The following is a 115,343-nucleotide window of genomic DNA, read 5'->3' as shown; positions in this document are numbered from 1 at the left end:
AAAAAATTAAAAAATGAATATTGTTTCGATACTCTTAGTCGGTTTCTTAAGTTTTGCAAATATCGATTTGATTTCCATTCGTTCTGCATTTCAGAAAGCAGATGAATCACAAGCGCATACTGACGAATTGTATAAATCGTTAAAAGATTATTCCAAAAATGACCCAGTGATGCTCGCTTACAAAGGCGCCGCTTACGGGTTGCGCGCGAAGTATGAACTTAACCGTCAGGTGAAAAAGGAATTGTTCACACGCGGTGCGAAAACTATTGAATCTGCCGTAGCATCTGCTCCGAATAATTTAGAAATCAGGCTTATTCGTCTGATTATCCAAGAAAATGCACCGAAAGTTGTCAAATACAATAGCAACTTGACCGAAGATAAAAAATTGATTCTGGCTAATTTTTCCAAACAATCTGCGGACGTAAAGGCTGTTATTCGCGCTTATGCAAAACGGTCTAAAACCTTAACAACTGACGATTTAAAGAATTTATAATTAATGATTTCGCAACACATCATCGATTCGCTTGCTCGGTTGAATGTCGTGATTATTATTCCTACTTATAATAATCATAAGACGTTGAACAGGGTAATTGATAATGTCTTGCCTTATCAGACTCCAGTGATTGTTGTCAATGACGGCTCAACGGATTCAACGAGCGCTATTCTTAAAAATTACGGAAATCGGCTGAAGGTTATTTCTTTTGCTAGAAACCAAGGAAAGGGAATGGCTTTGCGGGCTGGTTTTGCTGAAGCAAAGAAATTGGGTTTTGGGTACGCCATCACCATCGATTCCGATGGACAGCATTATCCAAGCGATATTCCAGTTTTCGTTGAAGAATTGGAGAAAGCGAAACACCCTATTTTGTTGATTGGAAGCCGGAACATGACACATGATTCGGTCCCCAAGAAAAGCAGTTTTGGCAATCGTTTTTCTAATTTTTGGTTCTGGTTTGAGACCGGAATTAAATTAACGGACACGCAGTCCGGTTTTCGTGCTTACCCATTGCGAAGCATTCCCAATAAATTTTACACAAAGAAGTTCGAATTTGAAATTGAAGTCATTGTTCGCACTGCCTGGAATGGGGTAGAAGTGAAAAATGTTCCTATTCAAGTTTTATACGACCCTAATGAGCGGGTTTCACATTTTCGTCCGTTCAAAGATTTCACACGGATTAGCATACTAAATACAGTCCTAGTTTTCCTGACATTTTTCTACATTCTGCCAAGGAATTTTTTTAGAAGTTTCAAAAAAAAAAGCCTAGATAAGTTCGTTAAGGAAAATGTGTTCGGTTCGGAAGATTCTCCAGCAAAGAAAGCGACATCCATTGCGCTTGGTGTTTTTATGGGGATTGCCCCAGTTTGGGGATTTCAAACGGCATTAGTCATTACCTTGGCCGTTTTTCTGCGCTTGAATAAAGTGCTGGCTTTTGCTTTTTCGAACATCAGTTTGCCACCAATGATTCCATTTATTATTTATGCGTCATTGCTCGTTGGCGGGTTGGTTCTTCCTGCTGAAAGTACGTTTCATTGGAGACAGATTTCGTTTGAAACGATTCAGCTCCATTTGGTTCAATATGTTATTGGAAGTTTGGTTTTGGCCTTGTCAATGGCTCTATTAATCGGTTTTGGATGTTATGCATTTTTTAAAACGAAAGCCAATAACACAATTTCTGCGGACTAATGCATCTGTTTTTTTACCATATTTATCAATGGGTAGAACGTCATAAAGGACTGGCAATAGTCTTATCTATTTTATTCTTAGTTACCTGCGGTTTTTTAGCTTCAAAAATTAGGTTTGAAGAAGACATCACACAGCTAATTCCTAAAAATGAGCAAGCCGATTTAACGACAAAAGCCATTCAGCAAATTAATTTTGCGGACAAAATCACTGTTTTAATCAGTAAACAAGCTGAAGGAACATTAGACGATGCGGTTGCTTTAGCGCAAAGTTTTGTGGATTCGCTTGCTTCTGACACGGCATACATCAAGGCCATCGAAGGAGAGGTTTCTGCCAGCACGATTTCAGACTCCTATAATTTTATTTACCAGCATATCCCGATCTTCTTGGACTCCGCTGACTATTCGGCAATTGATTTGGAAATCACGCCTGAGGCCATTCGAAATCAAGTTGCGTCTAACTTCCGTTCTTTATCAACCGCTTCAAGCTTTGTTTCAAGCGAATTTATTCAAATTGACCCATTAGGCATTGGTTTTTTTGGATTGGAAAAATTGAAACAGCTTAACCTGGGCAATGAATATATCCTGTACAATGGTTTTGTTGCGACGAAAGATTCAGCTAATTTGCTCTTGTTTATTAATCCCACCTATCAAGGAGCAGAAACGGAACATAACGAACAATTTGTTGCTGACCTTTATCAAATTCAAGATTCATTAAATCATCAATTCAGTTCGAAAGCACAGATTTCTTCTTTTGGTTCTGCATTGGTCGCTGTCGCGAATGCCAAACAGATTAAGCATGATATTCTGACAACGGTCGCGATTTCGATGACGGTGCTGATGATTTTGTTGATTGTTTTCTACCGTCGCTTAATCGTCCCGATATTGGTTTTTATTCCGACCATTTTTGCTTCTCTATTCTCAATTGCCGTTCTGTATTTGTACAAGCCGGTTATTTCCGCTATTTCAATAAGTATCGGCGCGGTCTTGATTGGGATTACGATTGATTATGCCTTGCATGTGCTGACGCATTATAAGAAGAATGAAGATGTAAAAACGCTGTATAAAGAATTGACGAAGCCCATATTAATGTCTGGGGCAACTACTGCTGTGGCTTTTCTATGTTTGCTGTTCGTACATTCTGAAGCCTTGATTGATTTAGGTATTTTCGCTTCCCTGTGTGTGTTCTCGTCAGCAGTTTTTACCTTGCTGTTGATTCCACATTTATACAAACCCAAAGAAAATCTGGGTTACAATACATTGCTTGACAAAGTTGCCAAATTTCCGTTCGAAAGAAGCAAAATTTTGATTGCAATCTGTTTAATTTTGATTGCAATCAGCGTGTTTACAAGTTCGAAAGTTACGTTCAATAATGATTTGGCAAACCTGAATTTTATTCCAGAACCGTTAAAGCAGGTTGAAAATCGGTTGGATAAAATCACCAACAGCCAAGCGAAATCCATTTATGTGATTGCCAGTGGCAATTCATTTGAAGAAGCTCTGTTGAATAATGGCAAAGCCAATGTTATTCTAAATCGTGCAAAATCAGATGGGTTAATTTTGGATTTTGCAGGAATTCAGCAACTTCTTAAAACGGAACAACAGCAGAAGGAAGATTTTCAGACTTGGAGAAATTATTGGAATGAGGAGCGTCAAATTGAAGTAAAGCAGAATTTACAGCGGGAAACGGCAAAATATGGCTTTAGTCCAGATGCGCATCAGTCATTTTATGATTTGATGCAAACTGATTTTAATCCTGCTTCACTAGCGGAAATGCAAGCCATTCCAACATTAGGAATCGATAACATGGTCAGCGAAAAAGATGGTTTTTATACCATTTCGACACTAGTCAAACTAGATGAATCGAATCGCACAGCGTTTGTCGAAGCATTTGCTGGTGAGAAAGATATACTAACCATCGACCGGAAACAGCTAAGCGAGACGTATCTCGGAAAGTTGCGCGATGATTTCAATAGCTTGGTCAGTTATTCGTTTATCGCAGTCTTAGCTATTTTATGGCTGTTTTTCAGACGGATTGAATTGGTTTTGCTGAGCGCGATTCCGATTGGTTTGACAGGTTTGGTTACGGCCGGTTTGATGGGCTTATTTGGTCTTCAGTTCAATATTTTTAGCGCGATTGTCTGCACACTAGTTTTTGGCCATGGCGTTGACTTTAGCATTTTTATGACGACTGCTTTGCAGAAGCAATATTCGACCGGAAAAGATGAGTTGCAGACTTATCGGACCTCAATTTTGCTGGCGGTTCTGACCACAGTTTTGGCGATTGGCGCATTGATTTTTGCGAAGCACCCAGCGCTGATTTCGATTTCAACGGTTTCACTAATTGGGGTGTTTTCTGCCGTATTGATTACGTTCGTTTTTTATCCGATTTTATTTCGTTTTTTCATCAGCAATCGAGCGAAAAAAGGCCGTTCTCCATTTACGATATTCATTTTAGTTTTCTCCATTTTATTGTTTCTTTATTATGGATTGGGATGCTTGCTGGTTTCCTTTTACGGAAGAATTGTCTTAAAGCTAATTCCGATGAATTCGGTAAAGCGAGATTTGCGATTTAGAAGAGCGATGGCTTCGTTTATGAAAACGGTATTGTATTTCCATCCGCTAACGACAAACAAAACCTTGAACCCTTACGGCGAAACATTTGAAAAGCCGGCAATTGTTATTGGGAATCATAGTTCCTTTTTGGATACCTTGAGCATGGGCATGTTGGTTCCAAAAGCGATTTATTTGGTCAATGATTGGGTTTGGAAATCGCCTATTTTTGGAAAAGCGGTGCAAGCATTGGGATTTTATCCAGTGAGCCAGGGTTTGGAAGATGGGCTGGGCGATTTGGAAGAGAAAATCAAGCAAGGTTATAATTTGGTGATTTTCCCTGAAGGAACGCGTTCTTATGATAATTTGGTGAAGCGATTCCATAAAGGAGCTTTTTTCTTGTCAGAAAAATTGCAGGTGGATATTCTTCCGATTTATCTGCATGGCAATGGCGATGTGTTGCCCAAAGGTGATTTTATGATTTTCAAAGGGAATTTGACACCAGTCATCGGTGAACGCATTCCGGCAGGTTCTACAACTTTTGGAGATACATACACTGAAAAAACTAAGCAAATAGCAAAATATTTCAAGACTCAATTTACCTATTGGCGAAGCCAATTGGAAGACGAAGATTACTTTATCCGGAAACTGAATTTGGCGTATCTGTATAAAGATGATGAAATTGTTGCTTCGGTGAAACAGCATTTGAAGGTGAATAAGCGCACGTATTTTAAGCTTAATTCATTTCTGAAAGAAGATGAAACCATTAGCCATCTGAGCAATGATTATGGGGAATTGGATTTTCTGCTTTCCCTGCAAAGCGGTTATCGGAAAATTTATTCTTTCATCGAACCCATTGATAGGCGTCAAGTTGCACAAAGTATTTATTATACCCATTTGAGGAAGGTTTTCTTTCCCGATTCAATTTATGAGCAGGGAGTTTTGTTGATTTCGAAAAGTCTTTCGGAACAGGATTTGTTGCAGATAAATTTTAAAAACTATTCAAAAATCATTACTATTAATCCATCAAATGATTTGAATTTTCTTAGCGAAAATGGATTCATTCTGGCAAGAAAAGAAGATGGAATAGAAATCTATGAATTGAATGCAGGCTAATACTCAGAAATTCGATGTAATCGTCATTGGAAGCGGTCTAGGCGGACTGGTTTCTGCATTGATTATGGCCAAAGAGGGCATTAAAGTCTGTGTGCTGGAAAAAAATAATCAGTTTGGCGGAAATCTTCAGACCTTCTCAAGAAATAAAAAGATTTTTGATACCGGCGTTCATTACCTACCATCCCTTGCGGAAGGGCAAATCCTGAATCAATATTTTAGCTATTTAGACATTCAAAATGCATTGAAATTAAAGCGAATGCCTTTGGTTTTTGATGTGGTTGAATTTGAAAGTGATTCGAATAGTTATCCCCACGCACAAGAGAAAAAGCATTTTGTCAAAGAATTAGGCCAATATTTTCCCGAAGAAATAAAAGCGCTGGAAAAATATGTGCTGGATTTGGAAAAAACCTGCCGGAATTTTCCGCTCTATCATTTATCCAAGGAAAATAAAAATCAGGATGATTTGATGCATCTGACTGTAGAAGAATATTTCGATGGTTTGACAAAAAATGAGAAGCTTAAAGCCGTGTTGATTGGCTCCAATTTTCTCTATGCGGGAAAAGGAAACCAAACGCCATTTTATGTGCATGCTTTAGCCATCAATGCCTATTTGCAAAGCGCGTATAAATGTGTGCTAGGCGGAAGTCAGCTAACAAAGGCATTGATAAGAGAACTGAAAAAACATGAGGCCGTTGTTCTGAAACAGCAGGAGGTCGAAAAATATGTTGTGGAGATTGACCAGCTGACATCCATCGAAACCAAAGATGGCCAGCGGTATACAGCCGATATGTTTATTTCGAATATCGACCCAAAACAACTGCTAAAAAATATAGGCGCTCAACATTTCAGAAAATCATACTACACACGCGTTCAGGAAATGCCGGTTACGGTTTCATCATTTAGCGTGCATGCAATTCTAAAACCGGGTAGCATTGAATACATTCCGCATAATGTTTTTCATCATCAAGATGAAAAATCGGTGTGGAATGCGACAGATTATTCTGCTTCGCAATGGCCTCCGATGTACATGCTTTCGATGACTGAAGACCCTAAAAATTTGGGCTTCGCCGAATCATTGACACTGCTTACCTATATGAAATTTGAGGAAGTGGAAGAATGGGCCGGAACAAAAAATACGGTTTTGGCAAAACATAATCGGAGCAATGATTACCAGCAATTTAAACAACAGAAAATCGATGCCTGCATCCATAAATTGGCAAGTCGGATTCCGAACCTGAAAGAGAATATTGAAGCGACTTACGCTTCGACGCCTTTGTCTTACCGAGATTATATCGGCGTGCATCGCGGAAATATTTACGGGCATGTGAAGGATGCTCAAAATCCTTTGCTTTCGTTTATTTCTCCGAAAACCAAAATCAAAAATCTGTACCTCACTGGTCAAGGCGTCAATATGCACGGGATTTTGGGCGTAACAATTGGCGCTGTCGCTACTTGCTCGGAAATTTTAGGAAAAGATTATTTAATCGACAAAATTAAATCAGAAATCACGAATAAATCTTAATTTGCAGTCTGCTTAAGCTTTTTTGCAAAGCTGAAAGGAAGACATAATTTAAGATGATGGAAATAGAATACAAATCGGCGCAGGAAATTAAAACTTTTCAAGAAACCTTATTGAAAGACCAGCTTGCTTATCTAGCCATCCATTCTCCCTACTACAAAAGATTGTTTAAAAAATATGAAATCAATCCTTCAGCGATCAAGACGATTGAGGATTTACGATTTCTGCCAACAACATCAAAAAATGATTTGCAGCAGTACAATGATGATTTTTTCTGTGTACCGAAGTCTGAGATTATTGATTATTGCACGACATCAGGAACATTAGGTTCGCCGGTTACATTCGGTTTGACAGACAAAGATTTGGAACGATTGGCATACAATGAAATGTGTTCATTTGAAAAAATTGGCGTGCAGAAGGATGATCTTGTACAGCTAATGACTACGATTGACCGACGATTCATGGCTGGTTTGGCATATTTTCTAGGCTTGCGCAAGATTGGCGCTGGGATTCTACGCGTGGGTTCAGGAATTCCAGAAATGCAGTGGGATTCCATTCTAAAATATAAACCGAAGTTTGTGATTGCGGTTCCTTCATTTTTATTGAAACTGATTGAATATGCCGAAAAGAACAACATCGATTACCGAAATTCAAGCGTTCAAAAAGTTTTGTGCATTGGAGAATCGTTGAACGATGTCGATTTCAATCAGACCATTTTAACCAAACGCATTTTAGAAAAATGGCCACTGGAATTGTATTCGACCTACGCTTCTACAGAAATGGGCGCAGCGTTTACCGAATGTGCCTCTCGAAAAGGCGGGCATGTGCAACCCGATTTGATTATTACCGAAATACTGGATGAGGAAGAGCGTCCTGTCGCCGACGGCCAAAGTGGCGAACTGGTGATTACCAATTTGGGTTTGGAAGGCATTCCCCTATTGCGTTTTAAAACTGGCGACATTGTTCGGAAACATGTAGACGCTTGTGCCTGCGGTCGTCATACCTATCGAATTGGTGCGGTCGAAGGCCGAAAACAGCACATGGTGAAATACAAGGGAACGACTCTGTATCCGCCGGCGATGCATGATTTGCTGGCTGGTTTCCCTGAAATCGAACAGCATTTAATTGAGATTTCGAGTAATGACATAGGAACGGACGAAATTGTTATTTTCATTGCTTCCAACAATCGTTCGGATGAATTCCTACAGCATATCAAAGACCATTTCCGTGCGAAGCTACGTGTTGCGCCACGCATTGAATGGAAAGATTTGGAGGAACTGCAGAAAATTGTGTTTAATCCCTTGAGCCGAAAACCGATTACTTTTCTAGATAGGAGAGACTAGGTTTTAGTTTAACAATTCCTTGATGTCGTCTTGAGAAAGTGATTTGATAAAGCTTTCTTCGGTCGTGATTAATGATGTCGCTAGTTTTTTCTTTTTATTCTGCAAAGCCAAGATTTTTTCTTCGACCGTATCTTTACTGATGAATTTGTAAATAAAGACATTGCGTGTCTGCCCGATTCGATGCGTACGGTCAATCGCTTGCTGTTCGACTGCCGGATTCCACCAAGGGTCAAGAATGAACACATAATCAGCTTCCGTTAAATTAAGTCCAACACCACCTGCTTTAATTGAAATCAAAAACACTTTGGTGTTTTCGTTTTCCTTGAATTCCCTTACTGCTTCCGCTCTGTCTTTTGTTCCGCCATCAAGATAGGCATAGTCGATGTTATTTTTCTCAAAGTGCGTTCTGAATAAACTTAAGTGTTTCACGAATTGCGAAAAAATCAACACTTTATTTCCTTCTAAGGAGATGGATTCAAGCATTTCGAGCACGGCTTCAAATTTTCCTGAGCCATCTGAATAATCTGTGTCGGTCATTTTCGGATGATTCGCCAGCTGGCGCAATTTTGTCAAACCTTGCAATAAGGCAATTGATTTATTGCCACCTTCCAATTGCAACGCACCTTGCAACAAAGCGTTTCTGTATTCCGATTTTGTGCTTTCGTAAATTTCAGCCTGTTCTTCGCTCATTTCGCAAAAAACAGTTTGTTCTGTTTTTGGAGGGAGTTCTGTAGCAACTTGGTTTTTCGTTCTCCGCAACACAAATGGCTTGATTAACGCTTGCAGTTTTCGAGCCTTATCTTCATCTTTTTTCTTCTCAATCGGAATCACGAATTCTTTCTGAAAAAAAGAATAACCACCCAACAATCCAGGGTTTGTAAAATGCATTTGAGACCAAATATCTGCTACTGAATTTTCTATAGGCGTACCGCTCAACGCTAATTTATGTTTGCTCTTCAGCGTTTTAATCGCTTTGAATGATTTAGATGTCGGATTTTTGATATTCTGGCTTTCGTCCAAAATAATGTAATTGAAATAGAATTTGCTCAGCAATTCCTCGTCGCTACGGACAATTCCATAGGTCGTAATCACGACATCGAAATGGCTCAATGCGAAAGGGTCTTTTGAACGATTATTTCCCGTATGTTGCAACACACGAAGTTTTGGCGCGAATTTTTCCGCTTCCTTTTGCCAGTTGTACACCAGCGAAGTCGGGAGAATCAGCAGGGAAGTTTTAGCGGAGTCAGTTCCGTTCAAATCTTCTTTTTGCTTTTGCAACAAAGCCAGCGTTTGCACTGTCTTTCCCAAACCCATATCATCAGCAAGACAGCCACCAAATTTGTACTGTTGCAAGAAATGGAACCAATTGTATCCAGCTTGCTGATAAGGCCTTAAATTGCCTTTGAAATGCACAGGAGTTTGAATGTCTTCAATAAATTCAAAATCGCTAAGCTTTTCCAGCTTCCTGCTTATCGTTAGCGCATTGTGTTCGCTGATTTCATGCAACAAGCCAATATGTGCCTTAATCAGTTGCAATGAATCTTTCTTTAATGAGAAATGAAATAAATGCTGGTATTGGGCAAACCATTCTTCGGGGATGATGGCTATTTCTCCGTTCGGAAGAACAAATTCTTTAATTTGGTTAAGAATATGATGACGCAACGAAATAAAAGGAATTTCATAAGGTCCAAATCGCGCGACCGCTTTGACATCAAACCAATCATTTCCTTCTTCAACTTCAATTTCTAAACTCGTTTTGCCAATCAAAAATGTTTTCTCGCCATCACTTTGAGTAATAAGAAACCCATTGTTTTTCAGTTCTTCTTCATGATGATTTAACCATTCAAAAATGCTTTTTACATGTTCGCGTTTCTTAGGGATGAAGTGGCCAAACAGATTATCTTTTTTCTCTAAGCCCAGCTCTTCCAAGTAGGTGATTTGATTTCCTTCCCAAGTCAGCGAACGCTTGATGCGATGAAAAATATAACTATCATCTGCCTCATCATGTGTCAGTCGCACGGTCACTTTATTTTGTGTTCCTGCAGAAAACGTATACGAGCCATACATAAACTGCAATTGCACTTGAGATTCCCCATTTTCAATGTATTGAAGATTCAAAACTGGAATTGCATTTTCTTTGTGCGTCGTGATATCAAAACCTTCCGCATACACATTGTGCTTTTCGATAAGCCCAGTGACAAATGTTTGAAAGTATTTTTTTTCCGTATTTCTTGGAACGGCAATAAATCGTTTGTTCAGAAATGGAGATAATTTTTTCCCTTCTAATTTTTCATCAAAATGATAGAGCACATTGTCCAACAAAAGCCAAGCTTGCTCATTGATGACCACCTGCGCATTTTTGAACATAAATTCCATGCGATGTCCGTCATATTTTAATGTTGGAAAATAGCGCGTCTCTTCGTCATTTCTTCTAAAATGAAAAAGAATGGATGTTGGTTGCGTAGCAATGCTAATGCGCTGTTCGGCTGGGTAACCATCTTTGCTCATCAGAAACAAAGGCTTGTTGCCGATGCGGTCCAAAACCTTTATCATTTTGTTTTCTAGGCGAGGCCGAATGTAACTTGCTAATTTGGCATCAAAATGCTTGGCGAAAAAATCTGCTGGACGAATTGCTTTTTTGTAATAGCGCTTGATGACTTGTGTCTGTTCAATTTCATCCAGAAGCTTAATCAATTCCAAATCAGTTGCATCAAGCGCCGATTTATATTCTTCCAATGTATTGCTAAAAATACGCTTGTAGGATAGCGAATAAGAGCCGTTGTTATTTAATTGCACAATATGCGGTTCAATAAGAAATCCCAAATACGGATGTTCTCCTAAGGAATACACTAAACCATAAGGCATTGATGTGTCAATTTGTTGCATGAATTATTTTTTGCGACTTATATTAAAAAAGGTTTCTAATATAAGTTAAATATTAATGAATCGGAAATGATAAGAATCAATACTTCTGATCTGCGGTTAATATTTGGGAGAGCCCAAAAGGTAGAAGTAAATAGCTGGCGAATTAAATTTCGCCGTTAAAAACAAATTTCGCCGGTCCTTTTAAGAACACGTTCGTGAATTGCGAATCTTCCTTCTGAAAGGAAACGCTCAGATTTCCTCCCAACACACGGATTGGGATTTCAATAGCTCCTTCTAAATTGTCTTCGATAGCAATCGCCATCGCGGCAGCGGTCACACCCGTTCCACAAGCTAAAGTTTCATCTTCGACACCGCGCTCGAACGTGCGTACAAAATAATGATTGGCTTCTTTCTCAACAAAATTGACATTGATTCCCTGCTCTTCGTAGGTGTCGTTGTTTCGAATCGAATACCCTTCTTGATACACATCCAATTCTGCCAAATCATTAACGAAAGTCACATAATGAGGCGAACCCGTATTGATAACGTATGCGTGTTCATCTCTATCAATTTGATTGACATCAATCATTTGCAGATTCACGATTTCGGATTCGATGGATGCATGATGTTTTCCGTCCACTGCCAAAAAGACAGTTTCTTCGCCGATTAAGCCTAAGTCCTTCGCAAATGCAACAATGCAACGCCCGCCATTGCCACACATGCTTCCTTCTCGGCCATCTGCATTGTAGTATACCATTTCGAAATCAAAATTTTTATTATCTTGAAGTAGCATCAAACCGTCTGCACCAATCCCGAATTTTCTGTCGCATAAATTTTTCACCAAATTCTCGTTTGAACGCTCGAATTTTCCATTTCTATTGTCAATTAATATAAAGTCATTCCCTGCGCCCTGGTATTTTGAAAAATTTATTTTTTCACTCATTTTCTTTTAAAATTGAAACTTATTTAATATTCTTGTTACAAACAAAGGCTCGCTTTGTTAAATCTTGTTAAATAGCGAAGTTAAGTCTTTTACTTAACATTTTTTAACTGACAAAACTTGCATTCAGTAGGGATATGGTACTACATTTGAATACATACTTTTAACAAAATTATATAAATTAACAGCAATTAAAAATATGAATAAAATAACTGGTACATTATTAACGGCTGTCTTAGGAGGAGCTATCGCTTTAGGCGGTTATAAATTCTTCGAAAGTAAACAAATGGATAGCATGTCTTTCGAAGAAAGACAAAAAGTTTATTACGCAAACAATCCAGGTGCGGAAATTTTATCTTCTACGGGAAATCCTGATTTTACACAAGCCGCAGCATCGGTTTCACCTGCTGTCGTACATATAAAAGTCACGATGAGCGCACGTTCGTCACAAGGTCGCGGAGGTTCGGGTTCTCCATTCGATATGTTTGAGGAATTCTTCGGAATGCCACAGCAAAATCAGCGACGTGCACAGCCTCGTCAAGCGCAAGCCTCTGGTTCGGGGGTAATTATTTCTCCGGAAGGATATATTGCAACAAATAACCACGTCGTGGAAGACGCAGATAAGATTGAAGTACAATTGACCGACAACCGCACGTTCGAGGCGAAAGTAATCGGTAAAGACCCAAATACCGATTTGGCTTTATTGAAAATTACAGCTAAAGATTTGCCTATCGTAAAATTGGGAAATTCGGATGACGTGCAAATCGGTGAGTGGGTTTTAGCAGTAGGATATCCATTAAGTCTTCAATCGACCGTGACGGCGGGGATTGTAAGTGCAAAAGGTCGTCAGATTGGTATTTTAGGTGAATCTAGAGGGCAACAGCAAAATCCATTTGGATATGGCGAGCCTGAAGAAATACCGGTAAATACAGCTATCGAGTCATTTATCCAAACAGATGCGGTAATTAACAAAGGAAATAGCGGCGGTGCTTTAGTCAATGCTCGCGGTGAACTAATCGGTATCAATTCAGCAATCGCATCTCCGACCGGAACCTATGCAGGTTATGGTTTTGCAATCCCGGTAAATCTGATGAAAAAAATCATGGATGATTTCGTTGAGTTTGGTTCGGTTAAGCGTGGATACATTGGAGTTACCTTTACAGAAATCAATAAGGCTTTTGCAGATGAAAAAGGAATTTCTGACATCAGTGGTCTATATGTTCAAGAAACCGTCAAAGGTGGAGCGGCAGAAGCAGCAGGTCTGAAAACTGGTGATGTGATTACTAAGATTGAAGGAAGGCCAATCTATTCTTCATCTGATTTGCAAGAACGCGTAGCTCGTTTGCGTCCTGGAGACAAAGTAAATTTGACTTACAAACGCGATGACAAAGAAAAGAATATCGCTATAACCCTGAAAGCGGAAGAAGAGAAAAAATCAGCTTCAGCAGAAGGGTCATCGAAAAGCGCAACAGAGATTTACAATAAACTGGGAGCAAGTTTTGTTCCTGCATCCGATGCTCGCAAAAAAGAGTTGGGTGTTAGTTCAGGAGTTGTTATTTCTCAAGTACATCGCGGTGGAATATTCGAATACTTTGGTGTAGAAAGAGGATTGGTGATAACGCAAGTGAACGGACAAGCCGTGAATAATGTGGATGATGTAGAAGCGGCTTTAGCGAAAACAAACCGAAACATTGTTAGCATCAAAGGCGTACGAGAAAAAGGAAGTACGTTTGAGTTCAATGTTCCGATTGAGTATTAATTGAATAATAAATTGTTTTTAAGGATATGGGCTTCAAGTTGGAGCCCATATTTTTTATTTTAAAAGAAGAAGCATGAAAATTTTGATGGTTTGCTTAGGCAATATCTGCCGTTCTCCATTAGCGCATGGCGTATTGCAGCATTTGGCAAATGAAAAGGGCTTAAATTGGGAAATCGATTCTGCGGGGACCGGTGATTGGCATGTGGGCCAAGCGCCTGACCGGCGCTCGATTGCTGTTGCAAAAAAGTATGGCGTGGACATTTCAAAACAGCAAGCGCAATTTTTTATTGCTGATTTTTTCGAAAAATACGACCATATCTTGGTCATGGACTCACAGAATTATGCCGATGTTTTGGCTTTGGCGAAAACGGAAGAACAAAAGAGGAAGGTCAAATTGTTTCTTTTGGATAATGCTGTGCCTGACCCTTATTATGATTCCAATTTATTTGAACCAGTTTACAGCATGATTGAGCGACGTTGTCAAGAACTTATTCACGAACTTGCCTGATTTCTGCATAGAAAATTATAGTATCTTTGTTCTCAATGAAAGCATCTGAAGTCAATAAAAAATGGGTAGAACTCCAAGGAGTTTTGGCAGAACAATTTGATATGGAAATGCCCGATATCAAGGTTGTCTTGTTTCTTATCGGGGTACAGGAATTGGGGAAAGGGCCACAGAAATTTTCGAAACGTGAGAAAGAAGAATTGATGCATATTGCCACTTGCCGTTTATTCAGCGCGATGGGTTTTTATGAATTGAAAGGCACAGACGAAGAAGGCTGGCCACATTGGGAATTGATAAAGCCCATTCCAAACTATACATTGTTAGAGCAAGAGCTCATTATGAAATCGCTGATCATTGATTATTTTCAAGAAGCCCAAGTTATTTAATTTTATGAATAAAAAAATTTATTTATCCATTGCTTATATCTTATTAAGCATTAGTTTATTTGCTCAAACTCCATCGCATTATTATATTCAAATCCACACCAATAAGGGTGATGCGCTATTGAAATTGTACAATGAAACGCCAAAGCACCGCGATAATTTTATGAAATTGGCCAAAGAAGGATATTTCGATTCGCTGTTGTTTCATCGCGTTATTGAAAATTTCATGATTCAAGGTGGCGACCCTGATTCGAGATTTGCTGCGGATAGGCAAGAGCTTGGAAACGGTGGTCCCGAATACAAAATTCCTTCCGAAATCCAGCCTCAATTAATTCATAAAAAAGGAACTATCGGCGCGGCGAGAGATGATAATCCGGAGAAAAAATCTTCTGGGTCTCAATTCTATTTTGTTCAAGGCCGTGTTTTTACGAACGCAGGTTTGGATTCTTTAGAACAGTTCCGTTTGAAAGGCGCAAAGCTTTCTGACCTACAGCGTTCGACCTATACAACTATTGGCGGTACACCGCATTTGGATGGAAATTATACCGTATTTGGTGAATTATTAAATGGCGTTGACATGATTGACGCTGTTGCAAAAGTGAAAACAGACGATCGTGACCGGCCGCTTGAAAATGTGCGCATGTCAATGCATCTGCTAACAAAAAGAGAAGCGATTAATTACGAAAGAGTACAAAATGGTTTAGAGCCAAAATTAGGTTTTTTTACCAAGCTTTTTGATTCTCTAAAATCACCTTATTACACGCTGCCTTAATGAAAATCATAACTTATAATGTGAATGGGTTGCGCGCAGCCTTGAAAAAGGGCTGGATAGATTGGTTGAAATCTGTAAATGCTGACGTGGTTTGTTTGCAAGAAATTAAAGCCACGCCTGATCAAATTCCCGAATTGATTTATCTGGAGCAGATGGGATATGAACTATACTGGTATCCTGCGCAGAAAAAAGGCTATAGCGGAACAGCGATTTTTACACGCATTACCCCTAAGCATGTAGAATATGGTTGCGGTCATGAATTATATGATTTTGAAGGCCGCATGATTCGCGCTGACTTTGATGATGTTTCTGTCATGAGCGCTTACTTTCCATCAGGAACGACAGGTGATGTCCGTCAGGATTTTAAATATAAATTTCTTGATGACTTTCAGTTGTATAGCGATGAATTGCTGAAAGAGAAGCCGAACCTGATTGTGACCGGAGATTTTAACATTTGCCATCGGGCAATCGATATTCATAATCCTAAATCGAATGCAAATTCATCCGGATTTTTGCCCGCGGAGCGCGAATGGATGGAGAATTTTATTAATTCTGGCTATATTGATTCATTTAGGCACCTGAATCCTGAACCTCATCACTATACTTGGTGGAGTTATCGTGCAGGAGCGCGTGCGAAGAACTTAGGTTGGCGGATTGACTACCAAATGGTTTCTAAATCTTTAGAAAGTAAAATAAAAAGCGCTTCAATTCTTCCTTTAGCGGTGCATTCTGACCATTGTCCTGTGGTTTTGGAGCTCGACTAGCACTTTTGCATTAAAATTATTACATAATGAAACGAGCTTTCGGGCGTAAAAGTTCTAAATTCGTTAAAAATTATAATTTTATGAATTGGAGTAAATCTCTTTACCTCGCTGCGGCTCTATTTACAGCGAGTTTTCACGCACAAGCGCAAGATAATTTAATCAACTCCCTGAAAGCAAATGTTAGCGATAACAGCAAAGAGGGATTTAAATTCACAGAAGTAATCAATCTCGGAAATACTTCTATAAAAGATCAAGGTTCATCCGGTACGTGTTGGGCATATTCAGGAAATTCATTCTTGGAATCTGAAATGATCCGCATGGGAAAACAACCTGTGGATATCTCACCGATTTTTACAGCTCGCAATACCTATTTAGAAAAAGCGGTGACCTATGTTCGTTTGCATGGCGACCAAGCGCAAGGCGACGGCGGACAATTACATGATGTGTTGACGATTTTCCGCAAGTATGGCGCTGTTCCAAAAGATGTGTATACTGGATTGAAACCGGGTCAAACGCGTAACAACTTTTCGGAAATGGGAAGTTTGCTTCAAGGCATGAACGAAACCATTGTGAAAAACAAAAAGTTGAGTCCTACTTGGAAAACAGCATTTGCTGCCGCAATGGATGCATATTTAGGAGAGGTTCCAGAATCCTTTACCTATGCTGGAAAAACGTATACACCAAGAACATTCGCGGACCAAGTTATTGGAATCAACCCCGATGATTATGTTGGAATTTCTTCTTTCGATGCGTACCCGTACCACAAGCCATTTGTTTTATTAATTCCTGATAACTGGTCATTTGAAAGTTTTCAAAATGTGGAGATTAATGAATTAACAGATGTCATTGATGAAGCGTTGAAGAATGGATATACAGTTGCTTGGGCAACGGACGTTTCTGAAAAGAATTTTAGCTGGAAGAATGGAGTTGCGTTTGTTCCTGAAAAGCCTTTTGAACAGTTGACAAAAGAAGAACAAGATAATCTATTCAACGGTCCAAAACCGGAAGCCAACATCACGCCACAACAAAGACAAGAGGCATTTGATGATTATTCAACAACGGATGACCATGGAATGCATATTGTAGGTTTGGTCAAAGACCAAAATGGCAAAGAGTATTACATTGTTAAAAATTCTTGGGGCGAATCCAATGATTATAAGGGATATATGTATGCTACCAAAGAATATGTTCGTTACAAAACAATCTCTTTACTAGTTCACAAAAATGCGTTAAAGCCTGCGTTAAAGAACAAGTTGAATATAAAATAAAATTAGATAGCTTTTTCATAATTAATTTATTTGTATATTTATTACATAGAAATTAATTTATGAGAAAGCTATTTTTAATGTTTTTTCTGCTTCCATTATTCGCTCTCTCTCAAGAGTCTGGTATTCATTTTGAACATTCCAAAAACTGGAATCAAGTCGTAGCTAAAGCGAAAGCTGAAAACAAATATATTTTTGTTGATGCTTTTACTACCTGGTGTGGTCCGTGCAAATGGATGGCAGCAAATATTTTTCCGCAACAGCAGGTAGGGGAATTTTTCAACAAGAATTTTGTCAATTTGAAACTTCAAATGGACCAGACGGATGCCGACAGCAAGTATGTCAAATCTTGGTACGACGAAGCTGAACGCTTTCAAAAAGACTATTCCGTAGTTGCCTATCCAACATTCTTGATTTTTAATCCTGACGGAGAATTGGTTCATCGAATCATTGGCAGTAGCGAAGCAGATGCTTTCATTGCGAAGGCACAAGAAGGATTGAATCCTGAAACCCAATATGTAACGCTTGTTAAGCGTTACGATGCGAATCCAAACGATAAGGAAATTGCTAAATCGATGGCCATAGCCGCGGAAGCTGCTTATGACCAGAAATTAGCTAGGCAAGCACAAGAAAGATTCATCGCCTTATTAGCGGAAGATGAATTATTGGAAAAAGATAATCTTAGATTTCTTGTCAAGACGATTAAATCGACAAACTCAATAGGTTATGAAATTGTCAATGAAAATCGGGCTAAAGTGGATGAATTGCTTGGTTCAGGAATGTCAAATACTATTTTGGTAGATGCGATTATTAGGGAAAAAGTTGTTCCTCAACTGCGCGCTAAAGATGTAGAGGTCGATTTTGATGCTTTGGAAAATGAAATGGCAAGCCAATATCCTGACTTAAATTTTAGTTCTCAATTCACCAATCAAAAAGTCAATTACTATTTTAGGAAGAAAAACTGGCCTGCATTTAGGGACGCTACCAATGAACTGATTGCTGAATCTAAAACGGGAATCAATCCAAGCTTGCTCAATAGCTATGCATGGAAGATTTTTGAAAACTGTGAGGATATCGACTGTATTCAATCCGCTATTGCTTGGAGCAAAATGTCTTTAGAAAGAGGTGAAAATCCGGCATATTTGGATACTTATGCTAACCTGTTGTACAAATCTGGTGATAAAGAAAATGCGCTGATTTGGCAAGAGAAAGCACTCGCTTTAGTCGATGAAGAATCAAAATCTCAATATCAGGAAACGCTCAACAAAATGAAAGCAGGTAAGCCAACTTGGGTCAATGAAGAAGAACTAGTTAAAGTAAAATAAGCTTATGCCATAATTGAGCAATGGTGCGAAACGGGAACAATGGAATTTGTCTCCCGTTTCATTTTTTATTTTATTCAAATTTTACTTTAATAAATCTGGGTCTATAAAATTGCGGATCTTTCCCTAAATCCTGCAGGAATTCAAGGGAATTGATGTTGTAGCTAACGAGCAATTCCCCTTCTTCAGAAAGGCTTGGATGGGCTTTCGCATTGTAAGCGAAGAATGATTTTCCCTTCAAATCATCACTGCAATCCCAAATAGGAATTACATTTCCAAAAGGACCAAAAGGGGTTTCTCCTAATCGCATCGCTACTGATTTCCCCATTCCTCCGTGTTGAAATACCAATGCATAGCGGCCGTCTGGCAACGCAGTTACGCTTAGCTCGTTGGAAACTTGGTCTGTAATTGCTGCTGAGTTCAAGATGTCAGATTGCCAGGATTTGCCGTCCCAAAACTTCCACTTATCGAAATCCTCAAAATCAATGGGTTTAACCCGCGCAACGAGCAGTTTTTTCGAACGGCCTCTTACTCCATACACGTAGACGAACCCATCCGGATTTTTTGCGCCAGATTCTTTTGTGTTGACATAAATCCCTGCACCAAATGAACCCATTTCTCCTGTACTTTTGTCGATATAGAATGGCGTGTCCTTTTGCAAGTATGACTTAAATGGTGGTTTTTCATCCGCATTTATCTTGATTAGTGTATTGCCAACTTCTTCGAATCCAAAAGTCCCGCTACCAATTTGCTTCACGCGATAACCGAAAATGTACAATGCGTTTTCTTTTTCTTGGTTGACGAATCCATCGCCCAACCAATAGTATTCCGAAGAATCTCGTTTTGAGGTATCCAACACAAAAACAGATTCTGCAGATCCTTTTGCGTCAATTGGCCAGTGAAATTTCAACTGCGTTGGATTTGGTTTCTCGTCTTCCAAAATGGCAATTGCGTTATGAATCATCTTGCTTCCGGGTTTAATCTTTCCGTCCTCGATTTCACCGATCATGCTATCGCTAAAAATAAACAGTGTTTCACCAGCGGAGGGGTGATGCTCAATGCCATTTAAGGGGATGCTGTAAATTCCGTCTCCTCCGTACCAGCCATGAGTTCGTTGAAACAGACTTGTCCAATCAGTCGCTTTTTCTACCGTGAACTTAATCTCATTGAGGTTTTGAGCAAACAGAAGCTTTTGAAAGAGCAATAAATTCAAAATAAAGAGGTATTTCTTAAACATTAGTCTAGAGTTATAGGTTTTTAGATAAAATTAATCTATTTTATCTTTATTCAGTATTTTTTATAAGTATTTCTAAGACAGAAAGATCGGTCGCGACTAAATCATTTCCAAAGAAACCTTACGTGTAGGGGGAGGGAATGCCAAATCTAATTTTTCAACATCTTCCTGATCTAATTCGATTTTTAAGCTGTTAAAGTTCTCTTCCACTCGATTTGCACTTGCAGATTTCGGAATTGGAACAACATTTTGGTGGCTTAAAACCCAAGCCAGGGCAATTTGTGCGGCTGAAACCTGATGCTTATCAGCAATGCCTTGCAACGTTTTATTTGTTAAAATCCGGCCTTGCTCGATTGGCGAATAGGCCATGGTTACGATTTTTTGTTGGTCATGAAATGGTTTTAAATCATACTCAATTCCACGCCGGCTCAAGTTATACAAAACCTGATTGGTTTCGCAAGAACTGCCACTTGTAGAACCTAGAATTTCTTGCATTTCAGAAACATCCATATTGCTCACGCCCCACGCTTTTATCTTTTGCTGATTTTTCAGTTCTTCCATTGCATCAATGGTTTCTTGAAACGGATATCGGCCTTGCCAATGCAATAGATACAGGTCTAGGTAATCTGTTTGCAAAAAGGACAAACTGCGTTCGCAGGCACGTATTGTTCCGTCAAAATTCGCATTCGACGGTAATACTTTTGAAACTAGATAGACCTCTTCTCGTCGTCCTTTGATGGCTTCGCCAACAACTTTCTCCGAACGCCCATTGCCATACATCTCGGCGGTATCGATAATCGAAATACCCAAATCCAATCCATGGCGCAACGCTTGAATCTCGTCATCTTGTTTGCGCAAATCATCACCCATGTTCCAAGTGCCTAAGCCAATCGGTGCAATTTCCTTGTTTCGGATTTTATCATAAAATGTGCTCATAAAAAAAGAAGGAAAATTTGGTTTTCCTTCTTTAATAAACAAGTTGAAATTAATTAAGTTTTATTTGATTTCTTTGAAACCTGTTTTGGTGTTTTGAAATAAAAACGCCCATTTATCGGTTTGCTCCGCAATGACCATTTGAGTTGATTTACCTGCTCCATGTCCAGCATTGGTTTCAATGCGAATTAAAACTGGATTTTCGCCAGCATGATATTCTTGCAGACGAGCAGCAAATTTAAATGAGTGCGCAGGCACTACACGGTCATCATGATCCGCAGTAGTCACCATTGTTGCTGGGTAATTTGTCGCCGGTTTTAACGCGTGATATGGAGAATATTTGTATAGGTATGCAAACATTTCTGCATTATCATCTGCCGTTCCGTAGTCATAAGCCCATCCAGCACCTGCTGTGAATTTATGGTAACGCAACATATCCAACACCCCAACTCCAGGAAGAGCAACTTTGAATAATTCTGGTCTTTGGGTAATCGCTGCGCCAACCAACAGTCCGCCGTTCGATGCGCCGGCAATGCCTAGTTTTTCTGATGACGTATATTTTTCTGCAATTAAATATTCTGCAGCCGCAATGAAATCGTCAAACACGTTTTGCTTATTTAATTTTGTTCCGGCAACGTGCCAGTTTTCACCATATTCACCACCACCGCGCAAATTGGCAACAGCATATACGCCGCCTTGCTCCAATAAAATAATATTGCTTGTGCTGAACGAAGGAGTCAAACTAATGTTGAATCCACCATATCCGTACAAAAGTGTTGGGTTTGTTCCATCCAATTTCACACCTTTTTTGTAGGTAATAATCATTGGGATTTTCGTGTCATCCTTCGATGTGTAGAAAACCTGTTTTGACTCATATTTGCTTGGGTCGAATTGTACATTTGATTCTTTATAGATTTCAGATTTTCCTGAGGCGATATCGTATTTGTAAATGGTTCCCGGATTGATGTAAGAGGTGAATGTGAAATACAGTTCTTTGTCTTTTTCTTTTGCCCCAAACCCTGCGGCAGTTCCAATTCCTGGCAATTCAATATCACGCTCTAATTTTCCAGCACGGTCATATTGTTTTACTTGCGTAATCGCATCTTTTAAATACGACGCAAATATTTTTCCGCCACCAGAAGAGGGTTGCAAGACTTGATCCGTTTCAGCGATTAAATCTTTCCAGTTTGCTGTCGTCGGATTTGCGAATTCTGTTGTTACAATTTTTCCATTCGGTGCATTTAACTCCGTATAAATAAAGAATTTTTCTCCTTCGTTGTCAATGATGTAATGGTTTTTCTCCATGTTATTGACGACAGTCACAAATTCCGATAATGGATTTGATAAATCTTTTACATAGAGCTCATTGCCAGAAGTGGTGTTCGCGGCAGTAACGATCAAAAAGCGCTCATCTTCAGATAAGCCAGCGCCAACATAGCGTCTTGGAGTTTTTGAGCCTCCGAAAATCAAGCTATCTGTCGTTTGTGCGGAATTTAGTTTGTGGAAATACAATTTATGCTGATCAGTCATTGCCGAAAGGGCAGAAGCGTCTTTTGGTTTATCATAACTGCTGTAATAAATCCCTTCATTTCCTTTCCAGGCTAAGCCAGAAAATTTGACATCGATTAAGGTGTCGCCAATAATTTTTTTGTCAGCTGCTTGAAGAATAATGACTTTACGCCAATCCGAACCTCCTTCTGAAATTTGATAAGCTACCAATGAGCCATCTTTGCTGAATGTCACACCGGCTAAAGAAGTGGTCCCATCTTTTGAAAATGTATTCGGGTCTAAGAAAACTTCTTCTTTGCCATCGTCACCTTTTTTTCGGTAAAGAACGAACTGATTTTGCAAACCATCATTTTTGTAGAAATACGTGTATTCGCCTTCTTGAAACGGAGCTGAGAATTTTTCGTAGTTCCATAATTTTTCGAGGCGTGTACGGATTGCTTCGCGGAAAGGAATTTGGCTTAAGTAATCTTCCGTTACTTCATTTTCGGCTTTTACCCAAGCTTTTGTTTTTTCTGATAAATCATCTTCCAACCAACGGTAAGGGTCTTCTACTGTAGTTCCGAAATAATCATCCTGTTGTCCAATTTTCTCAGTTTTCGGATACGGTTTTATTGTCATTGCTTCTTTTGGTTCAATTGTTTTTTCTTGATTACAGGCCGTGAATCCTACTGCCATAATTAAGATAAATCCTATATTTGCTTTCATACTTTTTTAGATTTAAACAAATCTACTAAAATCTTACGATGTGGAATAGTCTCTGCACGATTAAGTCATTTGGTAGTAGCAAACGTTTTATGAGAGATAAAATCTATTTCGCTTCTGATTTTCACTTAGGAGTTGGTCAGAAATCGTCTTCTTTCGAAAGGGAGAAGCGGATTGTAGCGTGGCTGGATTTTATTAAAGATGATGCCAAAGAATTGTATCTAATCGGGGATATTTTTGATTTTTGGTTTGAATACAAAACAGTCGTGCCGAAAGGGTTTATCCGTTTCTTGGGAAAGCTCGCCGAATTGGCGGATGCTGGCGTTGCCATTACTTTGTTCAAGGGTAATCATGACATGTGGATTTTCTCGTATTTCAAGGAGCAGTTGAATGCAACAATTATTGATGATGAATTAATTTTTGAGCGAAATGGCAAGAAATTTTATTTGCATCATGGCGATGGATTAGGTCCTGGCGATGCGAAATATAAGTTGCTCAAAAAGATATTTCGAAGCGCTGTTTGTCAATGGTTGTTTTCGGTATTTCATCCCTCTATCGGCATGGGGATAGCACAGCGTTGGTCGAAGCATAGCCGCGCGGCGAATTCGGATGAAGAACAATTTCTTGGCGATGACAAGGAGTGGCTGATTCTGTATGCAAATGAATTGTTAGGCAAAGAACGCTTTGATTATTTTATTTTCGGACATCGTCATTTGCCTTATGATAGAGCATTGGACAATTCGAGGATTGTCAACTTAGGAGAATGGATTAATTTTCAGACTTACGCCATATGGGATGGACAATCCTTAGTATTAAAAAATTGGAATGATGGACATCCAAGCAATTTTTAATAGCATCACGCCATTATCTTCGGCAGGCTTAGACACATTGCTTAGCATTTCCGAAGAAATAAACGTACCCAAAAACACGCTGATTATTGTTCCAGGAAAAATTGAACGCAATTTGTTTTTTATAAAATCTGGATTAGCCAGAATCTATTATGAAACTGCTTCCAAAGAAATTACTGTTTCATTTTCTGAAAAAGGGTCAATTTTATATTCACTAAACAGCTACACTTCAGGCAAGGCTGGGAAAGAGTATATTCAAGTGATTGAAGATTCGGTTTTAGTAAAAATCGATCAGGTCAAGCTTCAAAAGTATTACCAAGAAAATCTTGAATTGGCAAATTGGGGCAGGAAATTAACCGAGCTTGAATTTATAAAATCAGAAGAGCGATTAGTAGCTCAGTTCTTCAAAACTGCTAAAGAGCGCTACGAAGATTTATTGCGAGATATTCCAGATTTGCCAAATCGAACCAAGCTTGCCTACATCGCTTCTTATTTAGGAATCAATCAAGTTACCCTAAGTCGAATCAGAAGCATTTAATATTTCTGAAAATTTTAGCATTTGTTAAATTTTATTCGTCAAACAATACCCATCTTCGTGGTATAAAATGTTTAGATCATGAATTGGATTATCTTAATTATTGCAGGGTTATTTGAAGTAGGTTTTACTACTTGTTTAGGCAAAGCAAAACACAGCAGTGGCAACGAAATGTACTTATGGTATTTGGGATTCGCTGTCAGTTTGATTATCAGCATGACTTTGTTGGTCAAAGCTACCCAAACACTGCCTTTGGGAACTGCTTATGCAATCTGGACTGGAATCGGCGCTGTTGGAACAGTTTTGATGGGAATATTTTTCTTTAAAGAACCCGCTGATTTTTGGCGTATATTTTTCATTTTCACATTGATTGCTTCCATCGTAGGCTTGAAAGCAGTGTCATCTTAATGCATTTGTACTACCAAAAAGCAAGAAAATTTACGTAATTTTGAACACTTTTGTCAAAACAGAAGCAAATACAAGTGTATGTTAGAAAAATTACAAGGAATTAAAGATAGATGGTTAGAAGTGGAGGCTGAATTAAGCAATCCCGAAACCATCAACGATATGAAACGCTTTGCTAAATTGAATAAGGAATACAAAGACTTAGGCAAAATTGTAGCGGAGTATCATATCTATAAGAATATATGCAGTAACATCGACACGAATAAAGATATTTTATCAAACGAAAAAGATCAGGAATTGCGTGAGATGGCGAAAGAAGAGTTAGATATTCTTTTGGTTGAAAAAGAAGAGAAAGAAGAAGAAATCCGCTTAATGCTGATTCCGAAAGATCCGGAAGATGCGAAAAATGCAGTGATTGAGATTCGTGGAGGTACAGGAGGTGATGAAGCAGCATTATTCGCTGGCGATTTATATCGAATGTATACTCGTTATTTTGAGACGAAAGGCTGGCGTACAGAAGTTATGGACGTAACGGAAGGGACGTCTGGCGGTTATAAAGAAGTTGTCTTAAAAGTGATTGGCGATGATGTGTACGGTCAGTTAAAATACGAATCCGGTGTACATCGCGTACAGCGTGTTCCTGATACCGAAACTCAAGGACGTGTGCATACTTCAGCCGCTTCGGTAGCTGTGTTGCCAGAAGCTGAGGAAGTCGATGTGGAAATCAATCCGGCGGATGTCGAATTGCAGACATCGCGTTCGGGTGGTGCCGGTGGCCAGAATGTTAACAAGGTAGAGACAAAGGTGCAATTGACGCACAAGCCTTCTGGAATTGTCGTGGTTTGTCAGGTTGAACGTTCCCAATTAGCCAATCGTGAACTAGCGATGGAGATGTTGCGTACCAAACTTTATGAGTTAGAAGTTCAGAAAAAACATGGTGATGTTGCCGCAAAAAGGAAGACAATGGTATCTACAGGCGACCGCTCTGCAAAAGTACGCACCTATAATTATCCTCAGGGCCGCTTAACAGAGCACCGCATTGGATTGACATTATACAATTTGACAGCCGTTTTAGATGGTGATATTCAGGGAATTATTGATGCATTGCAATTCGCTGAGAATGCGGAAAAGATGAAAGAGGGAGCTGTAGATTAGAATTTTTTCAAAAAAATCTGCTGATTTTAGAAATAAAGAGTATATTTGCACACCTTGTAAAAAGGGGATTGGTTTGGTAGTTCAGCTGGTTAGAATACATGCCTGTCACGCATGGGGTCGCGGGTTCGAGTCCCGTCCAGACCGCTAAAACGAAACGCAAGTTTCAAGAGTTCTTTAAACATATTTATAATTTTTAGGTTTGGTAGTTCAGCTGGTTAGAATACATGCCTGTCACGCATGGGGTCGCGGGTTCGAGTCCCGTCCAGACCGCCAAAAATTATAGATAAAATTGTATTATTAGGTTTGGTAGTTCAGCTGGTTAGAATACATGCCTGTCACGCATGGGGTCGCGGGTTCGAGTCCCGTCCAGACCGCTTAATAATTCAAAAGCCTTTGGTATTTTTTATCAAAGGCTTTTTTTGTTGTTATAGTTATGCTTACTATAAAAAGTTGCTTTCTTTTTGAAATCCGTAAACTGGCGGAGTTTCACAGTAATTTTCTCAATAAAACTTTCATCACTCTGTCAAAGCTAATTCTTGCTTTGTTTCCTGTATATCAAATTGCATTTGTAGCGAAAGCCAATAATCAGCAGATATGCCATCCAGAACATCCTCTAGCTTTACGGCTGTCTTTACACTTAGACTTCTTTTCCCATTTAAGATTTCAGATAGGTGAGTAGGAAGTATACCGATTTTTTCCGCCACAACTTTTTTGATGAGACCTCTTGCTTCTATTTCTTCTCTAAGATACTCACCAACGTGGAAAGCTTTTATTTTTAAATCGTTCCCATACCTATCTTTTACAACATTCATGATTTGATTATTTAAAGTGATTAGATAGCTCTTCAATGACTAATATTTTTATCTCTTCTTTCTCTATCCGGAAAATTATGCGCCATCCATCTTGAACCCTGATTAAATATTTTCCAGCCTCAGCACCACTGAGTTTTTCAAAATGTAAGGATTTTATTCCTCTCAAATAGTTTTCATCTTCAGCTGTTCTTATTTGATTGACTCTTACAAGAAATTTGCGTTCAACAATAACAGGTATTTTGGTTTTTGCCTAATACCGTCGACTAATTTAGCCAAATAATCATCTTCAATAATTACGAGCATTGTTTAGTCTTTAAACTATTCTTAGTATAAAAATAACCAATATTTGGTTTTTATTAAAATTAATTTTTCTTTCAGTTTACTTTCATTTTAGTATATAAAAATCTTATTTTTAATTTTTAACCAAAACAACAAGTACCCCTTTATGGAACATCGTGATTACGTCGTCGTTGCTTTTATCTTTCTGTGTGGAATTATCTTGATTTATTATGTGTTCAAATATTATAATAAGCCGAAGATTCAGCAAGATAATATGAATATCAGTAGAGAAGAGGCGTTGGATGTCTTGCATCGAAAAGTGCATTTTTTTGATAGCTTATCGGCGGAAGACCAAGAGAAGTTTCTGCAGCGAGGCCAGTATTTTCTTTCGGCTACAAAGATTTCTGCTGAGAAGGGTGTTGTCTTAACGAATGAAGACAAAGTACTGATTGCAGCAAGCGCAACAATTCCGTTAATTCATTATGATAATTGGGCATATAAAAACCTGACGGAAGTCTTGGTCTATCCAGATAGCTTTACCGAAAAGTTTGACACTGAAGAAGGTGAACGAAATATTTTGGGAATGGTCGGCGATGGGGCATTGAATCATAAAATGATTATTTCTATCGGTGCGTTGCGAGCGGGTTTTAATAAAAATCCGGAAGGCAACACCGCCATTCACGAGTTTGTTCATTTAATTGATAAAGCGGATGGAGAAACGGATGGCGTGCCCGAATATTTAATTCCAAAAGAATTGGTACAGCCATGGCTTCAAGAGATGCATCGCACGATTAGACAAATCCGTACAGGGCATTCGGACATTCGCGATTACGCGGCCACAAATGAAGCTGAATTCCTTGCCGTAACCTCTGAATACTTTTTTAAGAAACCGAAGATGTTGCAGAAAGACCATCCGAGATTGTATTCGCTTTTGGATGAAATTTATGGAAATCAAGTACAGCCGGATAATCAGACCATCGGTTAGATTTTTCCGCTTTTTGTAACCATTGTATGACTCAAAAAAGTAAATCTATATTTTTTGCTATTTTAGTAAAATTACATCTTGCGAATTCAAAACTAAATCGACTTTAATTTTATTTACCATCATGCCGAACCCAGTTAAACAGTTTAAATCAACAATACTAATCTTGCTTGTTCTTTCTTTGCTTTCATTTTCAACAAAAGCACAAGAAAAACAGCCTGTAGACTATGTTAACCCCTACATAGGTAACATTAGCCATTTATTGGTGCCGACTTATCCTACAGTCCATTTGCCAAATAGTTTGTTGCGCGTTTATCCTGAGCGGAATGATTTTACGTCAGATTTAATCAAAGGTTTGCCACTGATTGTAACCAGCCATAGAGGAAGTTCGGCATTTAATCTAAGTCCTTATCAAGGTGATTTGAAAAATCTTTCCGCCGTAATTTCTTACAGCTACGACTTGGAAAAAATAACGCCCTATTCGTACCAAGTTTATTTGGACGAACAGCGGGTGGATGTAGACTATGCGCCTTCGCATCAGTCCGGAATTTATGAACTGACTTTTGAAAAGGATGGAAATTCATACATCATTCTCAATTCTAGAAATGGAAACCTGAAATGGGATGGCAAAGCAATTTCTGGATTTCAGAGTTTAGGCAATAAGACCAATGTGTACATTTATTTAGAAACCGAACAAAAACCAGAAATCGTTTCCGTTTTGAAAGGTTCGGAACTGATTAAAGGGACTGAAGCAGAAGGAAGAGATGCGGCATTGGTTATTGGTTTCAAGAAGAATGATAAAAAAATAAATCTTCGCTACGGCATCTCATTTATCGATGCCGAACAAGCGAAAAAGAATGTTGCTAGAGAAATAAAAACCTATTCTGTTAAGGAAGTACAAGATAAGGGGCGCGCAATCTGGAACAAAGAGCTGGGTAAAATACTGGTCAAAGGAGGAACAGAAAGCGAGAAAAATATTTTCTACACTTCGCTGTATCGCACATACGAACGCTCGGTGAACATTTCGGAAGATGGCCGTTATTTTAGCGCATTTGATGGAAAAGTTCATCAAGATGGAGGTTCTCCATTCTATACGGATGATTGGATTTGGGATTCTTATCGCGCCCATCATCCCTTGCGTGTGATTCTAAATCCAAAAGAAGAAGGCGATATCCTGAACTCATTTGTCCGTATGGCAGAGCAAATGCCTAACTTCTGGATGCCTACTTTTCCAGAAATTAACGGCGACAGCCGACGCATGAACTCGAATCATGGCGTGGCAACTGTTTTAGATGCGCATGTTAAAGGAATCACGGGTTTTGATTTGGAAAAAGCTTACCAAGCTGGAAGAAATGCAGTGATGGATAAAACATTGGCTCCGTGGTCAGGAAAACCTGCCGGAAAGCTGGATGAATTCTATCAAGAACATGGATACATTCCTGCGTTAAAAGATGGGGAACAAGAGACGATTGCTGAAGTGCATAGCTTCGAGCGAAGACAACCTGTTGCGGTGACCTTAGGAACGGCTTATGATGAATGGTGCTTGGCGCAATTGGCGAAGTCTTTAGGTAAGACGGATGATTATGAGCTTTTTTCCAAAAAGGCTTTGAACTACCGCAATCTTTTTAATCCTGAAACAAAATTTTTCCATCCAAAAGATGCGGACGGAAACTTTCTAAAACCATTTGATTATGTCTTTTCGGGCGGTCAAGGCGCAAGAGGAACCTATGGAGAGAATAATGCATGGATTTATCGCTGGGATGTACAGCATAATATTCCAGATTTGATTTCTTTGATGGGTGGAAGTGCAGAGTTCACAAAAAATCTGGATGATATGTTCAGACAGGGCTTAGGAAAATCGAAGTTTGATTTTTACCAGCAATTGCCAGATCATACGGGGAATGTAGGTCAATTTTCAATGGCCAACGAACCTTCGTTGCATATTCCGTATTTGTACAATTACGCAGGGCAACCTTGGAAAACTCAGAAGCGAATTCGGACTTTACTGAAGCAATGGTTTCGTGATGATTTAATGGGTGTTCCCGGAGACGAAGATGGGGGAGGAATGACTTCATTCGTCGTCTTTTCGCAAATGGGATTTTACCCGGTCACGCCGGGAACAAACCAATACAGCATCGGTAGTCCAACTTTCGAAAAAGTCACAATCAAGCTAGATAACGGTAAAACTTTTACCCTGCTTGCTCATGGAAACTCGGAGGAGAACAAATACATTCAGTCAGCGAAGCTGAATGGAAAAACCTGGAACAAAACTTGGTTCACCCATGAGGATTTGCTTGCTGGAGGGACGTTAGAATTGCAGATGGGTCCGAAAGCGAACCGCAGTTGGGGCTTAGAAAAATAGTCGTCAACACTTAATTTGTCCTGACGCATGGAACATGATCAAAGAAGCAAATTGGAATTGCTTCGCGCAAAGGTTCAATTAAAACTAAGAATCGAGGGCGAAATCAAGAGCTCAATTTCCAATTGGATCGAGACTTACGATTACATCCTTGACCATGATATTTCACATCGGCTGCTTTCTTTAGCGGCCGTTACGGAAGAAGAACATGCGATTTGGCTTGAAATTTTGCATCGTGATTATCCGACTTATTACTTTAAAGCCGAAAACCTGTCTCAAGGAAATTGGGCTGAATTCTATAAAAATATTGATATTAGTTATCCCAATACACATATCCTTCGGTATGTTCCGGACATTCCGAAAGTCTGCGATGCGCCTTCCGATCCGGAGCTAGGGATTCGAAATGCCATTGCCGCTTTAGGGCTGAACAGTCAGAAGGTTTTGTTCTACTACCAAAACTATTCGCCTATACTCGAGCTTAATCTCGATGATCTGCTAAATCACGCGCAACATTTCTTTTATTTAGGAAATGATAATGCAGTGATTATTCCCCAAAGCCTAGCATGGATGATCTTTTATTCCATGGAGGAGGAATGGTTTGCAGGATATAGAAATGCATAAAAGTGTTTATAAATACCCCCATAAATCATTTTCTATATTGAAAAAAGCGATTAAAGAACAGTATTCCCTAAGTTTATAGCTAGAATAATCCTTCTTGTTAATCTCTGTATATCAGTGTTTTAAAATTACTTGAAGTCTACTTGATTTAGCTACAGTTAATTATTTGTTTTCATTTATTTGGAATTAACAAAATTGTGACGTTAATTTGCTTCAATTTAGATTTAATCCAAATAAGAATAATATGTCAATTTATAGAGTAACTTTCCTCTTTTTTTTATCGCTGACTTGCTTCGCAGGTTATTCTCAAACAGGAATCATTAAGGGAAAAGTCACAACAGTTGATCATACAGGTGCCTCTAACATCACGATTCGACTAAATAACTTGGGTACGACGACGGATGATCAAGGTTATTATGAATTCAAGAAATTAAAGCCTGGAACCTACCTGATAAAAGTTTCTTCTTTAGGTATACAGAATCAGCAAAAGCAAGTTGAGCTAACTCAAAATGAAGTTATCGAAGTTGATTTTGAAATCGCCGAAACTGCGAATCAATTACAAGAAATTATCGTTTCCGCGCGTGGGAATTTAACCAAAGAACGGGTTGATGTGGCTAAGTTGCCTTTGACAAACCTTGAAAACCCGCAAGTTTATACTGGTGTTTCTGCTGAAATCATGAAAGAGCAAATTGTTACGAATTATGATGACGCATTGAGAAATGTTCCAGGAATTGCGCGTACTTGGGAATCTACTGGACGTGGCGGAGACGGTGGTGCGTATTTTGCATTGCGCGGTTTCGAAGCACAACCCAGTCTGATCAATGGCCTTCCTGGTTTGGTGAGCGGTAATCTAGATCCTGCAAATGTCGAGGAAATACAAGTATTAAAAGGTCCTTCGGGCACCTTGTTCGGTGCGAGTTTCTATGGATATGGAGGCATCATCAACACCATTACAAAAAAACCTTATTATAATTTCGGCGGCGATGCGACTTTTACAACGGGAAGTTTTGGATTAAATCGCTTAGCATTAGATATCAATACGCCACTAAGCAAATCCCAAAAAATAGCGATGCGGTTAAATACTGCCTTGCATACAGAGGATAGTTTCCAAGACGCGGGCTTCAAACGTTCATTTTTCATTGCGCCAACTTTTGCTTATGAAGTGAATGATCGCCTTTCCCTTTCTTTACTGATTGAAATTCTAGAAGAAAAGCGTGCGGTTCCTCCGGTGTTCTTCCATTCCGACAGGGAAACGCCTTTGTTCTTTAAGAATGTTGAAGAACTCAACCTAAATCCGGAACTATCATTTACAAGCAACGACCTAACCATTCGAAATCCAAGAAAGAACTTACAAGCGCAGGCTCTTTATGAGATAAATTCTCAATGGAATTCGCAAACCGTTGTTTCAGCGAGCAATATCAAATCGGATGGAATCTATTCTTACATTTGGGGAACGGAAGCCGATGAACCCGCTTATTTCTACCAATATTTTAATAATCAAGATTATAACACAAACACCTTCGATATTCAGCAAAATTTTAACGGAGATTTTAAAATTGGGTCTGTTCGAAATCGATTTCTAGTTGGTCTAGATTATTTTACAAGAACCGTGACAAATAAAAGTTCGGGATGGATTTCGACAAGATTAGTCAATCCTCAAGGACAGATTATGGGTGCTGATCCTTCCAATCCGACTGGATTGGATAAGACAATAATCGAAAATGATTTAGCAGCTACCGATCATTCGGACACGAAAATAATAAATAGTGCTTTCAGTGCCTATGTCTCTGACGTAGTGAACATCACGCCAGCGTTGACAGCTATGGCAAGTTTGCGTTTAGATTACTTTGAAAATAAACCCAACGACGGAACGGATGGTTACGACCAATTAACTTTTTCTCCAAAATTCGGGTTGGTGTATCAGCCTATTTTGAATAAACTTTCACTTTTCGGTAATTACATGAATGCGTTTTACAACGTTGCACCTTCGGAAGTTTTTGACAATGATGGAACTAGTTTGGGTATAAAATCATTTAAACCTGAACAAGCGAATCAGATTGAATTTGGAGCTAAGGCAAATCTGTTTTCGGATAAATTGTTTGCAACGCTATCGGTATATGATATCAATGTAGCCAACCGAGTGTATTATACGCCAACGAGTGCGGTACAAGGCGGGAAGACTCGGAGCAAAGGTTTCGAACTAGAACTAAATGCAAACCCAATTCCGGAACTAAATTTAATTGCTGGTTTTAGCCATGGCAACATTGAAGTTGTTGAAGGAAATTCAGGAACTCCGACGGACTTTTACAACGAAGTAGGGCGCAGCCCTGGAGGACAAGGCCCTCAGACTTTGGCGAATTTCTGGGCAACCTATAAATTTGACAACGGTGCTTTAAAAGATTTTGGTCTTGGACTAGGAGCTAATTATGCTGGAGAATATAAAGTGATTGACAATAGTGTGGTTGGGGAATTTATTCTGCCAAGTTATAGCTTAGTGAATGCAAGTTTGTTCTACAATGCAAAACGCTTCCGCATTACCTGCAATGTCAACAACCTGACAAATGAAACCTACTACATCGGGTATTGGTCTATCAATCCTCAAAAACCAAGAAATTTCGTCGCTAGTTTAAGTTATAAATTTTAAATATTACTCCCCGTACACATGAAGTACTTCTCACTACTCTTTTTGACACTATTTTTTCAATTGGCTGTATTCGCACAACAGGCCACAACCATAAAAGGAAGGGTTACCTCCTCTGATGGAAAACCCGCTCAATATGTTACCGTAAGTCTAGAAAATACAGGGACTACAACCAATAGAGATGGAAATTACGATTTTAAAAAGATAAATCCAGGCACTTACCTAATCAAAGTGTCGGCGATTGGCATTCAGTCGGCCGAAAAATCCGTTACGATTGAAGCAGGCCAAACTCAAACCGTGGACTTTACCCTGTCGGAAAGCAACGAAACGCTTCAAGAAGTGATCGTCACTGCTATCGAAAACAGATATAAAGTCAGTTTGCCATCGGCATCCCTGCGATTGAATGAACCTCTTTTGGAGGCGCCACAAAATATACAGACGATTAGCAATCAGGTCTTGAAGGACCAACAGATTATCAGCCTGAGCGATGGACTGATCCGTAACGTCAGCGGTGCTGTGCGTGCAGAACATTGGGGCGATATGTACACGAACATTACCATGCGCGGTTCGCAATTGCAAGCGCTGCGGAATGGTTTTAATTTCGTGGCTTCTTATTGGGGCCCATTGACCGAAGACATGAGTTTTGTAGACCATGTTGAATTTGTCAAAGGACCTGCTGGCTTTATGATAGGCAATGGAGATCCTAGCGGATTATATAATGTAGTGACTAAAAAACCGACGGGTTTCAATCGTTCTGAAGTCACCGCGACGGTCGGTAGTTTTGATCTTTATCGCATAGCCTTGGATACCGATCATAAAGTCACGAAAGACGGAAAACTGTTGTTTAGATTTAATGGTGCTACGCAAAATAAAGGATCATTTAGACCGCATGAGAAAAATGACCGATACACATTTGCTCCGTCCTTGAGTTATCAGATTACGGACAAAACTAAATTCACAGCGGAATATGCTTGGCAAAAGGCAGTCATGACGGAAGTCGGATCGTTTTATGTGTTCAGTCCGGATGGCTATGCGACGCTTCCCAGAGATTTCACAATGACACAGCCGGGCGTAGAACCCACAACGATCAATGATCATTCTGTGTTTTTGAATGTACAACATAGCTTTAATGACCAATGGAAAGCGACAGCTCAAGTCGCGTATTCTAAATATTTGCAGACAGGAGCTAGCTCTTGGCCGTCTAGCGTTTTTGCGGATGGAACATTGATTCGAAATATAGGAGTTTGGGATGCGGAAAGCACAATGAAGCTTGCTCAATTCTTTGTAAATGGAGAAGTGAAGACTGGTGCTGTTCAGCATCGCATTTTGGCGGGTTTTGATGGAGGAAGGAAAAATTACATCGCAGATTGGGGACAATCTCACGATCTGGACTTGCTGACAGACCCTTTTGATATCTATAATCCTGATTATGGAACTCCTCCAAATGGTTATCCTGACTTCGACCGCGACACGCCTCTGGAAGAAAGAGCTATTGCCGCAGGCGGATTGATGGATTCAAAATACATCAGCCTTTACCTTCAGGATGAGTTAGGCTTTTTTGACAATGTATTGCGTTTGACGCTTGCTGGCCGTTATTCCTATGTAAGCCAATCGGCTTGGGGCGGATCGCCGGACAAAGCAAAACGTTTTACACCTCGCGTAGGTCTGAGTGTGTCATTGGATAAAAATACGGCAATCTACGCGGTGTATGATGAAGCATTTATTCCACAGACAGGACTTTTGCGTTCCGGAGAAACGGCTAACCCGATTACAGGGACTAATTATGAATTGGGAATAAAACGTGATTGGTTCGAAGGAAAATGGAATACAACTTTATCTGCTTACCGCATTCGCAAGAGAAATGAATTAACAGCTGATCCGCTAAACGCTGCGGGTGAGAACTTCAGTATTATTATAGGTGAAAAGCGTGCTCAGGGGATTGAGTTTGACCTAAGAGGACAACTTGCCAAAGGCTTTGAATTGATTGCGAATTATGCTTTTACGGATGGCAAAGTCACGGAAGTTGCTGATGGCGTAACGAGTATGACGGTTGGGGATGTGGTTCCCGGTTTCGCTAAGCATACGAGCAATGCATGGCTTTCTTATGCTTTGCAAAGAGGCAAGCTAAAAGGAACAGGAATCTCCGGCGGATTTACTTACCTAGTAGATAGAGCAATCAATAATTTTAATCCAGAACAACCGGAACAAAATTTACCAAATTACTTTAAATTAGATGGTGGATTATTCTGGGAAAACAGCAACCTAAGGGTGACGGCAAATGTGTTCAATATTCTGGATAAATACCTGTACACAGGTGCTTATTATACCAATTATTGGAATGCTCCAGATTACAATCAAGCGATTTATTCTTGGCAAGCTGAACCGCCTCGTAATTTCAGGTTAAGTGTAACGTATAAATTTTAATTGCTGAATAACAAGGAAAAGGAATATCGAGTTGAGTTCCTTTAACAAAAGATACAAACTAGAACGCCAATTGATCCGAAATGGGTCAATTGGTTTTTTCAATTTTCTATGAGAAGACCGATTCAAAAACGTAAATCCAAGAAATCTCGCTTCCGAAAGATCAGCGATTGGTTGCACCTGTGGCTGGGGCTTGCGTCCGGTCTAGTGGTTGTTTTCTTAGGCGTGACGGGCTGTATTTTTGCTTTTCAAAAAGAAATTTCGGAATTGATAGACCCTAAAGCCTATTTTGTCGAGGCGCCCAAACATGCTCAAGCTTTGCCTTTGAGCGTCCTCACCAAAAAAGCGGAGGAAGCTTTTGGTCAGGGCATTAAAGTTGGATTTTCAACGACTTATCCCGACCCGAACAAAACCTGGGAATTTGGTGCTTACAAAGAGGGAAATGCAGACGCTTTCTGGTATTTTGACGCAGTCGATTATTATGTGATGGCCTATGTCAATCCTTACACAGGAGAAGTCACCAAATCTGTCGATTACAAATATGAGTTTTTTAATGTTGTCAAGATGTTGCATTGGTCGTTCTTGATCAATCATCCGATCGGCCAGCAGATTATCGGTTGGAGCACCTTTATTTTTGTGATCCTCATGATTACGGGCATTATTATGTGGTGGCCAAAAAATCTAAATAAATCCAATACTGACAAGAGCTTTACCATTAAATGGAAGGCGAAATTTAAACGCATCAATTATGACCTGCATAATGTGCTTGGCTTTTATTCGGTTTTGATCTGTATGATTTTGGCCCTGACGGGAATGGTTTGGGCTTTTACTTGGTTTTATGATACGGTGTATGTAGTTGCGTCAGCAAGCACAAAAGAGCCAACGCTTTTCTATGCCGAATCAGATACAGCGACGACCAAAATCAACAATGCCTACGACCTTGCCTTTGCAGAAGCAAAAAAACTTTTTGCTCATGCTGATCGCATCAGCATGTCTCCTGCTGATGGGGGAACTGCGGTAATTTATGCGACAGGTTATCAAGGCGACGAAACCTATTGGGATTATGATGTAATCCAATTTGACCAATATTCAGGAAAACTTTTACATCGACGGAATCAGTCCGAAAAGAACAATGGAGAAGTTCTTTTGGGAATGAATTACGATATCCATGTCGGTGCAGTATTGGGCCTTCCCGGAAAAATGCTGGTCTTTAGCGCCAGTTTAATTGCCAGCAGTTTGCCAATCACTGGATTTATTATCTGGTGGGGAAAACGCAAGAAGAAAAAGCCAAGGAAACCCGCACAAACTGTCTAAGCGAACAGTCCAAATAAAATCCTTTGCGCAGCAAAAAATATGCAACAAAACACCAGAAACAAAGGTCTTCTAGGATGCTCAATTAAGAACTCAATACAATTTCCTTGTCCACCTGCATTTGCTCCAAAAAATAGGCATCATGCGAAACGACCAGCAAAGTTCCATTATAGTCGGAAAAAGCATTTGTCAATATTTCCATGTTCTGCATATCCAAATTATTGGTAGGCTCGTCCAGAATCAGCACATCGGGAGCTTGGTTTTCAATGCTCAGACAGCAGAGCAACAAACGCATGCGTTCTCCGCCGCTTAAGGCCGAGCAGGATTTGCTCCATTCATCTTTTGTAAATAAAAACCGGTTCAAGCGGATCTTGATTTCATGCTCTTCAAGTCCTGAATGGTTGAAATTTTCTGCTTGTTCATATACACTCAATTCCGAACGGATCATGGAATAATCCTGATCTATATAGAGGGATTTAAAATCCGCGCGGAATAACCTTCCTGCTGTGGCCGTCAGGTTTCCCAAGATCAGTTCAATCAGTGTGGATTTTCCCGAACCATTCGGCCCTTTGATCGCCAGTCGATCGCCGCTCCTGATCTGAAAGTTGAGTGGGGTTGCCCATAGATTGGGTTGATTCGCAAAATGGAAATTACAGTTTTCGGCCTCAGCCAATACTTTACCTTTGTGCAATTCGGACTTGAACAAACCTAGTTTCATCCGATCTGCATCAGCAAGATTGCTGCGCAGGTCTTGCAGTTTTTCAGCAAGTCCAGCAATCTTTTCCTGGTGCATGCCTTTCACTTTCGATGAGCTATTTTCCGCATTGTTGCGCAGTGTATTCATCATGATCCGCGCTACGCCAGCCTTTTCCTGTTTCTTTTTTCCTCGGGCATCTAACTTTTGCTGGCGCTCCGAGGTTTCTCGTTCCTTTTCTTTCGCTTTGCGCAGTGCTTTTTCCTGACTATGGATATCTTGATTCAATGCATTGCGCTCAATTTCTTTTTGCTCCGCATAAAAATCATAATTTCCCCCATAGGTCGTGATGCCCGAACTGCTCAGTTCACAAGTTGTCGTCAACAAATTAAGCAAACTGCGGTCATGGCTCACAATAAGCAAGGTTTTGGAAGTCGTTTTAACGAATTCATAAAGTTGATTTCTGGATGCCGCATCCAAATGATTGGTAGGCTCATCCAGCAGCACAAAATCAGGCTGATGAATAACGATGCCTGCCAAGAAAACTTTTGTTTTCTGGCCTCCGCTCAAGCTTTCCATCGGATGATGGAGATCGAGATCGTGCAGCTGCCAATATTGAAAAGCCTCTGCGGCACGTTCCTCAATTGTCCAGTCGTCCTCGAGCAAAGAAAAGTTTTCTTCACTGGCCTCTCCTGCCAGAATAGCATGGAGCGCAGCCAACTTTTTGTCGATTCCCAAGACCTCCGCAACCGTCAATTGATTGAATTGACCGACAAGCTGGGGCACGAAGTGAACGCCTGCCTCGGCATCGATCTTTCCTGTAGTGGGCTTCAGATTTCCTGCAATAAGCTGCAATAGCGTGGATTTGCCAACCCCATTATTGCCAATCAGCGCAATTTTTTCGTGGGGATGAATGCTGAATTGAAGATGCTCAAAAAGCAGTTCCTTATTCGGTTGTACGTATGTGATGTTATTAATAAAAAGCATGATTTCTTTCGGGTAAAAAAATGAATAAAAGGCCGTCGGCCGATCAGTAAGATTTTGAAAGAAATGGGTATTACATACTTTTTTATTTTATGGATTTATTGGCAAAGATAATAATTCAAAATTAAAAAGTAAAAATTCAAAAATGTGGAAAGACTTTCAAAGTCAAAAAAATACTGACTGTGTCAATTTACTCACATAAATGTAATCTTAGCTATTCAAACTAATATCTGATTATTTAATTGAGTGAAATTGTTTCATAAAAAAATCGTTTGAATAAATTAATATTAAAAAAGCAAGCTGAGTAATGTACTTATTTAAGTATTAAAATCGACAAAATGATTTATACTATTAATTGATTTATAATTAGTTATATAGGAATTAATTAAATCTTATTAATTTTTGTATTCAAGATAAAAAACTATGATTTTTTCGTAGTTTTGTTTTAAACATTATAATATGTGGTATAGATTTTTGTCATTTATATATTTTCTTTTTTTCCTATTCTTTTCAACTTCACTTAAATGCCAAGATGCTAATACAATACTGTTAAAATCTTATGAAGCCTTAAGTAAGCAAGAACAATTGAGTTATACCTACAATTTAGACATTAACTATTTATCAGAAAATTATAAGTTTACATTAGAAGGTCAAACATTTATTAGCTTCGACGATAAAGAGAATTTAATAGGTTTTACTTTTCAATTCTATAACGATTTCACAAAGATTGTTTATAATGGAGCTGAGTGCTTTGAATTAGATCTTACAGAAAAAATAATTGACATCAATAGGAATCCTAACAAAAGCCAATTGTCAAGATTTACTTTTTTGAACAAATCTCCAGTATCATTGAAATATAATATTCCAATGATACTTGCAAATGACAGTATAGAAAAGACACTTGTCCATACAAGTGATTCAGTTAGTTTCTATAAAATTTATTTTAAAACTGGTAAAAGATCTATTGATAAATTAGGCAATTTCATTTATATCTCTGGTAATAGAAATATTAGTTACACAGTTTTGATCGATAAGGAAAGTTATCTTCCTATTGAAGTCATTGAACAAAATGATGTTTATAAAGATGATTATGTGAAAACTAAATTTGACTATAATTTGAATGATAAAGATTTGTTGGATGAAAATTCGTGGTATTACTCAAACTATTTTAATTTTAAACAAAAAGAAGAGGAAGTAGCTATTAAGTTATTAGAAAAAGAACCTACACCATTTTGGGAATTACCAATTTTTGATAATAAAGAGATAATCAATTCTTCATCTTTAAATGGAAATTATGTTTTATTGGAATTTTGGATAAAAAACTGTGGATACTGCATTTCTGCAGTCTCAGAATTAAACGAGTTGCAGAACAAATACATGAAAAAAAATATTAAGGTAATAGGAATTAATGCAGGAGATAAAGAATCAGATGTTAATTACTTCATTAACGCAAACAATCCTAAATTCCTTAATGTTTGGGACAAAGATAAAAAGGTAACTAAATCTTTCGGAGTCACTGGTTTTCCATATATTTTTCTTTTAGATAAGCAGGGTCAACTGCTTTTTCAAGGAAATTTAAACTCAGAAAAATTCAAAGAATTGATGTCACATCTTTAATGCGACTATCCCCGCTTTTAATAATTACCTCTTTGAAAAATTCACGCAATAATTAATTTCGTCAGCGAATACGATAATTGAAAGGAATTCTAGGATTAGCTCATCCCATATTCCTTACAGCTTGCTTTTTTTATTCGGGCACGTCTTTCATAGAGGTATTTAACGCGTTTTAATTTATAGAAGTCAAAGAATGCGATAATGACCAGCACAAAACAGACTAGGTAAAAAGTCTGGTTGCCAAACTTGACATAATACAAGCCGCTGACCAATCCACCTAAGAAATAGGAGAACAAAATCGTTAGCAACAGGTGAAATTTATCGACCAGCTGCTTGTTTTGCCTATTCTTTGATTTGGTAAACATAGAAACTAAGATTGCCAGATCGGTCGTCAACCCCGTTAAGTGGGTTGTTTTGATCACGGAATTGGAAATACTCGCGGTCAAACCATTTTGAAGGCCCATGGCAAACAATAATGCGCCGACAAGCAATTCAGTTTCCTGCAACGTATCTTTGTAGAAGAAATCGAGATAAACTCCCACAAACAGGATACTCAATAGTTCCAGGATCACAGGCACCGCATGGGAGATATATTGTCCCCATAGTTTTTTACCGTGGATGATCACCAGGTTGGAGATCAAACTTCCGAAAAAGAAAAGCAGGATCCAGAATAGCACAACAGCTCCCTGATACCAATTTCCCTTAGAGAGCTCCTGTGCAAAAACAGCATAGTAACCGGTGATGTTGGAAGTGAAGGAGAAAAACACGATCACCGAGATCACATTGACCATTCCAGCAGAAAAAGCGGTCAAACCGCCCAATTTTATATTATCACTTACCGTTCTATGGTTACTATATTTTCTTAGCATAATCTTCTTGTAATCCCTTTCTTTCTAATATTATTTTAAGCACTCCTTTGATTTGAAGATCCAGGTTTAAATGGAGCTCCAAGGTATCTTTATTGATTTTGGCAATCTGAAAACTTTCGACTTGTTTGCCGTCCTTCACCAATTGAAGGATATGCCCCCTGCCGCGGATAAACCATTGCATGTTGTCATCCGATGCATGCTCCGCATCCCGAATGGTTCCGTTGCTGTCAAATTCCCAGACCTGCACATTAAAAAGTTCCAATTCATTCATGATCTCTTCGCGCAGGCTGGCTTGCAGTTCCCAGCTCGATTGATCTTGGACGGCTTCGCTTTTTTCCATGTACCATCCCGTTTCGACCCACTGGCCTTCGATCAGGCGCTCGGGGCTCTCAAAATGCATCACCATGAATGCGGCTAACAGCAACAATGATACCAACAGAAGGTAGGTTCCTGCTAATAAATTTTTTCTATTAAAACGTAACATTCCATTTCTTTCTAAAGAACAAACTATCTATCTTATCCTCACTCTGTTTGATTTCTACATCAGTATCTAAGTAGACCGCAGATGGTTCCTTGCTTTTATTTTTCTTAAATACATGTAGCAGATCAAAACTTCTGGCAGTGAGCTTTGCAAACTCTACATTCTCCGCTACCACGACGTGGTCTATCCGATTTCCTTTGCAGTAATTCCTAAAATAATTGCCATTTTCAGAAGTAATGATATCTGAATACAAGTCTTGGATGCGTTCGCCATATTTGGAACACATCAGCTGACAAGCTTTGATAAAATCTTCGGACTGTAGGCTATCCAAGTGATCTTCGGCATGTATGCCCAACAGTTCGGTGATCGAATTGTCAGATGCCATTCCATGCGCCAAAATAATGACAAAGGAATCATCAATGTGATTGTCCAATAAATCCATAACAACATGAAGGGAGTTGACTGTAAAGTCTGTCTGAATAAGTACACGTTTCGCTCTAACCATATTTGTTTTTTTACAAAGTTAGGGCAGCCGCATGGCAACGAGATTAGCCTCACATTAGTTTTCTGTGAGACTTTTCGACTGGTATTAGAATGCGATTAGAAAGATCGCGCGGGCATTAGAATGAGATTAGAGAACGTTAACTGTAGGCAATTCGATGCGCACGGTCGTGCCCTGGCCGACTTCCGAAGTCACTTTTATTTTGCCATTATGCATCTGGATAATGTTGCGCGCCAAAGGCAAGCCGATGCCATATCCCGAAAAGTTGCCAGTATTAGAAGCTCGGAAATACGGATCAAAAATATAGGGAATATCCTGAGCCGGAATGCCGATCCCTTCATCTTTGATCAGCACGATCACACTATTGTCGAGCGCGCCAAGTGCCACATAGGCTGTATGGTTCGTCGAATACTTGCAGGCATTGGAAATCAAGTTAGAAAATGCAAGTTGCAGGAGTGCCTGCGAACCTTTGACCTTGAGTTTCATGCTATCTTCGGGAAGCAGGGTAAAATCGGTCTTGATATGGAACCGCTCATTGATGGCCTTGACCGTCAGGTCGGCATCCATAATGATCTGGTCAATGCGCACAGGCTTGAAATTAGTCCCGTTATTTTCATATCCGGTACGCGCAAGCAGCAGCAGGGCATTTGTTTTTTTCTCCAAGTTGTCCGCTGCCGAAATAATCTTGGTCAGCGATTGTTGGTACTCTTCGACGCTTCGCTCTTTGGAGAGCGCAAGATCGGCGGTCCCGATGATCGAGGTCAGCGGTGTATTCAGCTCATGCGAAGCATTGCTGATAAAATTTTTCTGCGTCTCAAAAGAAGTTTCGATCCTTGCCAACATCCTGTTGAAGGTACGCGAAAGCTGGTTGAGCACGTTTTTATCTTCTGTTTCGCTGAGGCGAAGGAATAGGTTTTCAGAACCTATCTTTTCTACATCATTGATAATTCCGTTGATCGGCTTCAAAAAGGAACGCTTGACCAGCAGAGAAACAACGACCACAAAAAGAACCCCTAGCACCACACTGATAAACAGCAGGTTGCGCAGGTAAGCCAAATGATGCTCATAGAAATAATTTTCGGCTGACACCCCTACTAGATAGGTCTTGCTGTCTTTAATATAGACATTCGTCGAGTAGAATTTATTGGCAATCTTAAAATTGTAAGCGCCTGTTTTGTCGATGTCTTTCCAAAGTTCAGGTGCTAGGCCTTTGTTATAAATAATGCGGTCGTTCTTGTCAAATTCGACAATAAAGTTCTGTTGCTTATCCAGGTTCTCGACATATTCGTAAGTCCATTCAAAATTCTTGTCCAATGGACCTTCATTGAGCATCTCTTCAGCAACCAACTTGCGCCTAAGGTCGAGCCTTTTATAGAAATCAGCAAAAGCAAAATTCGAGATCGAATAAAAAATAAAGATGACGAAAGAAACAGTGTAGACAACGAGAATAGCAATCAGTGAATAGAGGGTTCGGTTGTATTTGTGCATATTAGTTGTCGTCGATTTTTAAAACATAGCCCATTCCGATTACGGTATGGATAGCTTTCTTGTTGGTGATTTTCTCAATCTTCTTTCTCAAATAATTGACGTACACGTCGACTACATTAGAGCCAATGTCAAAGTTGATTCCCCAGACTTTGTCCAAAAGCTCATTGCGCTGAAATACTTTATTGGGGGTCTGGATAAAGAGCAGCAACAAGCGGTATTCGGTCGATGTGAGGTTCATTTCTTGCCCATCGCAATAGGCTATTTTCTTAAAATCATTTAATTCCAGAAAACCGTATTGGTATTTTTTCTCTTCGTGATTTTGTAGGTGCTTCGCAATTTCACTTTTCCGCCGGATCAATGAACGTACGCGGGCTTTTAGCTCGATCAGTTTAAACGGTTTCGATAAATAATCATCTGCCCCGCTATCCAAGCCCAGCACCACATTCTCTGGACTTCCCAACGCGGTAACCATCAGGATAGGTAAATCTTTGTGGCCAAGCTGTCTCAAATTCTTGCAAATCTCCAAGCCATTTACCTCTGGGAGAAGCACATCTAAAATCACCAAATCGATACGATCGCTATTGATTACGGCAAGTGCATCAGTATAATTAGTAACATGCGTCACCTTATAGCCGTCTTCTACGAGACCTTGGACTATAAACTCAGCCACATTGCGTTCATCTTCTACCAATAAAATTTTTTGCACCATCATATAATCAGAATTACATTGATTCAATTAAGAGTAGCTAAAATATACAAAATTTTTTAAGAAATAGGAAAGGGAATGGTTTAGCTTCGCAGAAAGAAAAATAATTCCTCTTATTTTTCAGGCGAAAAACCAAAATTATGCACTTCTTTTTTCTGAGATTTTCGTCCTGTTTTAAGGCTTAAAATACAGCCTCAACATTCATTTACTAAAACCATATAGCAATACCCCAATAGGCATAAATGTCTTCGTGTTAAGCATGCATTTTCCATCATCCGATTAAGCAAAATTAAATTGGCAATCAATGGATTAAGCCTTTTGATACAAATGTTATAACGTTTTTTACTTTCCACTAATAAATTTTGAAAATAAATAGTGAATATATATCTTTATCGCAATAACCGAAGTAACCAATTTTCAGTATAACCTTAAACCAAATCCAATTCTTATGGAAAGACCTAAAGAAAAGTTGTTGTTTATTATGCTTTGTCTGTTCGTCCCGATGCTCGCCTTTTCTCAGCGACAGATCACTGGGGTAGTTAAGAACGCCGCCAATGGCGAATTTATTCAAGGAGCAAGTATTTTAAAGAACAAAGTTCCCGCCACTTCGACCAATGCAAATGGTGAGTTTGGCATTATGGCCAATGTTGGCGATAGCCTGACCTTTACTTCTGTTGGAATGAAACCCATTACGCAGGTTGTCGATGCGCGCAACATCTTAGAAATAACGATGTATGAAGATGGCAGCGATATCGATGAAGTTACGGTAGTCGCGTTCGGAACGCAAAAGAAAGCATCTGTTGTCGGGGCAATTACAACAGTGAAAGCTTCAGATTTGCGGATCCCTTCGTCCAACCTGACAGGATCATTCGCAGGGCGGATTCCAGGCGTAATTTCTTACCAGACCTCTGGAGAACCCGGAGCAGACAATGCGCAGTTCTTTATCCGTGGAGTAACGACTTTCGGTTACCAGACCTCTCCTTTGATATTGATCGACGGGTTTGAATCCACGACAGAAAATCTATCCAGATTGCAACCAGATGATATCGAAAGCTTTTCCATCCTGAAAGATGCATCGGCGACGGTTTTGTATGGTGCGCGCGGAGCGAATGGGATCATTATGATTACGACCAAGGCCGGTAAAGAAGGCCCTGTACGCATGAATGCACGTGTGGATGTGAATACCGCAACACCAACAAAGCGCATTGACATGGTCAACGGAATCGATTACATGCGCTTGTATAACCAAGCACGCATTACCCGCGACCCGGTATTGGGCTCATACTATTCAGAACAAAAAATCCAGTCAACAATTAACGGGGAAGACCCAATGATTTTTCCAAATGTGGATTGGTTCAATACTCTATTCAAAACCTCAACAACAAATACCAAAGCCAATGTGAATTTATCAGGCGGTGGCCAAGTGGCGACCTATTATGTGTCTACAGGCTTTGACAAAGAAACTGGATTGCTGAAAGTAGATAATAAAAATAATTTCAACAATAACATCGATATCAATCGCTTGTTTATCCGCTCAAATGTGATCTTAAAATTAACCAAGACGACTACATTAGATACGCGGATCCAAGGAAGGTTCGACCGCTATACAGGCCCATACCAATCGGCAAGCAATATTTTCCGCATGATCATGAACAGCAATCCGGTAGATTTTCCTGCCGTATACCGTCCTGATCCTGCCAACGAGTTTACAGATCATATCCTTTTCGGAAATAGCTATGTTGCTGGCTCGCTAAAAGCAAATCCGTATGCAGAAATGGTGCGCGGCTACGAGGATCGTAATGAAAGCAGCATCGTCGCTCAAGCAACCTTATCGCAAGATTTAGCATTTATCACCGAAGGATTAAAAATTCAGGGTAAAGCTTCGGTAAGTACTTGGAGCAGATATTCGAGCACACGTAGCTACAATCCATTTTTCTATGATTTAGAATCATACAACCAGATTACAGGTGCATACACGCTTTATCCATTAAATCCAACGACTGGGCAAGCCTATTTGGGTGATGTCGATCCTGGAAGAGATGCGGATGGACATTATTATTTCGAAGCACGGTTAAACTGGAGCAGAACCTTCGGTTCGCATACCATCGGTGCAATGACTGTAGGGATGATGGAAGAAAAATTGCTGACCTCTGGAAATAGCTCCTCGATTTACGAAACCTTGCCTGAGCGGAATATGGGTAATTCAGGTCGTTTGACTTATGATTACGATAACCGGTATTTCTTCGAGACCGCTTACGGATTTAATGGTTCGGAAAAATTTACCGGAGAAAGAAGGTATGGTTTCTTCCCATCATTCGGTGCGAGCTGGATGATCTCGAATGAGAAGTTCTGGGAACCTTTCGAATCTGCCATCAGCACCTTTAAAGTAAGAGGAACATGGGGATTAGTTGGTAATGATGCGATATCTAATCGTGGAGGAAGGTTCTTTTATCTTTCTGACATCGCCATGGGTGGCGGTGCTTACCGTTGGGGAACAAGTTTCATGAATTCCTATAACGGATATACTGTAAACCGTTATGCGAACCCAGATATTACTTGGGAACAATCAGAAAAATGGAATTTAGGATTGGAAATGAATTTCATGAACGAATCCTTAAAATTCACCGGAGATTTCTTTAAAGATATTCGTAGCAAAATCTACATGAACCGCGAAAACTTTCCAGCATCAGCTGGTCTGGAAGCAAGCGTAAGCGGCAACGTAGGTAAAGTAAGCTCTCAGGGCTTTGATGGATCTCTTGATTATCAGCGCTCTTTTGGCGATAACCTTTGGATTTCAGGCCGTGCAAACTTTACCTATGCAGTTAATAAATTGTTAGAATTGGATGAGCGCGATTATCCAGATGCTTACCTAAAAAGACAAGGCCAGAACATCAATCAGCAATGGGGATTGGTTGCCGAGCGTCTTTTTGTGGATGAGCATGAAATCAAGAATTCTCCAGTTCAGGATTTCGGCGAGTACATGGCAGGTGATATAAAATACAAAGACATCAATGGAGATGGCGTGATCAATAACAATGACCGCATCCCAATGGGTTATCCTACCGTACCTGAGATCCAATATGGATTTGGGATGTCTGTTGGTTACAAAAGCTTTGACTTATCCTTTTTCTTTCAAGGAAACAAGAATGTCTCTTTCTTCATCAATGCCACTAACGAATCAAATCAGTCAACAGGATCCTACGGTATCGCACCTTTCGCAGGAAGAAGAAACGCACTATCCATTATTGCTGAAGATTACTGGAGCGAGACAAATCCAAACATCCATGCATTCTGGCCAAGGCTATCTACAGAGCCAGTCAACAACAATACTCAACAATCTTCTTGGTGGTTAAGAGATGCTTCCTTCTTGCGCTTAAAATCTTTGGAATTAGGATTCAGCCCAAAAACGCTTAAACGAATAGGTTTAAATCCGGGAAGCCGCATCTACTTCAGTTCAGAAAATCTGCACGTCTTCAGTCCATTTAAGCTTTGGGATCCTGAAGTCGGAAGAAATGGGTTAGGCTACCCTCCGAACAAAAGATTTAACGTAGGTATTCAATTAGTTTATTAATACAAAAGAACCAAAAATATGAAAGCTATAAAATATGTCCTTCTGGCAACAATGTTAACCCTAGGTTCTTGTACCAAGTATCTAGATGTTGTTCCAGATAACACCTTAAAATTAGAAGACATTTTCAACCTGAAGATCGACGCATTTAATGCATTGGCAAAAGTATATAGTTACCTGCCGAATGATGAACGCACGCACGTATCCTCGTGGACTTTAGGGGATGAGTGGATTGGTCGTTTAGATTTAAACACAACGGTTTCTAACTTGCGCGCAATCCGTATTATGCGTGGATTGCAGTCGCAGACAAGTCCGCAAATCGGTTATTGGACGGGGTCTGAAGGGGGAAAACCTCTTTACGAAGCCATGCGCCAAGCCGATGTGTTCCTAGCAAATATTGATAATGTGAAAGACATGTCGGATGTAGAAAAGGCAGATTGGCGATCGCAAGTAAAATTCTTGAAAGGCTATTATGCCTTCTTGCTGGTGCAGCGTTATGGCCCAATTGTTATTCCAAAAACAATGGCATCTCCGGAATCAACGAAAGATGAATTGTTCTTGCCTAGAACAAAGGTCGAAGAATGTTTTGACTACATTTTGGGCTTAATGAATGAGGCTATTCCTACCCTGACGGAAAGAGCAACGTCAAATAATTTAGGGCAGATAGACCAAGTTGCTGCGAAAGCAATCAAAGCCCGTGTGCTATTTTTCCGTGCTAGCCCATTTTTCAATGGAAACAGAGAATATTTTGGAGATTTCATGGATAAGGATGGAGAGCCGTTCTTCTCATTAACGCCAGATAATGAGAAATGGAAAGCGGCAATCGATGCTTTGAATGAATCCATTCAGCTATGTGAAGCTAATGGGTTGGGTTTATATCAATTCGATAGAGAACCGTTTATCTATGACAGACCAGCATTTACGGCGAATGAGGAGCGCATGAAAACGCTCTATAATTTAAGAATGCTGATTGTAGATCCTTGGAACAGAGAGTTGGTTTGGGGAAATTCGAATATAAATTATTATGAACAAGGCGAGTTTGCGCATTCGGCGAATATTCGTTTGCCAGAAGGTTATGGCGATGGTGTTGTGAATACAGCTACTTTTTCTTGGCAATGGATGGCGGCAACCTATCAAATGGCCGAGCGGTATTATACGGAGAATGGTTTGCCGATTGATGAAGACCAAACTTACGACATCAACAACAAACATGAAATCATTCGTACGCCAGGAGTTTTAGAGCCCAACTATCCACATTGGAATGGCTATATGCAACCGGGAGCTGAAACTATTAAACTGTACATGAACCGAGAGCCTAGATTTTATGCTAACCTAGGAATTACCGCAGGGTATTGGCGTGGCCATGCTGTGCGGATCAATACCATGATGTTTGGAAATTCACATGGCGGATACAATTCTTCGCAACATACGACCGATTTCCTAGCAACTGGAATAGGCACACAAAAATTTGTTCATCCTGAATCACAATCTGGAGCATGGCAACGGACAATTAAGTTCCCTTATCCAATTATCCGGATGGCTGATCTATACCTGATGAAAGCCGAAGCGTTGAACGAATATTCGGGACCTTCGCAACAGGTGTATGCTGAAATCAACAAGGTGCGTTCGAGAGCGGGAATTCCAAATGTAGAACAAGTTTGGGCTGACCCTTCATTAGCACGAACAGTTGGAAAACATACTACGAAAGAAGGCTTAAGAGATATTATCCTACAGGAAAGAGGTATTGAGTTTGCTTTTGAAGGAATCCATTTCTGGGACATGTGGCGCCATAAAAGAGCTCCTTCTTCTTTCTCTTCACCAGTTTGGGGATGGACGCATGCAGGGACGACTGCTTCGACATTCTTTGTGCTTGAAGTTAAACAAGAAAGAAGATTCACGATTACGGATTGTTTGTGGCCAATAGATTTAAATGAGATGAATACGAATGGTCAGCTCATTCAAAATCCAGGTTGGTAATCGATAAACTGAGCAAAATTTAATTTAGAAATTATGAAAAGTAAGAAATTTAATCTTTTATACATCACCTTCGTTTTGCTGCTGGCTTTCTCCTGTAAAGAAGGAGAGCGCTTTAAACCCAATAGCGGCGATGGCTCGGCTCCTGGAAAGGTAACGCTAAAGAATTACAAGCCTCTTTTTGGTGGAGCTAGGTTCTATTACACCCTTCCTCCCGATGAGGACTTGATGAGCGTTGAAGCTATTTATACAAGCAAGAATGGAAAATCTTTTACGTTCGCCGCATCCTATTTTGTGGATTCTTTGGATGTCTATGGTTTCCCTAGCACAGATGAATATACTATCCAGTTATATGCGGTCGATCGTGCTGGAAATAAGTCCGAAGCGCTGGATGTCAAAGTTACGCCATTAGAACCCGCATTCAGCCGAGTGGCTAATTCCATGGAAGTGAAACCTGGTTTTAGTTCGTTCTTTTTGGATTGGGAAAATGAATTAAAGCAAAACATCAACGTGTATGTTGATTTCACCTTTAATCAAGATGGTGCGTCTCGGACATTAACTTCTGTTTTTTCATCCAATCTGGAAAAAGATCGCCGCTTTATCAACGATCTTTTCTTGCCGCCGACAGAAAAGGTGGCTGTAAAAATCCGTGTCGAAGACATTTATGGAAACATAACCGAAACGCTGGATAAAGGTTCTATCTCTTTGTTTGAGGATAATAAAATTGAAAAGGCTCAATGGGTCTTACCGAATGCGAATGATTCGATAGGTGGAGTTCCTATGGTATTTGGAAATGGATACGAAGGGCGAAATCGCTATGTGATCGATGATATTATTGACCGTGGCGATAACTTGAATTTTATGCACACCAATAGTAGAGGAAAGACCGGTAGAACTGCCGATGGGAATATGCCGTGGAATTTTATCATTGATCTAGGCGGTTATTATGAGCTAAGCAGGATCATTACTGTCCAAAGGCATTCTGGTGGTTTGGCAAATATTTCTCGGGGTCAGTTTTACCGAAATGAAAATGTAGGCCTGTATAATATGTACATCTGGGATGATGCGACAAGTTCTTGGGAATTTGTGTCACAGAGCAAAATTCTTGTTCCTGAAGGACTAAGTGAATTGGAGTTTGTGAAAAAAGGAGAAGCTGGCGACATGGCGTACATGTATCCCGATGAGCCTGCTTACACGAAGCCAACTCGTTGGTTCAGGTATGAAGCCATCAAAAGTTTTAATGGGAATTACACATTGGAAGATGGGAATTGCCTTTCGGAAATCACCCTTTATGGTAAAAAAAGAAATTAATTTTCACGTATGAAAAATAGATCTAAACACTTTGCAAGCTACCTATTCTTCTTAGGTATCCTAAGCCTAGTAGGCTCCTGCAAGGGAATGTATGAAAACATTGAGCCTTATTCAGAAGAAATCATTTATCCAGCTAAATACGATACGATCGTCAGTAAAATCGGTTATGAAAGAGTCGAGCTCGATTTAATGAAAGTTGGTCGGATTCCATCCAGTCAAATATCGATGGGTAAATCGTCCAAAACTGTCGTAGAATATGATGGCAAACAGATTGTTATTGATTCGTTGGTATCCTGGATCAATGTTACCGATTTGGATCAGCCCAAATTGTACCGCATCAAAGTCTATACAGTCGATGAGTATGATAATAAGTCTGTTCCGCAACAAATTGCGGTTATTCCATTTACTGCCGGAGATGTGGCAAACCTTGTAGTGGCAAATCCACGGATTTTGACTTCGCCTAACGCAGCTGTTATCGACTGGACAAGTTCGTTGACTTCTATCCTTTTAGATTATAAAAGTTTAGATTATGAATACACGGACAAAAACGGAACAAAAATAGAAGGACATCAAGGCCTTAATCCTAGGATTTTTGCTGCGAACTTAAATGCTGGACAATCCTTTAAGATTGATTTAAAATACAATATCGTTCCAAAAATAAACGGCAAAGCCATTTTGGATTCGGTTCAATTGGTGACTCCTTTGACCATCAATATGCCAACGAGTTCGTCTACTTTTAATCCTGTAGAAAGAGATATTCTTGCTGCAAATGGCGTTACGGAATTTACAGCTGCTGGCGTTTCATCTTTCAGGAAATTAGTTTTTCCAGTCCACACCAACACGCTTCAAGATTTATTCTACTTTCCAAATGTGGAAGAGCTTGATTTAACCGGCGGCGATGTGTTTGATTTAACGACAATGAATTATAATAGAAATGGAATTGTCAAGACAATAGGCGGTGGCGATTATTTGCCTTTTATCCGGAAGGTTTCTCCGATTTCGAATGCCAATGCACAGACCATGATCGATCTATTGAATTTGGGCATTATCAAAAAAATTAAATATGCACCTAATTCCATGGGGATAGATCATTTGTTGAAGCCATTTGATAAAGATGGAATTATAGAATGGGTCACGACTCCGAATGAATCTATTATTCCAATGAATTTCTTCTTAGACGGAAAAATTCAAGATGCGACCGGTTGGGCATTGGACCTTGTGAATCCTGCGACTACTTATCCGGCAGGAACAAACATCATTAACCCAATCAAAGCAACCATGAAAGGAAAAAATGGTTCTTTCGTCTTTGTTATTCCAAAAGAATACCGTTTTAATATTCCTGAATATAGGTACATGAAATTTAAGGTATATATGCCAGCACTGTCTACATATAGTGGAGTGTACGCACCTTACCAAAGATTATGGCCTCGTTTCATGAATTACCTCTGGGCATTTACGAACGAAAGTTCATTTGGACAAGAAGTATGGAGCGCGAATGCTAATGATTACAAAATCAGTGATCAGAATTTGGAGAAATGGACTGATGTAACCGTCGATCTATCTTCAATGGAAAGCAGACATAATAGAGTCTTTGTCATTAATATTGGCGGGGAACCCTCATTGACGTTTAGCCCTCCAGCTGATATGGTGTATTACTTTTCAAATTTTAGATTCTCAAAGTAAACAATCTTTTATACCTATAGTTTAACAAAAAGTTCTGGCGAATACCTGCCAGAACTTTTTTTATATGCATACGGAACAGTATTTTTTATTTGGCTAAAGAGCAAAAATCAAGCAGCTACTTCTGATTCTTCGCCAATTCCCATTGCTTGATAATTGTTTCCTTCGCTAGGGGAAGTTCAGTTTCTAAATCCGTAAACCGGCATTCCAAAGCAATCATCCCTTGATAGCCTATTTGCTGAAATGCACGGAAGTAGGGCACGAAATCATCGCCTTTGACTCCTGGAGCCGAACGCGTTTCTTTCTCGCCGATGTCGCAATGATAAATGTATTTGCCTCCGGCAAGAATATTCGATGGAGGTTCATTTTCGCGCATCATGTGATAGATATCGACCGTGACACGGAAATTCGGATGATCGACTTCTTTCGCAATCAGGATGGATTCTTCCAGCGTATTGATGAAATTACATTCTTCTTTATTCTGGCTTTCCAGCGAGAGCACAATATTGTATTGCGCAGCAAGCGCAGCCAATTTTTTAGAGATCGCTATAAACTGCTTGCGTGCGACATCTTTATCAAAGCCTTCAGGAATGTTTCGCGAAGCGCCGCTTCCAAAAACAATGAGCCGGATATTTAATTTCTGTGCCCGCTCATAAACCCGAAGGGCGTAGTCCAGGATTTTCTGTTCATCGGCATCGGGTCCTGTAGTCTTAACGGAACCAGGAATAAAGACGTTGCAGACTAACATATCCAATGGAAAATCAGCATCTTTTAGCTTGAAATCATATAGACTGTCGGGTTTTTGGGGCTGCAGGATTTCGGAAACAGTGGGCTGTATAAATGCGTACCCAAACTTCTCCACCAATGGAATTTTATCCATTGTCGCACAAACGCCCAATAAAGGAACATCGTTTTTTTGTGCAAAACTTGCAATGGGATTTAGGACACTACTGAGCAGAAAGCAGTAAATCAGTTTTTTCAATTTTTTTAGAATTAAGGTTTATCATTTGGATGTGCTTCGCTGGTTATGCCATCCAATTAGTCACTAAGATACTATATTTGGTTAAAGCTATAGACTTTATTTACTACATCGTTATAGTTAAAGTCTATGGATAAAATCATTTTCAATTTCAAGTAAATTAGCCTATTTTAAATAATTTTTATGCAAAAAAACCGTAGTTTCTTTATAATTAAAGTGAATATATCTATATTTAGACTCGATATAAATAAACTACTTATTCAGGTATGAAAAAATTATTTTTTGCGGTCCTATTCTTAGCTGTATTTCTTGCTAAAGCACAAACAAATAGTTTGATGGTCGCAGACTTTTGGAAGAGCAATCCAGACTTAACGCTGGTCAAAGCGGAAATTGCGAAAGGCAACAGTCCTTCCCAACCAAATGCTGCATCTTTTGACCCAGTGACAACGGCAATTATGAATAAAGCATCCAACGATGTAATTATTTATTTAATTGAGCAAGAAGGAAACGGGATTGCAAAGAAAACACACCATAGCCGAATTTACTTACACTGGGCTGCATCTAGCGGAAACTTAGACCTTGTCAATTATCTGATTGAAAAAGGTTCTGATGTGCATTATCAAGATAGCCACGGCGATGCAATCACTGCATACGCTGCTTCGACAGGAAATAAAAACACAGCTGTATTTGATGCCTTATTTAAAGCTGGTGTGAGCCCTACTCAAAAATATGAAGACGGTTCTAACTTAATTATGCTTGCCGTTGCGTCAGATAAAGATTTGGCGATTACGGATTATTTTATTTCAAAAGGATTAAAAATTGAAGATAAAGATGATTTCGGGCGTACAGTTGCAGATTATGCTGCAAAATTAGGCAACAAAGATTTGATCGAAAAACTAAGCGCTCGCGGTGTGAAGCCTACAAATAACGCTTTGTTTTTTGCTACGCAAGGCTCAAGAAATTCTTCGAATGGATTGGATACTTACCAATATTTAGTGGACGATTTAAAGCTAGATCCGAAAGCAATCAGCAAAGACGGGGCAACGGTTCTGAACGCTTTAGTTCGCAGACCGAACATGGAAGTCATTACCTATTTCTTAGGAAAAGGCGTGGATGTATCCAAAGCAGATAACGAAGGAAATACCGCTTTGATGGTTGCGTCAGCTGGAAGAGATGCAGCATTGGTGAGTTTATTGTTGGAAAAAGCGGCAAATGTAAATGCTGTAAACGACAAAGGAGAATCGGCATTGACACAAGCGATAGCCAGCGGTTCTACGGAAGTTGCGTCTGTTTTATTGAAAAATGGCGCTGATGTGAATATCATCAACAAAGACGGAAATAATTTAGCTTATTATTGGTTTAATTCATACCGTGAAAATAGACCGGGCGGACCTCAAGGCCAATCTGTGGCGCCACAAGGAAATGATTTTGAAGATAAGTTAACCTTATTAAAAAGCAATGGATTCGATGTAACTACTCCACAGGAAGACGGAAGTACGCTATTCCATTTGGCAGTTGCTAAAGAAAACTTAACGCTTGTCAAAAAAGCGGCTGATTTAGGAGTTGAAGTAAACGCACAAGATAGCGAAGGCACGACAGCCTTGCATAAAGCGGCACTGATTGCAAGAGATGATTCGCTCTTAAAATCATTACTGGATTTAGGTGCTAAAAAAGACTTGAAAACAGAATTTGAAGAAACTGCTTACGATCTAGCATTAGAAAATGATTTTTTAACCAACAACAAGGTATCTGTTGATTTTCTAAAATAAAAACATGAAAGCATTTTTAAAAATCGGGTTACTTTTAGTTGTTAGCTTATTTATTTCAGCATCGTCATTCGCTCAAACGAGCAAATACAAATGCATGATTCAAATGATCGGTTATGAAGGGGAAGCGGCCTATGTGATTATTTCGTTAATCAATCCCAATGGCGGCTATGAAAAAACTCTTTCGGTTTTGGGACCAGATAAGCAATGGTTCAACACGTTAAAAGAGTGGCATAAATTTCAGCTTAAAAGCAAAGAAAAATTAAGCGCAATCACTGGAGCTTCTGTTGGCGGCGGTGACCGTGCGATGCGCACCATAGAAATTGACAATTCCAAGTTGAACAAAGGCTACAAGATACGTTTTGAGTCTGCTGTGGAAGAGCAGAAATACCATCCGATCGATGTGGATATTCCATTGACGACCGAAGGTGTCACTGCGCGCGCCGACGGTAAAGGCTACATTCGCTTTGTCAAATTAAATAAAGTGCAATAGGAAGAATGACATTATCCATTTGGAGATACGCTCATTTAGCTTTAGCCATTGTATCATCCTTATTCTTGCTGATCCTCTCGATAACAGGGGTTATCTTAGCCTATGATGCTGTAGATGAACGACTGCCTGCTTATCGAACAGAAAATTTTGATTCTTTGACCCTTGCGGAAGTCATTCCTGAGTTGCGCAAGGTTTATCCAGATATCATTGAAATTGCAGTCGACCACAATCATTTTGTGAGTATCGACGCGATGGATGAAGAGGGAAATACGGTCAAAGGATATATCGATCCGAATACTGGAGCTGTATTGGGAGAATTAAGACCTAAGAGTGATTTTATTCAATGGATCACAGCCTTACATCGTTCGTTGTTTATTCATGAAACAGGGCGTGTTCTAATAGGCATCACTTCCTTTCTATTGTTGCTGATTACGCTAAGTGGCATTGTTTTAATCATTAAGCGGCAGCAAGGAATCCGTCATTTTTTTGACAAGATAAACCGAGATTTTTTCGCCCAGTATTTTCATGTGGTCAGCGGCCGTTTGTTTCTTCTTCCGATTGTGCTGATTGCGCTGACAGGAACATATTTGTTTTTGATCCGAATGGATTTGATAAAAAAGACAAATACAGAAGTTGAACATCCGCAGCAAGCTGAAAATCTTGACCAGCTGGATCTATCCGATTTCCCAATCTTTAATGAAACCTCTCTATCAGAAGTTGAAAAGATTGAATTTCCATTTATACCCGACGATGCGGAAGAATTTTTCGTCTTGAAACTGAAGAAAAGAGTGCTTTCTGTCAATCAAATTACCGGAGAGATTGTCGAGGAAACCAAATATCCTTATTCAGTCGTCTTAGAAAGATTAAGCCTCGATCTTCACACAGGGAGGACGAGCATTATTTTAGCTATTGTTTTGGGGCTGGCTTCGCTGAATATTGTATTTTTTATTTACAGCGGATTTGTCATCACGTTCAAACGCACGAGAACTAAAATTCGCAACAAGATCAAGCCTGATCAAGCCGAAATCGTTATCCTTGTCGGTTCTGAAAATGGCAGTACCTTGTTCTTTGCAGATAAAATCCACAAACAGCTGTTGGCAGATGGCAAAAAATCATTTCTTACCGAAATGAATAAATTCCGAGATTTTCCGAACGCACAACATATTTTGGTATTTACATCCACGTATGGCTTGGGAAATCCTCCGACAAACGCTTTGCAATTTGGACAGCTTCTCGATGCTTATCCTTTAAAGCAAGAAGTGCAGTTTTCGGTGCTTGGATTTGGATCCAAAGCTTATCCTGATTTTTGTGAATATGCGGTTCAGGTGGATCAATTGTTGGCAAAAAAAGAAGGATTTGTCCGTTACCTTACTATGCATACTGTAAATGACCGTTCGGTTGATGAATTTGTACAATGGGTGCATCGCTGGAGTGAGAAATCTCTTCTGGCTTTGGCCACAGCGCCAGCAGTTTATCAAGCGAAGCTTCCGAAGTTGAAGAAATTCAAGGTGGTTTCTAAAACGCTGATCTCGGAAGATAATGCAACATTTAAACTAATTCTAAAACCCACATCGGGGAGTAAATTTCAATCTGGAGATCTTCTGGCGATTTATCCGGCCGATGATCACCGTGAACGGTTTTATTCGATTGGCGTGAGCAACAATGCGATTCAGCTAATGGTCAAGCTGTATCCGGATGGTTTGGGTTCTTCCTACTTGTATGCTTTGGAAGAGAACAGCCTGTTGAATGCGCGCATCATGGACAATCCGAATTTTTATTTTCCAAAACATGCGACAGCAGTTGCCATGATTGCGAATGGGACTGGAATTGCACCTTTCTTAGGCATGATTGCTGCAAATCAGAAACAAGTACCTATACATTTGTATGCAGGATTTAGGCATAACAACAGCTTGACTAAGCAATACCAACTTTTTGCTTCGGAAGAAGTGAAAAATATGCGCTTAAAAGAACTTTCGCTTGCGTTTTCCAGAGAGAAGGAATCCCAATATGTGATGGATCTGATTCGAAGGGATGCAGCATTTTTTCTCAATCTTTTGGAAAATGCTGGTATCGTAATGATCTGTGGCTCGTTGAATATGCAAAAAGATGTAGAAAAAGTTTTGGAAGAACTATCTTTAGCTAAACATAATAAGTCATTGGATTATTATAAAGAAAAAGGTCAGATTCTTAGTGATTGTTATTAATGAAACCTCTCCACTTTTTATTTTCATTTATACTTTTGATAGGTTCCGTTTCGGTTGGACATGGACAAATCCTGTTTAAGCAAAAGGCAACTTTAATGGGTTCCCTATTTGAAATTACGGTAGTTGATTCAGACACACTGAGTGCTCGGAAAAATGTGCAAGCTGTTATTTCAGAAATAACACGTATAGAAAATCTGATTTCCGAATGGAAATCTGACAGCGAAGTTTCCGAGGTAAATCGGAGTGCGGGAATACAACCTGTCCGTGTTAGCCCCGAACTTTTTGATTTGACAAAACGAGCTATTTATTATTCCGAAATCTCCGAAGGTGCGTTTGATATTAGCATTGCCGCGATGGATAAAATTTGGCTGTTCGATGGCAGCATGACTGAAATGCCAACAGAATCTGCCATCCGAAAATCGGTAGAAAAGGTGGGATACAAGAACATTGTGTTGGACAGCATCCACTCAACTATATTTTTAAGATATCCTGGCATGAAAATCGGATTTGGTTCCATTGGCAAAGGATATGCAGCCGACAAAGGCCGGGAATTAATGAAACAGACTGGCGTTGAGGGTGGCATTGTCAACGCTTCAGGAGATATCGCTACTTGGGGTTTACAGCCAGACAAGAACCCTTGGACTATAGGAATCAATAATCCCTTCAAGCCACATAAACTAATCGAGGTTCTGAAATTGAAGGAAAGCGCTGTCGCGACATCTGGAAGTTATGAAAAGTATGCCGAGATCGATGGCAAGAAATATGCGCACATCATCAACCCAAAATCGGGCTATCCATCTACTGGATTGACTAGTGTTACGATTGTTGGTCCGAGCACAGAATTTGCAAATGCATTATCTACCTCTTGCATGGTGCTCGGAAAAAAAGCAGCATTGAAATTAGTCAAGAAATTTCCAGCTTATCGCGGAGTTTTTCTTACGGACAAGGGCCGAGTTCGTAAGGCCAACTAATCTAAAGAGATGTTCAGGTTTTTTTTATGGTTAATAAAAGGATATCAAAAACGAATATACATTTGATTCATTGTATTAATTAACGTTTGCGACCCAAACGACAAAATCAGTTTCCGGGGTCAGCATCAACTTCTTGCGAATTCTATATTTTCTATTTTCTACAGATCTGATTGTGTCCTTGCGGTACAATGCTATTTCTTTTGTAGAAAAATTAAGTTTTGTATACGCACAAATTTCAATTTCTGAATGAGTTAAAGGCACTTGAGAAATTTCATTTACATTTCTGGAGAACTCAGGAAAAACCTCGTGAAATTTTAAGATAAATGAAGGGTCATTTCGCTTGACCAGATTGTTTAGAAAATTAATTTCTTCGACGGAAACGTCTCTGTCTTCTTGCCTTGTCAAGGTATCAATGGGCTTAATTGCAAATGGTTTATTCCTTTTTTTTCGATTAAAAAGCATTTTACCAATTGTCAAACATAGAAGAATGGTTACACCACTAAAACCTATAATTATTGACTTTTGCCGTTTATTCGCTTTGATTAATTCGTTACTTTTATCCACAGTTAATTCGTTTTCTACAAAACTAATATTTTTAAATTTTGAGTCTTCGAAACTATCCTGTAAACTAACATATTTTATTAGATAATTATTAGCAAATTCTGCCTGATTTTGCATTGATTTACATTTAAATAAGTAATAATAAATAGAACTTAGTCGATGTAGATTGTTTTCCTTCTCAGCTTGCATTAATGCTCGTAGAAACCATTGCTCAGCTTCTGGATAATCTTGCTTTTGGTAATGCAAATTTGCAAAATTAATCAAAGCATAATAATCGTCAGGTGTTCGTTGATTCGAATCAATATATGAAATAGATTTCGATAAATAAAAGCTAGCTGAATCCAATTGTTTTCGTTCGATAAAAGCGGAAGCGTACATGGAATTTCCCGTTATCTGAGCGTTCCTGTAAACCTGATCATTACTATTCACTTTCATAAATGATTTGTATCCATTCAGCAAATGAAATATCTTGTCTTCGACAGAATCCGCAATATTCGCCCGAACACTAAAAATGTATCCTATGTTCAAATGCCTTTTATCTTCATCCTGGATGGAATTGATGTTTTCTGATGCTTTGTTAATAGCTTTAAGCGCTTCATTTTTAAATCCAAGCTCGCTATAGACTAATCCTTTTAACGTAAGTATATGGCTTAATTGTTCGTAATCATTTAATTTTATCGCTAATGATTCCACATCCTTCACTACCGAAAGCATCTCAATTCTTTGTCCTGTCCTTTGTAATAATTCGATTCGCTCGGTTTCGGCGACCAAACGAAGAGAATCATTCCCAGAATTGACTAACGCGGGAACGAGCTCGTTATATAAGCTAATCGCTTTGTCAATATCGTTGAGATTATTTAAGCAAAAGCGCGCATATTCGAGTTTGACAACGGCGTCGTCAACATTGCTATTTGCACTAGTCACGAGTGAAAATTTAGAAAATAAAATCACTAAATACCAACGAACAAAAATTAGCTTTTTCAGCTTAAATATGACTACCGAATAATCGCCAAAAGGTTGCTGGTTTCGAACTATATAACGTAATTTTTTAAGATATTTTTTATACAATAGCATAATAAAGTGACCAAAAATTTCGGTCTGAATAAACGGTTTATGTCTGATTAATAGCTTTACCATCAATATACATCCAAGTTTAACAATCCAATTCTAGCTAAGTAATATATTGCTTAGCTGTTGAATAAATCTTAATTAGAAATCGGGCAGGCTTTTTAGGTTGATTTAGTTTGTTTGAAAACTAGTATTTATTTGTAAACTTTTACTAGAAGCCCTTAATTATAGTAATATTACCATTAATGATGTAATAAAGTGGACAAGAGTACTACTCACATCTACTCGGCTTACATTTTATTTATTTTAAAATATTAAACAAAAGAGAATATTAAATATTTAAATCTTTCAAAAAGAACTTATTCTCACTAATTTAGAATAAAACTTTGGCGGTTTTGTTTTAAAAATTTTCATTTTTTTAAATAAAATGTAAACTAATATTAACATTCATCGTATAGCAAAAATTTAATGTCTGAATTCTTTACGATCTAGCATGTATTTGTCAGAAATTAAATTGACGAAACCAAGTTTCGTGTTTCTAATTGAATTAATTTCTGTAATGGCTTTGGTATTTTTGGAAATCTTATTATTACCCACAGAATGACTAATCGCTCTTGCTAGCATCGGTTCATCTTTATCTCCAAAATCATAAAACAGATTATCTGGGACGTTACCTATTGTTGCGGCAAAGCCGTTCCAATAGTCAGTTTCACCTTGCGCATTGATAAATTTAAACGAAGCGACCCAAAGCGCTATTTTGTTCATGATTTCCTGTTTGAAAAAACCGACGGGCTTTCCATAAGTACTTGAGTTTTCAGCGACGACAACTACATTCATGTAAGGTTTCAAAACGTGGATCAATAATTCTGATGCTGAAGCTGTGGCATCTGTTACTAAGAAATAGACAGTATTTAAATTTAAGGTTGAATTCTTTTTGAAATAAATAGGTTCGAATGAATAGTTAGCATGATTGGGATTTTTGGTCAAATAAGGATTCAATTCATACGAATACATTAAGGCAGAAGCAGAGGCTTCATTAATAAGCTTATTTGCTAGGTATTCAGCTGTGCTGACCGAACCTCCTGAATTGTAACGCAGATCAAATACAAGATCATTAATTTGTCCGTCTTCAAAACCAGAAAAAATTTGATTTAGCTCTATTTTCCGCTCATTATTAGTGTCCAAATCTTGAAAAGATGATAGAGCCAAATATCCAATGTTTTTATTTGGGTATTCAAAAATTTGATTCTCAATAATGGAATTTGGAGTATAGAGCTTTGCATCTAGCTTGACCGAGGTCTCAGCACTTTCCGCATTCTTAATTTTTAGTTGCATGGACTGTTGGTGCATGGCTGTGAACAATGTTTTTATGACTGATTCATACTGTGTATCATTGAGGGGCCTACATCCATTTGCGTCGCAAGAAATTGATATTTTCAAATCTTGATTATTGACAGTTAAAATCTTATCTGATCGTTTAATACCGGCAATTTTAGCGGGAGAATTGCCATCCACGAAATAGACAATTGGATAAGCTAGATTTTCGGAAACAGCTCCAATTGCAGCATAAATACCGAAACTTCGATTAGGGCTTGCATTCGTAATGTTTTCTATATAGGAAAAGCGATCAATCGATCCAGCATACGAATCTTTGTAGGGTGTTGTGCTTTTTAGGGCGAGTAAAGTATTGGAGGGAGAATCAAATTGATCTGTGAATGCATACATTGATTCATTATCTGGGACCATTCCATCAGACCACAATGAATACAGATTAAAATAGTAAAATACGCTATCCTTGACTAATTGATTTTCATTACGAATAGAATTATCAGGCGCTGGACTTTCATTTTTCTTGCATGAAAGAAAAAGACAAAATATCATTGCAGTTATTGCTGCGTAACTAGCTTGAGTTGATATTTTCATAAATCTAAGCATAAAAACAATAAGCGACTTTGATGGTTTATCAAAATCGCTTTATTGACTAAAATTATATACAAAACGTCCAGATTGAACAATGATCTGATTTCTTATTAACGCCTAACACAGCGAACATTTCTGAAGCTAGTTTCGATTAAACCTAAATTCAAGAGACTAACGTCAAGATCGGTAACATTTCTAGGGCTAATTGCAGCGGTTGCATCGTGATACCAAGCTCCAATACCTACTAATGGAGGTAAAAGCGATACATCCGTACTTGTCCAAACATTCAAACTATTACCATATGTCGAACCCAAGTCAATTGTAATTAGTGCCAATACAGCTCCAATACTAATTCCTAGTCCATTCATATTAAAACGAAGTCGATTACTTGGATATGACGGTGTTCCTAATCCCGCCCCAGCGTACTCTATGAAATTTAAAGCGCCTTCAGTTCCACGTGTGAAAGGCTGGGCTGGATAGTTAGTTCCAAGCAATCCGCCTCCTGGGCGTCCACCTACCAACTTTCTAAAATCCAATTCACTCGCTTGTCTCCATACCCCTTCTGGGTAAACTAAAGCACAGGGATCGCCGTTGTTACCATACATTCTTGCTTTTTCTCCTTTAAATGAAAAATAGCTGTTCAATTGATTCGTATGTGCATAGGTATGACTAAAGCGGTAAGGGTTGTGTCCACCATTCTCATACACATTTGTTCTAGCCCATTTTACTCCTGCTACAGTTATCGGAGATTCTATTAAATTTACTCGAGCGGTAAAACTTCCACCTAACACAGGTGTAACGTTACTAAATGTAAAAACCGATGGTGATGTTGCTAAGTTTCCGAAAGTACGAGTTGACGCATTGTCTAAAGTCAAACTTAATGCATTTACAGATACTGTAAAGCTGCTCAAAGCCGTCGCGTCCGCGGTATAAGCATAAGCTATTTTAGCGTCTGAGTAATCTGGATTCACATTTGTGAAATCTGAATAGCTCAGCGTCTTCGTGTAGTTCTGCAAGTTTGATAAATTACCATTCTTTAAGTCGATTGTACCCGTTTTTAAAGCTAATCCTGAAACACTTACTCCTGCAGACTGAATATCCGCAAACATACCCATCGTATTTAATTCTAGTCCAATTCTTGCAAATTTGTGCTTGAATACAATACCCAAAGGTATATTAGCATCAGAAGCAGTTAATGGAATATCAATTGAACCGTTCGCATGAATCACGTCGTGACCCTCAGGAATTGCTAATGTCGCATTGCCGGTATTGATACCTACAACATCTTCTTCTGTATTGTACGAAATGGCATAGTAATTATATTTAAATCCTTTTGTAACACTGACTTCACCCTCCTGACCAGAAACTAAAGCCGTTGAGCTAACAAATGTTCCATCCTCTTTGTAAAGCAACAAGCGATATTTGACTCCAGGCGCAACAGCAGCAGCCATTAAGCCAGAAGAAACCCCTTGAACACCTTCACCGATTGAAACCCTTGATTTTTTGATTTGATCCTTTTCTACAGTTACCAACGCATCAAAAGCATCAAAAGCGATCAGATCATTTTCTGTACTATTGGTTTTCGAAGGTTTAGCATTCGATTGTACGCTAGCTGTAAAGGCAGATTTTGAGATGTCGTTCATATCAGTTACACCTAAAACTTTTACCTTCAGTTTCCCATTTCCAGTTTCTCCATTTCCGAACTCTTTAGCACAGCTAAAAAACAGTAACGTTGTTCCGAAAAATAGAGCAAGTATACCAACTCTATTTTTATATTTTTTTAATGACAATTTCATAATTCTTGTTTCTAAAAATTCTGTTTACAAATCTCCATTTTGATTGTCAAAACCTCCGACCGTCCAATCGGTCACTTCTGGAGTATATGGATCCGTACCGCTTCCTACGGACACGGTAGTAGACACTGCTGCAATGCCTTGCTCCATTTCTAGAAAAGTGGCTTCTAGAACAGGAGATTGATAGTTTAATTTGTTGCTTTTCATTGTTGATGAAATTTAAAGGTTAGGTATTTTATTTAGCTATAGTAATTACAGCTCTGCTTAATCGAGGATCGTTGTAGAACATATTATCCACCCCGCCTTCATGCGATACTTCAAGTTGTGATTCAGAAACTCCGAATTCTTTTACTAAAACTTTATAGATTGCTTCTGCTCTCGCTTTGCTCAATCGATCGTTTATGCGAGGAGTGCCTGTACCTTTGTCGGCATATCCCGTAACTTTGTAAACTACTGATGAACTTCCCTCATTAATTACTTTCGCGAAGAATCCTAAGTTGACCCGAGCTTCATTGCTAACGGTGCTTTTGTTGATTGGAAAGGTTACTAAGATTGGCGCAGCCAAAATTCTATTTTCTACTTTGACATCTGTTACAGTTTTAGTTTTGGCATCAGCCAACTGTTTTCTTAATGTCTCGTTGTCAGTTTCAAGGGTATTTATTCTATTTTGGATAGCATTTAATGCCGCTTCGTCATAACTGATTGTGGTAGTAGACGGTCTCCGCCATTCGCGCTTATTGAATTTGTATACTAAGCCCAAAGTAGTTGACAGCAATCCTTCCTGCATTCTGCCACCTTCTTCTCCGTCTAATCGATCATTGACCAAACTTCCGCGAAAATCCAATGTAAGATCTACAGCACGTCCTAAACGAAAAGCATTATACAGACCTACATTTGCACTAACTTCTTTTGCTTTTGGATCATCAACAACTTGCATCCATCCTAAACCTGCATAAGGGCTTATTGAATAGAACCTGTTTTCTTTATAGCCTGCGAAAATATTTGTTAAATTGAATAATACATCTCCATGCAAGTGATAAAAATCAAATTCTTGTTTTTCAAGAGATTTCGAAGCATCGTATATTTCACCTGTAGAATGGCTCTTATTTTGTGTTACTCCATAGACTGTTAATCCGCTAACACCAGCTCGAACGCCAATTCCTGGAGTAAACCATTTACCTATGTTGAATTGATATGCTGGACTTAAGCGATCGCCAAATTTCATTTGTCGGTTATGGTCGCTAAAGTATATTTGAGCTCCAGCTCCCGCGCCTATAAACCAATTATCCCAAAATTTATTGGTAGTAACGGCGTATCTATCATCACTTTCAACGACAACAGTATCTTTCTTTAGGTTCAATGTTGATTGTTGGCCGAAAGAAGAGTTAGTTATTGCCGTTAAGAAGAGAATGCCTAAAAATAATCGGATTCTTTCTGTGCTTAAGTGATGAGTACAAAGCATACTTTCGAATTTTTTAAAGAATTTGGTTTGGTTTGCTACAATGTGGCTTTTCGAGTCACATTAGTAGATACAAAGAAAGAATTAGTGCATAATAAAGCATTTACTCACATATACTCGAAACTACTTAGTAGCGTTTCAGCTACATTTAATCTCAAATAAAGTGCATATAGATTAGCTCTTATAATCAGAAAATTCCGTTTCGCTTGGATGTATTTTGCCTTTTGAGTAGGAGAGCTGTTAAAAAAGTTCTGCTTTGAGCAATAAAGAGCTCCTCAATTCAATAAATTTTTTGTTTTGTAGCGCATTGCTTACAAATGGAAATTAGGATGGGTATATCGATGGCTTGCTGTTGAAATCGCAAGAAATTTTATAAAGTTTTAAGCAATGCGAGTTCGATTATTAAAGAATAATGGGTAAATTGAATGCACATAATATTGTTTCGATGGTCAAATCAATTTTAATAAGTTTCCTGCTGTTTTGTGGATTAGAAGCTTTTTCACAGAATCCAATAAATTACGATGAACAGTTTGATAAAATAAAAGAAAAGGCGAAGATCGATAAGACCGACACGACTGTTTACAACCTGTTAAATAGATTTTTCGAAGACGTTCTTCAGGTAGAAAAACAGCAAATGCTTTCAGAAGAAACAATTAAAGGACTTCAAACATTCTATGCAGACCCCGAAGCAAAGAATCGCTTTGTTTTAGACTTATTCATGACTTATCAGCAATACGTTACAGATGTTCAGCTTGCTGGCAAACCTGCTAACACAAAATATCAAGTCGCCCTTATCGATTATCTTGATCAAGAACTTAAAGAATTATTTGGAAATTCTCCGGCAATTATCTACATCTATCGCATGGAAGCTTACAATGCAGACAAGCAATATGAAATTTCTAACCAAATAGCGATGTACGGATTGCAGAGCTATCCTGAAGCAGTACCGCTAAAAGTATATGGCTATTTAGGTTCGAAAGATGAAAACATTAAGAATGATCTATTAAAAAATCATGCAAATCATTGGCTAGTCATTGAGAGGAAAATAAAATAGAAATTCATGCCCACAATTTATCTAGAAACAATTATTAAAGCACCAGTTGATCGTGTATTTGATTTAGCAAGAAGTATTGATCTTCACATGATTTCAACAAAGGAGACAAACGAAAAAGAGATTGCAGGAAAAACTTCTGGACTGATCAATTTAAATGAAACGGTCACTTGGCGAGCAAAACATTTTGGGATCTATCAAAAACTTTCTGTAAGAATCACGAGGATGCAAAGACCATTTTTATTTGAAGATAAAATGTTGAGTGGCGCGTTTAAATCTATGGAACATGTACATCGTTTTGAAGAATTTCCAGGTGGAACGAAAATGTTTGATGAGTTTACATTCTCAGCTCCTTTAGGTCCATTGGGCAAACTAGCAGAAAGGCTTTTTCTGACAAAGTACATGAAAAGATTCTTAGTGATAAGAAATCAAGAATTGAAAGATATTGCTGAAAGCGAAAAATGGAAAAAGTTGCTAACCATTAATTGAAAATAATGGCTAAAATCATTAGCTTAGTTCTTAAATGCATTCCAAATTTGACACCATCGATTATTTAAAAACTGGCAATGAGCTTCAAAAGCGTGCTTATGAAGTATTGACTAATCATTGTACATTAGAAAAATTAAAAGATTTCAATCCAATACTTTGCGGGACAATCCCGATCGATATTGCAATAGAAAATAGTGATTTGGATATTATTTGTTCTCATAATGATAAGGCTATTTTTCGAAATACAATAACCACCTTGTTTCAAAATGAGCAGAATTTTTACATCATAGAAAAACTCATTCGAGATACCGAATCGATCGTTGCGAGCTTCTTGTTAGATGGATTTGCGATAGAAATTTTCTCACAGCCCATTCCTACAAAAGAGCAACATGCGTACAAGCACATGATCATTGAGCATGAAATTTTAATGAGCAAAGGGGAAGAATTTCGTCAGCAGATCATTGACCTTAAACATCAAGGCTACAAAACCGAACCCGCTTTCGCTAAACTTTTAAATCTAACGAAAGACCCTTATCTTGACTTATTAAACTATACAATTCATTAAATTTACACTTCAACGCAATCAACGTATTTTATTATGTCCTTTCAAGCATACATTGATAATATCAAAACAAAGACAGGGAAAAGTCCCGAAGATTTTAAAACCTTAGCCGAAGAAAAAGGTTTTCTAGATAATGGCCAACTAGTCAAATCGGTCAAAGCTACGGAGATTACCAACTGGCTTAAAGAGGAATTTGACTTAGGGCATGGGCATGCCATGGCAATCTATGCCACTTTTAAAGGAAAAACGAGCTAGTGGTCAACTTAATTTCAATTCGCAAAAATCCAGAATACATGGAAAGAGCCATTCGATATATTCAGGAAAGCTGGCCCGAGATCTCCGCACAGATTTATCGGGATTGCATCTCCCATAGCATCATCGCTCAACAAAGCTTACCGCAATGGTATGTACTGGAAAAGGACCATGAACTAATTGGCTGTGCTGGATTGATTACAAATGACTTTATCAGCAGGATGGATCTGTATCCATGGCTTTGCGCGATGTTTATCAGCGAAGCTTTTCGTGGAAAAGGCTATGCTGCTTTGCTTATCGAGCAAGCAAAAATCGACACGGCGATTGGGGGTTTCCGACATTTAAATTTATGTACCGATCACGTGGGTTATTATGAAAAATTTGGATTTAATTACATTGGACAAGGTTATCATCCTTGGGGCGAAGAATCTAGGATTTATCAAATTGAAGTTTAAGCCAGAAGATTGAAAAATTCAACTTTACATAAATCATTAACTTATTTGATAGCCATTGTGTGGTTTGTGAATGGATTCTTCTGTAAAGTGCTGAATTTAGTTCCGCGACATCAAGAGATTGTCGCTCGAATCTTAAGCGAGCAACATGCCCGAATGCTTACGGTACTAATCGGTCTTTCGGAAGTCATCATGATGATATGGATTTTGTCCAGATATAAATCCAGATTAAATGCATGGGTACAGATTATAATTATTGCCAGCATGAACCTTTTAGAAACGGTCTTGGCTCCCGACCTTCTGCTTTGGGGGCATTGGAATATCGTCTTCGCTGGAATTTTCTGCATGATTATTTATTACAACCAATTTATTTTAAATCCTTCAAATCATCAAACGCCCAACAAATGAATTCTCTGAAAAATCACCCATTTGCTGTAGAGGCTTTTTTTGAAAGTTCCGTGGTGCTGACCTACGCATTTCCAAAAGAGGAACTCGAACCGTTAATTCCGGAATGTTTGGAATTGGATGTGTTTGATGACAAATGGGCATTTGTTGCTGTCGCAATGGTGCAGACTTCGGGATTGAGGCCCAAAGGCTTTCCGAAATTTATGGGCAATGATTTCTTTCTGATTGGCTATCGTGTTTTTGTTCGCTACCGCAATAAAGTGGGGAAACGTTTACGAGGTTTATATATTTTGAAATCGGAGACCGACAAAAAGAAAATGGAATTGCTTGGCAATCTATTTACTCATTATAATTATACGACTACAGATATCCAACAGCATACCGAACAAAACAACCGGACAATCCATTCTATCCATTCGCAATTCGAACTACAGATTTTGGAAAATCAGGATGAGGTTTCTCTTCCAAACGGCTCTCCCTTTTCGGAATGGAAAGAAGCCAGAAGATTTGCCGGCCCTTTGCCTTTTACATTTACGTACAATCCAACTGACAAAACGATCTTGATCATCGAAGGAGTGAGGCAACATTGGGAACCAAAACCTATCCACATTCTAAAACATCAATTTGAGTTCTTTAAGTCAATAAATTTGAATGAGCCATTATTATCAAGCGCTTTCGAGGTGACAAATGTTCCTTATTATTGGAAAAAGGGGAAATTGGAAAAATTAAATCCATGACGCAAAAAAGCCCCCATCAAATAATGGAGGCTTTTCGCAAAAATCTAAACTAGTAGCCCGGATTCTGTAATAGTTTTGTATTTCTATTGATCTCATCTCTATGAAAAGATGTAAAATACATTTTATCGTTCCAGACTCTATTTTCAATTCCCGGATTAAGCGTATTAACGGTATAGTTGTAGTTATAATTGTTAACATCATATTTATAGACCGACACTTGTGCTCCGGGTTTTAAGGCACCAACGACAGCAATGGTCGTTACCTTTCTTCCTAAAGTTTCATTTGCAATCATCCAGCGACGAGCATCAAAGAATCGATGTTCTTCATAAGCAAGTTCTATTCTCCTTTCATTTCTATACTGAGTCTTTAGAGCATCGCCTGTTGCCGTAATCGCTGGCATGCCCGCGCGGAACCGAATTTTGTTTAACCAAATTTTCGCTTCACCTTCTTCCCCCAACTCAATGCAAGCCTCTACATAGTTTAGTACTGCTTCTGTGTATCGAAGCAAAGGCCAAGGAATTTGTTGACGCGTGTTTTGATCAACAATGGCCGGGTTAGGATCTGTGAATTTCCGATAATAGTATCCTGTATACGTACCATTCCAATCTTCGATTGGGCTATTCCGCATATCCAAACCAAACACAGCAGTTTTATTTCCAGAACCACTTCCCACTTCGTAACGACCTGTTTGTATCTGATTATTTGGGTCACGGTTCTTTACGTCATCTGTTCTAGGTTTCCAATTGGCTCCATCGTATAAAATTGTAGCATAAAAGCGTGGGTCGCGATTTGAATAGGGGCTACCTTTATGTGCAGCATTAGCCCAACTAAATTTTTCTCCTGTTGCAAGTTCATAATCATCGACTAATAATTGCGTTGGGGAATTCCCCGCCCAATTATGATAGCCATTGGGGCCGTTATCACGACCAACCCATCCACCTCGCTCATCTTTGATATCATTAAAGAACCGACCTAAAATTAGATCGCGCTTACCATCAACATTCGCGTTTTTGCTACCTCCACCCATGGCTATATCCATATAATTTGCAGTTCCTTCTTGAGCGGTCACTGGCGCTACGAGGTCGAGTTTGTAGGCATATTCTGTTTTGTCCAACACCGCTTTTGCCGCATCTTTAGCCGCTTGCCATCTTGTGACTCTATTGCCACTTGTATACGCTAAAAATTCAGGATTTGAATAGCCACTAATTACAGATGATTTCCTCTTTGCTGTCGCGGCATCGTGTAAATCGCTAGCGGCATACAGCAAGACTCTCGCTTTTAAGGCTAAGGCAGCAACAGTATTCGCTCGTCCATCAATTTTGGCTGTTCCTTCCATCAAAATAACAGCCGAATCGCAATCATCGACAATAAAATCAACGCAAGATTCGTAGGTACTGCGTTCTTTGGTTAAATCAGCATCGCTCAATTCATAGACGACATCAACCAGAGGAACGGCTCCATAGAATCTTAATAGCTGCTGATAAAAATATGCCCTAAGAAAGTAAGCTTCGCCCAGAAGTTCATTCGCTTTCTGCGCATCATTAAATCTTGGAGCCTTAAGTTCACGTATGGCAATATTCGTTGCACGAATCCTCCGATACATATTTTGATAGCTATAGGTATCCATAATAAAACCTTGGTCGGCAGGATTCGACCGGCTTTCGGTGACGGTATTTATTCCTCTTCCAGGATGCGTGAACAATGCTTCGTCAGTCATCGAAGCCATTTGCTGTTCATAAAACCCTCCAACGCCAAACCCATTGTAGATTTCATAAATAAATGCTTCAGCCAATCCTGCATCTGACCAGACAAGGTCTTCGGGAACTTCTTGCAATGGCCTTTTATTTACAAAATCATCGTTACAAGAGGCCATCAATCCTATCAGGACTGCAGATATATATATAAATTTGAATTTCATTTTCATAGCTATAATTTTTAAAAGGAAACCATCAATCCCGTATTAATCAATCTAGATTGTGGGTAATAATGTCCCAATTGATTCGTATTCTCTGGATCAAAAACTTTCATATTACTCCATGTAAACAAGTTTAATCCACTAACATACACTCTCGCATTGCTTAGCTTAATCTTTTCCAGCCATGATGCGGGAAGATTGTAGCCTAATTCCACATTTTTCAAGCGCAGGTAGTTCGAGCTTCGCAACCAATAGGTATTTCCATTCGAATAATATTGATCGCTTCGATCTGTAATGCGCGGATGTTCGCTGCTCGGATTATCCACTGTCCAGCGATTTTCATAAAAGTCTAACAGATAGTTTCCAATCGCGCCTGATTCATCTGTAGCAACTCGAAGCTCGCCGCCTGTAGCTCCCTGCAATAAAATGGAGATATCGAAATTCTTATAGCTTAAACCAAGATTGACACCACCTTGAAAAGTTGGCACCGTATTTTTATCGCGGCGAACCTGATCTTCGGGAGTGATTTTTCCGTCTCCGTTATAATCTTGATATTTCATATCACCTGGACGCAGATTTCCTGTAATTCCGCTATAATCTATTGTATTGTTATCGATTTCGGCTTGGTCTCTGAAAACACCATCATACAGGTAATACAATCCGGCGTTAATTGATCGCCCTGTACTTTGCTGCCATTCAGGTGCTCCTGGCGCTTCGTCCCAAAATATGATCTTGTTTTTAGCATAGCCACCATTAACAGATGCGCTAAAATTAAATTCACCAAATTGTTCTCGGTATCCAACATTAAAATCAAAACCAGAATTATTCACCTTTCCAATATTTTCTGCTGGCAGTGTCATTCCTGTACTTTGTGGGATCGAAGCATTTCTTCTCCATAAAATACTATTTCGGCTATTCTTGAAGACATCAAATTCAATATTGAATTTACCTCCCATAAGTTGCAGATCAACACCTAAATTATAATTATTAGCAACTTCCCAAGTGATAAACATATTTGGAACACGTTGTTCTGCTAGTGACTTTAAGACCTCGCCACCAATCACATAACTTCCAAACCCATAACTTAAAAAGTATTGGTATTCTTGCAGTAAGCCGTCGTAATAAATATTATCATTACCCATTTGACCATAAGAAGCTCTTAACTTGAAATAATTTACAAAAGGTACGCTCTCCTTCCAAAAATTCTCTTCGGATACGACCCAACCTAACATCGCGCCTGGGAAAAATCCGTAACGGCCATCTTCTGGAAACATATACGATCCGTCATATCGCCACAATAGCTCTGCAATGTATTTGCTCTTGTAATTGTAGTTGACACGTCCAAAATAGTTTAAGCGCGCCCGTTCCCAAGCGCCGCCATTATTATCTTTTTCTGCATCGCCTCCAGCAAATAAGTAATCAATGCTGTTGGAAATGAAAAATCTTCTAAACGCACTGAAATTTTCATTCTTGATAGTTTCTCGATTCACCCCAGCCAATAAATTGATGGTATGATCTCCAAATTTCTTATCATAGCTTAAAGTCGAACCAAGCAATACATTAAGCTGATCTTCCATCGACTCATTCAAACTCGGATCTGCTGGCCCTCTTTGTCCGCCAACTAATAATGGCGTTACGCCATCAGCTTCATATTCTCCCTGCCAGGTATACAAATACCATGGAATTTCCCATCTTTTATTCCTCCGAAGATATTTATCCACTGAGGCCGTACCCGTTAGCTTCAATCCTTCAACTCCAGGAATCTGTATTTCTATCTGTCCGTTTGTTTGAAAATAATAACGTGTATCCCGATTATATCCAGTTTCATTTGTTGCAATCACAACAGGATTTTCACCATTTTCAATATCGGGTCCCGGTAATCCATTCGGCCAATAAGCTGGCATAGTCGGGTTTCCGCGCATCAACATCCTAAAGATAGTTCCGGCTCCTTTAGTCGGGAAAAACCGATTCTCTTGACGTCCCAAAACCCCGATCTGCGTTTTTATGTATTTGTTGATATTCGCATCCATATTGATCCTCATATCATATTGTTTATATCCTGTGGCAGAATTTTTATAAAAGCCATCTTGATCTTGGTAGCCCAATGATGTTAGGTATCTAAAATCTTCATTACCGCCGTCGATCTGAAGCGTATGCCTTTGCTGCGGTGACCATTTCTTCAAGCCTTCCTCATACCAATCAGTATTTGGATGTCCCCAAGGATCTTGCCCATTTGCAAATAATTCTCGATCTTCCGGATCAAAGGGTGCATTCAGCGTGGAACCATCTGGTCGAACATAGGTTCCGGTCGAATTAAAACCATTTAACGCATTAGACCACTCATTGACCGGCAACTTATAGATTTCCAGCTCATTTCTCATTTCAGCATATTGCATTGCATCTGCCAGCTGAGGAATAACTGTTGGTTGCGCAAATCCCTGGTTAAAATTATACGATAGTTTAGGCTTGCCCGTTTTACCCCGTTTGGTTGTGACAAGTACCACGCCATTCGCAGCCCTCGCTCCATAAATCGCAGCGGAAGCATCTTTTAGCACGGAAATGTTTTCAATATCCGCTGGGTTCAACCGATCAAATCCGCCGACTCTGGCCGGAATTCCATCGATAACAATTAATGGCCCGCTGTCACCGAGCGTGTTCGTTCCGCGAATCCGTAATCCAGATCCATCATATCCCGGTTCTCCGCCACTGTTTGTGGCAACGACTCCAGGAACTCGGCCTGCTATGGCATTTGAAACGTTTAGGGATGGAGACTTCTGCAATTCGTCTCCCTTGACGGTAGCTACGGCTCCGGTAACAGTGGCTCTCTTTTGAGTACCATAACCCACCACAACGACTTCCTCGATGTCATCTTCGGACGCTGTCAACTCAACGTTCACAGTTGTTCTGCCCTGAATCGGGATTTCTACAGTCTCCATGCCAACGGAAGTAAAAACTAAGGTGGCTGTAGCAGATACATTGTCAAGCGCAAAGGCTCCAAAATTGTCGGTCGTTGTGGCTTGTGTTGCGCCTTTGACCGTAACAGTCGCGCCGTTAATTGGTTCGCCGGTAGCACTGTTTTTTACTGTACCGCGTACAGTGATCTCATTTTGCAAAAATGAGGCGTGGATAAAAGAATGTGTAGCCCAATGAGCGTGCGCTCCTGAGGTCGGTAACGAAGAAAGTAAAAAAACTCCGCTGATACCAAACAAGCTCCTACCATTCTTTCCTAGGAAAAGAAATAGGTTCTTAATCATAAACGATTAGGTTTAAATGCTTAGATTTATTAGTTATCAATCGAACATACAAAAAAAATTTCATTTAAGTTAACCTATTAAAACAGAAGGAAAAATAAATAAGCGTATAAACGACATTTTATTGCCTAACGTGACCAAATCTTCTTTTTTCAGTTAAGAAAATCGTCCAAGTTTAAATACTGCTTTGTAACATTTGCGTCCTTTACTTTCAGCTGCGATCTATTTTTTAATTAAATAGTATACTGTACTTTTATAAACAGACTAATTCCCTATCATTGGAAAAAGGGCAGAATAGAATTATGGAAGTAAGACGCAAAAATTTTCAGGGTGTTTGGAACATTATTCGTTTCAATTGGCATTTTTATGTTTTTGCGATCGCTGCGATTGCTCTGTTATGGATGTCATCAACTTATTTTCCTCCGGTTTTGCAGACGGCTGTTGTGGTTGCTTTGTTCTTCGGAATTCTTACTATTATTTCTTCCTTATTGGTTTCCTATTATGTGTATGATTATTCTGATTTATACGAATTGGAATTTCTCGAAAACTGCCGGCAGCAAACTATTCTGAATGTGCATGCTGGATTAGACGAAACAAGTGAACTCATTAGGCATCAATACCCACAAGCACATCTCGACGTATGCGACTTTTATGATCCTAAAAAACATACGGAGATCTCCATCAAACGAGCTCGGAATGCTTATCCTGTAGCTGCCGGAACAATTCCCATAGCGACCAGCAAGCTTCCCTTCGACGATAGGCGGTTTGATAAATCTTTGAATATCTTAGCAGCGCATGAAATCAGAAATATGCAAGAGCGCATTCAGTTTTTCATGGAACTGGGCCGCGTAACTAAAGACGATGGAATAATCTATGTTACCGAACACCTGCGTGACCTTCCAAACTTTCTGGCTTACACGCTCGGTTTTTTTCATTTTCATTCTAGAAAAACCTGGCTCGAGACATTCTCAAGAGCAAATCTAATCCTAGTTAGAGAAATCAAAACAACGCCGTTTATCACCACTTTTATCCTTCAGAAAAATGGAATTGCATTATAAAATAATTGGCGTACTCCTGATCATGCTGTCGTTTATCCACTTGACATTCCCTAAGTTTTTCAATTGGGAACAGGAGTTAAAATCCTTGAGCCTGATCAATCGGCAGATCATGCGCATCCATACCTTTTTTATCGCTTTGTTGCTCTTGCTGATGGGGATATTATGCCTGACATCCAGTAGCGATTTGATCAATACCCCACTAGGCAAACGGATTGCATTAGGTTTGGGAATCTTTTGGTTTATTCGTCTGCTATTTCAATTCTTTGGTTACTCGAGCCGTCTTTGGCGTGGGAAATCGTTTGAAACTGCAATGCATATTTTCTTTTCACTATTATGGATCTACTTTAGCCTTGTATTTATAGGAACAGGTGTGTCCTGATGGGAATCTTTTCAAAATTTTGACCCTAATAAAGGCGGTTTTATAAACGATGTTATAAATTTTAGAAACCAAGAAAATCTTATTGGGATTCCCCATTTGTAGCTCGAGCGCAATAGACAAAAGACTGCAACATAAAAAGAACACACGCGATTTGCGTGTGTTCCAATACATATCAGGGTTAAAAGATTTAACTATTTTTTTGCTTGCGCAATGCGCTCATGATAAACCGCGACTTCGGACAATACCGCACGGCCATTTTTGGGCTTGATATGCAGGCGGATTTTCTGCCCAGTCAGCGTATCAAAACGCAGGATCTTGATGCGGCCTTGCTCTTTGGCTTTAGCATTGATTGGAAACCATTTTCCATCTTTATAGTATTCGAGCTGATAGTCGGAAGGATTATTTCTTCCTTCGGTAATGACGATGCTATTAAAATCAATCGAGCGTTCGAACGTTAGTTCGTACCAAGGATTTTCCGATGCAGCGGCATTGGAGACCCAAGAACTGCCGAAATTATCATCATTCGCAAAGTCCATAATATTCATGTCGTCGCTCCAGCTCGAATTGCTGCGCACATCTTTCGCCAGGTTGCTGGCGATCACTGGCGATTCGTAAGCCGGAAGCTCTGCATAAGCTGGTGTTTTTTTGTAGAGCTGTCCGATTTCTTTTAGCGCAGCTAAGGCATTTTCATCCATCAAGCCATCCGCATTAGGCGCTACGTTAAGCATAAAATTGCAGTAGGCATCGTTATAAGGGATAATAAAATCATTGACCAAGTTTTTGACATCCTTCACGGCAGTTGTTGGAAATGATTTTTTCCAGAACCAATTCTGCTGCAAAGGCAGGCAAGCCATTGCTGGAAGCTGATTATGTTCTTTGCTGATAAATTGCCCCGCACCTTGCTCATAAGATTTAATATCCGAATAGAACAGCGCTTCGCCAGGGTATTTCGCCGAATTCAGCTCCATCACCAAGCAATTTGGCTGCAGGGATTTGATGTGGTAATAGATGTCGTCAAATGGAATTTCATCATAGGAAATGCGCGACCAAGGAGCGTCCCATCCATCGATCACCAAAGCATTGATTTCTCCATAGTTCGTCAGCAATTCAGTCAGCTGGTCTTTGATCATCTGGATATGTGCTTTAGTAATGCTATTCGGGCGGATTTCTTGATGCGTGTCGAGGATCGAATAATAGAGCATGACCTCTAAATCATTCTTGCGGAACGCATCCGCAAATTCTTTGACTACATCGCGTCCCAATGGCGTATTCATCACATTGTAGTCGGTCGTTTTGGTATCCCAGATCGGGAATCCGCTATGGTGTTTCGTTGTCAAGCATCCATAGGTCATGTTTGCCGATTTCGCCGCCTTCGCCCATTGCGCAGCATCCAAATTTGGCGAATCGAATAATTCAAGCGCCGCGTTGGGATCCGACCAATCCTGGTCCATAAAAGTAGGCATTCCATAATGGATAAACATGCCGAAACCAAGGTTGACAAAATCCAGCTGTTGCTTGCGCAGCGCATCGGGCGCGACTTGTGCTGTAGCGGTCTGGAACGGAAGCGAGCCCGCAAGGACTAGCAGGAACGTAAGTAAAAAGTTTGTTTTCATAATTTCGTAGCGACTAATTTGTGCATGCTCAAAGGTAAGGCATAGCGCGGGCGAAAGGCATTAATGAAAGCATAACGAAAGCCTAATAAAAGCTTAATAGCCACGGAGATTTCGCTAAAATAAGCTAGTTTTATGCGATGGTAGTACGAAATAGTCCTTTGCTGTATAAGTGGGTGCTGGTATGCAGTTTTCTGATGCTGTCGGTGCTGATCGGGGTGCTGGTCTTTAATACCTATCGCTATAAGGATAAAAATTTTCAGAATTATCAGAAACAGGCAATCGAAAAGGCTTATGGCCACTACATTATGAATGATAAGCTATTCCCGGGAGGGAATGGCATCTTTGGGACGCAGCTTGAACCTTACCTGCCCGAATTGGTCCGTTTGCATGAACAGGATAAGGTGGCTTTTGGAGCGAAAAGAGATACGGTGCTGTCTTCATTCTGGCAAGAATTACGAAATGGGAATAGCATGGACACGGTTTTTTCGCAGATTGTAGCTCAGGAAGGGCTGGATAGCAGCCTGCAATATAGCCTTCAGTTTGACCGTCTGGAATTGCTGCTGCCTGCCGATGGGCAGTGGTTTGTTTTATATCCTAGCGGCGAAGCCGAATGGCCTGTGCCAATTGCCGGAAACCTTGCTGCGCCAACGGAGAATAACCGAGTGCTGAAATTGTCGGTCAATGCAGGGCATGAGGCAGTCTATCGCTTTTCTTACAGCTTGTATGTGGATTATCCGAACCGCTTTGCTAGGGTTTTGCAGGACATGCTTCCTGTCTTCAGTTTCTCGATTGCCTGCATCCTGTTGCTGGTTTTTATCAATTACCTGACGTACAGAAATTGGGTGGATCAGCGCAAGGAAGCCCAGCTGAAAACGGAATTTCTGAACCATATCCGGCATGAATTCAATACGCCGATAACCACGATCTTGATCTGTGCGAATAGCCTGAAGGAACAGCACAGCCAGTTGCAGGCGGCGGATGTGTCGTCGATGGGGCAGATTGTCGAGCGGCAGGCTGAGCGGCTGAAGCTATATTTCAAGCAGATCCTGGATTCGGTCACGATTCAAGAACAGCAAGCTCAGCTGGAGCTTGTCGGGATTTCGGGATTGACGGAGGAATTGTTGCAGGATATTTCTCTGCGCTATGCGGATCAGATTGCGATTCGGATTGATCCTTTGTCCGCGGAGCGGCATGTATGGGTGGATCCGTCGCTGTATTTTTCGATCCTAGATAATTTGGTGTCGAATGCGCTGAAATTCAATCATAGGCATTTGCCTGCGGTTGATTTCCAATGGAATCAGGAGGGTAACCGTTTGCAGCTTTTGGTGGAAGACAATGGAATCGGCATCGAGGAAAAGGATCAGAAGCTTGTATTCGATCAGTTTTACCGTTCGAATCAAGCGGGGAAGACTTCGGGTTTAGGACTAGGCTTGTATTATGTCAAAACCTGTGTGTCCCGAATGGACTGGGACATTGCGGTAGGATCTTCGAAATCGGGCGGTACTATTTTTACAATAACAATTAATTTGGAAGAAAGGAGCTCATAGGCTATGGACAGGGATAAATTTGAGGATATTTTGCTGGTGGAAGATGAGCCCGATCTGGGGTTGGTGCTGGCGCAATACCTGCGTTTAAAGGGCATCCGTGTGCACTGGAGCCCATCTGCAGAAATGGCTTTGGAAGCCTATGCCGCAGGTTCTTTTCGGCTGGTCATTATTGATGTGCAGCTGCCGGACAAGAATGGTTTTGAGCTGGCGAAGGAAATCCAACAGCTTAATAAGCAGCAGGCCTTTTTCTTCCTCACCGCGCATCAGCAAAAGGAAAGCCGCATGCAGGGTTTGGAGCTGGGCGCCATCGATTATATTGGAAAGCCTTTTGAAATGGAGGAACTGATGCTCAAGATCAAAAATTTCCTCAGCATCCAAACTGAAACGATAGAGCCGGAGCTTGTTGCCGAACCTATTAAATTGGGCAATAGCACCTTTGTGAAAAACCGCATGCTCCTGTTGACGGAAAATGGCAAACAGACTAAACTAACAGTCCGCGAAACGGATATCCTGGACTACCTGATCTTGCATAAAAACCAGCTGGTCTTAAAGAAGGATATGCTGCAGCGCTTCTGGGGCGATACGGATTATTTCAATGGCAAAAGCCTAGAGGTTTTTATCTCGCGTATCCGCAAGCTCCTGCTTACAGAACCTCATATCCGAATCGATACGGTCTATGGCGCAGGCTATATTCTTGTGGATGAGGGGTAGGGAGGAGAAGGGGGGATTGAGAGGGTTATTGTTTGTGTTGTCCTAATTAGTCCCTAAGAAAAAATCTCTCGATAAAATTTGGGGATTAATCATTATTCACTTTTGAAGCTTCTTTTGTAAATATGATATAGGTATTAAAGTATCAATTTAGAATAAATCACTATGTGTACCTGTTCGTATTAAGGTAATCAGCCTAATGGTTTCATTTTGCTCCCAAATTAAAAGCCAATCGGGATTGATATGGCATTCCCAAAAGCCTTTGTATTTCCCTAACAACTTATGGGGTTTGAATTTTACAGGAAGAATACCATTTTCAACTAAATTATTAACGACCTCATCCAATAAGCGAGTATCAAAACCACGTTTTTTAGCGAGCTTGATATCTCTTTTGAACTGTCCGGTCTGTTCAAGCTGGTATATGCTTACAGAATTTGCTTCCTAAAATCGGCTAGAGAGATTTTGCTAGCTTTGCCAGACTTTGCTTCTTTGATCGCCTTTTCAGTTTTTTTATTGTAGCGGGTTTCTTCGAGCTCGATAAAAGGAAGAGTCTTAAGGTATTCATAAAAACCTTTTGCCTGTTTGTTTCTCTTATCAATTTTTATCTTGATTTCCATATCGACAGTAGTTAATGATGCTATCACAAAGTTAATTAAAAAAAGGATGTCGTGCTATTCGATATTTTGCTCTATTTTTTTAGAATAATTTATAAGCTTATTGATTGAATTATCAGGCCCAGCTTTGTCTATTAACATTTTGTCAAATACTTATGTGTCTTATTGGTATACGCTCATTAAGCTATTCAAAATTCCAGATTAAAAAATAGCGTGTAACATCCTTCTTTTTTTCTAAGAGCTGGGTTTCTTCACATGCATTGCGCAGCCGTATAAAAAATCAGTAAGCAAATCTTTTGTTAGCTATTTGCTAGGGGAGCATTTAGACATAGAATGATAGTTTTGAAGTCTGCTATTGATTCCTCTACAAGCCATTTATACACCCGACTCCTTGGCCAAAACCTGTCGCTGTAAAAATCATTTTCAACAAGCGATCAGGCTGTTTTTGATCTATGGAAATCAATAATCGAGGCTAGTGTCATTAAAGTTTACATTGGCCGTATGCTAAATTTAGTTCCTAACGTTTTGGTATGTAGTTTATTAAAGAGCATCGGGAGCGAAACTCATTTTACCGAGCTCTTCTGATATTAAATGTTTTGATAATGGCCTGTTAATATTCGCTAAACATTACTTCTCTATCATTGCATCGAAAAATAAACATATTAACTTAAACCGTTATTCAATGAATCGCTACCTATTAAAGGCCTGCATTATCAGTACCTTAATTTGTTGTCTAAGCTGTAAAGATGAAAGCAAATCCACAGGCGTAGAGTATGATCCGAGCAAGGAGATCGTGTTAAAAACATTCTTTCCGGTAGAGGGGGGAGCTCGCGATAAAATCTTATTAGATGGGGAAAATTTTGGCAAAGACCCATCAAAAATCAAAGTCTATTTTAACAATGCAAGAGCTACCGTAGTGTCTTCAAGTGGCGAGCGCATTTATGCCATTGTGCCTCGATTGCCGGGAGCAAATCCTAAAATATCGGTAGTTATCGGTTCTGATTCTACAGTCTATGAGGGGAACTATGTGTATCATACACAAGCGTTGGTAAGTACGGTCACCGGAAATGGTGTAAAGTCTTTTACCGCGGGATCATTATCTGACGCTACGGTATATGGGAAATACCTGGAGCTTGACCGTGAAGGCAATATTTTTATGTCATGGCGCGACGGAAATACAACGGGAAGTACAGCGGCTACTTTTGGTGTAGCGCGTATTAATGAGGCAGAGAATATTGTTACGCCATTGATACAAGCGGAAGCGGCAGGCCGTGTGCTATATGCAAATGGACTTACTGTTGATCGTGCGACAGGCGTTCTGACTGCTGCGCATGAGTCGGTGCAAGAAGTAATGTTCACGTTTGATCCAAAAGAAGCATGGTATCCACGCCAGCGAAATGCACGGTATTCTACCAGTGACTACGCTTCCATTGTGGTAGCGGATCGCTACAAAAACTTTATCACGTTTTCGCCTTGGGACGGCCATTTATACACGCGTTTTCGCGATGGTAAAGTGGCTCGCATTAACCCACAGACTTTAGAATCAAAGATCGTTCATCAAGGACCTTATGGTTCACAATATGGTCAAGCGATCAATCCAGCAAAACCTTGGGAATTGTATATCACCTTGCACTCGAATGCGAGTCCTATCGAATTTAGACAAGGGATTATGGTTCTTGACTTACGGGATCCTGATGGAACAGGTGGTTTCAGGCGCTTAAATGCTCCGGGCGGATCGTCGTTCAAAGATGGCCCGATACAAGATGCCTTATTCAACTTGCCAAAAGATATCAAATTTGATAATGATGGAAATATGTTCGTGGCTGATTATGGAAATCACTGTGTGCGTATGGTTTCTCCTGATGGTGTAGTGACGACTGTCGCTGGCCAACCTGGGACAGCCGGTTTTAAAGATGGCGGTCCAGCTGAATCCCTGTTTAACCAACCTTGGGGAGTTGCTGTCAACGAGTTAGGCCATATCTACATCGCAGATTGGAACAATGCAAGAATCCGAAAATTAGTGATCGAATAAATTAACCTTTAAAAATGAAAGTAATACATAGTGTATGCTTGCTGTTGATCTGCTTATTTAGTATGCCAGCATCAGCACAGCAAGATCGTGAAGTTTCTATTGCGGGAAATGTAGTAGATGTAAATAATAAACCGATACCAAACGTATCAATTTATGTAAAAGATAAGCCATCAACTGGCCTTTCTACAAATAATTCAGGAGAATTTAAACTAAAAGCTGTTTATGGAGATAAAGTGGTATTTAGGTTTGTGGGTTATGAAACTCAAGAGTTTGTAGCTGTTGCCGATACCGCGAATTTAGTCATCACATTATATGAAGATGACGCAGAGATCGATGAGGTCGTTGTCGTAGGTCTTGGTAGTGTTGAACGTAAAATAAGCAATGTTGGCGCAATCACTACAGTCAATGTAAAAGATTTGCAAAGCCCAGCCGCTTCGATTACCAATTTGCTTGGAGGAAGAGCTGCGGGTGTGATCACGATGCAAACGAGTGGTGAGCCGGGTAAAAATAACGCTGACTTTTGGGTTAGGGGTATCGGTACATTTGGCGCTAACAACAGTGCGTTGGTTTTGATCGATGGATTGGAAGGTAATTTAAATACACTAGATCCTGCCGATATCGAAAGTTTCTCTATTCTAAAAGATGCTTCTGCTACAGCGGTTTACGGTGTGCGCGGAGCGAATGGAGTGGTTTTGGTAACGACCAAAAGAGGTCTTGTCGATCGCATACAGCTAACTGCTAGAGCGAATGGGACCCTATCCGCTTTAAACCGATTGCCAAACTATGTAGATGCATATGGTTATGCATTATTAGCGAATGAAGCAAATGTCATTAGAGGCAATACTCCATTATATAGTGAAGTGGAAATGGGGATTATAAGAGATGGCTTAGATCCAGATTTGTATCCAAATGTAAACTGGCAAGATGAAATATTAAATAAGAATTTTTATACGCAGAGCTACTATTTAAGCGGTAGAGGCGGTAGTGAAGTCGCTCGTTACTTCTTAAGTTTAGGTGGTAAATCACAAACGGCAGCCTATAAAGTAGACAAGAATTCTGTCTACAGCTCTAACGTAGGTTTTAATACCTACAATTACCGCATCAATTTAGATGTGAATTTATCAAAAACGACTAGGGTGTTTTTGGGATCAGATGGTTTCCTTTCTGCGCTTTCACAGCCAGGATTAGCGAATACGGACTATATCTGGGGAACGCAATCACGTCTGACTCCATTGAGTATTCCGACACAATACTCTAACGGATTATTACCTGGTCTCGGTACTGGAGATCAATCGTCTCCTTATGTCATGATCAATAGAACAGGTAAAGCTTTAGACGAAGAGTACCGAGGAAAAACCACATTGGCTTTAAACCAAGATTTATCACCCATTCTAGATGGTTTGAGATTCAGGGTTCAAGGAGCTTATGATATCTATAGTTATTTCAGTGAGCGCCGTCGGATTCAGCCAGCTTTATATAACGCTTTAGGAAGAGCTGCAGATGGATCATTGATTACGATAGAAACGGTTCCTGAGCAAAGGGCAAGCTATAATGAATCAACAAGACAATACAGAAAATACTTTTTGGAGTCTGCTATCAACTATGATAAAGTATTTAATGAAGACCATCGCACCTCAGCCTTGATCTATTACTACATGAGTGATGCAAAGGACACGAAGGATGCAATAAGTAACTTGGAAGCTATTCCATTGCGCTATCAAGGTGTATCCAGTCGATTTACTTATGGCTATAAAGACACCTACTTGTTAGATGCTAACTTTGGTTATACAGGTTCGGAAAACTTCCAGCCAGGTAGACAATATGGCTTTTTTCCTTCTATCGCTTTAGGTTGGGTACCTTCGAGCTATGAGTTTGTCAAAGAATCTGCGCCATGGTTGAATTATTTCAAAATTAGAGCTTCTTATGGATCTGTTGGTAATGACCGGATATCGGATATTCGATTCCCTTACCTCACAAAAGTGAATCAAAATAGCTCGACTATGGTTTGGGGCATTGATAGAATTGAAACAATAAACGAAACAAGGATCGGAGCCGACAACCTTGCTTGGGAACGCGCCATTAAATCAAACATTGGTTTTGAAGGTAAATTGTTCAATAACAAAATAGATTTCGTAATCGATATTTTCAGAGACATGCGTAATGGAATTTTCCAACAACGCGTACAAGTGCCAGATTATGTCGGGGTAATTTCTAATCCTTTTGCCAACGTAGGCCGTATGCAGAGTTCTGGAGCTGATGGAAATGTTTCATACAGAGGTACAATCTCTCCTGACTTAGATTTTACGGTTCGCGGAAATTTCACGTATGCCAAAACGATGGTAAAAAATTGGGAGCAGGCTTATTTAGAGCATCCTTATTTAGAATTCAACAATTTCCCTTATAACTCTATTCGTGGTCTGGAGGCGATTGGTTTATTTAAAGATGAAGATGATATCAAATATAGTCCTCAGCAAACGTACGGAGCTGTTATGCCAGGTGACATCAAGTATAAAGATGTAAACGGAGATGGTATAATCGACAATTTGGATAAAGTGCCATTAACACATAGTGATCAGATTCCACTTTTAATGTATGGTTTTGGTGGTGAGGTTCGCTACAAGAAACTTTCAGTCGGCGTGTTATTCAAAGGAACAGGAAACAGTCCATTTTTCTATGGAGGAACAGGTTACCGTCCATTCAATGAGGGTTCTTTGGGTAATGTGCTAGATATTGTTGCTGATCCTTCGAATCGCTGGATTCCTATGGACTACGCTGTAGCGAATGGCATTGACCCTTCCTTAGCCGAAAATCCAAATGCGAAATTTCCTCGCTTGTCTTATGGAGGAAGTACCAATAACAACCAAACATCCACATTCTGGCAAGGAAATGCTAAATACTTGCGTTTGCAAGAAGTAACCGTAAGTTATAGCGTAAATCCGGATTTCCTAAAAAGAGCAGGGATAAAATCGTTGGATTTGCAGTTTATAGGAAGCAATCTGCATGCATGGGATACCGTGAAAATATTTGACCCTGAGCAAGCACGTTATAATGGTCGTCAATACCCTATACCTTCTACGTTTTCGGTACAAGTATATGTTAATTTTTAAGAGAGAAAGATAGAATTCAAACAAATGAAAAAGTCAATTCTAAGACAGTTTTTTGGAGTATCCGTGCTAATTATGTCATTAGCAGTTACGTCATGCAACGATTATCTAAACATCGATGAATATTTTGACGACGAGTTCCAGATCGATTCTGCTTTTAGCAGCACACGGAATATGGAAGCCTACATGTGGGGCGCAGCAGCTATGTTTCTAGATGAATCAAGTACGATCCGTTTTGCACATACACCTGGACCTATGGCGACCGACGAAGGATTCAATGGCCTTACCAATGCTAATGGTTCTGGAAATATCTACCATGGAATGGATTTTGCAACAGGACGCATTACACCTGATTTTTATGGCGAAGGTGCTACCAATCTAAACCAATGGGGAAGATATTACAAAATTATTCGCAAAGCCAATACCATCCTTCAAAACATAGATAAACCTAAAGACCTGACGAATGCTAGCCGTGCTAGGATCGAAGGATATACAAGATTTATCAGAGCCTATGCCTATTATTACCTAATATTAGATTATGGGCCTCCGATTTTGGTAGGCGATGAGTTAGTCAATACAAATGAAGAAATAGCTTACTACGACCGGGAGCGCCCGACCTATGATGAAGCCATGGAATACATTTGTGGAGAGTTTGAAAAAGCAGCTGTATTAATGCCAACAGAAGTAGGGATCTTGGATTTTGGTAAACCCACAAAAGGCGCAGCCTTAGCGCTAGTAGCTCGCTTGCGATTAATCCACGCAAGTCCTTTATTCAACGGAGGACCAGTGGCAAATTCATACTTCGGATCTTGGACACGTCAATCCGATGGAGCTCACTATGTATCCCAAGTTTATGATGAAAAGAGATGGGCTGTTGCTGCGGCAGCAGCAAAACGCGTGATCGATTTGGGTAAATACAAATTGCATACGGCAGAAGCAGATGAGCTAACAGCGCCATTGCCTAAAGGCGTGACTTCCGATCCAAACTTCTATAATACTTATCCGAATGGAGCAGGAGGAATCGATGCGTTCAGATCTTATTCAGATATCTTTACAGGTGAAGAATACGCTGCGGTAAATCCTGAATTTATTTGGGCTAGAAATACAGTTTACCTAAATACAACGATCAATCAAGGTTCATTTCCTCCATCTTTGGGTGGATGGGGACGTTTTTGTGTGACTCAAAAAGTAGTTGATGCTTATTTGATGGATGATGGCCGTACCAAAGAAGAAGCTTCTTCAGATGGCTATTATTCTGAAACCGGATTTACTACACAAACAAGAAGATTTGCTGGATATCCATTGAATGCAGGTGTATACAATATGTATGCAAATCGTGAAATGCGGTTTTATGCTTCTGTAGGATTTAATGGAGCAGTTTGGCAGAACCTAAGCGTTGTTTCGAAGACAAATCACGTAGCCGATTATTTTTATCAAGGTGCTGATGGCCGTGGTGGTGTGACTGCATCGTCGCCCAACTATCCAATCACAGGCTATGTCATCAAAAAATACAATCATCCAATGGATGCTTTGACTGGAACTGGTGCGCGTAGAATTGACAAAGCTTATTCGATTATCAGGTACGCAGAAATTCTATTGATTTATGCTGAAGCATTAAACAATTTGACTGGAAGCCATACCGTTCAATTAGGCGATCAAAGCTATACCGTAAACCGTAATGTAGAAGAAATCAAAAGTTCATTCAATTTAGTTCGCTACCGTGCAGGCCTTCCTGGTCTTAAGAATGCAGAATTAAATAATCCTGAATTAATGCAAGATGCTATCGAGCGCGAGCGCATGGTTGAGTTCTTGTGGGAAAATTTACGTTACTACGATGTACGTCGTTGGGGTATCTATGAAGACACTGAGCGTGAACCAATGAGCGGCATGAATCCAGATGGTGCTACGGCTGACACGTATTACCGTCGCGTGATCCCAGGATCATCATCGTTCTTGAAAAGAGAAGTAAACAAAAAATTAGTGTGGATTCCTATCCCTCGCGCAGAACTTAGGAGGTTGCCTTCTGTATCACAAAATCCAGGTTATTAATCGTTAATATAAAAGTAAATGAATATCATGAAACGCAGTTTATCAGCGCTACTTATCCTTCCATTTTGCTTGGTCGGATGTAACGATGAAAAAGTATTCGAGCAAGAAATGTATATGAATATGGTGGCATTGATCAGTAGTTCATATCATAATAATTTCGAAGAAGTCTTACCGCTTACTGGCGAAGAAGTGACCGGCTATATTTCAGCTTCCGTTGGAGGCTCATACCCGCCCGATAAAGACTTGACAATAAGTTTAATAGAAGAGAATACTCCTTTTGATAGATACAATTGGTCTTTGTATGATGCGGACACTCGGTTGTATGCTAAATTATTGCCAAAAAGTAAATATGAAATTCCAGATTATAAGATCGTCATTAAAGCTGGTGAGCGTACAGGTCGTGCTTTAATCAAGATTCGTCCAGATGGATTATCCCCGGATTCTACTTATTTTATCAGTCTGAAAGCGGTAGATAATGAGGGTCTTGAAATCAACACTAAAAAGAACAATGTGTTGTATAAGGTTATGATTTATAACCAATATGCTTCTCAAGCCGTGAATTCATTCTATTCGATGACAGGTTTACAAAATGGAGCGGTTACGGCCGCAAGCAAGCAGTTGTTTCCTTTAACGCAACATAGCGTTCGCGTAATTGCTGGGACGGAATCTTATGCTAGCAATGAAACAAGCATTGCGAATACGTCGATGATATTGGATATTGCTGCCGATAATAAAGTAACCATCAGGCCGTATAAAAATTTGCAAATAACACAGGTTGATGGCAATGAACGCTACCCCAATACGTTTCAAGTTGAGGAATTTTTTGGAAGGAAGTTCAATGTATTTTTACTCTCCTATACCTACACGATCGGGAATAGAACTGTAGAAATGCAAGAAGAATTGCGAATGGAAGTGAGATAACAACTAGTCGATTACAATTTTTTCAAAGGCTGCTTTAAGATATTAGAGCAGCCTTTATTTGTATATAGGAAATAGGAATCGGGATTGAGAACTAATTCCTAATATGATTGAGTTGTAGAAAAAAGGAAACCCTCTAATGTAGATTAAAGGGTTTTAGAATGAATGATTGCTTGTTTAGTTTACAAGGAAAATTCAACAGCTAAGTGTTTGTCACTTCTTATAAATGTGGATACAACCTCATAGCTTAAGCTTTTTTGATTTGTTGGAGCGGTCAGGATTTGTGAGGATTGAGGATGTAAAGTAATTTTCTTTGTGCCTTTTCCAGATTTCAATTCCAATTCAAAATATAGATCGCTATTGTTCGAGAGTTCGTAATAGTTTGTGCTATTGCCTTTGGCATCAGTTTTTTCATGATACGGTTTGCTTAATGACACACAAGCATTAAAGAGGCTTCGCACATGTTCTTCTTTACCGAAAAGATATTTGCTTGACCAAGCAACTGTATTTCCTTTTTCTAAAGCTTCTCTTATCGATGCGGCTGTGCGGTCCTTAGCCATCACTAAGGTCATTGTACGATGTATTCCCTCGCGTTCGATATCATATTCGTGCGCTATCAGATTGTGAATATCTGTATTTCCAATAATGGTTAAATTACGATCCAAAGCCCAGTCCAAAGCTTTCTTGTGAAAACCAAATCCATTCACGACCTCAATACCATGCAATTTCTTTTCTGCATACATTTTTTCCACAAAAGGAATCCATTCATATGATCCTTCAATTTGAGTTGCTTTCCAGCCCGGATGATTCCAGAAGATAAATGCATTCTGGTCTACTGCGGCTTGAATAGCGCTTTCATCCAATTCACTTGAGCGATCCACAACCAAGTTCTTGTCATCTTGAATAAAAAGTGCATTGAAGTGTCCCGGAGGGGTGTTGCGAGTTATCTCAGTACCTTTAATAAGTATCAGGTTGTTTTCTGCTGCTAGGTTTTTAGCCAACTCATGCGGTCTAAGATTTCCTGGTTTTACATCTTCCGAATGTGGAGTATATTCCACGTGCTCAGTAAATGAAAAGGCATCCAAACCTTCCTTCCATGCTTCTTGCACGCGAACATTTGGCCATACATGTCCATCGGTAAACACGGTATGCATATGGAAATCACATTTTAATACTGTCAATCCACTTACTTTTGGGATGTTGATGATCTCTCTTTTTTTAGCATAACGAAATTCATCAAATCGCACGACCTCATTGCTTGCAGTCTGAGCAAAGCTGGCATGGCCTAATAAATGCATTGTGGCTAATAGAATAGTAATTTTTTTCATGGTTCGATTTTTCGCTAAAAATATCATTATAACATAATTTGCATATATCTTCTCTGTGAATAAATTGTGAACTATTTAACTTATCTGTACATGTTATACTGCTAAGCGAATATCTGCTGCGGTAAGATTTTTGATTTTAATTGTGTTTTTTAAATAAAAGGAAGGTAAAAGAAAAAACCCTGCAAACTTGACTGTTTGCAGGGTTTTTAGTAGCCCGTAGGGGAATCGAACCCCTGTTTCTAGAATGAAAATCTAACGTCCTAACCCCTAGACGAACGGGCCGTATTTGTTTCGGTGTGCAAATATAGAATTATCTTCTAAGTAAACAAAATATTTTTGCAAAAATTGCTATTTTGATGCTTTAATCTTACTTTTAGGAGAATTTTAAGCCATCAAAATGAAGAAGTTTAACCTGTTCTTTCGTACTGCTCTTTGTGGATTTATATGCTTGCTTGTCGCTAATCTGGCTCATGCTCAGCAGTTAAGCGACCAGATCCATATCCATTGGAGGCCCGCTCAAACCTATGCTGTGGACAATCAGTATTCTTTGCAATTAATTTTAAAAAATAATTCCAATCAAGTCGCTAATCTTCAGAATTTCGATCTTTGGTTTAATTCGATCTTTCCGATTGTAGACGAAAAGCATACTGGATATGAGCTTACGGATGAAAACGGAAACTTATTTAAGGTTAAATTTCTTCAAAATCAAACCCTGCAACCTCAAGATTCTATTGTTATAGATTTCAAATCCAAGTATAAAATGGCGAATGCGTCGAGCATCGTCAATGGGTTTTATTTTCAAAATGCTAAGAATCCGAATCAATATTTTCCGGTAAAAAACTTTCATTTTGTTCCGATAACCGTTCCTCCAGTGGAGAACAAACAATTTCTTGCAGCTGTTTATGACCGTAATGCAGAAATAAAACAAGCCTCTTCGTTATTGCTGTTGCCTACGCCAGCGAGCCTACGGAAAGGAAAGGGACAATTGGAAATTTCACAGCAGATTACCTATTCAATCGACCCTTCTTTTCCTGATGCTTTGCAATCCCTTCAAGATTTCGTCTTTAATCAGCCTGGATTTTCATTCGCTCCTGCGGAAAAAGGAAAAGCAACTATTCAGATCATTAAAAACGCGCAGCTTGAGAAGGAGGCTTATTCATTGGATATTTCTCAAAAGGCCATAACGATCGAAGCTTCTACGGATGCGGGGGTCTTCTATGCGCTGCAATCGATCAATTCATTGATCAAGGTTGCTGACCAAAAAGCGGATCCGTCGAAAATTATTCTTCCTGCTGTTAAGATAGATGATAAACCTCGTTTTGGTTATCGGGGATTGATGCTGGATATTGCGCGTAATTTTAAGGATACGAAAACCATAAAAAAATACATCGATATTATGGCGATGTATAAGCTAAATACATTGCATCTGCATTTTATTGATGATGAAGGCTGGAGAATTGAGATTCCTTCGTTGCCAGAACTGACTGAAATCGGAGCTAACCGCTCGCCGTCATTTGCTGATGGCAAAAGCATTCAGCCGGCTTATGGTTCGGGTGGAGTTTCTTCTGAAAAAGCTTTTCTTTCCCAAGCAGATTTTATTGACTTATTGCAGTATGCACAAAAAAGGCATATAGAAATTATTCCAGAAATTGAAACTCCAGGACACGCGCGTGCATCGATCAAAGCGATGGAGACAAGGTATAATCGATTGATGGAATTAGGCAAGCCGAAAGAAGCAAACCAATATCTCTTGCACGATTTTGAAGATCAATCCATTTATAATTCTGCGCAAAACTGGGATGATAATGTGATGAACGTGGCTTTGCCATCTGTTTACACATTTATTTCGACAGTAATCGATGATTTGAAAGCGATGTATGTGAAAGCTGGCTTAACGATGAAAACCGTATCAATCGGTGGAGATGAAGTGCCTAATGGCGTTTGGGAAAAATCGCCTAAAATAAAGCAGTTAATGGATAGCTTGAATTTTTCTTCGGTAAATCAGGTTTGGCCTTATTATGTGGCAAAAGTGTACGATTTAGCGAATAAGAAAGGAGTTAATATCGCTGGTTGGGAAGAGATTGGCATGGTAAACCAAGGAAATGGAATGGTCGTGAACAAAGAATTGGCTTCGACAACCATGCAATTGGATGTCTGGAACAATGTTGTTGGTGGCGGACAAGAAGATTTGGCTTATCGCTTAGCGAATGCGGGCTATAAGACGGTTTTTATCAGTTCAAGCAATTTTTATTTTGATATGGCGTGGAACAATCGTTTCGACGAGCCGGGCTTGGTCTGGGCTAGTTTGATCGATCTGTATCAAGCGTATTCTTTCTTGCCAGAATCGTTTTTTGCCAACATCAATCTGTATGCAAAAGGAAAGGCTTTTGACAAGAAGCACTTTAATTCGAGCATAAGGCTGAATGAGAAGGGCAGGTCCAACCTAATCGGCGTAAAGGGAGGATTGTGGTCAGAAACAATTTTAGATGAGCAGAGAATGGATTACATGGCTTTTCCAAGGTTTTTCGCTTTGGCAGAACGTGCTTGGTCGCCTGTGAGGAGTTGGGAATCAGAAGTAAGTTTCTCAAAAGCTAAGATTGACAAAGAATACGGCGAATTCATCAATCGGGTAGGACAGGAGGAACTTCCAAAGTTAGACTTGGGATTTGAGGGAATCAATTATAGATTGCCGGGAATCGGCGTCAAGTTGATTAATTCAAAGCTCTGTGCCAACTTAGAATATCCGGGATTTGATATCTACTACAGTACAGATGGGAGCACTCCTACGAAATCGAGTTCAAAATATTCGGAGCCGATAGTTTATGATCCTTCGACTACCTATACATTTCTTGTGATCCACGAAAATGGCAGAGCAGGAAATGCGCAGGTTTATTCGAATTAGTCGATTTACAGCGTTGAAAATTTAGACTCTTCCATTTCTGTGAAAGAAGCAACTAATGAATAGGAAGAGCTTTTTGATGAATCAGATGTGCTTTTAAAGATGGTCGGTAAAGTTAATCCTCCACCAATATCTTTATAGCCATCGATCAGGTATTCTTCCTCATTTAATTCCAGATTGCGCAACAAATAGTTCTCTGTGCTGGTATAGATTTTTCCGCTTAAGGGTTTATTCATCAAACTCGAAGTTTTAAACGGGATACCATTTAATTTTTCTGCATTGCTAATTTTATTTTCTACAGAGCCTAATTTGGAACCTGATTTATCCAAGAATGTCTGAATAAATAATAGGGAACTATCTTCATTAAATTGCGCCAATAAATCCTGAAACAATTCATTTTCTGAATTAGCATTTTTGATTTCAATTTGGTTTTTGTAAATCTTTTTTAACTTCTGAGATTGGTAATTAAATAGAAAGATATAGCGATCCCCTTGAGCGTCTTTTCCTTCGAAGCGCACTTCGCCATTGGATTTATTTAGTAGAAAGCGTCTTGACTCCTTAAAAGACGAAGAGAGCTCATTTCCTTTGACGACGAAAAGGATAAAGCGAGTGTTTTGCCATGTTGACTTACCTCCAATTCCTTCCCAAATGGAATTGATAACACCGTTTTGAGCTTTCAGGTTTCCCGTTGAGCAGAAAAAAAGCAAGGATAAAAAAATAGAGGATAAGTATACTGATGAATGAATTTTCATATTAAACCTTAAAAGTTTGGAAAACCATAAGAAAAATCTCGGATGAAGAATTATCGAGATCTGTAGTTTTTCTTTGGATAAGTGCTGTATGCTGCGCATTTTTTTGAAGCACAGGATGATACTAGAATAGCGCTAGCGATTAGTGTGATAAAGACTGCTATAATTCTGCAACGTTTCATACAGACAAAATTACGAAAAATATATGATTAATATTTTTTACTTATTTCAGCCATCTGAATAGCTGTAATAGCCGCTTCTTCTCCTTTGTTTCCGTGTTTCCCTCCCGAACGATCCAATGCCTGCTGCAGGTTATCTGTCGTTAAAACACCGAAAATAACAGGTTTATTGTATTTGATTGCAACATTGCTCAATCCATGGGCAACTGCATCACAAATAAAATCAAAATGTTTTGTTTCTCCTTGAATGACACATCCCAATGAAATAATTGCATCAAAAGAAGAGTCTCTTAACAAGATATCCGAACCTGAAATCAATTCGTAACTTCCAGGAACGTGGATAATCTCAATATTTTTATCCTCTGCACCCTGAGCAATCAATTTGTCATAAGCGCCTTGCAAAAGAGCGCCAGTTACTTCAGAATTCCATTGTGAAACAACAATTCCAAATTTATAATCCGTCGCGCTTGCAACTTGAATGTGTGAAAAATCGGATAAGTTTTTGTGGGAACTCGACATGATGATTGTTTTGATTTGAACAGGTAAATGAAATAAGGCTTATAATTTCGCCTTATTTCTTGCTATTAATGCATCAACAGTCGATGATTCTTGACTTCCTGGATAGTCCGTTTGAATACGTGTAAACGCTTCTTCTGCTTTTTTGTATTCTTGCAATTGCTCGTAAACCAATCCTAATTTCTTTAAGAATAAAGGGGTTGTGTACGAATTCTTTGATTTATCAGCTGCCTTTTTGTAGAATTCAGCCGCTTTTTTATAATCTTGTTGTTCAGAATACGCATCACCGATCAAGCCGTGAACCAAAGGATCTAAGATTTCGCTTCCGGTATCAGAATATTTTTGCAAAGCATCGATTGCTTCTTGTGGTTTGCCTTCGCGAAGGTATAAACCTCCTAAATAAGCATTTGCAATGTTCGCAGATTTAGTGTTTGAATATTCTTTAGAAATCTCTTCGAAGCCTGGAAATGAACCGTCACCATTGATCGCTTTCGCTTGCAATGAATCGATTGTAGCGTATTCTTCAGCCTTATACATCTGATTTGCAGCTTTTTCAGCTCTTGGTGCCAAATATAATTTTTGGTATCCGAAATAAAGGACTATAAGAAGTAATATTCCACCTACAATAAAAATGATGCTTTTTTCATTTTCTTGAAAAAATGAACTTTTTGATTTTACAACTTTAGTGGAATCACTATTAATTTTATCTGACATATTTGTGTTAATCTAATTCGGAACGCAAAATTACAATTTTATCGTTTACTTGCAAGTTTTAATCAATAAATCTGTTGATTAGCTGTTTAATCGACCTTGACCTCTTCTAAATCCAGCTGCTCATAAATCGAGTTCTGGCTTTTAAATTCTGGAACAATCTGTTTCATCTGTCTAACGATGTTGTTGTTGTTTTGCGTATTAACCGCAACAAACAAATCTTGCATATACCGTTTGACGATTCCAAAGTCATTTTCCCTGACTTTGGCAATCATGATTTTCTCATGGTGAGTAGGCATGGTGTTTTCCAAGTCATTCAAAAGTTCTTCATATAATTTTTCACCTGGCCTTAATCCAGTGAATTTAATATCAATCTCTTGGTAAGGAATATGTCCTGAAAGTTTAATCATTTTGACTGCCAAATCCACAATTTTCACGGATTTACCCATGTCGAAAACAAATATCTCTCCACCATTCCCCATGCTTCCTGCCTCGATTACCAATTGACAAGCTTCGGGAATCGTCATGAAATACCGAGTGATGTCAGGGTGAGTCACTGTTAATGGCCCACCTTTGTCGATTTGGTCTTTGAATCGAGGAATGACCGAACCATTCGATCCCAATACATTTCCAAAGCGGGTCGTGATAAATTTTGTATGTGACTGAATGTTGCTTAATTCTAAGTTCGTATTTAATGACTGGACATAGATTTCGGCAATTCTTTTTGTAGCACCCATTACGTTTGTCGGATTCACCGCTTTGTCTGTCGAAACAAATACAAATTTCTGAACCTTAAATTCGACGGCTAAATTAGCCAAAGTGAACGTTCCCAATACATTTGTTCTAACCCCTTCAATTGGATGGTTTTCCATCATCGGCACATGCTTATAAGCTGCAGCATGGTACACGTAATGCGGTTTGAATGTTTCAAACAGCAAGCGCATGCGATTTTCGTTCTTTACATCCGCAATAAACGAGTGATATACTTGGTTTTTGTATAAATCCTGCAAATCCAATTGTAAATTATGCAAAGGGGATTCAGCCTGATCGCAAAGGATAATCATCTGCGGGTTGTATTTTCCTAACTGTTTGGAGATTTCGCTTCCTATTGATCCAGCAGCGCCAGTCACCAAGATTCGCTTACCTTCAAGCTGACCTAAAATATTTTCATTGGAGATTTTTATCGAAGGTCGTTCCAATAAATCTTCAATTTTAATTTTCTGAATTTGGTTTGGCGACAAGTCACCATTCATTATTTTTTTGATTGGAGGCAATGTCAATACATTCACATCGTGTTCCAAACACATTTCAATAACCTCATTTTTGTTTTCAGGATTGATGCTGTAGGAAGCAATAATCAATTCATCGATTGCCAGTTTGTTGATGATCTTAGGTAATTCAGATGAGCGATAAATCTTCAATCCGTCAATAGACTTCCCAATCTTTCCTTCGTCATCATCAATGTAAGCCAAGATGGCTTTGTCTGCACGAAGATCATGCTCAAATGTTCTTTTAACCGCAATACCTAAATCTCCAGCGCCGTACACAATAACGTTTTTGCGGCTTCTTCTTGTTGATTTCGTGTATTGGAAAAATATTTTTATGGAAGTTCTGTAGGTGATTAACGAAGTGAATAAGAATAAAGAATAAAGAATGATTAGATTGGAGGGAAGTATAGGGTCTAACTGAAAAATTACGAAAAACAGTTTGACAACAAAAAGCATTACTAATGTGAACAGAACCGTCGACAAAATTCGAATGGAGTCAATTGCACTGGTGTACCTAACAATTCCCGAAAATAATTTGAAAATAAAAAAAGATAATGCTGTTACAGTTAAACAGGTTAAAAAATCTATCGCAAAATTAGAATCAGAAAAGAAAGTTGGGTTGAAATTATGATAAATTACAAAAGCAATTAAGAATGCAAGAACAGCAACGGCCATATCAAATGAGAATATAATCCAGCGCGGAACTATTTTTATATGGTTTAGTAGTTTTAAAAATTTCATGTTTGTATGCTTGATTTTGTAAAAATACGTATAATTTGCGATTATAATAATAGGATTTTTACACTAAAAGGATGTTTTATACTGAATTAATGTTAATTTTAATTCTTCTTTATATTGATTTTTGATTACATGGTGAAATGGGAAGTTTAAGTAGTATTGCAGAAGGAGCGTTGCTTCAACCGCAAGAGATGTTATACTCAAAGGGGAGCAAGAAGGAAAATTTAGTTATCGGAATACCCAAAGAATCTTCTTTTCAGGAAAGAAGAATTGCAATTACGCCATTGTCTGTTGGGCTTTTGGTCGAAAATGGACATCAAGTCATTATTGAATCGGATGCCGGAAAGTTGTCCAACTTTTTAGATCATCACTATAGCGAGCAAGGAGCGCAGATAGTTTACGATAAGAAAGAAGTCTTTAAAGCAGATATTATTATTAAGATTCTGTCACCTACTGAGGAAGAAGTTCAATTGATGAAGAATAAGCAAGTGCTTCTTTCGTCGTTGCAACCTTCCTTACTTGATTTGTCAATCTTGCAAGGATTGATGAAAAAGCAAATCACAGCCATTTCTTATGAATATTTAGAAGATGAAGATTGTCATCTTTCGATTGTTCGGGCAATGAGTGAGATTGTAGGCGCGACTTCCATTTTGATTGCAGCAGAATATTTAAGCAATGTTTTTGACGGAAAAGGATTGATGTTGGGCGGTGTGACAGGCGTTCCTCCGACTGAAATGGTCATTATTGGTGCCGGAACCGTTGGCGAGTTTGCAGCGAGAACAGCCATCGCACTTGGTGCTCAAGTAAAAGTGTTCGACAGTTCTGTTTACCGCTTGCGCCGGTTGCAGAATAATGTAGGTTCGCGTGTCTTCACTTCGGTTATTCAGCCGGTTGTCTTGAACAAAGCGGTTCGTTCTTCGGATGTGGTCATTGGTGCGTTGCGAGCAAAAAATGGACGTACACCTTGCGTGATTTCTGAAGCTACGGTTTCCAGAATGAAACCTAATTCTGTCTTAATCGATGTGAGTATTGACCAAGGGGGCTGTTTTGAAACTTCTGAAGTTACCTCACATGATAAACCCGTATTTCGTAAATATGATGTTATTCATTATTGCGTTCCAAATATAGCTTCTCGTGTTGCAAGAACAGCGACTTATGCGTTGACGAATATTTTGACGCCGATTTTGTTAGATATCGGTGAGAAGGGCGGTATTAAAAATCTGATCTGGTGTAATCCTGGAATTCGAAATTCCATTTATTTGTACCAAGGAAATTTAACAAATAAAGACATTGCCAACCGCTTTCAGATTCCAGCGAAAGATTTGGAATTAATTATTATCTCAAATCAATAGCATGAAATATTACTTTCTATTTTCTCTTTTAATGATTGTTAGCTTTGCTTCCGCACAGGACGTTCGTCCTTTATATCCGAATGAAATTCCAAACAGTAAAAATCCGGACTCAGAAAATTACAAAAACAATATTCCTACCTTATATATTTACAAGCCGGAATCAGTGACAAAAAATAAAGCATTTCTAATTATTCCGGGTGGTGGATATGCTCATGTCGCAATCAATCACGAAGGACATGATGTTGCGAAAGCATTGAACAAGGAGGGTTATGTTGCAGTCGTTCTAAAATATCGTTTGCCTAGCAATGAAATTATGGAAGACAAGCGTTTTGGGCCTATTCAAGATGCGCAATCGGCTATCAAGTTTATCCGAGACAACAAAGAAGCGCTGGGTTTGGCATTTGATGAAGTCGGTGTTTTAGGGTTCTCTGCAGGTGGGCATTTAGCTTCAACCTTATCCACTCATTACAACCATGCATACATTGAGAATCAAAATAATACCTCTTTAAAGCCAGACTTTTCCGTGCTCTTATATCCTGTCATCTCGATGGATCCAGATATCACGCATGAGGGGTCTAAGAAAAACTTGATTGGCCCGTCATATTCGGATGAAGATGTGTCGAATTTTTCAAATGAATTGCTGGTGGATAAGAATTCTCCGAGAGCATATTTAATGCACGCAAAAGATGATAAGGTGGTTGTTTTAGAAAATAGCGAGCGCTATGCGAAAGCATTGGACAAGCATGCAGTTAAAAATAAAGTCTATATTTATGAAAAGGGAGGTCATGGTTTTGGCCTTAAGAACAAGCAAGAAGATGGCGATTGGTTCGCAGATATGTTAAATTGGATAGAAAATTAATGGGCACGAGAATAATTTTAACTGCAGTACTTTTTTTAATGAGTTGTGGTCTGTTCGCACAAGAAAGTGGCGAATGGCGAGTTTCAAAGGGACAGCAAGGTCCAGCCTTCGAGGTTGTTGATCAATCAGGAAATCGCATGACCTCCGAGTCTTTAAAAGGAAAGGTAGTTTTGATCAATTTTTTTGCCACATGGTGTCCTCCTTGCCGACAAGAACTGCCGAGGTTGCAAAAAGAAATTTATGATAAAAAGAAAGATAGATCTGATTTTGAAGTTATGGTGTTGGCGAGAGAAGAAGGATGGGATAAATTGAATCCATTCATTCAATCCAACAGCTATACATTTCCAATTTATCCAGATTTAAATCGTGGAGTTTATGGTTTGTTTGCAGAAAATACAATTCCAAGAAATGTCGTGTTGGACAAAGAGGGAAAGATTATTTATTTGTCAATCGGATTTTCGGATAAAGAATTTGATAAACTAATCAAGACAATTGACAAAGAATTGAATAAAAAATAGATGCTTAAAACTCAATAAAATCTTTTACCAGAATGTCAATTCTGGTATTTTTTTTGACTTCCTGCTTAGGATACTGAATACAGTTCACGGTTAATTCATCATTTCCTAAAAATAATTCACGATAAAAACCGCGGAATTTTACTTCTTTAACCCAAAAATTACCTTTAGGATTTTCTCGAATTTCAATGTTTTCTTGATGGATTCCAATGGTTTTTTGAACATCCAATCCTAAAGCGCTTGCTTGTTCCGGAGTAAGAATATTGCATTTTGCCAATAATTGCCCAGTGTAAGGATGTTTCGGATGATAATATAAATCCGACGGTTTTCCCTGCTCGACAATTTTTCCATTTTTCATCACCAGCAGTTCATCCGCCAGTGCCAAGACTTCTGTCGGGTCGTGCGATACGATGATAATTGTCAATCCTGTTTCTTCTACAATCGTGCGGATATCCTGTTGCAAGGAATCTCTAAACGCAGCGTCCACCTGATTAAATGGTTCGTCCATCAGTAAAACCTCAGGTTCATTAATCAATGCCCGCGATATCGCCACGCGCTGTTTTTCTCCACCGCTTAAATCAGCTACGCGCTGTTGCGCAAGGTGATTGATTCTAAGTTTTTTTAAAACCTCTTTGGTTTTCGATTCCTTCAAGGCTAAATTGGTGTTCGAAAGTTGGGAAGCGACATTATCCCAAACTTTTGCATATTGATTTAAATCATCAAATCCTTGAGAAACCAATTTCATGGCTTCATGTCCAGGAATAAGCTTGTCTTTTCTTGTCGGAACAAGCCAGCCTTTATAACGGATTTCGCCAGTTTCTGGAGCCAAAAGGCCATAAATTAATTTCAGTAAAGTTGTTTTTCCGCTTCCTGACTCGCCGATTATTGCCGTGATTTTATTTTGCTGGATCGCAAAATCAACCTGCTGAATGGCATGTACTTTTACTTTTCCTTCAAAATCCAAAGAAACATCCTGCCCATGAATGAGGGGCAAATTCAATTTTTGGACATCGAAGGGAACATACTGACAGGACGTGGTTTTTTGACTCATAAAAATGCCGAAATCTTAGTTGATTTCGGCACAAAAATACAATTAAATATACTTTAAATATTAAAATCCTAGTGTTAATCCAAAAGCAAAGTTATTCAAACTTTCTTGAGTAGGGCTTTTTTCAAACAAATCGTTTGCATAATATTTCGCAAAAAGACCTACTCCTCCAAATCCAACCCTCGCAAATCCACCGTATTGGAAACTAGCAAAATTGTAATTGTCTCTGAACTTTTGTTTGCCTAACTCATCGCTTTTCAATCGCTGTGTAGCTTTCAATAAAATGCCAGTCATTGGTCCGAAAGCGAATTTCAAGCGGTCGCCATTTCTCATCTTTCTGCTTCGCAATTCAAATGTCAATGGCACTCTTAAATAAGTTGTCGTCAAGACATTTTTGCTGTAATTTACTTCCGATGGATCGACATTCGCATAGGTTAACGGAGTTGTGTTCTCAGCCAATAACACATTTTCTTTTAAGCGTAAATAATTCCATTCAAAACCTGTAGAAAGATATATTTTGAATTTATCGGTAAAACGAACCCCTACTTGTGCCACATCGAATCCAAAATTAGAAGCTTTCTTGTAAGCTAAAAATTTATTTTCGTCAGATAAGGTAAAGCTTCCATCCTCGATAATTCTTGAAAAACCCCAATCTATTCTTGAAAAAGTCAACCCTCCATAAATTCTAGGATATTTTACTTCATCGTCTGAATCATCCTTGCCTAATTTATTGTCAAGGTCTTTGAATTTGATTTTCATCGTGTCTTTTTCGACAACTTTTACTTCCGTTTGAGCAAAAGCTGATGCACTAAAAGCAATACATAATGCAGTTAATAAGCGGGCGGTTATTTTTATTGATTTTCTCATTTTCTTTGTCTGATTTAAGTTATTTTTTCTTTCTATTTCTGGCAAATGCATCAATGATATTGATTTTTAAAGTTCCTTCTTCATCGTTGCTGAACAAAACGTCTTTCGAACTGCTAATGTCGATGGATTCAGAGACTGCATTTAGTACTTGTGTTACAAAATTGGATTTCACTTTCGATTTCGTTGTCGCAATCATCGTTTCTTCATATTCCGGAAGATCGATTAACGGTTGAATAGGTTCGACTTCGGTAACTGCAACGACTACTTTTGCAGGTTCGATAGGGACCGTTTGTTTCTCAATCGCTGGAGATTTAACTGGAATGACGGCTATAAAATTTTCTTTTTCCTCAACCACGTTCTCAACAAATTCTTCAGTTCTAGGTAATTCTTCGGTCGCATTCAAAACCTTTGAAGATTTTTTGCTGTCGATTTTTTGACTGGCCGCGAGCATTGTTTTTTTCTCGGGTAAAACCTCCGATTCTTTTGGCGTTTCAAGTGTCGCTGGTTTCTCGCTTGTAATTGACTGTTCGATTTCCGGCTGAACTGTTGCTTGAGTGTCAGTAGACTCGACAGTATCTTGATTTCTAAACAACAAAACAGACACGCCGAACAACATCAACAAGGCGGCGATCGAAGCGTAAGGATACCATTTTTTAGAAGTTTTTCTAAATGGCACCACTTTACTTTGCTGATCCAATTCAGCTGCAATTTTATCCCACACGCGGCTATGCGGAGTTTCTTCCTTATTTTCTAAAGATTTTTTGAAGAAATCATCAAATTCGTTCTCTTTCATAATCCTATTTTTTCCATTTGTGTAATTCTATCTTTTAACCATGTTCTGGCTCTCGATAGCTGTGATTTAGAGTTTCCTTCGCTTATCTGCAACATTTCCGAAATCTCTTTGTGTGAGTATCCTTCGATGGCATATAAGTTGAATATGGTCTTGTAACCAATCGGCAGTCTTCTAACCAAAGCCATCAAATCTTGATAATTTGATTGGTCTGTTCCAATCGAACTATGTATGCTGATTGACGCATGGTCTTCCACATCTACAAATTTGATTTTGTTTTTTCGATGCGTTTCTATTGCCAAATTGACCATTATTCTCCTAATCCAACCTTCTAAAGAACCTCTGCCATCAAACAAGTCATGCTTCGTGAATACTTTTACAAATCCTGCTTGTAAAATATCTTCCGCTTCTTGACTATCTTTTGCGTAGCGCAAACAAACTGCATGCATCTTTGCTGAAAAATACTGATACAAGTCGTACTGTGCTTTGCGATCTGCATTTTTGCACCCCTGCCATATGACGTCAATATTCTTCAATTCCAAGTTAAATTTTTAGTTTGTTATCTAGAAGACGGCGGGTTTTGAGAAATGGTTGCGTGAGGAAAAGAAATATTTTATAAAATTTTTGCAGTGAACTTTCTTTGATGAACATCAATTGCTGTAATGTCCACTAAAACAGCGTTTTCGGGAATTAAGTTTTCGATTTTCTCTGGCCATTCGATAAAACAATAATTACCGGAATAAAAATATTCTTCATAACCCATATCAAAAGCTTCTTGCTCATTTTTTATTCGATAGAAATCAAAATGATAGATTGCTCCTGTCGGAGAATGATATTCATTGACGATAGAAAATGTTGGACTTGAAGTTGTTGAGTCAACTTCCAAAACTTCACACAAAGCTTTGATAAACGTTGTTTTCCCAGCACCCATGTTTCCGTTAAACAGAAAAACTTTGGATGAAGGGAATTCTTGAATCAATTGCTGAGCTACTTCAGGGAGTTCGTGAATGTTTTTGATGGTTACGTCCATACCCCAAAATTAGTTATTTTGGGATATATGTAGCATAAGGGATTATCATTTCTTCCAATGAAATCCCACCATGCTGGAATGTTCCATTAAAATAGTTGACAAACTGGTTGTAATTATTTGGATAAACAAAGTATAAATCTTCTTTTGCAAACACGAATGCAGAACTCACATGAAGTTTCGGAAGTTGCGCATCATGCGGATTCTTGATCATAAACACATCCTTTTCGGCGAAATTTAAATTTTTGCCTTGTTTGTAGCGCAGATTGGAATTCGTGTTTCGGTCGCCAACGATTTTGCTCGGTTTTTTTACACGAATAGTTCCGTGATCGGTTGTCAAGATCAGGCGGACATTTTTGGAAGAAAGCCATTTGATTGCTTCTAACAAAGGCGAATGTTCAAACCAAGAAAGCGTCAATGAGCGGTACGCCGCGTCATCATTTGCCAATTCTCGGATCATTGCCATATCGGTTCTCGCATGGGAAAGCATATCGACAAAATTGTAAACCAATACATTTAAGTCATATTGCATGTAATTGTTGATGTTTTCCACGACATCTTTTCCTTGTTCCAACGTTAAAATTTTGGTGTAGCTGTGTTTGATGTCTCGGCGATAAATCCTTTTAATTTGATCTGTCAAAAATTTGTCTTCGTGCAGGTTCTTTCCGCCTTCATCATCATCATTTTGCCACATCTCTGGAAATCTTTTTTCCATTTCTAAAGGCGTTAATCCGCTAAAAATTGCATTACGGGCGTATTGAGTAGCAGTCGGCAAAATGCTATAGTAGTTGTCTTCTTCTTCTAACCTAAAATAATCGGTTACGACATCATTGATGATTTTCCATTGGTCATAACGTAAATTATCGATCAGGATAAAAAAGGTCGGTTTATCAGCTTCTAACTTGGGAAAAACTTTAGTTTTAAATAATTGATGCGAAAGAACAGGGCTTTGATCTGGATTTTTGATCCAGTTCAAATAATTTTTCTCAATAAATTTCGAAAACAATTGGTTGGCATCTGACTTTTGCATCGTCAGTATTTCATGCATTCCTGCGTCTTCCAATTTTTCCAGCGACAATTCCCAATAAATCAGTTTTTTATACGCTTCAACCCATTTTGCGTAATCCAGGTCATCATTTAAGATCATGCCCAGATTCCGAAAATCCTGCTGATAAGCCATCGACGTCTTTTCGCTGACCAATCTCCTGTTTTCGGTAAATTTTTTAATCGTTAAAAGAATTTGTTTCGGATTAACAGGCTTAATCAGGTAATCGTCGATTTTAGAACCTATCGCATCTTCCATTAAATGCTCTTCTTCGTTCTTAGTGACTAAGACAGTCGGAATGGTCGGGTTGATAGATTTTAAGATTGCCAATGTTTCCAAGCCAGTGAGCCCGGGCATATTCTCATCCAGAAAAACAAGGTCAAAAGGTTCATTTTTAAATGCTTCAACAGCATCGTTTCCATTGTTTACTGTGACAACTTTGTAGTTTTTCTGTTCCAATAATAGGATATGCGGTTTCAGAAAATCGATTTCATCATCAGCCCAAAGTATATGTGTTTTCTGCATAAAAAGTATTTATTGCTTCCTGTAGATTGTATAGCTCGAATAAATACGAAATCTAAATTCTGCTTTTTTGTGTTTGAATTATTGGAAAATTAAGCATTATGCCATTCCAGTGCATTATTTTTAACAATTATTAACTTCAATCTATGTATCTTTGCGCTTATCTTAGATTCATAAATACAGCTCCTAAAGTTAGGAAATTTAGAGTGGATTGAATCTACTCAATTAGTGATAAAATAGGTTGAACAACACAAAAATAATTAATGATCCGGTTTATGGCTTTGTGACTATACCAACAGGGTTTATTTTTGACTTGGTGCAACATCCATACCTGCAAAGGCTTAGGTACATTAAGCAGGTAAGCATGACCCACTTGGTTTATCCGGGAGCCTTGCATACTCGATTTCAACATGCGCTTGGCGCAATGCATTTGATGTCGTTGGCAATTCAAACGCTGAGAAGTAAAGAGATTGAAATCAGCACCGAAGAAGAGGAAGCCTCATTAATTGCCATTTTATTGCATGATATTGGGCATGGACCTTTTTCCCATTCCTTAGAACATACTTTAGTGGAGGGTGTCTCACATGAGCTCATTTCCTCGTTGTTAATGGATAAGTTGAATTTGGAATATGAAGGAAAGCTTGATTTGGCGATACGGATTTTCAAAGATCAGTACGACAGAAAGTTTTTTCATCAGTTAGTTTCGAGTCAATTGGATACCGACCGGATGGATTATCTCAACAGAGATAGCTTTTTTACTGGCGTTTCTGAAGGTGTGATTTCGTTTGATCGAATAATTAAAATGTTGAATGTAAGCGAGAATGAATTAGTTGTAGAGGCCAAAGGGATTTATTCGATTGAAAAATTTCTAATTGCACGAAGACTGATGTATTGGCAAGTTTATTTACACAAAACGGTGATTTCCGCGGAGCGAATGATGGTCCAAGCGTTGAAAAGAGCCAAAGATTTAAGTGCGCAAGGCGAAGACTTATTTGCAACAGATGCATTAAGCCACTTTTTGAAGAATAGAATTTCGACCGAAAACTTTGATCTTGATTCTGAACATTTGAATTGGTTTATGAAATTGGACGATACAGATATCATGTCGGCGATAAAAAGCTGGTCAACACATAATGATTTTATTTTAAGAACGTTATGTTCTAAAGTAATGTTGCGCGATTTATTTAGGACGCAAATGCAAAATCAACCATTTCAAGAATCGGAAATCATCGCGATAAAAGAAAAAGTGAAAGCACATTTTGGGTTAAATGATAATGAAGTTGCGTATTTTGTTCATGATCAAACAATTCAGAATAGCACTTACGATAGCAAAAATGGAGTAATAAAAATATTGAATAAAAACGGAAAACTGACAGATATACTCGAAGCTTCCGATGCTTCTAGCTTGGATGCATTGAGCAAACTTGTAACTAAATATACACTGTCATACCCGAAAGAAATATATTCAAATTAATAACATACTGTTTAATACGGATAAAAAAGAATACTTTTGTAATTAAATGCAATTTTCAGCTGAACAAATAGCCACAATTTTAAAGGGTTCCGTGGATGGAAATCCAGAGACTCAAGTACATAAATTAGCAAAGATAGAAGAAGCTGATCAAGGTAGTCTAACTTTTCTGTCCAACCCCAAGTACGAAACGTTTTTGTATTCGACAAACGCTTCTGTTGTTATCGTAAACGAAGATTTAATTCTTACAAAACCTGTTGATTTAACATTGATTCGAGTTAAAAATGCCTATTTGGCATTTACGGAATTATTAAAATTCTACGTTCAGTTTCAGACAAATAAATCAGGACGTGAAGAATTTACTGTGGTTCATGAAACCGCAGTTGTTGGTGAAAATTGCTACATCGGAGCATTTTCATACTTAGGGAAAAATGTAAAAATTGGCGATAACGTAAAGATCTATCCACATGTTTACATCGGCGACGATGTTCAAATCGATGATGATAGCATTCTGTTTCCTGGTGTTCGGGTCTACAACAGTTGTTTAATCGGGAAGCATGTTACGTTGCATTCAGGAGTGATCATTGGAAGCGATGGATTTGGCTTTGCACCATTAGAAGATGGTTCATTTGAGAAAATCCCTCAGATAGGGAATGTAATTTTAGAAGATAATGTGGAAATCGGTTCAAATACAACAGTTGACCGAGCTACATTGGGTTCGACAATCATTCGCGAAGGCGTTAAATTGGATAACCTTATCCAAATTGCACATAATGTCGAGATTGGAAAAAACACAGTTGTTGCTGCGCAAGCAGGAATATCTGGAAGTACCAAAGTAGGAGAGCAAGTTGTAATCGGCGGCCAGGTTGGTGTAGTCGGTCATATCAGTATCGCGAAAGGAAGTCAAATCCAAGCGCAATCTGGAATAAATAGAGCTATAGAATTGGAAAATAGAAAATGGGCTGGTTCACCTAGTTCATCATACACTTCCCAATTACGCTCGCAAGTTTTGTATGCGAAACTTCCAGAATTGGAGAAACGTATTCAAGAATTAGAACAGAAATTAAATAATCATAATTAAAAAAACATATATACCATTTCATTAATGTTAGATATGAATGTAAAACAACGAACAATAAAGACAGATATATCTATATCAGGTGTAGGTCTGCATACTGGTCGTGCAGTAAATTTGTTAATTAGACCCGCTCCTGAAAATCATTGGTATAAGTTTAAACGAGTGGATTTAGAGGGTGCGCCTATTGTAAATGTTGACGTTGATAATGTGACCGATACATCAAGGGGAACAACCATCACACAAAATGGAGCATCTATTAGTACAATTGAACATTTGATGGCCGCGTTGGTTGGTCTTCAAGTCGATAATGTATTGATTGAATTAGATGGTCCTGAAGTTCCTATTTTGGATGGAAGTTCATCCATTTTTGTAAATAAAATTTTAGAAGCTGGATTTCACGAACAAGATTTAGATAGGGATTTTTATGAGATCCATGATAATATCCACTACAATAACGTGGATAATAAAGTCGAGATTGTGGCCATGCCTTTGGATGGATATCGATTGACTTGCATGATCGATTTCAATTCTCCGGTTTTGGGAAGCCAGCATGCTGCGATTACGAATATCACTGAGTTTGTAAAAGAAATATCTTCAGCACGTACATTCTGCTTTTTGCACGAATTGGAAATGCTGGTGAACAATAACCTAATTAAAGGTGGAGATTTATCCAATGCCATTGTTATCGTTGATAAAGAAGTGGACGCGGAAGAGTTGAGCAAATTAAAAGGTATTTTCAATAAAGAAGTTGAAGTTGCTAGCGAAGGAATTTTGAATAATATTCAGCTTCGTCATCAAAATGAGCCAGCAAGACATAAATTGTTGGACATGATTGGTGATTTAGCACTTGTTGGAAGACCGCTGAAAGGTCATATTATGGCAGCCCGCCCAGGCCATGCTGCGAATGTGGCTTTTGCAAAACGAATTAAATTGGAAATAAAGAAGGAAAAAAAACGCAAAAGCATTAAGGTTTACGATCCTAATGCTACTCCTGTTTATGACACGGTTCAAATCATGAAAATTTTACCTCATCGTCAGCCTTTTTTGATGGTGGATAAGATTTTAGAATTGACAGAAAATCATGTTGTTGGCTTGAAAAATGTAACAATGAACGAAGATTTGTTCATGGGGCATTTTCCGGGCGCGCCAGTTTTTCCTGGTGTTCTTCAAATTGAAGCGATGGCGCAGACAGGTGGTATTTTAGTGTTGAATACCGTGCCAGATCCAGAAAACTGGCTAACATTATTTTTAAAGATTGAAAACGCAAGATTTAAAAATCCAGTTGTTCCGGGAGATACAGTTATTTTTAGCTGCGAACTTTTAGAACCTATCCGTCGTGGAATCGCAAGGATGAAAGGTGTTGGAATGGTTGGTGATAAAATCGTCAGCGAAGCAGAATTAATGGCTCAAATTGTTAAAGTAAAAGGCTTATGATCCAACCTTTATCCTATATTCATCCAGCAGCAAAAATTGCTCAAAACGTTGTAATCGAGCCCTTCTCTACGATACATGAAGATGTAGTCATTGGCGAAGGAACGTGGATCGGCTCGAATGTGACCATCATGAATGGCGCAAGAATAGGAAAGAACGTGCGTATTTTTCCAGGCGCGGTTATTTCTGGTGAACCTCAGGATTTGAAGTTTGATGGAGAAATTACAACGACCGAAATCGGTGATAACTGCACCATTCGCGAATGCGTGACAATCAATCGCGGGACAAAAGACCGTTATAAAACGACCATAGGCAAAAATTGCCTGATTCAGGCATATAGCCATATTGCCCACGATTGCTTTGTGGGCGATAATTGTATATTTTCGAACTCAAGTACTTTAGCAGGTCATATTACTGTTGGCGACTATGTTGTCCTTGCAGGAATGGTTGCTGTGCATCAGTTTTGTAAAATTGGTTCACACGCTTTTGTAACAGGTGGTACTTTGGTTCGTAAAGACGTTCCTCCTTACATCAAGGCGGCGAGAGAGCCAATTACGTATGCCGGGATCAATTCTGTGGGATTAAGAAGAAGAGGCTACACGAATGAGCAAATTACGGAAATACAGAATATTTACCGTGTGCTTTTCGTGAAATACAGTAATTTAAGCAAAGCTTTGGATATTGTTGAAACTGAGTTTGAGGCGACTGAAATCCGTGATGAAATTATTGGGTTTGTTCGTTCTTCGAATAGAGGTGTTGTCAAAGGATTTGGACAGGGCAAAAGCCTGTAATTAAGAAAAGTTGACTATTCATTTAGAAAATATTGGCAGAAGATATAATAAAGAATGGATATTCAAGCACATCAATGTTGATTTTTCTTGCGGTAACTCCTATGCGATACTTGGGCCAAATGGTTCAGGGAAATCGACATTGATCAAAGTTATTTCGGGTCATTTGTCAGCCAGCGAAGGCCAAATTCAATATAAATTGAATGAGCGGATTCTGGATATTGAGCAGGTTTACACCGAAGTTAGTATTGCAGCGCCTTACGTTGACCTAATCGAAGAATTTTCTCTGGAAGAAATGATTGACTTTCATTTTAAATTTAAGTCCTATTTTTCTGGTTATGATTCAGCTAAGATTATTCAATACTTAGACCTAGGAAAATCCTTGAACAAAGAATTGAAATATTTTTCATCAGGCATGAAGCAACGAGTGAAACTTGCCCTAGCTTGTTTTTCGGACACGAAAATCTTATTATTGGATGAACCCACGAGCAACTTGGATGAACAAGGGGTTTTGTGGTATAAAAATTTGATTGATAAAACGATACATCAGAATCGGATCCTTATTGTTGGGTCAAATCAATTGCACGAATATGAATTTTGCGACACGCAAATTCAAATACAAAATTATAAACTCGACCTATAATTTTTAAATTAAAGGTGGAATTTTCTATTTTTATGGTTAAATAAGTAAATTATGTCTAAAGCATCAGAAGTAAAGTCAGGAAATATTCTACGTTTTAATGGTGAATTGGTTTCTGTAGAGGAATTTATTCATCGTACACCCGGAAATTTAAGAGCTTTTTATTCAGCTCGTATGCGAAATGTGAAAACGGGAAAACTTGTAGAGTACCGATTTAGAACTGACGAGGAGGTTGAAATCGCACGCGTTGAAACAAACGATTATCAGTATTTATACGATGATGGCGATTTTTTTGTTATCATGGATAATGCAACGTACGAACAATTCAACGTTCCAAAATTATTATTCGGAGATTCAGCAAGATTTTTGAAAGAAGGAATGAATGTGATTGTCGCTTTCGAAAGCGATGAACCAATCATGGCTCAAGCACCTTCTAGTGTCGAATTGGTAATTACATACACAGAGCCTGCTGTGAAAGGCGATACATCAACGAATGCACTGAAAAATGCAACAGTTGAAACTGGCGTAGAAATCAAAGTTCCTTTGTTTATCAACGAGGGCGATAAAGTTAAGATCGATACCAAAACAGGTGATTATGTTGAGCGTGTAAAATCTTAAGTTTTACTATAAAATTTTAATGAACGGTCTTAAAGTGATAAGCTTTAAGGCCGTTTTTTTATTCTTGATATTATTTTTCTGTATATTTATTTTATGCTTAAATCTGAACTGCGCATAATCTACAAAGGAAAACGAGCTGCCTTAACAAAGGAGGAACAAGCTCAATTTGATGAAGCTGTTTTAGCTCATTTTAAGACCTTGGATTTTTCCGATGCGCGCTATGTTCACGTCTATTTACCTATTCCGGCCAAAATCGAACCTGATACGTCAAAGATTATTGAATGGTTAAAATCTACTTATCCTAAACTTCAGATTGTGTTGTCAAAAAGTGATTTTGGAGCGCTTAAAATGAATAATTATGTATTGGATGATCAAACTCAAATCGAACAGAATTCATGGGGAATCCCTGAACCGCTGAATGGAATTGAGATTGATGCAGATAAAATTGATGCGGTCATTATTCCGCTTTTAGTTTGTGACAAACAAGGAAATCGACTTGGTTATGGGAAAGGATTTTACGATCGTTTTTTGGATGATTGCAGAAAGGATGTGTTGAAAATCGGCTTATGTTATTTTGAACCTATTGATCATATTTCAGATGTTCGTTCAGAAGACGTTTCTCTAAGTCATTGTGTAACGACTGAAAAAATACATGTGTTCTGATTTGGAAATGATTAAGTGGGATAACAATGAAGAGCCGATTTAATTTTATATAATTTGTTTTAAATAGGATAGCTAAATACTTTTAAACATTCTTAAAAACTATTTTGATAAAATATTTAAAATACTAAACTTTACGGGTTACTATTTCGAGATTTAAGTATTAATAAGTGAGTAAGATTAGCAATTTAAGGGAATTACATTCTGACGAATTACTTTTAAAAGGTATAGCTGAAGGAAATAGTAAAGATTTGGCTCAAGTCTATAAGCTATATTATCCGAGCATCGCCTACATGATTATTAGCAATCATGGAAGCGAAGACGAAGCAAAGGATATTTTCCAAGACGCGCTTTTAGTTCTTTACGATAAGGTCAGCAATGGCACTTTTGAACTTAGTAGCAAGTTAAGCACCTATCTGTACGCTGTATGCCGTCGGATGTGGCTAAAAAAATTGACGAAGGGGTCTTCTGAATTTATCAACTCTGATTTGAGTTCGTATGAAGAAACACTCTTTTCGGAAGATGATTTGGAAGAGCAAGTAGAGTTAGAAGTTAAATTTTCTCAAATGGAAAGCGCGATGGCGCAGTTGGGAGAACCATGTAAAACTATTTTAGAAGATTTTTATATTCGGAATATGTCCATGACTCAAATCTCAGATAAGTTCGGATATACCAACCCTGATAATGCTAAAACTCAAAAATATAAATGCCTGCAAAGGCTTAAAAAATTATTCTTTACTAGTAAATAGAAGGTAAATAGCATGAATCAATTTGATTTTTTGGAATTAGCGGATCGATACCTGAAAGGGGAGATGGACGCAGAAGAGAAATTCTCTTTTGAGGCTCTGTGCGATTCTAATCCGGAATATGCATCTCAGCTGTCTCAGCACAAAGAGTTTTTAGATAAAATGAAAGAAACGTCCAATCGTTTGATTTTTAAATCAACAGTTGAACAAGTTTCGAACGCTTACCATACGGAGGTTAAAATTTCGCGCGAAAAAGAAAGTGGCATTGTCGTTTTATGGCGTAAATTACGTCTGAACGCAGGTGTAGCAGCAGCTGTTGCTGTAATCTCTGCATTCTCGACATTGTTGTTCACGGGCTATTTTACGAACATTAAGAAAGCAACGACCGATTACAGCGCACTAAGACGCGAGATGAACAGCGTGAAGCGCAATGTAAATGCACATAATGCGGTAATCAATAACATCAATTCTCAATCTAAAAATAACAATGCTAGCGCAATGCATTATGGCGCTACAGGTTTTGTTGTTTCGAAAGAAGGATATGTCGTTACGAATTACCATGTAGTGAATGGAGCTGATTCAATCCATTTGCAAAATAACAAAGGGATTGCTTACAAAGCAGAAGTTATTTATACGGATGCCGAAAAAGATTTAGCGATTTTATTCATCAACGATACGACCTTCAAATCGTTGAAAAGTATTCCTTATACATTTAAGAAACAAGATTCTGACATCGGAGAAGATATCTTTACGTTAGGGTTTCCTAGGGACGAAGCGGTTTACGGACAAGGTTACTTAAGTTCTGCAACGGGTTATGGCGGTGACACAACTGCTTATCAGATTTCTATTCCTGTCAATCCAGGAAATAGCGGTGGTCCGGTCTTAGATCATCAAGGTAATATCATTGGAATTATCTCTGGAAAGCAAAAGGGTTTAGATGGAGCAGCATTTGCTATCAAAACTTCAGCATTGATTTCGACTTTGAATAAAATTCCTGCTGATGCGTTGAAAGGAAATATTATCCTAAACAATAGAAATTCATTGTCAAATCTTTCCAGAACAGATCAGATTAAGAAAATGCAAGACTTTGTTTATATTGTTAAAGTATTCTAATTTTTGCTTTCGCATCGTACTATAAAAATATCCCATCGATAATTCTCGATGGGATATTTTCTTTTATGGTCACTTGCTTAAGAAGTCTAGTAAACAAAAAAGTCAACCGAACCGGTTGACTTTTTTGAGATAAAAGGAATATCGAATATTATAAATTCGGTTGGGGAGTCGTCCTTAAATAAGGTTTTACCTCCGTATATCCTTTTGGAAATTTACCGGGAATATCTTCTGTTTTAATTGCCGGAACAACGATTACATCTTCTCCATGTTTCCAGTCAGCAGGAGTAGCTACCGAATAATTTGCAGTTAACTGAAGAGAATCGATTACCCTTAAAATCTCGTCGAAATTTCTTCCTGTCGAAGCTGGGTAAGTTAACGTAAGTTTTACCTTCTTATCTGGGCCAATAACGAACACAGAACGAACGGTAGCTGTCGCTGAAGCATTTGGATGAATCATGTCATACAATTCAGCCACTTCTCTATCTTTATCCGCAATAAGAGGAAAATCAACGTTTGTATTTTGTGTTTCGTTGATGTCCTTTATCCATTTATGGTGATCTTCCACCGAATCGACACTTACGGCTAAAACTTTTACATTTCGCTTTTCGAACTCATTCTTTAATTGTGCAGTTCTGCC

96 protein-coding genes and 4 tRNA genes (2 of these 100 only partly in view) are annotated in these 115,343 nt (G+C 39.0%); 63 read left to right on the top strand and 37 right to left on the bottom strand.

Translation table 11 applies throughout. From position 1 onward, the window contains the following. The 6 genes in view from C4F49_RS01410 to flxY are tightly spaced (at most 56 nt apart) and all read left to right on the top strand, a layout consistent with a single transcriptional unit that may run on beyond the window. Positions 1-10: the end of an ApeI family dehydratase gene (locus tag C4F49_RS01410; RefSeq protein ID WP_196934038.1), read on the top strand. The gene continues 365 nt to the left of window position 1, outside the view; 10 of the gene's 375 nt are visible here — the last part of the coding sequence; the start codon falls outside the window, past its left edge; its stop codon occupies positions 8-10. Positions 11-13: 3 nt separating this feature from the next. Continuing rightward, positions 14-493, top strand: a complete 480-nt coding sequence (locus C4F49_RS01405) for a hypothetical protein (protein ID WP_196934037.1) — start codon at positions 14-16, stop codon at positions 491-493. Between the two features lie 3 nt (positions 494-496). Continuing rightward, a complete protein-coding gene (locus tag C4F49_RS01400; RefSeq protein ID WP_196934036.1) occupies positions 497-1,681 on the top strand; it encodes a DUF2062 domain-containing protein in 1,185 nt (394 codons plus the stop codon). Then, entirely contained in the window at positions 1,681-5,346 is a 3,666-nt protein-coding gene (locus tag C4F49_RS01395; RefSeq protein WP_196934035.1) for a 1-acyl-sn-glycerol-3-phosphate acyltransferase, read from the top strand. The genes C4F49_RS01400 and C4F49_RS01395 overlap by 1 nt, the downstream gene beginning before the upstream one ends. Then, positions 5,336-6,868 carry a phytoene desaturase family protein gene (locus C4F49_RS01390; RefSeq protein ID WP_196934034.1) on the top strand — a complete coding sequence of 511 codons (1,533 nt, stop codon included), beginning with the start codon at positions 5,336-5,338 and terminating at the stop codon, positions 6,866-6,868. The genes C4F49_RS01395 and C4F49_RS01390 overlap by 11 nt, the downstream gene beginning before the upstream one ends. Before the next feature lie 56 nt (positions 6,869-6,924). After that, entirely contained in the window at positions 6,925-8,208 is a 1,284-nt protein-coding gene (gene flxY, locus C4F49_RS01385; protein WP_196934033.1) for a flexirubin biosynthesis putative acyl-CoA ligase FlxY, read from the top strand. Between the two features lie 3 nt (positions 8,209-8,211). On the opposite strand, the gene C4F49_RS01380 is transcribed toward flxY, so the two are convergent. Continuing rightward, positions 8,212-11,094: a DEAD/DEAH box helicase gene (locus C4F49_RS01380; RefSeq protein ID WP_196934032.1), complete on the bottom strand. Its 2,883-nt coding sequence runs from the start codon at positions 11,092-11,094 to the stop codon at positions 8,212-8,214. Positions 11,095-11,236: 142 nt separating this feature from the next. Then, the gene (dapF, locus tag C4F49_RS01375; protein ID WP_196934031.1) at positions 11,237-12,016 is read right to left on the bottom strand and encodes a diaminopimelate epimerase; all 780 of its coding nucleotides are present in this window, start codon (positions 12,014-12,016) and stop codon (positions 11,237-11,239) included. A 196-nt stretch (positions 12,017-12,212) separates the two neighbouring features. Here dapF and C4F49_RS01370 point away from each other — a divergent pair, with 196 nt between their 5' ends. The 7 genes from C4F49_RS01370 to C4F49_RS01340 all read left to right on the top strand — a co-directional run bounded on the left by C4F49_RS01370 (position 12,213) and on the right by C4F49_RS01340 (position 18,786). Then, on the top strand, positions 12,213-13,772 hold the full coding sequence (locus C4F49_RS01370) for a Do family serine endopeptidase (protein WP_196934030.1): 1,560 nt from the start codon (positions 12,213-12,215) through the stop codon (positions 13,770-13,772). A 73-nt stretch (positions 13,773-13,845) separates the two neighbouring features. Next, a complete protein-coding gene (locus tag C4F49_RS01365) occupies positions 13,846-14,280 on the top strand; it encodes a low molecular weight protein-tyrosine-phosphatase (RefSeq protein WP_196934029.1) in 435 nt (144 codons plus the stop codon). A gap of 35 nt (positions 14,281-14,315) precedes the next feature. Then, positions 14,316-14,663 carry a hypothetical protein gene (locus tag C4F49_RS01360; protein ID WP_196934028.1) on the top strand — a complete coding sequence of 116 codons (348 nt, stop codon included), beginning with the start codon at positions 14,316-14,318 and terminating at the stop codon, positions 14,661-14,663. Between the two features lie 4 nt (positions 14,664-14,667). Beyond that, complete coding sequence (locus C4F49_RS01355; protein WP_196934027.1) at positions 14,668-15,432, top strand: peptidylprolyl isomerase; 765 nt, start codon at positions 14,668-14,670, stop codon at positions 15,430-15,432. Continuing rightward, positions 15,432-16,196, top strand: coding sequence for an exodeoxyribonuclease III (locus C4F49_RS01350; protein ID WP_196934026.1), 765 nt, complete (start codon positions 15,432-15,434; stop codon positions 16,194-16,196). The genes C4F49_RS01355 and C4F49_RS01350 overlap by 1 nt, the downstream gene beginning before the upstream one ends. 80 nt (positions 16,197-16,276) lie before the next feature. Beyond that, complete coding sequence (locus C4F49_RS01345) at positions 16,277-17,464, top strand: C1 family peptidase (RefSeq protein ID WP_196934025.1); 1,188 nt, start codon at positions 16,277-16,279, stop codon at positions 17,462-17,464. 59 nt (positions 17,465-17,523) lie between these two features. After that, entirely contained in the window at positions 17,524-18,786 is a 1,263-nt protein-coding gene (locus C4F49_RS01340; RefSeq protein ID WP_196934024.1) for a thioredoxin family protein, read from the top strand. A 70-nt stretch (positions 18,787-18,856) separates the two neighbouring features. Here C4F49_RS01340 and C4F49_RS01335 read toward each other — a convergent pair whose 3' ends face one another. From C4F49_RS01335 to C4F49_RS01325, 3 genes are all read right to left on the bottom strand, one after another. Continuing rightward, positions 18,857-20,020 (bottom strand): DUF4185 domain-containing protein, encoded by a 1,164-nt coding sequence (locus C4F49_RS01335; RefSeq protein ID WP_196934023.1) that lies wholly within the window; start codon positions 20,018-20,020, stop codon positions 18,857-18,859. A 96-nt stretch (positions 20,021-20,116) separates the two neighbouring features. Beyond that, positions 20,117-20,953 (bottom strand): aldo/keto reductase, encoded by an 837-nt coding sequence (locus tag C4F49_RS01330; protein WP_196934022.1) that lies wholly within the window; start codon positions 20,951-20,953, stop codon positions 20,117-20,119. 60 nt (positions 20,954-21,013) lie between these two features. Further along, the gene (locus C4F49_RS01325; protein ID WP_196934021.1) at positions 21,014-23,164 is read right to left on the bottom strand and encodes a prolyl oligopeptidase family serine peptidase; all 2,151 of its coding nucleotides are present in this window, start codon (positions 23,162-23,164) and stop codon (positions 21,014-21,016) included. A gap of 89 nt (positions 23,165-23,253) precedes the next feature. Here C4F49_RS01325 and C4F49_RS01320 point away from each other — a divergent pair, with 89 nt between their 5' ends. The 7 genes from C4F49_RS01320 to C4F49_RS01290 all read left to right on the top strand — a co-directional run bounded on the left by C4F49_RS01320 (position 23,254) and on the right by C4F49_RS01290 (position 26,478). Then, positions 23,254-24,012, top strand: coding sequence for a UDP-2,3-diacylglucosamine diphosphatase (locus C4F49_RS01320; RefSeq protein WP_196934020.1), 759 nt, complete (start codon positions 23,254-23,256; stop codon positions 24,010-24,012). Then, the gene (locus C4F49_RS01315) at positions 23,987-24,547 is read left to right on the top strand and encodes a Crp/Fnr family transcriptional regulator (RefSeq protein WP_196934019.1); all 561 of its coding nucleotides are present in this window, start codon (positions 23,987-23,989) and stop codon (positions 24,545-24,547) included. The genes C4F49_RS01320 and C4F49_RS01315 overlap by 26 nt, the downstream gene beginning before the upstream one ends. A gap of 78 nt (positions 24,548-24,625) precedes the next feature. Then, positions 24,626-24,952 (top strand): DMT family transporter, encoded by a 327-nt coding sequence (locus tag C4F49_RS01310; protein ID WP_196934018.1) that lies wholly within the window; start codon positions 24,626-24,628, stop codon positions 24,950-24,952. Positions 24,953-25,030: 78 nt separating this feature from the next. Then, positions 25,031-26,104, top strand: coding sequence for a peptide chain release factor 1 (gene prfA, locus C4F49_RS01305; RefSeq protein ID WP_196934017.1), 1,074 nt, complete (start codon positions 25,031-25,033; stop codon positions 26,102-26,104). A gap of 70 nt (positions 26,105-26,174) precedes the next feature. Further along, positions 26,175-26,248, top strand: a tRNA-Asp gene (locus C4F49_RS01300). 52 nt (positions 26,249-26,300) lie between these two features. Further along, a tRNA-Asp gene (locus C4F49_RS01295) sits at positions 26,301-26,377 on the top strand. A gap of 27 nt (positions 26,378-26,404) precedes the next feature. Continuing rightward, positions 26,405-26,478 (top strand) — tRNA-Asp (locus C4F49_RS01290). Between the two features lie 141 nt (positions 26,479-26,619). Here the strand turns inward: C4F49_RS01290 and C4F49_RS01285 are convergent. Together C4F49_RS01285 and C4F49_RS18140 are read right to left on the bottom strand one after the other, a co-directional pair. Next, positions 26,620-26,916, bottom strand: a complete 297-nt coding sequence (locus C4F49_RS01285; RefSeq protein ID WP_196934016.1) for a HigA family addiction module antitoxin — start codon at positions 26,914-26,916, stop codon at positions 26,620-26,622. A 7-nt stretch (positions 26,917-26,923) separates the two neighbouring features. Then, positions 26,924-27,154 carry a type II toxin-antitoxin system RelE/ParE family toxin gene (locus C4F49_RS18140; RefSeq protein ID WP_196934395.1) on the bottom strand — a complete coding sequence of 77 codons (231 nt, stop codon included), beginning with the start codon at positions 27,152-27,154 and terminating at the stop codon, positions 26,924-26,926. 207 nt (positions 27,155-27,361) lie between these two features. Here C4F49_RS18140 and C4F49_RS01275 point away from each other — a divergent pair, with 207 nt between their 5' ends. The 6 genes from C4F49_RS01275 to C4F49_RS01250 all read left to right on the top strand — a co-directional run bounded on the left by C4F49_RS01275 (position 27,362) and on the right by C4F49_RS01250 (position 37,530). Further along, entirely contained in the window at positions 27,362-28,180 is an 819-nt protein-coding gene (locus C4F49_RS01275) for a M90 family metallopeptidase (RefSeq protein WP_196934015.1), read from the top strand. 121 nt (positions 28,181-28,301) lie between these two features. Next, positions 28,302-30,539 carry a GH92 family glycosyl hydrolase gene (locus tag C4F49_RS01270; protein WP_196934014.1) on the top strand — a complete coding sequence of 746 codons (2,238 nt, stop codon included), beginning with the start codon at positions 28,302-28,304 and terminating at the stop codon, positions 30,537-30,539. 27 nt (positions 30,540-30,566) lie between these two features. After that, positions 30,567-31,157 carry a hypothetical protein gene (locus C4F49_RS01265; RefSeq protein WP_196934013.1) on the top strand — a complete coding sequence of 197 codons (591 nt, stop codon included), beginning with the start codon at positions 30,567-30,569 and terminating at the stop codon, positions 31,155-31,157. Positions 31,158-31,398: 241 nt separating this feature from the next. After that, positions 31,399-33,798 carry a TonB-dependent receptor gene (locus C4F49_RS01260; RefSeq protein ID WP_196934012.1) on the top strand — a complete coding sequence of 800 codons (2,400 nt, stop codon included), beginning with the start codon at positions 31,399-31,401 and terminating at the stop codon, positions 33,796-33,798. An 18-nt stretch (positions 33,799-33,816) separates the two neighbouring features. Then, positions 33,817-36,219, top strand: a complete 2,403-nt coding sequence (locus C4F49_RS01255; protein ID WP_196934011.1) for a TonB-dependent receptor — start codon at positions 33,817-33,819, stop codon at positions 36,217-36,219. A gap of 108 nt (positions 36,220-36,327) precedes the next feature. Beyond that, positions 36,328-37,530: a PepSY-associated TM helix domain-containing protein gene (locus C4F49_RS01250; RefSeq protein ID WP_196934010.1), complete on the top strand. Its 1,203-nt coding sequence runs from the start codon at positions 36,328-36,330 to the stop codon at positions 37,528-37,530. 82 nt (positions 37,531-37,612) lie between these two features. On the opposite strand, the gene abc-f is transcribed toward C4F49_RS01250, so the two are convergent. Then, positions 37,613-39,208, bottom strand: coding sequence for a ribosomal protection-like ABC-F family protein (abc-f, locus tag C4F49_RS01245; protein WP_196934009.1), 1,596 nt, complete (start codon positions 39,206-39,208; stop codon positions 37,613-37,615). Between the two features lie 456 nt (positions 39,209-39,664). Between abc-f and C4F49_RS01240 the strand changes: the two genes are divergently transcribed. Then, positions 39,665-40,822 (top strand): TlpA family protein disulfide reductase, encoded by a 1,158-nt coding sequence (locus tag C4F49_RS01240; RefSeq protein WP_196934008.1) that lies wholly within the window; start codon positions 39,665-39,667, stop codon positions 40,820-40,822. Between the two features lie 95 nt (positions 40,823-40,917). Here the strand turns inward: C4F49_RS01240 and C4F49_RS01235 are convergent, their stop codons facing one another. From C4F49_RS01235 to C4F49_RS01215, 5 genes are all read right to left on the bottom strand, one after another. Next, the gene (locus C4F49_RS01235) at positions 40,918-41,688 is read right to left on the bottom strand and encodes a YoaK family protein (protein ID WP_196934007.1); all 771 of its coding nucleotides are present in this window, start codon (positions 41,686-41,688) and stop codon (positions 40,918-40,920) included. Then, a complete protein-coding gene (locus tag C4F49_RS01230) occupies positions 41,672-42,172 on the bottom strand; it encodes a hypothetical protein (protein WP_196934006.1) in 501 nt (166 codons plus the stop codon). The genes C4F49_RS01235 and C4F49_RS01230 overlap by 17 nt, the downstream gene beginning before the upstream one ends. Further along, entirely contained in the window at positions 42,159-42,674 is a 516-nt protein-coding gene (locus C4F49_RS01225; RefSeq protein ID WP_196934005.1) for a hypothetical protein, read from the bottom strand. Before C4F49_RS01225 ends, C4F49_RS01230 begins: the two co-directional genes overlap by 14 nt. Before the next feature lie 126 nt (positions 42,675-42,800). Beyond that, the gene (locus C4F49_RS01220; RefSeq protein ID WP_196934004.1) at positions 42,801-44,159 is read right to left on the bottom strand and encodes a HAMP domain-containing sensor histidine kinase; all 1,359 of its coding nucleotides are present in this window, start codon (positions 44,157-44,159) and stop codon (positions 42,801-42,803) included. A gap of 1 nt (position 44,160) precedes the next feature. Further along, positions 44,161-44,871 (bottom strand): response regulator transcription factor, encoded by a 711-nt coding sequence (locus C4F49_RS01215; RefSeq protein WP_231388170.1) that lies wholly within the window; start codon positions 44,869-44,871, stop codon positions 44,161-44,163. A 442-nt stretch (positions 44,872-45,313) separates the two neighbouring features. Between C4F49_RS01215 and C4F49_RS01210 the strand changes: the two genes are divergently transcribed. Genes C4F49_RS01210 through C4F49_RS01195 form a run of 4 tightly spaced genes read left to right on the top strand, consistent with a single transcriptional unit; the run spans position 45,314 to position 53,401 of the window. Continuing rightward, positions 45,314-48,436 carry a SusC/RagA family TonB-linked outer membrane protein gene (locus C4F49_RS01210; protein ID WP_196934003.1) on the top strand — a complete coding sequence of 1,041 codons (3,123 nt, stop codon included), beginning with the start codon at positions 45,314-45,316 and terminating at the stop codon, positions 48,434-48,436. Positions 48,437-48,454: 18 nt separating this feature from the next. Further along, positions 48,455-50,410 carry a RagB/SusD family nutrient uptake outer membrane protein gene (locus tag C4F49_RS01205; RefSeq protein WP_196934002.1) on the top strand — a complete coding sequence of 652 codons (1,956 nt, stop codon included), beginning with the start codon at positions 48,455-48,457 and terminating at the stop codon, positions 50,408-50,410. Positions 50,411-50,443: 33 nt separating this feature from the next. Then, a complete protein-coding gene (locus C4F49_RS01200; RefSeq protein WP_196934001.1) occupies positions 50,444-51,718 on the top strand; it encodes a DUF4959 domain-containing protein in 1,275 nt (424 codons plus the stop codon). 9 nt (positions 51,719-51,727) lie between these two features. Beyond that, a complete protein-coding gene (locus C4F49_RS01195; RefSeq protein WP_196934000.1) occupies positions 51,728-53,401 on the top strand; it encodes a DUF4998 domain-containing protein in 1,674 nt (557 codons plus the stop codon). Positions 53,402-53,516: 115 nt separating this feature from the next. On the opposite strand, the gene C4F49_RS01190 is transcribed toward C4F49_RS01195, so the two are convergent. Beyond that, positions 53,517-54,380 carry a sugar phosphate isomerase/epimerase family protein gene (locus tag C4F49_RS01190; RefSeq protein ID WP_196933999.1) on the bottom strand — a complete coding sequence of 288 codons (864 nt, stop codon included), beginning with the start codon at positions 54,378-54,380 and terminating at the stop codon, positions 53,517-53,519. Between the two features lie 263 nt (positions 54,381-54,643). On the opposite strand from C4F49_RS01190, the gene C4F49_RS01185 reads away from it, so the two are divergent. From C4F49_RS01185 to C4F49_RS01170, 4 genes are read left to right on the top strand one after another with little or no spacing between them, the layout of a single operon-like run. Next, complete coding sequence (locus C4F49_RS01185; protein WP_196933998.1) at positions 54,644-56,146, top strand: ankyrin repeat domain-containing protein; 1,503 nt, start codon at positions 54,644-54,646, stop codon at positions 56,144-56,146. 4 nt (positions 56,147-56,150) lie between these two features. Continuing rightward, the gene (locus C4F49_RS01180; protein ID WP_196933997.1) at positions 56,151-56,636 is read left to right on the top strand and encodes a DUF2271 domain-containing protein; all 486 of its coding nucleotides are present in this window, start codon (positions 56,151-56,153) and stop codon (positions 56,634-56,636) included. 5 nt (positions 56,637-56,641) lie between these two features. Then, a complete protein-coding gene (locus C4F49_RS01175; RefSeq protein WP_196933996.1) occupies positions 56,642-58,840 on the top strand; it encodes a PepSY domain-containing protein in 2,199 nt (732 codons plus the stop codon). After that, positions 58,840-59,811, top strand: a complete 972-nt coding sequence (locus C4F49_RS01170; protein ID WP_196933995.1) for an FAD:protein FMN transferase — start codon at positions 58,840-58,842, stop codon at positions 59,809-59,811. The genes C4F49_RS01175 and C4F49_RS01170 overlap by 1 nt, the downstream gene beginning before the upstream one ends. 75 nt (positions 59,812-59,886) lie before the next feature. Here the strand turns inward: C4F49_RS01170 and C4F49_RS01165 are convergent, their stop codons facing one another. The 5 genes from C4F49_RS01165 to C4F49_RS01145 all read right to left on the bottom strand — a co-directional run bounded on the left by C4F49_RS01165 (position 59,887) and on the right by C4F49_RS01145 (position 66,615). Next, a complete protein-coding gene (locus tag C4F49_RS01165; RefSeq protein ID WP_196933994.1) occupies positions 59,887-61,296 on the bottom strand; it encodes a tetratricopeptide repeat protein in 1,410 nt (469 codons plus the stop codon). A 609-nt stretch (positions 61,297-61,905) separates the two neighbouring features. Then, the gene (locus C4F49_RS01160; protein WP_196933993.1) at positions 61,906-63,363 is read right to left on the bottom strand and encodes a S41 family peptidase; all 1,458 of its coding nucleotides are present in this window, start codon (positions 63,361-63,363) and stop codon (positions 61,906-61,908) included. A 107-nt stretch (positions 63,364-63,470) separates the two neighbouring features. Further along, positions 63,471-65,156 (bottom strand): hypothetical protein, encoded by a 1,686-nt coding sequence (locus C4F49_RS01155; protein WP_196933992.1) that lies wholly within the window; start codon positions 65,154-65,156, stop codon positions 63,471-63,473. Positions 65,157-65,180: 24 nt separating this feature from the next. Further along, positions 65,181-65,360 (bottom strand): hypothetical protein, encoded by a 180-nt coding sequence (locus C4F49_RS01150; RefSeq protein ID WP_196933991.1) that lies wholly within the window; start codon positions 65,358-65,360, stop codon positions 65,181-65,183. Between the two features lie 28 nt (positions 65,361-65,388). After that, entirely contained in the window at positions 65,389-66,615 is a 1,227-nt protein-coding gene (locus tag C4F49_RS01145) for an OmpA family protein (RefSeq protein WP_196933990.1), read from the bottom strand. A gap of 409 nt (positions 66,616-67,024) precedes the next feature. Between C4F49_RS01145 and C4F49_RS01140 the strand changes: the two genes are divergently transcribed. Genes C4F49_RS01140 through C4F49_RS01110 form a run of 7 tightly spaced genes read left to right on the top strand, consistent with a single transcriptional unit; the run spans position 67,025 to position 70,560 of the window. Beyond that, a complete protein-coding gene (locus C4F49_RS01140; protein ID WP_196933989.1) occupies positions 67,025-67,666 on the top strand; it encodes a hypothetical protein in 642 nt (213 codons plus the stop codon). A gap of 6 nt (positions 67,667-67,672) precedes the next feature. Then, a complete protein-coding gene (locus C4F49_RS01135) occupies positions 67,673-68,152 on the top strand; it encodes an SRPBCC family protein (RefSeq protein WP_196933988.1) in 480 nt (159 codons plus the stop codon). A 34-nt stretch (positions 68,153-68,186) separates the two neighbouring features. Then, entirely contained in the window at positions 68,187-68,717 is a 531-nt protein-coding gene (locus C4F49_RS01130) for a DUF4269 domain-containing protein (protein WP_196933987.1), read from the top strand. A gap of 33 nt (positions 68,718-68,750) precedes the next feature. Beyond that, positions 68,751-68,969 carry a DUF4287 domain-containing protein gene (locus tag C4F49_RS01125; protein WP_196933986.1) on the top strand — a complete coding sequence of 73 codons (219 nt, stop codon included), beginning with the start codon at positions 68,751-68,753 and terminating at the stop codon, positions 68,967-68,969. A gap of 38 nt (positions 68,970-69,007) precedes the next feature. Continuing rightward, positions 69,008-69,421, top strand: a complete 414-nt coding sequence (locus tag C4F49_RS01120) for a GNAT family N-acetyltransferase (protein WP_196933985.1) — start codon at positions 69,008-69,010, stop codon at positions 69,419-69,421. A 9-nt stretch (positions 69,422-69,430) separates the two neighbouring features. Further along, entirely contained in the window at positions 69,431-69,826 is a 396-nt protein-coding gene (locus C4F49_RS01115) for a DoxX-like family protein (RefSeq protein WP_196933984.1), read from the top strand. After that, positions 69,823-70,560 (top strand): DUF2071 domain-containing protein, encoded by a 738-nt coding sequence (locus tag C4F49_RS01110; protein WP_196933983.1) that lies wholly within the window; start codon positions 69,823-69,825, stop codon positions 70,558-70,560. Before C4F49_RS01115 ends, C4F49_RS01110 begins: the two co-directional genes overlap by 4 nt. A 49-nt stretch (positions 70,561-70,609) precedes the next feature. Here C4F49_RS01110 and C4F49_RS01105 read toward each other — a convergent pair whose 3' ends face one another. Both C4F49_RS01105 and C4F49_RS01100 read right to left on the bottom strand, forming a co-directional pair. Next, complete coding sequence (locus tag C4F49_RS01105; protein WP_196933982.1) at positions 70,610-72,484, bottom strand: RagB/SusD family nutrient uptake outer membrane protein; 1,875 nt, start codon at positions 72,482-72,484, stop codon at positions 70,610-70,612. 11 nt (positions 72,485-72,495) lie between these two features. Further along, positions 72,496-75,729: a SusC/RagA family TonB-linked outer membrane protein gene (locus C4F49_RS01100; protein WP_196933981.1), complete on the bottom strand. Its 3,234-nt coding sequence runs from the start codon at positions 75,727-75,729 to the stop codon at positions 72,496-72,498. A gap of 299 nt (positions 75,730-76,028) precedes the next feature. Here C4F49_RS01100 and C4F49_RS01095 point away from each other — a divergent pair, with 299 nt between their 5' ends. Together C4F49_RS01095 and C4F49_RS01090 are read left to right on the top strand one after the other, a co-directional pair. Beyond that, positions 76,029-76,784 carry a class I SAM-dependent methyltransferase gene (locus C4F49_RS01095; RefSeq protein ID WP_196933980.1) on the top strand — a complete coding sequence of 252 codons (756 nt, stop codon included), beginning with the start codon at positions 76,029-76,031 and terminating at the stop codon, positions 76,782-76,784. Continuing rightward, positions 76,768-77,163, top strand: a complete 396-nt coding sequence (locus C4F49_RS01090; RefSeq protein ID WP_196933979.1) for a hypothetical protein — start codon at positions 76,768-76,770, stop codon at positions 77,161-77,163. Before C4F49_RS01095 ends, C4F49_RS01090 begins: the two co-directional genes overlap by 17 nt. Before the next feature lie 191 nt (positions 77,164-77,354). Here C4F49_RS01090 and C4F49_RS01085 read toward each other — a convergent pair whose 3' ends face one another. Continuing rightward, positions 77,355-78,776, bottom strand: a complete 1,422-nt coding sequence (locus C4F49_RS01085) for an alpha-L-fucosidase (protein WP_196933978.1) — start codon at positions 78,774-78,776, stop codon at positions 77,355-77,357. 137 nt (positions 78,777-78,913) lie between these two features. Here C4F49_RS01085 and C4F49_RS01080 point away from each other — a divergent pair, with 137 nt between their 5' ends. Next, positions 78,914-80,323, top strand: coding sequence for a sensor histidine kinase (locus C4F49_RS01080; RefSeq protein ID WP_196933977.1), 1,410 nt, complete (start codon positions 78,914-78,916; stop codon positions 80,321-80,323). Positions 80,324-80,326: 3 nt separating this feature from the next. Further along, on the top strand, positions 80,327-81,034 hold the full coding sequence (locus C4F49_RS01075) for a response regulator transcription factor (protein ID WP_196933976.1): 708 nt from the start codon (positions 80,327-80,329) through the stop codon (positions 81,032-81,034). 147 nt (positions 81,035-81,181) lie between these two features. On the opposite strand, the gene C4F49_RS18135 is transcribed toward C4F49_RS01075, so the two are convergent. Both C4F49_RS18135 and C4F49_RS01065 read right to left on the bottom strand, forming a co-directional pair. Next, the gene (locus C4F49_RS18135; protein WP_196934393.1) at positions 81,182-81,454 is read right to left on the bottom strand and encodes a type II toxin-antitoxin system YafQ family toxin; all 273 of its coding nucleotides are present in this window, start codon (positions 81,452-81,454) and stop codon (positions 81,182-81,184) included. Between the two features lie 2 nt (positions 81,455-81,456). Further along, entirely contained in the window at positions 81,457-81,648 is a 192-nt protein-coding gene (locus C4F49_RS01065) for a hypothetical protein (RefSeq protein ID WP_231388169.1), read from the bottom strand. Positions 81,649-82,327: 679 nt separating this feature from the next. On the opposite strand from C4F49_RS01065, the gene C4F49_RS01060 reads away from it, so the two are divergent. From C4F49_RS01060 to C4F49_RS01045, 4 genes are read left to right on the top strand one after another with little or no spacing between them, the layout of a single operon-like run. After that, on the top strand, positions 82,328-83,677 hold the full coding sequence (locus tag C4F49_RS01060; RefSeq protein WP_196933974.1) for an IPT/TIG domain-containing protein: 1,350 nt from the start codon (positions 82,328-82,330) through the stop codon (positions 83,675-83,677). A 14-nt stretch (positions 83,678-83,691) separates the two neighbouring features. Further along, positions 83,692-86,784 (top strand): SusC/RagA family TonB-linked outer membrane protein, encoded by a 3,093-nt coding sequence (locus tag C4F49_RS01055; RefSeq protein ID WP_196933973.1) that lies wholly within the window; start codon positions 83,692-83,694, stop codon positions 86,782-86,784. A 24-nt stretch (positions 86,785-86,808) separates the two neighbouring features. Beyond that, complete coding sequence (locus C4F49_RS01050) at positions 86,809-88,830, top strand: RagB/SusD family nutrient uptake outer membrane protein (protein WP_196933972.1); 2,022 nt, start codon at positions 86,809-86,811, stop codon at positions 88,828-88,830. 27 nt (positions 88,831-88,857) lie between these two features. Beyond that, positions 88,858-89,751, top strand: a complete 894-nt coding sequence (locus C4F49_RS01045) for a BT_3044 domain-containing protein (protein ID WP_196933971.1) — start codon at positions 88,858-88,860, stop codon at positions 89,749-89,751. A gap of 179 nt (positions 89,752-89,930) precedes the next feature. Here C4F49_RS01045 and C4F49_RS01040 read toward each other — a convergent pair whose 3' ends face one another. Both C4F49_RS01040 and C4F49_RS01035 read right to left on the bottom strand, forming a co-directional pair. After that, positions 89,931-91,076, bottom strand: coding sequence for an Sb-PDE family phosphodiesterase (locus C4F49_RS01040; protein ID WP_196933970.1), 1,146 nt, complete (start codon positions 91,074-91,076; stop codon positions 89,931-89,933). A 210-nt stretch (positions 91,077-91,286) separates the two neighbouring features. Continuing rightward, positions 91,287-91,358: transfer RNA gene (locus C4F49_RS01035), tRNA-Glu, on the bottom strand. Positions 91,359-91,473: 115 nt separating this feature from the next. Here C4F49_RS01035 and C4F49_RS01030 point away from each other — a divergent pair. Beyond that, positions 91,474-93,978, top strand: a complete 2,505-nt coding sequence (locus C4F49_RS01030) for a family 20 glycosylhydrolase (RefSeq protein WP_196933969.1) — start codon at positions 91,474-91,476, stop codon at positions 93,976-93,978. Between the two features lie 5 nt (positions 93,979-93,983). On the opposite strand, the gene C4F49_RS01025 is transcribed toward C4F49_RS01030, so the two are convergent. The 4 genes from C4F49_RS01025 to C4F49_RS01010 form a co-directional block, all read right to left on the bottom strand. Beyond that, the gene (locus C4F49_RS01025; RefSeq protein ID WP_196933968.1) at positions 93,984-94,727 is read right to left on the bottom strand and encodes a hypothetical protein; all 744 of its coding nucleotides are present in this window, start codon (positions 94,725-94,727) and stop codon (positions 93,984-93,986) included. Positions 94,728-94,933: 206 nt separating this feature from the next. Beyond that, the gene (gene ribH, locus C4F49_RS01020) at positions 94,934-95,422 is read right to left on the bottom strand and encodes a 6,7-dimethyl-8-ribityllumazine synthase (RefSeq protein WP_196933967.1); all 489 of its coding nucleotides are present in this window, start codon (positions 95,420-95,422) and stop codon (positions 94,934-94,936) included. A gap of 39 nt (positions 95,423-95,461) precedes the next feature. Next, positions 95,462-96,133, bottom strand: coding sequence for a tetratricopeptide repeat protein (locus C4F49_RS01015; protein WP_196933966.1), 672 nt, complete (start codon positions 96,131-96,133; stop codon positions 95,462-95,464). An 86-nt stretch (positions 96,134-96,219) separates the two neighbouring features. Next, on the bottom strand, positions 96,220-98,139 hold the full coding sequence (locus tag C4F49_RS01010; RefSeq protein WP_196933965.1) for a polysaccharide biosynthesis protein: 1,920 nt from the start codon (positions 98,137-98,139) through the stop codon (positions 96,220-96,222). A gap of 137 nt (positions 98,140-98,276) precedes the next feature. On the opposite strand from C4F49_RS01010, the gene C4F49_RS01005 reads away from it, so the two are divergent. The 3 genes from C4F49_RS01005 to C4F49_RS00995 are packed head-to-tail and all read left to right on the top strand — an operon-like array spanning position 98,277 to position 100,865. After that, entirely contained in the window at positions 98,277-99,488 is a 1,212-nt protein-coding gene (locus C4F49_RS01005) for an alanine dehydrogenase (RefSeq protein WP_196933964.1), read from the top strand. 1 nt (position 99,489) lies between these two features. After that, entirely contained in the window at positions 99,490-100,347 is an 858-nt protein-coding gene (locus tag C4F49_RS01000; RefSeq protein WP_196933963.1) for an alpha/beta hydrolase, read from the top strand. Continuing rightward, positions 100,347-100,865 (top strand): TlpA family protein disulfide reductase, encoded by a 519-nt coding sequence (locus C4F49_RS00995; RefSeq protein WP_231388168.1) that lies wholly within the window; start codon positions 100,347-100,349, stop codon positions 100,863-100,865. Before C4F49_RS01000 ends, C4F49_RS00995 begins: the two co-directional genes overlap by 1 nt. A 4-nt stretch (positions 100,866-100,869) precedes the next feature. Here the strand turns inward: C4F49_RS00995 and C4F49_RS00990 are convergent, their stop codons facing one another. The 6 genes from C4F49_RS00990 to porX all read right to left on the bottom strand — a co-directional run bounded on the left by C4F49_RS00990 (position 100,870) and on the right by porX (position 106,164). Next, entirely contained in the window at positions 100,870-101,913 is a 1,044-nt protein-coding gene (locus C4F49_RS00990) for an ABC transporter ATP-binding protein (RefSeq protein ID WP_196933962.1), read from the bottom strand. A 60-nt stretch (positions 101,914-101,973) separates the two neighbouring features. After that, positions 101,974-102,777, bottom strand: a complete 804-nt coding sequence (locus C4F49_RS00985) for an outer membrane beta-barrel protein (RefSeq protein WP_231388167.1) — start codon at positions 102,775-102,777, stop codon at positions 101,974-101,976. A gap of 19 nt (positions 102,778-102,796) precedes the next feature. Then, positions 102,797-103,570 (bottom strand): hypothetical protein, encoded by a 774-nt coding sequence (locus C4F49_RS00980; RefSeq protein WP_196933961.1) that lies wholly within the window; start codon positions 103,568-103,570, stop codon positions 102,797-102,799. Beyond that, positions 103,567-104,109 (bottom strand): RNA polymerase sigma factor, encoded by a 543-nt coding sequence (locus C4F49_RS00975; protein ID WP_196933960.1) that lies wholly within the window; start codon positions 104,107-104,109, stop codon positions 103,567-103,569. Before C4F49_RS00975 ends, C4F49_RS00980 begins: the two co-directional genes overlap by 4 nt. A 71-nt stretch (positions 104,110-104,180) precedes the next feature. Then, positions 104,181-104,597: a tRNA (adenosine(37)-N6)-threonylcarbamoyltransferase complex ATPase subunit type 1 TsaE gene (tsaE, locus tag C4F49_RS00970; RefSeq protein WP_196933959.1), complete on the bottom strand. Its 417-nt coding sequence runs from the start codon at positions 104,595-104,597 to the stop codon at positions 104,181-104,183. 13 nt (positions 104,598-104,610) lie between these two features. Next, complete coding sequence (gene porX, locus C4F49_RS00965; RefSeq protein ID WP_196933958.1) at positions 104,611-106,164, bottom strand: T9SS response regulator signal transducer PorX; 1,554 nt, start codon at positions 106,162-106,164, stop codon at positions 104,611-104,613. Between the two features lie 238 nt (positions 106,165-106,402). Between porX and C4F49_RS00960 the strand changes: the two genes are divergently transcribed. The 9 genes from C4F49_RS00960 to C4F49_RS00920 all read left to right on the top strand — a co-directional run bounded on the left by C4F49_RS00960 (position 106,403) and on the right by C4F49_RS00920 (position 114,706). Further along, on the top strand, positions 106,403-107,635 hold the full coding sequence (locus tag C4F49_RS00960) for an HD domain-containing protein (protein WP_196933957.1): 1,233 nt from the start codon (positions 106,403-106,405) through the stop codon (positions 107,633-107,635). A gap of 46 nt (positions 107,636-107,681) precedes the next feature. Next, complete coding sequence (gene lpxD / locus C4F49_RS00955) at positions 107,682-108,713, top strand: UDP-3-O-(3-hydroxymyristoyl)glucosamine N-acyltransferase (protein WP_196933956.1); 1,032 nt, start codon at positions 107,682-107,684, stop codon at positions 108,711-108,713. 33 nt (positions 108,714-108,746) lie between these two features. After that, a complete protein-coding gene (locus tag C4F49_RS00950; RefSeq protein ID WP_196933955.1) occupies positions 108,747-110,144 on the top strand; it encodes a bifunctional UDP-3-O-[3-hydroxymyristoyl] N-acetylglucosamine deacetylase/3-hydroxyacyl-ACP dehydratase in 1,398 nt (465 codons plus the stop codon). Beyond that, positions 110,141-110,932 (top strand): acyl-ACP--UDP-N-acetylglucosamine O-acyltransferase, encoded by a 792-nt coding sequence (lpxA, locus tag C4F49_RS00945; protein WP_196933954.1) that lies wholly within the window; start codon positions 110,141-110,143, stop codon positions 110,930-110,932. Before C4F49_RS00950 ends, lpxA begins: the two co-directional genes overlap by 4 nt. 10 nt (positions 110,933-110,942) lie before the next feature. Then, on the top strand, positions 110,943-111,572 hold the full coding sequence (locus C4F49_RS00940) for an ABC transporter ATP-binding protein (RefSeq protein WP_196933953.1): 630 nt from the start codon (positions 110,943-110,945) through the stop codon (positions 111,570-111,572). Between the two features lie 51 nt (positions 111,573-111,623). Further along, a complete protein-coding gene (gene efp / locus C4F49_RS00935; protein ID WP_196933952.1) occupies positions 111,624-112,187 on the top strand; it encodes an elongation factor P in 564 nt (187 codons plus the stop codon). A 93-nt stretch (positions 112,188-112,280) separates the two neighbouring features. Then, a complete protein-coding gene (locus C4F49_RS00930) occupies positions 112,281-112,850 on the top strand; it encodes a 5-formyltetrahydrofolate cyclo-ligase (RefSeq protein WP_196933951.1) in 570 nt (189 codons plus the stop codon). Between the two features lie 167 nt (positions 112,851-113,017). Then, positions 113,018-113,596, top strand: coding sequence for an RNA polymerase sigma factor (locus tag C4F49_RS00925; RefSeq protein ID WP_231388166.1), 579 nt, complete (start codon positions 113,018-113,020; stop codon positions 113,594-113,596). Positions 113,597-113,608: 12 nt separating this feature from the next. After that, on the top strand, positions 113,609-114,706 hold the full coding sequence (locus C4F49_RS00920) for a S1C family serine protease (RefSeq protein ID WP_196933950.1): 1,098 nt from the start codon (positions 113,609-113,611) through the stop codon (positions 114,704-114,706). Positions 114,707-114,854: 148 nt separating this feature from the next. Here the strand turns inward: C4F49_RS00920 and C4F49_RS00915 are convergent, their stop codons facing one another. Next, positions 114,855-115,343 carry the 3' portion of a peroxiredoxin gene (locus C4F49_RS00915; RefSeq protein WP_196933949.1) on the bottom strand. Its footprint extends 147 nt past the window's final position, so the window shows 489 of its 636 coding nt (coding positions 148-636); its start codon lies beyond the right edge, outside the window; it ends in the stop codon at positions 114,855-114,857.

The sequence above is a fragment of the Sphingobacterium hungaricum genome, from assembly GCF_015210005.1.
In the GTDB taxonomy this organism is placed as follows: Bacteria; Bacteroidota; Bacteroidia; order Sphingobacteriales; family Sphingobacteriaceae; genus Sphingobacterium; species Sphingobacterium hungaricum.
The sequence above is the reverse complement of the archived record's forward strand: the minus strand, read 5'-3'. Positions and strand labels throughout refer to the sequence as shown.

Excerpts from the sequence above, each read along its gene's own strand:
- C4F49_RS01405 (WP_196934037.1), top strand. The coding sequence starts at position 14 with ATGAATATTGTTTCGATACTCTTAGTCGGTTTCTTAAGTTTTGCAAAT.
- C4F49_RS01400 (WP_196934036.1), top strand. The coding sequence starts at position 497 with ATGATTTCGCAACACATCATCGATTCGCTTGCTCGGTTGAATGTCGTG.
- C4F49_RS01395 (WP_196934035.1), top strand. The coding sequence starts at position 1,681 with ATGCATCTGTTTTTTTACCATATTTATCAATGGGTAGAACGTCATAAA.
- C4F49_RS01390 (WP_196934034.1), top strand. The coding sequence starts at position 5,336 with ATGCAGGCTAATACTCAGAAATTCGATGTAATCGTCATTGGAAGCGGT.
- flxY (WP_196934033.1), top strand. The coding sequence starts at position 6,925 with ATGGAAATAGAATACAAATCGGCGCAGGAAATTAAAACTTTTCAAGAA.
- C4F49_RS01380 (WP_196934032.1), bottom strand. The coding sequence starts at position 11,094 with ATGCAACAAATTGACACATCAATGCCTTATGGTTTAGTGTATTCCTTA.
- dapF (WP_196934031.1), bottom strand. The coding sequence starts at position 12,016 with ATGAGTGAAAAAATAAATTTTTCAAAATACCAGGGCGCAGGGAATGAC.
- C4F49_RS01370 (WP_196934030.1), top strand. The coding sequence starts at position 12,213 with ATGAATAAAATAACTGGTACATTATTAACGGCTGTCTTAGGAGGAGCT.
- C4F49_RS01365 (WP_196934029.1), top strand. The coding sequence starts at position 13,846 with ATGAAAATTTTGATGGTTTGCTTAGGCAATATCTGCCGTTCTCCATTA.
- C4F49_RS01360 (WP_196934028.1), top strand. The coding sequence starts at position 14,316 with ATGAAAGCATCTGAAGTCAATAAAAAATGGGTAGAACTCCAAGGAGTT.
- C4F49_RS01355 (WP_196934027.1), top strand. The coding sequence starts at position 14,668 with ATGAATAAAAAAATTTATTTATCCATTGCTTATATCTTATTAAGCATT.
- C4F49_RS01350 (WP_196934026.1), top strand. The coding sequence starts at position 15,432 with ATGAAAATCATAACTTATAATGTGAATGGGTTGCGCGCAGCCTTGAAA.
- C4F49_RS01345 (WP_196934025.1), top strand. The coding sequence starts at position 16,277 with ATGAATTGGAGTAAATCTCTTTACCTCGCTGCGGCTCTATTTACAGCG.
- C4F49_RS01340 (WP_196934024.1), top strand. The coding sequence starts at position 17,524 with ATGAGAAAGCTATTTTTAATGTTTTTTCTGCTTCCATTATTCGCTCTC.
- C4F49_RS01335 (WP_196934023.1), bottom strand. The coding sequence starts at position 20,020 with ATGTTTAAGAAATACCTCTTTATTTTGAATTTATTGCTCTTTCAAAAG.
- C4F49_RS01330 (WP_196934022.1), bottom strand. The coding sequence starts at position 20,953 with ATGAGCACATTTTATGATAAAATCCGAAACAAGGAAATTGCACCGATT.
- C4F49_RS01325 (WP_196934021.1), bottom strand. The coding sequence starts at position 23,164 with ATGAAAGCAAATATAGGATTTATCTTAATTATGGCAGTAGGATTCACG.
- C4F49_RS01320 (WP_196934020.1), top strand. The coding sequence starts at position 23,254 with ATGAGAGATAAAATCTATTTCGCTTCTGATTTTCACTTAGGAGTTGGT.
- C4F49_RS01315 (WP_196934019.1), top strand. The coding sequence starts at position 23,987 with ATGATGGACATCCAAGCAATTTTTAATAGCATCACGCCATTATCTTCG.
- C4F49_RS01310 (WP_196934018.1), top strand. The coding sequence starts at position 24,626 with ATGAATTGGATTATCTTAATTATTGCAGGGTTATTTGAAGTAGGTTTT.
- prfA (WP_196934017.1), top strand. The coding sequence starts at position 25,031 with ATGTTAGAAAAATTACAAGGAATTAAAGATAGATGGTTAGAAGTGGAG.
- C4F49_RS01285 (WP_196934016.1), bottom strand. The coding sequence starts at position 26,916 with ATGAATGTTGTAAAAGATAGGTATGGGAACGATTTAAAAATAAAAGCT.
- C4F49_RS01275 (WP_196934015.1), top strand. The coding sequence starts at position 27,362 with ATGGAACATCGTGATTACGTCGTCGTTGCTTTTATCTTTCTGTGTGGA.
- C4F49_RS01270 (WP_196934014.1), top strand. The coding sequence starts at position 28,302 with ATGCCGAACCCAGTTAAACAGTTTAAATCAACAATACTAATCTTGCTT.
- C4F49_RS01265 (WP_196934013.1), top strand. The coding sequence starts at position 30,567 with ATGGAACATGATCAAAGAAGCAAATTGGAATTGCTTCGCGCAAAGGTT.
- C4F49_RS01260 (WP_196934012.1), top strand. The coding sequence starts at position 31,399 with ATGTCAATTTATAGAGTAACTTTCCTCTTTTTTTTATCGCTGACTTGC.
- C4F49_RS01255 (WP_196934011.1), top strand. The coding sequence starts at position 33,817 with ATGAAGTACTTCTCACTACTCTTTTTGACACTATTTTTTCAATTGGCT.
- C4F49_RS01250 (WP_196934010.1), top strand. The coding sequence starts at position 36,328 with ATGAGAAGACCGATTCAAAAACGTAAATCCAAGAAATCTCGCTTCCGA.
- abc-f (WP_196934009.1), bottom strand. The coding sequence starts at position 39,208 with ATGCTTTTTATTAATAACATCACATACGTACAACCGAATAAGGAACTG.
- C4F49_RS01240 (WP_196934008.1), top strand. The coding sequence starts at position 39,665 with ATGTGGTATAGATTTTTGTCATTTATATATTTTCTTTTTTTCCTATTC.
- C4F49_RS01235 (WP_196934007.1), bottom strand. The coding sequence starts at position 41,688 with ATGCTAAGAAAATATAGTAACCATAGAACGGTAAGTGATAATATAAAA.
- C4F49_RS01230 (WP_196934006.1), bottom strand. The coding sequence starts at position 42,172 with ATGTTACGTTTTAATAGAAAAAATTTATTAGCAGGAACCTACCTTCTG.
- C4F49_RS01225 (WP_196934005.1), bottom strand. The coding sequence starts at position 42,674 with ATGGTTAGAGCGAAACGTGTACTTATTCAGACAGACTTTACAGTCAAC.
- C4F49_RS01220 (WP_196934004.1), bottom strand. The coding sequence starts at position 44,159 with ATGCACAAATACAACCGAACCCTCTATTCACTGATTGCTATTCTCGTT.
- C4F49_RS01215 (WP_231388170.1), bottom strand. The coding sequence starts at position 44,871 with ATGATGGTGCAAAAAATTTTATTGGTAGAAGATGAACGCAATGTGGCT.
- C4F49_RS01210 (WP_196934003.1), top strand. The coding sequence starts at position 45,314 with ATGGAAAGACCTAAAGAAAAGTTGTTGTTTATTATGCTTTGTCTGTTC.
- C4F49_RS01205 (WP_196934002.1), top strand. The coding sequence starts at position 48,455 with ATGAAAGCTATAAAATATGTCCTTCTGGCAACAATGTTAACCCTAGGT.
- C4F49_RS01200 (WP_196934001.1), top strand. The coding sequence starts at position 50,444 with ATGAAAAGTAAGAAATTTAATCTTTTATACATCACCTTCGTTTTGCTG.
- C4F49_RS01195 (WP_196934000.1), top strand. The coding sequence starts at position 51,728 with ATGAAAAATAGATCTAAACACTTTGCAAGCTACCTATTCTTCTTAGGT.
- C4F49_RS01185 (WP_196933998.1), top strand. The coding sequence starts at position 54,644 with ATGAAAAAATTATTTTTTGCGGTCCTATTCTTAGCTGTATTTCTTGCT.
- C4F49_RS01180 (WP_196933997.1), top strand. The coding sequence starts at position 56,151 with ATGAAAGCATTTTTAAAAATCGGGTTACTTTTAGTTGTTAGCTTATTT.
- C4F49_RS01175 (WP_196933996.1), top strand. The coding sequence starts at position 56,642 with ATGACATTATCCATTTGGAGATACGCTCATTTAGCTTTAGCCATTGTA.
- C4F49_RS01170 (WP_196933995.1), top strand. The coding sequence starts at position 58,840 with ATGAAACCTCTCCACTTTTTATTTTCATTTATACTTTTGATAGGTTCC.
- C4F49_RS01160 (WP_196933993.1), bottom strand. The coding sequence starts at position 63,363 with ATGAAAATATCAACTCAAGCTAGTTACGCAGCAATAACTGCAATGATA.
- C4F49_RS01155 (WP_196933992.1), bottom strand. The coding sequence starts at position 65,156 with ATGAAATTGTCATTAAAAAAATATAAAAATAGAGTTGGTATACTTGCT.
- C4F49_RS01150 (WP_196933991.1), bottom strand. The coding sequence starts at position 65,360 with ATGAAAAGCAACAAATTAAACTATCAATCTCCTGTTCTAGAAGCCACT.
- C4F49_RS01145 (WP_196933990.1), bottom strand. The coding sequence starts at position 66,615 with ATGCTTTGTACTCATCACTTAAGCACAGAAAGAATCCGATTATTTTTA.
- C4F49_RS01140 (WP_196933989.1), top strand. The coding sequence starts at position 67,025 with ATGGGTAAATTGAATGCACATAATATTGTTTCGATGGTCAAATCAATT.
- C4F49_RS01135 (WP_196933988.1), top strand. The coding sequence starts at position 67,673 with ATGCCCACAATTTATCTAGAAACAATTATTAAAGCACCAGTTGATCGT.
- C4F49_RS01130 (WP_196933987.1), top strand. The coding sequence starts at position 68,187 with ATGCATTCCAAATTTGACACCATCGATTATTTAAAAACTGGCAATGAG.
- C4F49_RS01125 (WP_196933986.1), top strand. The coding sequence starts at position 68,751 with ATGTCCTTTCAAGCATACATTGATAATATCAAAACAAAGACAGGGAAA.
- C4F49_RS01120 (WP_196933985.1), top strand. The coding sequence starts at position 69,008 with ATGGAAAGAGCCATTCGATATATTCAGGAAAGCTGGCCCGAGATCTCC.
- C4F49_RS01110 (WP_196933983.1), top strand. The coding sequence starts at position 69,823 with ATGAATTCTCTGAAAAATCACCCATTTGCTGTAGAGGCTTTTTTTGAA.
- C4F49_RS01105 (WP_196933982.1), bottom strand. The coding sequence starts at position 72,484 with ATGAAAATGAAATTCAAATTTATATATATATCTGCAGTCCTGATAGGA.
- C4F49_RS01100 (WP_196933981.1), bottom strand. The coding sequence starts at position 75,729 with ATGATTAAGAACCTATTTCTTTTCCTAGGAAAGAATGGTAGGAGCTTG.
- C4F49_RS01095 (WP_196933980.1), top strand. The coding sequence starts at position 76,029 with ATGGAAGTAAGACGCAAAAATTTTCAGGGTGTTTGGAACATTATTCGT.
- C4F49_RS01090 (WP_196933979.1), top strand. The coding sequence starts at position 76,768 with ATGGAATTGCATTATAAAATAATTGGCGTACTCCTGATCATGCTGTCG.
- C4F49_RS01085 (WP_196933978.1), bottom strand. The coding sequence starts at position 78,776 with ATGAAAACAAACTTTTTACTTACGTTCCTGCTAGTCCTTGCGGGCTCG.
- C4F49_RS01080 (WP_196933977.1), top strand. The coding sequence starts at position 78,914 with ATGGTAGTACGAAATAGTCCTTTGCTGTATAAGTGGGTGCTGGTATGC.
- C4F49_RS01075 (WP_196933976.1), top strand. The coding sequence starts at position 80,327 with ATGGACAGGGATAAATTTGAGGATATTTTGCTGGTGGAAGATGAGCCC.
- C4F49_RS01065 (WP_231388169.1), bottom strand. The coding sequence starts at position 81,648 with ATGGAAATCAAGATAAAAATTGATAAGAGAAACAAACAGGCAAAAGGT.
- C4F49_RS01060 (WP_196933974.1), top strand. The coding sequence starts at position 82,328 with ATGAATCGCTACCTATTAAAGGCCTGCATTATCAGTACCTTAATTTGT.
- C4F49_RS01055 (WP_196933973.1), top strand. The coding sequence starts at position 83,692 with ATGAAAGTAATACATAGTGTATGCTTGCTGTTGATCTGCTTATTTAGT.
- C4F49_RS01050 (WP_196933972.1), top strand. The coding sequence starts at position 86,809 with ATGAAAAAGTCAATTCTAAGACAGTTTTTTGGAGTATCCGTGCTAATT.
- C4F49_RS01045 (WP_196933971.1), top strand. The coding sequence starts at position 88,858 with ATGAAACGCAGTTTATCAGCGCTACTTATCCTTCCATTTTGCTTGGTC.
- C4F49_RS01040 (WP_196933970.1), bottom strand. The coding sequence starts at position 91,076 with ATGAAAAAAATTACTATTCTATTAGCCACAATGCATTTATTAGGCCAT.
- C4F49_RS01030 (WP_196933969.1), top strand. The coding sequence starts at position 91,474 with ATGAAGAAGTTTAACCTGTTCTTTCGTACTGCTCTTTGTGGATTTATA.
- C4F49_RS01025 (WP_196933968.1), bottom strand. The coding sequence starts at position 94,727 with ATGAAAATTCATTCATCAGTATACTTATCCTCTATTTTTTTATCCTTG.
- ribH (WP_196933967.1), bottom strand. The coding sequence starts at position 95,422 with ATGTCGAGTTCCCACAAAAACTTATCCGATTTTTCACACATTCAAGTT.
- C4F49_RS01015 (WP_196933966.1), bottom strand. The coding sequence starts at position 96,133 with ATGTCAGATAAAATTAATAGTGATTCCACTAAAGTTGTAAAATCAAAA.
- C4F49_RS01010 (WP_196933965.1), bottom strand. The coding sequence starts at position 98,139 with ATGAAATTTTTAAAACTACTAAACCATATAAAAATAGTTCCGCGCTGG.
- C4F49_RS01005 (WP_196933964.1), top strand. The coding sequence starts at position 98,277 with ATGGGAAGTTTAAGTAGTATTGCAGAAGGAGCGTTGCTTCAACCGCAA.
- C4F49_RS01000 (WP_196933963.1), top strand. The coding sequence starts at position 99,490 with ATGAAATATTACTTTCTATTTTCTCTTTTAATGATTGTTAGCTTTGCT.
- C4F49_RS00995 (WP_231388168.1), top strand. The coding sequence starts at position 100,347 with ATGGGCACGAGAATAATTTTAACTGCAGTACTTTTTTTAATGAGTTGT.
- C4F49_RS00990 (WP_196933962.1), bottom strand. The coding sequence starts at position 101,913 with ATGAGTCAAAAAACCACGTCCTGTCAGTATGTTCCCTTCGATGTCCAA.
- C4F49_RS00985 (WP_231388167.1), bottom strand. The coding sequence starts at position 102,777 with ATGAGAAAATCAATAAAAATAACCGCCCGCTTATTAACTGCATTATGT.
- C4F49_RS00980 (WP_196933961.1), bottom strand. The coding sequence starts at position 103,570 with ATGAAAGAGAACGAATTTGATGATTTCTTCAAAAAATCTTTAGAAAAT.
- tsaE (WP_196933959.1), bottom strand. The coding sequence starts at position 104,597 with ATGGACGTAACCATCAAAAACATTCACGAACTCCCTGAAGTAGCTCAG.
- porX (WP_196933958.1), bottom strand. The coding sequence starts at position 106,164 with ATGCAGAAAACACATATACTTTGGGCTGATGATGAAATCGATTTTCTG.
- lpxD (WP_196933956.1), top strand. The coding sequence starts at position 107,682 with ATGCAATTTTCAGCTGAACAAATAGCCACAATTTTAAAGGGTTCCGTG.
- C4F49_RS00950 (WP_196933955.1), top strand. The coding sequence starts at position 108,747 with ATGAATGTAAAACAACGAACAATAAAGACAGATATATCTATATCAGGT.
- lpxA (WP_196933954.1), top strand. The coding sequence starts at position 110,141 with ATGATCCAACCTTTATCCTATATTCATCCAGCAGCAAAAATTGCTCAA.
- efp (WP_196933952.1), top strand. The coding sequence starts at position 111,624 with ATGTCTAAAGCATCAGAAGTAAAGTCAGGAAATATTCTACGTTTTAAT.
- C4F49_RS00930 (WP_196933951.1), top strand. The coding sequence starts at position 112,281 with ATGCTTAAATCTGAACTGCGCATAATCTACAAAGGAAAACGAGCTGCC.
- C4F49_RS00920 (WP_196933950.1), top strand. The coding sequence starts at position 113,609 with ATGAATCAATTTGATTTTTTGGAATTAGCGGATCGATACCTGAAAGGG.